86 protein-coding genes, 2 pseudogenes and 1 riboswitch are annotated in these 96,703 nt (G+C 70.9%); of the genes and pseudogenes, 31 read left to right on the forward strand and 57 right to left on the reverse strand.

What is annotated here, in order from left to right; translation table 11 throughout:
- Positions 1-133: 133 nt before the first annotated feature.
- Both JHY01_RS19835 and JHY01_RS19840 read left to right on the forward strand, forming a co-directional pair.
- Positions 134-1,195: a cation:proton antiporter gene (locus JHY01_RS19835; RefSeq protein ID WP_307814511.1), complete on the forward strand. Its 1,062-nt coding sequence runs from the start codon at positions 134-136 to the stop codon at positions 1,193-1,195.
- Positions 1,196-1,431: 236 nt separating this feature from the next.
- Entirely contained in the window at positions 1,432-1,791 is a 360-nt protein-coding gene (locus JHY01_RS19840; protein WP_205327421.1) for a hypothetical protein, read from the forward strand.
- Here the strand turns inward: JHY01_RS19840 and JHY01_RS19845 are convergent.
- Positions 1,721-2,860 carry a glycosyltransferase family 1 protein gene (locus JHY01_RS19845; protein WP_205327422.1) on the reverse strand — a complete coding sequence of 380 codons (1,140 nt, stop codon included), beginning with the start codon at positions 2,858-2,860 and terminating at the stop codon, positions 1,721-1,723. The genes JHY01_RS19840 and JHY01_RS19845 overlap by 71 nt on opposite strands.
- Positions 2,861-3,146: 286 nt before the next feature.
- Here JHY01_RS19845 and JHY01_RS19850 point away from each other — a divergent pair, with 286 nt between their 5' ends.
- Positions 3,147-3,839: a hypothetical protein gene (locus JHY01_RS19850; protein WP_205327423.1), complete on the forward strand. Its 693-nt coding sequence runs from the start codon at positions 3,147-3,149 to the stop codon at positions 3,837-3,839.
- Between the two features lie 346 nt (positions 3,840-4,185).
- Here JHY01_RS19850 and JHY01_RS19855 read toward each other — a convergent pair whose 3' ends face one another.
- Positions 4,186-4,701, reverse strand: a complete 516-nt coding sequence (locus JHY01_RS19855) for a LuxR family transcriptional regulator (protein WP_307814505.1) — start codon at positions 4,699-4,701, stop codon at positions 4,186-4,188.
- Positions 4,698-7,130 carry a LuxR C-terminal-related transcriptional regulator gene (locus JHY01_RS19860; RefSeq protein ID WP_205327424.1) on the reverse strand — a complete coding sequence of 811 codons (2,433 nt, stop codon included), beginning with the start codon at positions 7,128-7,130 and terminating at the stop codon, positions 4,698-4,700. Before JHY01_RS19860 ends, JHY01_RS19855 begins: the two co-directional genes overlap by 4 nt.
- 177 nt (positions 7,131-7,307) lie before the next feature.
- Between JHY01_RS19860 and JHY01_RS19865 the strand changes: the two genes are divergently transcribed.
- The 9 genes from JHY01_RS19865 (at position 7,308) to JHY01_RS19905 (ending at position 20,657) form a co-directional block, all read left to right on the forward strand.
- The gene (locus JHY01_RS19865) at positions 7,308-8,798 is read left to right on the forward strand and encodes a dynamin family protein (protein WP_205327425.1); all 1,491 of its coding nucleotides are present in this window, start codon (positions 7,308-7,310) and stop codon (positions 8,796-8,798) included.
- A gap of 53 nt (positions 8,799-8,851) precedes the next feature.
- Positions 8,852-9,430: a nucleotide exchange factor GrpE gene (locus JHY01_RS27875; RefSeq protein WP_205327426.1), complete on the forward strand. Its 579-nt coding sequence runs from the start codon at positions 8,852-8,854 to the stop codon at positions 9,428-9,430.
- The gene (locus JHY01_RS19875) at positions 9,427-11,340 is read left to right on the forward strand and encodes a dynamin family protein (protein ID WP_205327427.1); all 1,914 of its coding nucleotides are present in this window, start codon (positions 9,427-9,429) and stop codon (positions 11,338-11,340) included. The genes JHY01_RS27875 and JHY01_RS19875 overlap by 4 nt, the downstream gene beginning before the upstream one ends.
- Positions 11,340-11,840, forward strand: coding sequence for a hypothetical protein (locus JHY01_RS19880; RefSeq protein ID WP_205327428.1), 501 nt, complete (start codon positions 11,340-11,342; stop codon positions 11,838-11,840). Before JHY01_RS19875 ends, JHY01_RS19880 begins: the two co-directional genes overlap by 1 nt.
- Before the next feature lie 155 nt (positions 11,841-11,995).
- Positions 11,996-13,501 carry a molybdopterin-dependent oxidoreductase gene (locus JHY01_RS26895; protein ID WP_205327429.1) on the forward strand — a complete coding sequence of 502 codons (1,506 nt, stop codon included), beginning with the start codon at positions 11,996-11,998 and terminating at the stop codon, positions 13,499-13,501.
- Between the two features lie 156 nt (positions 13,502-13,657).
- Complete coding sequence (locus tag JHY01_RS19890; RefSeq protein ID WP_205327430.1) at positions 13,658-14,920, forward strand: J domain-containing protein; 1,263 nt, start codon at positions 13,658-13,660, stop codon at positions 14,918-14,920.
- A 370-nt stretch (positions 14,921-15,290) separates the two neighbouring features.
- Complete coding sequence (locus JHY01_RS19895) at positions 15,291-16,682, forward strand: IucA/IucC family protein (RefSeq protein WP_205327431.1); 1,392 nt, start codon at positions 15,291-15,293, stop codon at positions 16,680-16,682.
- Complete coding sequence (locus tag JHY01_RS19900; RefSeq protein ID WP_205327432.1) at positions 16,679-19,333, forward strand: IucA/IucC family protein; 2,655 nt, start codon at positions 16,679-16,681, stop codon at positions 19,331-19,333. Before JHY01_RS19895 ends, JHY01_RS19900 begins: the two co-directional genes overlap by 4 nt.
- 118 nt (positions 19,334-19,451) lie before the next feature.
- Positions 19,452-20,657, forward strand: coding sequence for a hypothetical protein (locus tag JHY01_RS19905; protein ID WP_205327433.1), 1,206 nt, complete (start codon positions 19,452-19,454; stop codon positions 20,655-20,657).
- Positions 20,658-20,676: 19 nt separating this feature from the next.
- Here JHY01_RS19905 and JHY01_RS19910 read toward each other — a convergent pair whose 3' ends face one another.
- Positions 20,677-21,150: a MarR family winged helix-turn-helix transcriptional regulator gene (locus tag JHY01_RS19910; protein ID WP_205327434.1), complete on the reverse strand. Its 474-nt coding sequence runs from the start codon at positions 21,148-21,150 to the stop codon at positions 20,677-20,679.
- Positions 21,151-21,210: 60 nt separating this feature from the next.
- Here JHY01_RS19910 and JHY01_RS19915 point away from each other — a divergent pair, with 60 nt between their 5' ends.
- On the forward strand, positions 21,211-21,588 hold the full coding sequence (locus JHY01_RS19915; protein ID WP_205327435.1) for a cupin domain-containing protein: 378 nt from the start codon (positions 21,211-21,213) through the stop codon (positions 21,586-21,588).
- Between the two features lie 142 nt (positions 21,589-21,730).
- Here JHY01_RS19915 and uppS read toward each other — a convergent pair whose 3' ends face one another.
- The 6 genes and pseudogenes from uppS to JHY01_RS19940 form a co-directional block, all read right to left on the reverse strand.
- The gene (uppS, locus tag JHY01_RS19920; protein WP_205327436.1) at positions 21,731-22,495 is read right to left on the reverse strand and encodes a polyprenyl diphosphate synthase; all 765 of its coding nucleotides are present in this window, start codon (positions 22,493-22,495) and stop codon (positions 21,731-21,733) included.
- A gap of 57 nt (positions 22,496-22,552) precedes the next feature.
- Positions 22,553-22,621 (reverse strand): annotated as a pseudogene (locus JHY01_RS28185) (hypothetical protein); the annotation flags it as partial.
- A 58-nt stretch (positions 22,622-22,679) separates the two neighbouring features.
- Positions 22,680-23,018 (reverse strand): annotated as a pseudogene (locus JHY01_RS19925) (MerR family DNA-binding transcriptional regulator); the annotation flags it as partial.
- Between the two features lie 249 nt (positions 23,019-23,267).
- Positions 23,268-24,014, reverse strand: coding sequence for a succinate dehydrogenase/fumarate reductase iron-sulfur subunit (locus JHY01_RS19930; protein ID WP_205327438.1), 747 nt, complete (start codon positions 24,012-24,014; stop codon positions 23,268-23,270).
- Complete coding sequence (locus tag JHY01_RS19935; RefSeq protein ID WP_205327439.1) at positions 24,011-25,948, reverse strand: fumarate reductase/succinate dehydrogenase flavoprotein subunit; 1,938 nt, start codon at positions 25,946-25,948, stop codon at positions 24,011-24,013. The genes JHY01_RS19930 and JHY01_RS19935 overlap by 4 nt, the downstream gene beginning before the upstream one ends.
- A 1-nt stretch (position 25,949) precedes the next feature.
- A complete protein-coding gene (locus JHY01_RS19940; RefSeq protein WP_205327440.1) occupies positions 25,950-26,687 on the reverse strand; it encodes a succinate dehydrogenase cytochrome b subunit in 738 nt (245 codons plus the stop codon).
- A 77-nt stretch (positions 26,688-26,764) separates the two neighbouring features.
- Here JHY01_RS19940 and JHY01_RS19945 point away from each other — a divergent pair, with 77 nt between their 5' ends.
- A complete protein-coding gene (locus JHY01_RS19945; RefSeq protein ID WP_205327441.1) occupies positions 26,765-27,691 on the forward strand; it encodes a LysR family transcriptional regulator in 927 nt (308 codons plus the stop codon).
- A 1-nt stretch (position 27,692) separates the two neighbouring features.
- Here the strand turns inward: JHY01_RS19945 and JHY01_RS26900 are convergent, their stop codons facing one another.
- From JHY01_RS26900 to JHY01_RS20030, 17 genes are all read right to left on the reverse strand, one after another.
- Positions 27,693-28,061 (reverse strand): ankyrin repeat domain-containing protein, encoded by a 369-nt coding sequence (locus JHY01_RS26900; RefSeq protein WP_205327442.1) that lies wholly within the window; start codon positions 28,059-28,061, stop codon positions 27,693-27,695.
- Positions 28,062-28,535: 474 nt separating this feature from the next.
- Positions 28,536-29,681, reverse strand: coding sequence for a chorismate-binding protein (locus JHY01_RS19955; RefSeq protein ID WP_205327443.1), 1,146 nt, complete (start codon positions 29,679-29,681; stop codon positions 28,536-28,538).
- A 61-nt stretch (positions 29,682-29,742) separates the two neighbouring features.
- Complete coding sequence (locus JHY01_RS19960; RefSeq protein ID WP_205327444.1) at positions 29,743-31,404, reverse strand: VWA domain-containing protein; 1,662 nt, start codon at positions 31,402-31,404, stop codon at positions 29,743-29,745.
- A gap of 90 nt (positions 31,405-31,494) precedes the next feature.
- Positions 31,495-34,317, reverse strand: coding sequence for an aminomethyl-transferring glycine dehydrogenase (gene gcvP / locus JHY01_RS19965; protein WP_205327445.1), 2,823 nt, complete (start codon positions 34,315-34,317; stop codon positions 31,495-31,497).
- A 79-nt stretch (positions 34,318-34,396) separates the two neighbouring features.
- Positions 34,397-34,497: riboswitch (glycine riboswitch) on the reverse strand.
- Between the two features lie 21 nt (positions 34,498-34,518).
- On the reverse strand, positions 34,519-35,076 hold the full coding sequence (locus JHY01_RS19970; RefSeq protein ID WP_205327446.1) for a MerR family transcriptional regulator: 558 nt from the start codon (positions 35,074-35,076) through the stop codon (positions 34,519-34,521).
- A 96-nt stretch (positions 35,077-35,172) separates the two neighbouring features.
- Entirely contained in the window at positions 35,173-35,643 is a 471-nt protein-coding gene (locus JHY01_RS19975; RefSeq protein ID WP_205327447.1) for a bifunctional nuclease family protein, read from the reverse strand.
- Between the two features lie 134 nt (positions 35,644-35,777).
- Positions 35,778-36,215, reverse strand: coding sequence for an FHA domain-containing protein (locus JHY01_RS19980; RefSeq protein WP_205327448.1), 438 nt, complete (start codon positions 36,213-36,215; stop codon positions 35,778-35,780).
- Between the two features lie 34 nt (positions 36,216-36,249).
- Positions 36,250-36,627 carry a glycine cleavage system protein GcvH gene (gcvH, locus tag JHY01_RS19985; RefSeq protein WP_307814506.1) on the reverse strand — a complete coding sequence of 126 codons (378 nt, stop codon included), beginning with the start codon at positions 36,625-36,627 and terminating at the stop codon, positions 36,250-36,252.
- Between the two features lie 117 nt (positions 36,628-36,744).
- Complete coding sequence (locus JHY01_RS19990; RefSeq protein WP_205327449.1) at positions 36,745-37,353, reverse strand: CDP-alcohol phosphatidyltransferase family protein; 609 nt, start codon at positions 37,351-37,353, stop codon at positions 36,745-36,747.
- A gap of 361 nt (positions 37,354-37,714) precedes the next feature.
- The gene (locus tag JHY01_RS19995) at positions 37,715-38,314 is read right to left on the reverse strand and encodes a DUF624 domain-containing protein (protein WP_205327450.1); all 600 of its coding nucleotides are present in this window, start codon (positions 38,312-38,314) and stop codon (positions 37,715-37,717) included.
- A gap of 10 nt (positions 38,315-38,324) precedes the next feature.
- Positions 38,325-39,212 carry a carbohydrate ABC transporter permease gene (locus JHY01_RS20000; RefSeq protein ID WP_205327451.1) on the reverse strand — a complete coding sequence of 296 codons (888 nt, stop codon included), beginning with the start codon at positions 39,210-39,212 and terminating at the stop codon, positions 38,325-38,327.
- The gene (locus JHY01_RS20005) at positions 39,209-40,207 is read right to left on the reverse strand and encodes a carbohydrate ABC transporter permease (RefSeq protein WP_205327452.1); all 999 of its coding nucleotides are present in this window, start codon (positions 40,205-40,207) and stop codon (positions 39,209-39,211) included. Before JHY01_RS20005 ends, JHY01_RS20000 begins: the two co-directional genes overlap by 4 nt.
- Positions 40,208-40,239: 32 nt before the next feature.
- Positions 40,240-41,535, reverse strand: coding sequence for an ABC transporter substrate-binding protein (locus JHY01_RS20010; RefSeq protein ID WP_205327453.1), 1,296 nt, complete (start codon positions 41,533-41,535; stop codon positions 40,240-40,242).
- 81 nt (positions 41,536-41,616) lie between these two features.
- Positions 41,617-43,059 carry a rhamnulokinase family protein gene (locus JHY01_RS20015; RefSeq protein WP_307814507.1) on the reverse strand — a complete coding sequence of 481 codons (1,443 nt, stop codon included), beginning with the start codon at positions 43,057-43,059 and terminating at the stop codon, positions 41,617-41,619.
- Complete coding sequence (locus tag JHY01_RS20020; RefSeq protein ID WP_205327454.1) at positions 43,056-45,080, reverse strand: bifunctional aldolase/short-chain dehydrogenase; 2,025 nt, start codon at positions 45,078-45,080, stop codon at positions 43,056-43,058. Before JHY01_RS20020 ends, JHY01_RS20015 begins: the two co-directional genes overlap by 4 nt.
- Positions 45,081-45,082: 2 nt before the next feature.
- On the reverse strand, positions 45,083-46,270 hold the full coding sequence (gene rhaI / locus JHY01_RS20025; RefSeq protein ID WP_205327455.1) for an L-rhamnose isomerase: 1,188 nt from the start codon (positions 46,268-46,270) through the stop codon (positions 45,083-45,085).
- The gene (locus JHY01_RS20030) at positions 46,267-46,641 is read right to left on the reverse strand and encodes an L-rhamnose mutarotase (protein WP_374199555.1); all 375 of its coding nucleotides are present in this window, start codon (positions 46,639-46,641) and stop codon (positions 46,267-46,269) included. Before JHY01_RS20030 ends, rhaI begins: the two co-directional genes overlap by 4 nt.
- Before the next feature lie 327 nt (positions 46,642-46,968).
- On the opposite strand from JHY01_RS20030, the gene JHY01_RS20035 reads away from it, so the two are divergent.
- Positions 46,969-47,976 (forward strand): LacI family DNA-binding transcriptional regulator, encoded by a 1,008-nt coding sequence (locus JHY01_RS20035; RefSeq protein ID WP_205327515.1) that lies wholly within the window; start codon positions 46,969-46,971, stop codon positions 47,974-47,976.
- Between the two features lie 129 nt (positions 47,977-48,105).
- Entirely contained in the window at positions 48,106-49,611 is a 1,506-nt protein-coding gene (locus JHY01_RS20040) for an alpha-N-arabinofuranosidase (RefSeq protein ID WP_205327456.1), read from the forward strand.
- Between the two features lie 60 nt (positions 49,612-49,671).
- On the opposite strand, the gene JHY01_RS20045 is transcribed toward JHY01_RS20040, so the two are convergent.
- The 5 genes from JHY01_RS20045 to JHY01_RS20065 all read right to left on the reverse strand — a co-directional run bounded on the left by JHY01_RS20045 (position 49,672) and on the right by JHY01_RS20065 (position 55,798).
- Complete coding sequence (locus JHY01_RS20045) at positions 49,672-50,745, reverse strand: 3-deoxy-7-phosphoheptulonate synthase (protein ID WP_205327457.1); 1,074 nt, start codon at positions 50,743-50,745, stop codon at positions 49,672-49,674.
- A 253-nt stretch (positions 50,746-50,998) separates the two neighbouring features.
- Complete coding sequence (locus JHY01_RS20050; RefSeq protein ID WP_205327458.1) at positions 50,999-51,637, reverse strand: maleylpyruvate isomerase N-terminal domain-containing protein; 639 nt, start codon at positions 51,635-51,637, stop codon at positions 50,999-51,001.
- A gap of 23 nt (positions 51,638-51,660) precedes the next feature.
- Positions 51,661-52,626 carry a hypothetical protein gene (locus tag JHY01_RS20055; protein ID WP_205327459.1) on the reverse strand — a complete coding sequence of 322 codons (966 nt, stop codon included), beginning with the start codon at positions 52,624-52,626 and terminating at the stop codon, positions 51,661-51,663.
- A gap of 57 nt (positions 52,627-52,683) precedes the next feature.
- On the reverse strand, positions 52,684-53,463 hold the full coding sequence (locus tag JHY01_RS20060; protein WP_205327460.1) for an exodeoxyribonuclease III: 780 nt from the start codon (positions 53,461-53,463) through the stop codon (positions 52,684-52,686).
- Positions 53,464-53,518: 55 nt separating this feature from the next.
- Positions 53,519-55,798 (reverse strand): hypothetical protein, encoded by a 2,280-nt coding sequence (locus JHY01_RS20065; RefSeq protein ID WP_205327461.1) that lies wholly within the window; start codon positions 55,796-55,798, stop codon positions 53,519-53,521.
- A 113-nt stretch (positions 55,799-55,911) separates the two neighbouring features.
- On the opposite strand from JHY01_RS20065, the gene JHY01_RS20070 reads away from it, so the two are divergent.
- From JHY01_RS20070 to arfB, 5 genes are all read left to right on the forward strand, one after another.
- On the forward strand, positions 55,912-56,709 hold the full coding sequence (locus tag JHY01_RS20070; RefSeq protein WP_205327462.1) for an exodeoxyribonuclease III: 798 nt from the start codon (positions 55,912-55,914) through the stop codon (positions 56,707-56,709).
- Between the two features lie 46 nt (positions 56,710-56,755).
- Entirely contained in the window at positions 56,756-59,239 is a 2,484-nt protein-coding gene (locus JHY01_RS20075) for an RNA helicase (RefSeq protein WP_205327463.1), read from the forward strand.
- A 71-nt stretch (positions 59,240-59,310) separates the two neighbouring features.
- A complete protein-coding gene (locus JHY01_RS20080) occupies positions 59,311-59,496 on the forward strand; it encodes a hypothetical protein (protein WP_205327464.1) in 186 nt (61 codons plus the stop codon).
- Positions 59,497-59,535: 39 nt separating this feature from the next.
- On the forward strand, positions 59,536-60,579 hold the full coding sequence (locus tag JHY01_RS20085) for a hypothetical protein (RefSeq protein WP_205327465.1): 1,044 nt from the start codon (positions 59,536-59,538) through the stop codon (positions 60,577-60,579).
- A 9-nt stretch (positions 60,580-60,588) separates the two neighbouring features.
- Complete coding sequence (arfB, locus tag JHY01_RS20090; protein ID WP_205327466.1) at positions 60,589-61,008, forward strand: alternative ribosome rescue aminoacyl-tRNA hydrolase ArfB; 420 nt, start codon at positions 60,589-60,591, stop codon at positions 61,006-61,008.
- Here arfB and JHY01_RS20095 read toward each other — a convergent pair.
- From JHY01_RS20095 to JHY01_RS20110, 4 genes are read right to left on the reverse strand one after another with little or no spacing between them, the layout of a single operon-like run.
- Positions 61,005-61,964 (reverse strand): family 43 glycosylhydrolase, encoded by a 960-nt coding sequence (locus JHY01_RS20095; RefSeq protein ID WP_205327467.1) that lies wholly within the window; start codon positions 61,962-61,964, stop codon positions 61,005-61,007. The two genes, arfB and JHY01_RS20095, sit on opposite strands and share 4 nt — an antisense overlap.
- Positions 61,965-61,974: 10 nt before the next feature.
- Positions 61,975-62,586, reverse strand: coding sequence for a YigZ family protein (locus JHY01_RS20100; RefSeq protein WP_205327468.1), 612 nt, complete (start codon positions 62,584-62,586; stop codon positions 61,975-61,977).
- Positions 62,586-63,233: a response regulator transcription factor gene (locus JHY01_RS20105; protein WP_205327469.1), complete on the reverse strand. Its 648-nt coding sequence runs from the start codon at positions 63,231-63,233 to the stop codon at positions 62,586-62,588. Before JHY01_RS20105 ends, JHY01_RS20100 begins: the two co-directional genes overlap by 1 nt.
- Before the next feature lie 26 nt (positions 63,234-63,259).
- Positions 63,260-63,634, reverse strand: a complete 375-nt coding sequence (locus JHY01_RS20110; protein ID WP_205327470.1) for a hypothetical protein — start codon at positions 63,632-63,634, stop codon at positions 63,260-63,262.
- Positions 63,635-64,121: 487 nt separating this feature from the next.
- Here JHY01_RS20110 and JHY01_RS20115 point away from each other — a divergent pair, with 487 nt between their 5' ends.
- From JHY01_RS20115 to JHY01_RS20130, 4 genes are all read left to right on the forward strand, one after another.
- The gene (locus JHY01_RS20115) at positions 64,122-65,057 is read left to right on the forward strand and encodes a LysR family transcriptional regulator (protein ID WP_205327471.1); all 936 of its coding nucleotides are present in this window, start codon (positions 64,122-64,124) and stop codon (positions 65,055-65,057) included.
- A 96-nt stretch (positions 65,058-65,153) separates the two neighbouring features.
- Complete coding sequence (locus tag JHY01_RS20120; RefSeq protein ID WP_205327472.1) at positions 65,154-66,497, forward strand: UDP-N-acetylglucosamine 1-carboxyvinyltransferase; 1,344 nt, start codon at positions 65,154-65,156, stop codon at positions 66,495-66,497.
- 43 nt (positions 66,498-66,540) lie between these two features.
- The gene (locus JHY01_RS20125; protein ID WP_205327473.1) at positions 66,541-67,104 is read left to right on the forward strand and encodes a hypothetical protein; all 564 of its coding nucleotides are present in this window, start codon (positions 66,541-66,543) and stop codon (positions 67,102-67,104) included.
- A 200-nt stretch (positions 67,105-67,304) separates the two neighbouring features.
- Positions 67,305-67,868, forward strand: coding sequence for a PadR family transcriptional regulator (locus tag JHY01_RS20130; RefSeq protein ID WP_205327474.1), 564 nt, complete (start codon positions 67,305-67,307; stop codon positions 67,866-67,868).
- Here the strand turns inward: JHY01_RS20130 and JHY01_RS20135 are convergent, their stop codons facing one another.
- Complete coding sequence (locus JHY01_RS20135; protein WP_205327475.1) at positions 67,869-69,236, reverse strand: Hsp70 family protein; 1,368 nt, start codon at positions 69,234-69,236, stop codon at positions 67,869-67,871.
- A 483-nt stretch (positions 69,237-69,719) separates the two neighbouring features.
- Between JHY01_RS20135 and JHY01_RS20140 the strand changes: the two genes are divergently transcribed.
- Entirely contained in the window at positions 69,720-70,061 is a 342-nt protein-coding gene (locus JHY01_RS20140; protein WP_205327476.1) for an RNA polymerase-binding protein RbpA, read from the forward strand.
- A 62-nt stretch (positions 70,062-70,123) separates the two neighbouring features.
- Here JHY01_RS20140 and JHY01_RS20145 read toward each other — a convergent pair whose 3' ends face one another.
- From JHY01_RS20145 to JHY01_RS20175, 7 genes are all read right to left on the reverse strand, one after another.
- On the reverse strand, positions 70,124-70,675 hold the full coding sequence (locus JHY01_RS20145) for an FxsA family protein (protein WP_205327477.1): 552 nt from the start codon (positions 70,673-70,675) through the stop codon (positions 70,124-70,126).
- Positions 70,672-71,463 (reverse strand): polyprenol monophosphomannose synthase, encoded by a 792-nt coding sequence (locus tag JHY01_RS20150; RefSeq protein WP_205327478.1) that lies wholly within the window; start codon positions 71,461-71,463, stop codon positions 70,672-70,674. The genes JHY01_RS20145 and JHY01_RS20150 overlap by 4 nt, the downstream gene beginning before the upstream one ends.
- 12 nt (positions 71,464-71,475) lie before the next feature.
- Positions 71,476-73,185, reverse strand: coding sequence for an apolipoprotein N-acyltransferase (lnt, locus tag JHY01_RS20155; protein ID WP_307814512.1), 1,710 nt, complete (start codon positions 73,183-73,185; stop codon positions 71,476-71,478).
- 525 nt (positions 73,186-73,710) lie between these two features.
- Complete coding sequence (locus JHY01_RS20160) at positions 73,711-75,300, reverse strand: amidohydrolase (RefSeq protein WP_205327480.1); 1,590 nt, start codon at positions 75,298-75,300, stop codon at positions 73,711-73,713.
- A gap of 13 nt (positions 75,301-75,313) precedes the next feature.
- The gene (locus JHY01_RS20165) at positions 75,314-76,069 is read right to left on the reverse strand and encodes an amino acid ABC transporter ATP-binding protein (protein ID WP_240193029.1); all 756 of its coding nucleotides are present in this window, start codon (positions 76,067-76,069) and stop codon (positions 75,314-75,316) included.
- On the reverse strand, positions 76,066-76,848 hold the full coding sequence (locus JHY01_RS20170) for an amino acid ABC transporter permease (RefSeq protein ID WP_374199556.1): 783 nt from the start codon (positions 76,846-76,848) through the stop codon (positions 76,066-76,068). The genes JHY01_RS20165 and JHY01_RS20170 overlap by 4 nt, the downstream gene beginning before the upstream one ends.
- A gap of 32 nt (positions 76,849-76,880) precedes the next feature.
- Positions 76,881-77,666, reverse strand: coding sequence for a transporter substrate-binding domain-containing protein (locus tag JHY01_RS20175; RefSeq protein WP_205327482.1), 786 nt, complete (start codon positions 77,664-77,666; stop codon positions 76,881-76,883).
- 257 nt (positions 77,667-77,923) lie between these two features.
- Between JHY01_RS20175 and JHY01_RS20180 the strand changes: the two genes are divergently transcribed.
- Positions 77,924-78,829 carry a 5'-3' exonuclease gene (locus JHY01_RS20180; RefSeq protein WP_205327483.1) on the forward strand — a complete coding sequence of 302 codons (906 nt, stop codon included), beginning with the start codon at positions 77,924-77,926 and terminating at the stop codon, positions 78,827-78,829.
- Positions 78,830-78,881: 52 nt separating this feature from the next.
- On the opposite strand, the gene JHY01_RS20185 is transcribed toward JHY01_RS20180, so the two are convergent.
- Positions 78,882-81,611 (reverse strand): RNA helicase, encoded by a 2,730-nt coding sequence (locus JHY01_RS20185; RefSeq protein WP_205327484.1) that lies wholly within the window; start codon positions 81,609-81,611, stop codon positions 78,882-78,884.
- Positions 81,612-81,709: 98 nt separating this feature from the next.
- On the opposite strand from JHY01_RS20185, the gene JHY01_RS20190 reads away from it, so the two are divergent.
- Complete coding sequence (locus JHY01_RS20190) at positions 81,710-82,447, forward strand: HAD family hydrolase (RefSeq protein ID WP_205327485.1); 738 nt, start codon at positions 81,710-81,712, stop codon at positions 82,445-82,447.
- Positions 82,448-82,530: 83 nt separating this feature from the next.
- Here JHY01_RS20190 and tatC read toward each other — a convergent pair whose 3' ends face one another.
- From tatC to JHY01_RS27880, 5 genes are all read right to left on the reverse strand, one after another.
- Positions 82,531-83,520 (reverse strand): twin-arginine translocase subunit TatC, encoded by a 990-nt coding sequence (gene tatC / locus JHY01_RS20195; protein WP_205327486.1) that lies wholly within the window; start codon positions 83,518-83,520, stop codon positions 82,531-82,533.
- 22 nt (positions 83,521-83,542) lie between these two features.
- Positions 83,543-83,821 (reverse strand): Sec-independent protein translocase subunit TatA, encoded by a 279-nt coding sequence (gene tatA / locus JHY01_RS20200; RefSeq protein WP_205327487.1) that lies wholly within the window; start codon positions 83,819-83,821, stop codon positions 83,543-83,545.
- A gap of 228 nt (positions 83,822-84,049) precedes the next feature.
- On the reverse strand, positions 84,050-84,259 hold the full coding sequence (locus JHY01_RS20205) for a hypothetical protein (protein WP_205327488.1): 210 nt from the start codon (positions 84,257-84,259) through the stop codon (positions 84,050-84,052).
- A 61-nt stretch (positions 84,260-84,320) separates the two neighbouring features.
- The gene (locus JHY01_RS20210; RefSeq protein WP_307814509.1) at positions 84,321-85,262 is read right to left on the reverse strand and encodes a YafY family protein; all 942 of its coding nucleotides are present in this window, start codon (positions 85,260-85,262) and stop codon (positions 84,321-84,323) included.
- A gap of 58 nt (positions 85,263-85,320) precedes the next feature.
- Complete coding sequence (locus tag JHY01_RS27880) at positions 85,321-86,301, reverse strand: YafY family protein (RefSeq protein WP_205327489.1); 981 nt, start codon at positions 86,299-86,301, stop codon at positions 85,321-85,323.
- Positions 86,302-86,444: 143 nt separating this feature from the next.
- Here JHY01_RS27880 and JHY01_RS20220 point away from each other — a divergent pair, with 143 nt between their 5' ends.
- Together JHY01_RS20220 and JHY01_RS20225 are read left to right on the forward strand one after the other, a co-directional pair.
- Positions 86,445-87,536 (forward strand): DUF3866 family protein, encoded by a 1,092-nt coding sequence (locus tag JHY01_RS20220; protein WP_205327490.1) that lies wholly within the window; start codon positions 86,445-86,447, stop codon positions 87,534-87,536.
- 133 nt (positions 87,537-87,669) lie between these two features.
- Positions 87,670-88,470 carry a TIGR02569 family protein gene (locus JHY01_RS20225; RefSeq protein ID WP_205327491.1) on the forward strand — a complete coding sequence of 267 codons (801 nt, stop codon included), beginning with the start codon at positions 87,670-87,672 and terminating at the stop codon, positions 88,468-88,470.
- A 187-nt stretch (positions 88,471-88,657) separates the two neighbouring features.
- Here JHY01_RS20225 and JHY01_RS20230 read toward each other — a convergent pair whose 3' ends face one another.
- The 7 genes from JHY01_RS20230 to arc all read right to left on the reverse strand — a co-directional run bounded on the left by JHY01_RS20230 (position 88,658) and on the right by arc (position 96,214).
- Complete coding sequence (locus tag JHY01_RS20230) at positions 88,658-88,912, reverse strand: hypothetical protein (protein WP_205327492.1); 255 nt, start codon at positions 88,910-88,912, stop codon at positions 88,658-88,660.
- Positions 88,913-88,920: 8 nt separating this feature from the next.
- A complete protein-coding gene (gene pafA, locus JHY01_RS20235; RefSeq protein ID WP_205327493.1) occupies positions 88,921-90,279 on the reverse strand; it encodes a Pup--protein ligase in 1,359 nt (452 codons plus the stop codon).
- A 292-nt stretch (positions 90,280-90,571) separates the two neighbouring features.
- Positions 90,572-91,333 (reverse strand): proteasome subunit alpha, encoded by a 762-nt coding sequence (gene prcA / locus JHY01_RS20240; RefSeq protein ID WP_205327494.1) that lies wholly within the window; start codon positions 91,331-91,333, stop codon positions 90,572-90,574.
- Between the two features lie 15 nt (positions 91,334-91,348).
- Entirely contained in the window at positions 91,349-92,143 is a 795-nt protein-coding gene (gene prcB / locus JHY01_RS20245) for a proteasome subunit beta (protein ID WP_205327495.1), read from the reverse strand.
- A 195-nt stretch (positions 92,144-92,338) separates the two neighbouring features.
- Positions 92,339-92,554, reverse strand: coding sequence for a ubiquitin-like protein Pup (locus JHY01_RS20250; protein ID WP_205327496.1), 216 nt, complete (start codon positions 92,552-92,554; stop codon positions 92,339-92,341).
- A gap of 111 nt (positions 92,555-92,665) precedes the next feature.
- A complete protein-coding gene (gene dop, locus JHY01_RS20255) occupies positions 92,666-94,171 on the reverse strand; it encodes a depupylase/deamidase Dop (protein WP_205327497.1) in 1,506 nt (501 codons plus the stop codon).
- A 264-nt stretch (positions 94,172-94,435) separates the two neighbouring features.
- Entirely contained in the window at positions 94,436-96,214 is a 1,779-nt protein-coding gene (gene arc / locus JHY01_RS20260; RefSeq protein ID WP_205327498.1) for a proteasome ATPase, read from the reverse strand.
- Positions 96,215-96,332: 118 nt separating this feature from the next.
- On the opposite strand from arc, the gene JHY01_RS20265 reads away from it, so the two are divergent.
- Positions 96,333-96,620 carry a ferredoxin gene (locus tag JHY01_RS20265; protein WP_205327499.1) on the forward strand — a complete coding sequence of 96 codons (288 nt, stop codon included), beginning with the start codon at positions 96,333-96,335 and terminating at the stop codon, positions 96,618-96,620.
- Positions 96,621-96,703: the final 83 nt, after the last annotated feature.

Genomic DNA, 96,703 nt, shown 5'->3' on the forward strand with positions numbered 1-96,703 from the left:
ACCGCTTCGGCCTTGAACTCCTCGGGAAACCGGCGATGATACTTCGAGGTCGACACTCTTCACTCCTTGCAACCCGAACCCTACCGGCCCGGGAGATCAAGGTGTCAACGTCAAAGGGTTAAGCCCCATCCTCATCGGGCCGCAGGTGTTGGGGCTGGTGCAGGAGCATCTGCTGTTCGAGACGGTGTCGCAGTTGGGGTTGGCGATGCTGTTCTTCCTGGCGGGGTATGAGATCGACTTCCGGGCGGTGCGGGGGCGGCCGATCATCCTGGCCTCGTTGGGGTGGGTGTTGTCGTTCGCTGTGGCGGTGGGCGCTTTGGCGGTCGTGGGCGCGGGTGCGGCGGTGTTGATCTTGGCGATCGGGTTGTGTTCGACGGCGTTGGGGACGATGCTGCCGATCGCGCGGGATTCGGGTCTGCTGGCGGGGCCGGTGGGGCCGCATCTGATGGCGGTGGGGGCGGTGGGTGAGTTCGCGCCGATCGCGTTGCTGGCGTTGCTGTATTCGGAGGGGCATCATTCGGGGCGGACGACGTTCGTGATCGCTCTGGTGGGGTTGTCGGTCGCGGCGGCGGTGTTCGGGTCGTTGCGGCGGTCGGCGCGGGTGTCGCGGTTGTTGTCGGCGACGTTGGGGACGAGCGCGCAGTTGGCGGTGCGGTTGTCGCTGCTGGCGCTGTTGGCGGCGGTGCTGCTGGCGGCGGAGATCGGGGTGGACATCGCGTTGGGGGCGTTCGCGGCCGGGGTGTGCATGCATGTGCTGCTGTCGGCGTTGGACGAGCGGGAGGAGGCGTTGGTGCAGTCGAAGTTGGACGGGATCGGGTTCGGTGCGGTGGTGCCGGTGTTCTTCGTCTACACGGGGGTGACGTTCGATCTGGACCGGTTGCTGGGGTCGCCGTTGGCGTTGGTGTTGATTCCGGTGTTCTTGGCGGCGTTCGCGCTGGTGCGCGGGGTGACGACGTTCGCGCTGTTCGCGCGGGTGCTGCCGCGTCCGCAGCGGGGGGTGTTGGCGGCGTTCGCGGCGACGGAGCTGCCGATCGTGGTCGTGGCGGCGTCGACGGCGGCGGAGCGGGGGCTGGTGGACGAGTCGATCGCGGCGGCGATGATCGGGGCGGCGATGCTGTCGGTGCTGCTGTTCCCGCTGCTGGGGTTGCGGTGGGCGCGGCTGGATACGAACGCGGTTGCGGCGGAGGCGATCTAGCGGGGGTCAGCGCCTTGGCGTAGGCGCGGATACGTTCGTGCGCCGATGCGCTTGCGCGGTGCGGGCGGCGACGGTGGTGGCATGTGCGGACTTCGTCGGAGCGCGTATCGGGCGCTCGTCATCGTCCATGTGGTGTCGTCGGTCGCCTGGCTGGGGTTGCGCCTGTGTCTGCTGGTGCTCGGCGTCCGTGCGGCCGGCACCGGGGGGCGGCCGAGCGGTATGCGGCCGGGACTGCGATGTCGGCGCCGGCGGGGGTGCTCGCGGTGCCGTTGGGTGCCGCGGCGCTGGTGTCGGGGGTCGTGCTCATGTTTGGCGCCAAGTGGACGATCGCGTACACGTGGGTGCTGGTGAAGCTGGTGGCGACGGCGATCACGTTCGCGCTCAGGGTGTTCGTGCTGCGGCCGGGGCTGGCCGCGATGGCGGTCTCGCTCGACCCGGATCGTCTGCGGGTGTTGGGCGACCAGATCCTGGCGGGGCCGATCGTGTCCTCGTCGGTGTACCTGGGGGCGGTGGTCCTGTCGTCTGTCAAGGCGTGGGGACGGCGAGGCGGGCGCGTGCCGGCCCGAGTGCCAGTGCCCGCTCGTAGTGGCCGATGAGGGCGTCGCCTTCGGCTTCCCAGGTGCGGGCCTGGACTTTGAGGCGGCCGCGTTCGCCCCATTGGGCGAGGAGGTCGCGGCGGTCGGCGAGGGCCTTGACGGTGGCGGCCAGCGCGGGGGCGTCGCCGGGCGGGAAGTGGGTGCCGTCGACGCCGGGGTCGACGAGTTCGGCGGCGCCGCCGGCGTCGACGGCGACGACGGGGACGCCGGAGGCGTGGGCTTCCTGGATGGTCTGCCCGAATGTCTCGAAGGGTCCGGTGTGGACGAAGAGGTCGAGGGAGGCGTAGAGGCGGGAGAGGTCGGTGCCGTGGAGGGCGCCGAGGAAGGTGGCGTTCGGGAGGAGGCGTTCGAGGGCGCGGCGGCGGGGGCCGTCGCCGGCGATGACGAGGCGGATGCCGGGGGCGGCGGCGAGGTCGGTGAGCCAGTGGAGTTGTTTCTCGCGGGCGAGGCGGCCGACGTAGCCGACGAGGAGTTCCCGGTCGGGGGTGAGGGCGTCGTGGAGGTCGCGGTCGCGGTAGCGGGGGTGGAAGCGGTCGGTGTCGACGCCGTGCGGGAGGACGGCGAGGCCGCCGATGCCTTGGGCGGCGAGGGCTTTGGCGGTGCATTCGGAGAGGGCGAGGTTGACGCGGGCGCGGGAGTGGATGGAGCGCAGGCGGTGCCAGACGAGTTGTTCGAAGGCGGTGAGGTGGTAGGCGCGGGTGTAGGCGGGCAGGTCGGTCTGCCAGACGGCGACGGTGGGGACGCCGCGGCGTTCGGCCCAGACGGCGGCGCGGGCGGTGTAGCCGAAGGGGCTGGCGAGGTGGACGACGTCGGGGCGGTGGGCGTCGAGGGCGTCGTCGAGGGCGCGGGTGGCGAGTCCGGCGCGGAAGTGCTTGTAGGCGGGGAGCTGGATGGAGGGGACGTGGACGACGGGCCAGTCGAAGGCGGGGCGGGGGCCGGGTCCGGGGGCGGGGGCGACGACGACCGGTTCGATGCCGCGGGAGGCGAGGTGGGCGGCGGCGCGGGCGACGGAGCGGGCGACGCCGTTGACCTGGGGCGGGAATGACTCGGTGACCAGTGCGACTCTCATGGTCGGAGCGTAGGCGCCCGGATGGGCGGGTGGGGGAACCCGACATGGCCCGGGTCTGAACCGCAGCCGATTTTCCGGGCCGGGCCGGTTCGGGACCCGGTGGGCGGGTCGTTGTGGGGCGGTGGCGGAGTGGGGCCGGGGCGGGCGTGGGCGACTTCGCCGCGGGGTGGTGTCGTACCCGCAGAGTAGGTATTGGAGGATGCAGCAACCGGCCGGCCCTGGGTCGGCCTCGCGGGCGCCGTTCACTGCGGCGGTGCCTGCCGCAACTTTAGTGAAGGAGCCCCCGATGTCACTGTCGAGTGCCGACATCGCTCATCTCGAAGCGGTGCTGGCGCAGGGAAAGAAGCCGAAGGTGGTGTTCACCGACGCCGCCGGGCAGGTCGCCGGGCGCACCGGGAAGGTCGTCGCGCTCGACCCGGGCGGGGTGGACGACTTCGTCCATGTCGCGTTCGGGTCCGACGAGCTGTCGTTCTCCGCCGCCGAACTGCGCCTGCCCGCGCCCGGCGAGGGTGCGCGGCGCGCGCCGCGCCAGCGCTCGAGCGAGCCCGTCGCGCCTTCGGGCCCGGGCCTGCTTCCCGAGGAGCCCGCGCCGAAACCGAAACCAGTTGTGAGTGAGAGGAAACCCGTGACCGCACCTGAGGCGTCTCAGATCGCCGCCGCCGAGCCTGCGGCGGCCCCGAAGAAGAAGGCCGCCCGGCCGCGCGCCGCGGCCGCGAAGCACCCTGAGCTTTCGATCACGTTGACCTATGAGGACGGCGAGTGGTCGGTCGCGGCTTCCCGCGGGGCCCGCACGGTCGTCAAGGGCGCCAAGGTCGCGCACTCGAACGCGCTGGCGATGTGCCAGGCGTCGGGTTCCGATGAGGTGGCCGAGGTCGTCGACGAGGTGGTGGAGAAGATCCGCTCCGAGGCCGCCGAGGAGGCGTCGCGGCTGCGCCGCCAGCTCGAGGAGGCCGAGGCGCGTCTCGCTGAGCTGAAGTAGCGCAAAGGAAGACGGAAAGCCGACGGGCCCGGTGCGGCGAAGCACCGGGCCCGGCTGTGTGCGGGGGCCGCTCCCCGGCGGCGTGGGCAGGAGGAGCGGGGGCTGTTCGGAGGGCCCGGGTGCGGATGGTCGGGGGGGACGCGGAGGTCCGGCCGCGGTCGCGTCGGGCGGGAGCGCGCTCGAGCGTCTGGGGCGGCGCGTGCATCGGCCGGCGCTCGGGAGGCCTGCTGCCGCATAGGGCATGCCCCTTCCCTCCCGCATCCGCCTCCGACCCACCGAAAGGGACCACACTCCCACACGGGTACGACATTGGAGCGATCCAGCAGCTCACGGGTGGGCTGGCGGGTCAGTCTCGGGCGTGTTTGATGTAGATCATGACCGCTTCGCGGGTGGTCTTGACGCCCAGGGATTGACGGGCCGCGGCGATGCGGCGGTTGGCGGTGCGCAGGGACACGAACTCCGCTTCGGCGGCGGCCGCGATCGTCGAGCCCGCCGCGAGGCGGCCCAGCAGTGCCCGCTGCTCGGCGTCGAGGTCGAGACCGTCGGCGGCCTCGGCCTTGCCCGGCGTCAGCCCGAGGGGCCCGACGCGGCGCAGGTCCGCCGCGAGGCTCAAGGCGAGCGCGCCGGTCGCGACCGCGACGATCCCGGCCCCGCGCGCGGCCGCCAGGACCGCCTGCGAAGCCGTGTGGTCGTCGCCGACGTGGCCGTGGCACACCAGGCGCCGGTCGGCCAAGTCCCAGGCCGGCTCCAGCAGTGCGAACCCGCGGTGCGCCGCCCAGCCGGCGGCGGCGCAGCGGCGCACGATCGCGTCCGCGTCACCGGACGCGCCGACCACGTGCAGCGGCACCTGCTCGCCCGTCACGCCGCACCGCCTTCGGCGGCCGTCAGCAGCACTGCGGCCTCGGTGCGGGTCTTCGCGCCGAGTTTGCGCATCCCCGAGCGGATGTGGGTCTCCACGGTCTCGGCGGTGATGCCGAGGATCTCGGCGATCCGCCGCGACGGGTGCCCCGAGGCGACATGCCGCAGCACTTCGCTCTCGCGGTCGGTCAGTCCCCCGCCGCCGCGCGCGGACCGGCGGTCGCGGCGCACGTCGTGCTTGCGCAGGCCGCGACGGGCCCGTCCGGCCAGGACGATCAGGCCGTGCTCGTCGGCGATCCGCTCGGCCGCTTCCAGGGCCGCGACGGCGGCCGCCGCGTCCCCCGCGTGCGCGGCGAGCGCGAGCAGGCAGCGGACCTGCTCGCGGGCGGCCAGGCCGTCCCAGGCGGTCGCGGCCTGCGCGAACGGGCCCGGCGCGGCTTTGTCCCACGCCGAGAGCGTGGACGCGACCGGCACCGGCCACGGCGTCTGCTCGGCGGCGACCGGCTCCGTGCCGGTGTCGTAGGCGATCCACCGGCCGGTGATGTGCGCGAGCCCGCCGACCAGGCCCGGCTGCGATTCGGGCGCTTCGGGACCGGGCTGGCCGTCGAGCCAGGCCGTCTCATGCTCGAGCCACGCGACGAGCCCTTCGAGCGCGGCCGGGGCGTCCTTCAGCCGAGCCAGGCGGGCCCGCGCGGCGCCGAGCGCGCCCGTGTCGGCCTCGGCGAGGGCGATCGAGGCGTCGATGAGGGTGTCGGCGACGGCCGGGAGCGCATGGTCGGCCAGGGACTGGGCGGCGGCGATGACGTTGTCGAGGCCCGTGCCGGACAGGACGAGGCACCAGGCGGCGGCGGCGAGGAACCGCGTCTGCCACGAGTACGCGCCGGCGGCCCCGGCCCGGTCCGCGGCTTCGTGCGCGACCGCTTCGGCCTCGACCAGGCGCGCGGCGTCGGCGAGGGCGATCACCCGCGACCACGCGCACCAGAACGCGGTGGTCGCCTCCCCCGCGTCGCGCGCCAGCGCCTCGGCGAACGCGAGCGCGTCGGGGTCGTCTCCGGCGAGCGCGGCGGCCAGGCCCGGGTGGGTCAGGTCGGGGTGGGCCTCGCGCAGCAACCCCACCAACGCGTCCTTTTCGGATGGTGGGGCGGTGAGGAGGCGGAGCTGGTCGGCTTCGGGCCCTTCGGGTGCGTGCTCGAGGGCGGCGCGGGCCTGCCCGGGTTCGCCGAGCGCCAGGAGCGCCCAGGCGCGGGCCAGCGCGGTCTCGGGGTCGTCGGGGGCGCGGTCGAGGACGGCGAGGGCCGCTCGGGTGCGTCCGGCCGCGAGGGCGGCGCGGGCGGCGGCGACGGCGTGGGACGGATCGAGGTCGGCGGCCAGGAGGAGCGCTTCGGCGCGGGCCTGGGGGCCGGCGGCCTGGGCCGCTTCGAGGGCGGTGGCGAGGGCGCGGTCGGCCAGGCCGGCGGCGTGGGCGTGGCGGGCGGATTCGACGCCGACGGTGGCGTCGGCGAGGCGCTCGTGCATGGACAGACGGGCGTCGTGGTCGAGGATGCCAGCGGCGACCTCGGCCATCCACGGGCTGGCGGCCCGCAGGTGGGCGCCGTCGGGGACGGCGAGGCCGGCGTCGCGGAGGACGGCGGCGCCCTCGCCGAGGAGGCTCGGGTGCGCGGGGCGGCCCAGGAGGCCGAGCGCGGCCAGCGCGGTGCGGCCCGCTCGCGGCAGATCGGCGATCGCTGCGGCCGCGGCCGCAGCGGGGTCGCCGGGGGTTTCCAGGTCCAGGTCGTCGCCGGGGGTCTCGAGGTTCGCGGCGCGTTTGGCGAGGGCGGTGAGGGCGAGGGGGTTGCCGCCGGCGCGGACGGTGAGGGCGGCGGCGCGCGTGGGCGGCAGCGCGGGCGCGGCTTCGGCGACGAGCCGCGCGGCTTCGGCTTCGGTCAGGTCCGGGACGGGTACGACGGTGGCGTCGGCGAGCAGCCGGGCGAGCGCGGTCTCGTTCAGGCGGTTGGGGATGCGCAGGGCCGCGGCGACCGGGAGGCGCTCGGCGAGGACCGGGAGGACGGCGAGGGTCGCGGCGTCGCACCATTGGAGGTCGTCGATGACGAGGAGGCCGCCGCGGGTGCGGGAGTAGACCGCCTCGGCCAGCAGCGGCAGGTCGTCGGCGGGCATCCGGGCCCGCGTCGCCCGTTCGAGGGCGAGCGCGGGGGCGCCGGAGAGCATCGCGAGGCCGCCGCCGGCGTGGACGGGGCGTTTGGAGGCCTGCGCGAGCCGCTCGAGCAGGCGCGTGCGCCCGCAGCCGGGCGGGCCGGTGACGACCACCAGGCCGGGACCGGCCAGCGCTTCGGCCATGGCGTGGAGCGCTTGATCGCGATCGCCGTGGCCGGGGTCGGCGGGCACGGCATCGGCGCGCGGTCGGGCCAGACCGGGGGTGGGCGGCGGGGCGGCCAAGGGGAGGCTCCTTACGCTGTGGCACGAATGGGGGAGGCGGCCGGGCGGCTGCGGTTTGTATCGTCGTCTTGTCGACGGAACGCCGACGCCTCTCATGATATTGCGGAACCTTCGATGCCGCAGACCGGCGTCGGCGCCCAGGTGCCGAGAGAACGACGAGAGGGCGGACGCGGGAGCATGGTGGCAGGGCAACTCACCACGAGTGTGGCGGGCATGTGCGAAGAGCTGGCCGGCAAGGTCAGCAGCGCGTCTCGCCCCGTGGTCGAGGAGGTGGCCTCCAGGCTCGGGCAGCCGTTGCGCGTCGCGGTCGCGGGCCGGTTGAAAGCCGGGAAGTCCACGCTGGTCAACGCGTTGATCGGGCGCCGGGTCGCGCCGACGGCCGCCGGCGAGTGCACGCGGGTGGTGACCCAGTTCCGGTACGGTCCGGCCGACCGGGTCGACGTGGTCGCCCGCAACGGCATGAAGCACGCGGTCCCCTTGGACGCCAACGGGATGATTCCCACCACGCTGCCGATCCCGGCGGACGAGGCGGCGATGATCGACGTGCAGCTGTCCTCGGACCGGTTGCGGGACTTGACCGTCGTCGACACGCCCGGTCTGCAGTCGGTCAACACCGACATCTCCGATGCGGCGCGCGAGATGCTGTTCGCCGCGCCGATCGCCGAGGACGTCGACGACGACTCGCGGGCGGCGGTCGAATCGGCCGAGGCGATCATCTACGTGTTCACCCAGCAGGTCCGCGCCGACGACGTCGAGGCCTTGGAGGCGTTCGCGAAGGCCTCGCAGCAGATGGCGTCCTCGCCGATGAACGCGCTGGGGCTGTACAACAAGGCCGACAAGCTCGCCCCGGGGCCGGGGCAGGACCCGTGGCCGGTCGCGGGCCCGATCGCCGGCGACCAGGCCGCGGTGCTGCGCCGCTCGGTGTGCGACGTCGTCCCCGTCGTGGGACTGCTCGCCGAGACCGCCGAGGCCGGGCTGCTGACCGCCGCCGACTGCGAGGCGCTGCGGACCCTCGCCGGACTCGACGAGGACAAGCGGGCGCTCATGCTCGCCTCCGCCGGCCTGTTCCTGTCCACTGAGGGGCCGGTCGACAAGCACCAGCGCCAGCGCCTGCTCGAGCGCCTCGACCTGTACGGCATCCACTTCGCGATCGCGCACCTGGGCGCGAACCCGCACCTGGCCACGGGCGAGCTCGTGCGGCTCCTGTTCGCCGCCTCCGGGTTCCCGCGGCTGCGCACGACCTTGCACCAGATCTTCGGGGTGCGGGCCGACGTCATCAAAGCGGGCTGGGCGCTGGGGCGCTTGGACGCGGCCGCCGCCTCCGGGCCCGCCGCCGACCGCGACCTCCTGCGGGGCGCGGTCGAGTCGATCGTCGCCCGCCCCGAATACCACCGGCTGCCGCTCCTCGAGGCCGCCGCGCAAGTCACCACCGGGCAGGTCGCCCTGCCCGAGGCCATGGAAGCCGAAGTCGCGCGCCTCGCGTTGACCGACGACGCCGGCGTCGTCCTCGGCCTCCCCGGCGAAGCCCGGCCGCAGCTGCGCCGCGCCGCGATCGAAGCCGCCGCGCGCTGGCGGGCCTTCGCCAACGGCGGCGCCACACCGGCCCAGGCGCGGGTGGCGAACGTGGTGCATCGTGGTTTCCATCTACTCGCCCAGCGGCTCGGATGAGCCCGAGAACCGGCCCCCCGAACGGGACCCCTGCACGACCGAAGGAGAGCATTGTGACGAATCGATTCGGCGGACCGCTGGTGGGAGCCCTCGTGGGCCTCGCCGCCGCCGGCCTGGGCTCGGTGTTCCTCACCGGCGGGTTCGATCCGGTGACCCTGGCCGTCGCGGCCGGGTCGGTCCTCGTCACCGCCGTCGTCGCCGTCCTCACCGGACGGTCGATCGCGCCCGCCCCGGCGCCGCCTGCGGCGCCGCCGGTCTCCGGCGCGCCCTTCACGCCCGCGCCGTCGGGGCCGATCCCGGTGCAGCAGCTGCAGGAGCCGGCCCGCGCCGCGCAGGCCGTGTCCGACCGCAACGCCCTCGTCGAGGCGTGCATCTGGATGCGGGACCGCGCCACCTCCCCCGCGCTCGCCCAGCACCTCGACGGCGCGTTCGCGCGCGTCGGCGTCAGTCAGGTCGATGCGACCGGGCAGCGGTTCGACCCGGCCGTGCACGAGGCCGGGTCCACGATCGCCGCCGGGTCCCCCGCCGAGGACGGCATCATCGCCCGCACCGAGCAGATCGGGTACACCGACCGCGGCCGTCTCCTGCGACACCCCATCGTCACCGTCTACCGGGGCCAGGTGCGGGCATGACCGACACCGCCACCCCGCCCCCGGCCGCGAAGCCGGCCCCGGCGAAGAAGACCGCGCCCGCGAAGCCGAACCCGGCCCAGCAGATCCACAAGCTGTGCGCCCGCGCCGCGAAGGCCGGCAACGCCTCCCTGCGCACGGTCGACGCGAAAGCCGCCGCCGAGGTCGACGAGGTCTCGCGCTGGCAGCCCGACAAGCCCGTCGCCGTCGTGGTGGGTGAGACGAAGCGCGGCAAGTCCTCGCTGGTGAACGCCCTCCTCGGCATGCCGGGACTGTCGCCTGTGGATGCACAGGTGGCGACCACGGCGTATCTCGAGTTCGCCTGGGCCGAGCAGGCGTCGGTGCGGGCCTGGCAGCCCGGCGCCGCCGACCCGATGCTGCTGGGCGTCGGCGACCTGCGCAACTGGGCCACGCGTCTGGGGACGATGCCGCCGGGCATGGTCCCGCCGCGGCGGATGCTCGTGGGCCACCCGTCGGCGCTGCTCAAACACATGTCCGTGGTGGACACGCCCGGGACGGGCGGGCTCGACCCCGACCACGCGCAGATCGCGCTCGAAGCGGTCGCGCGCGCCACGTGCCTGATCATGGTCACCGACGCGTCCTCGCCGATGGCGAAGACCGAGCTGGACTTCCTCACCGAGGCGTCCAAACGCGTCAACTTCGTCGTGTTCGCCTTGACCAAGACCGACACCTACCCTGGGTGGCGCACGGTCATGGAGGAGAACCGGTCGCTCATCGAGGCGCACGCGCCGCGCTTCCGCAACGCCCCGCACTACCCGGTGTCGGCGATGCTCGCCGAGCACGCCCTCAACTCGCAGGGCCCGACCCGCCAGGCCCTCGCGAAGGAGTCGGGGATCGGGAAGATGCAGCGGGCCCTGGTCAAGGTCGCCACCGCCGGGAAGGCGCTGGTGGCGGCGAACGTGGTCCGCGCGGTCCGCACCGAGTTCCAGCGGCTCGCCGTCTCCGCCGCCGCCGACATGAAGGCCTACGACCCCGACCCTGAGGCCGCCAACCGGCTCAAGGAGGAGAAGAAGCAGGCCCTCGCCTTGCGGCGCACCGAGACGAAGAAGGCGAACCTCGCGCTGCGGGTGGAGACGCAGCGGGCCAAGATCGAAGTCCAGGGCCGCCTGCGCACCCACCTGCAGGAGCTCGAGGAGGCGCTGCTCGACGAGGTCGAGAAGGCCAACAAGGCCGCGCTGGAATCGCTGCCGAACCGGGTCGACATCGCCTTGCAGGGCATCGCGGCGCGTCTCTCGGGCGAGCTGCACCAGCGGTTCGTGCTCCTGGCCGAGCGCGTGCTGCGGCAGGTGTTCAACGACGACGAGCTGCGCCAGGCCACCAACTCGATCTCCGCGGGCCTGCGCACGGCCGCCTCCGGGCGGACCCGCCGCGGCGACAACTCCGACGGCGCGCTGCTCGTGGCGTCCTCCGCGGGTGTGGCGATGATGGCCGGACGCGCGGTCACCATGGGCGCCGGCGCGATCGGCCTCGGCGCCGTCGCCGGGGTCGGTGCGATCGCCTTGACCGCCTCCGGTGTCGGCATCGGCCTCGCCGCCGCCGCGTTCCTGCTGTACCGCCGCAAGATCCAGGGCAACCGCCAGGCCGCGAAGCAGTGGGTCCAGCGGGTCATCGCCGAAGCCAGGGCGAACCTCAACGAGGAGATCAGCTTCCGGTTCACCGAGGTGGAGTTCGTGTTCAACTCCACGCTGGACGACGCCCTGGAGCGCCGCGCCGCCGAGTTCGACGCGCGGATCTCGGCCGCCGAGAACGCCCAGAAGGCCGACCAGGCCGCCCGGGCGAAGAAGCAGGCGGCGCTCAAGCAGCGCCGCGACTCGATGGCCGCCAAGGTCAAACAGCTCGACGAGGTGCTGGCCAAGGCCCGCACCCTCGTCCCAGGCGAGGAGGATGCGTGATGGATGAGTTCGACGCCTTCGAGCCCGACGGGAACGCGGACTTCGACACCGGCGACCTCGACGACGACGCGCCCGCGTTGGACGAGTTCGACGACGGCGACGTTCCCGGCGAGGAGGACCTGGACGGGTTCGCGTTCGACGGGGCCGAGACCGACTTCGAGAGCGACGAGACGCTCGAGGAGGACTTCGCCGTCGACGCCGAGTACGACGAGGACGCGGCCGAGGACGAGGCCGCCGCGGGCGACGAGACGGCGTACGCCGCGACGTACGAGGACATGCTCGTCGACGAGGCCGACAACCCGCCGAGCTTCCCGCCCGAACTGGACCTGGACGTCCCCGAACCGGTCGACGGCTACCCGTGGGTCGACATGGACGTGCTCGGCTCGGCCGAGGCCGAGCCGTGGGTGAACTCCGGCAGCTCGGTCGAGACCTCCGAGTACGCGATCGCCGACGTCGACGACCCCGCCGCGTCCGCGCTCGCCCGGTTCTGGCAGGGCTAGGCCGGCGTCGGCGCGCCCGGCAGCCGCCGACCCCCGCACCCGCCCCGCAGGACCGGCCCGATCGGGTCGTCCGCGGCGCCCCCGCCGCGGGGTTGTTTAGCGGATCGTAAGCAGCATCGCCTGCCGTTCGGCGAGGAAAGCGCGATGATGGAGGGGTGAACACCACGCACCCAGCCGGCGCTCGCGCCTGGGCCCTCGTCGGTTCGGTCTCGGCTCTCGCCGGCCTCGCCGTCGGCCATTTCGCCGCCGCCTTCGCCGCGCCCCGCGCCGCGCCGCTGTCGGCCCTCGCGGACGCCGTGATCGCCGTCGTCCCCCTCGAGGTGTCGCACTGGTTCATCGATCTCGTCGGCACCGCCGACAAGCCGCTGCTCATCGCCGGCCTGGCCATCGGCCTCGCCGTCGCCGGCGCGGTCGCGGGCCTCGCATGGCGCCGCTCCCCGTGGATCGGCCTGGCCGTCCTCGCCGTACTGGGCGCGATCGGCGCGGCCGCGGCGGTCTCGCGGCCCGGTCTCGGCGCCGGCGCCGCGGTCCCGTCGATCCTCGCCGCGGTGCTCGCCGCGCTGGCATTGACCTGGTGGGATCTCCAGAGCCGCAAGCGGACCGTGACCGGCCGCCGCGGGTTCCTCGGCCTCACCGCCGGTCTCGGCGCGGCCGCGGTCGCCGGCACCTGGTGGGCCACCAGGGTCGGACCGGCCGCGATCGAAGCCGACCGCGACGCCATCACCCTCCCCGAGCCCGACGTCCCCGCGGTCGAACCGGGCCCGGTCGCCGATTTCGAGCAGGCCGGCCTGTCCTCGTACTGGACGCCGAACGGCGAGTTCTACCGCATCGACACGGCCATCACCGTCCCCCGCATCGACGTCGACGACTGGAGCCTGCGCGTCCACGGCATGGTCGACGGCGAACGCCGGTACACCATGGACGACCTCCTCGGCCGCGAACTGATCGAACGCGACATCACCTTGTGCTGCGTGTCGAACCAGGTCGGCGGCGACCTCGTCGGCAACGCCCGCTGGCTCGGCGTGTCCCTCGCCGACCTCCTCGCCGAGGCCGGCGTCGACCCGGGCGCCGACCAGCTCGTGTCCCGCTCCTCCGACGGCTGGACCGCCGGATCCCCCACCGACCTCGTCTTCGACGGCCGCGACGCCATGATCGCCCTCGGCATGAACGGCGCCCCCCTCCCGGTCGACCACGGCTGGCCCGCCCGCCTCGTCATCCCCGGCCTCTACGGGTACGTGTCGGCCACCAAATGGCTCACCGAACTCGAGCTGACCACCTTCGACGCCTACGACGCGTACTGGATCACCCGCGGCTGGTCGACCCCCCGGCCGATCAAGACGCAGTCGCGGATCGACACGCCCCGCTCGAAGGCCGACTCGGGCACCGTGGTCGTCGCCGGGGTCGCGTGGGCGCAGCACCGCGGGATCTCGGCCGTGGAACTGCGCGTCGACAATGGCGACTGGCGCCAGTGCGCACTGTCCGATGTCGCCACCGGGGACACGTGGCGGCAATGGCTCATCGAATGGGAGGCCGAACCCGGCGAGCACACGCTCACCGTCCGCGCCACCGACGGCGAGGGGATTCCGCAGACCAGCGAGGAGCAGGGGGTCGTGCCCGACGGGGCCACCGGACTCCACAGTGTCACCGTCACCGTCTCGTGAAACACCGAATGAGACGCATCCGTATGAGAATGTCGGCCCTGGCGACACCCGAAGCGGCAATGCGGCGGTAGATTGACTCCATTACCGTCGAGACCGACGCCCGCCTCCCCTCACGGGCACCGGCCCGTCCCCGCACGACCGACCGGGAGCCGCGTGGTGAACGAACCAGACCACTACCGCGTCCTCGGGGTCAGCCCGCAGGCCCCGAAAGCCGACATACAAGCGGCCTACCGCCGCCGGCTGCGCGAGACCCACCCCGACCGCGGCGGCGACGAGGACGAGTTCCACCTCGTCCAAGGCGCCTGGGAGACCCTCTCCCACCCAGGGCTGCGCCGCGAATACGACCTGCTGCGCTTCGGCCGCCGCGCCGCGCGCCGCTACGGCAAGGCCGCCGCGAAACCCTCGCACCGCAAAGTCCGCGGCTGGAACGTCTCGCCCGCGCCGCAACCCGCCGCACAGGGCTTCCCCGCCGAGGGCGCCCTCGTCACCGTCCCCTGGCACGCCCGGCTGCGCCTCACCCGGCCCGTGCACCGGCCCTCGGCCTGGACCGCAGCCGGATACATGGCCGCCGTCGCCGCCGTCTGGGTCTTCTGCGGGCTCGGCTACCTCGGGCAGGCGCTCGCCGCCGACGGCTGGCTGTTCCTGGCCCTGGCCATCCCGGTCACCATCGCCATCGCCATCATCGTGCTCGTCCAGACCAGCCGGGCCCTCAGGCGCCGCCCCGACACCGCGCCGAACCCGCCCACCGGGCGGCTCGTCATCGCGCTCCTGTTCGCCGCCGCCGTCGTGTGGCTCGCCGGACTGTCGACGCCGTGGGGCTGGGCCCTGGGCGTCTACGTGCTCACCGGCACCGCCTTGGCGTGGACGGTGAAACGCCTGCGGTACACGCTGGCGCTGCGCCGCTCCGTCGGCGGGGCCCTGCGCCAGTTCAACGCGTTCGGGCCCGCCGGGACACGCCCGAAAGCCGACCGGTCCACGGGCAAGCTGCTGCGGGAGGTGCTCACGAACCTGCCCGCGGCGCGCCTGTTCGTCGCGCTGCCGGTGGATCTGGAGACGCGCGTGCCGCACGCGATCGTCTGCGGCGACCGGATCGCGCTGCTGTGCGCTCCGGTGGGACGCGACAGCACCGATGTGGACTCCGTGAACCTCGCCGCGGCCGTCAAGGCCCTCGACGCGGCGCTGCCGGACGCGAACGTGCAGGGCTGGGTGCTGTGGCCGACCCTGCCCGAGACCGCCCGCGCGGGCGAGACCGCCGCCGTCCACGACGTCGCGGTCGGCCAGGCCGCCACCGACATCGGCCTGTGGCTCGCCGCGGGCGGCATGGTCTACGACCTGCCGGTGCTCCAGGCGCTGCGGGTGCGCCTCGCCGCGGTTCCGGCACCGCGCACCGGGGACCGGACGCCGGCCGTCCGCACCTGAGAGCGGCTCCGCCCCAGGGCGATCGACCACTTCGTGAGCAATCGCACCCTCCACAGCGGCGGATTCCGCCAGTACAGTGCAGGCTGTCAAGTTCTCGGCTCCGGCGGACCGAGCTCGCCACCCGATCCGTGAAAGGCCGTGAATGCAAGTGGAGCACGACTGACCGTCGTGCCGGTCCCCTGCGTCCGGTACGGCGCCAGGCCGTACTGGGGCGTTCGACCCGAGCGGAACGAGTCGACTCGGGGCGACTGCGGGCCGTTCAGGGCAGACGGAGGTCCGCCCTGGCGGCGAATCACCGCTCCCTGTTCTGCACTGCAGGGGTCGAAACCCACCCCACCCTGAAGGACGGGACTTCCTTGGAGAACATCAGGTGAACGCCACCGACCGCAACGACGCGACCGGCCACGACCCGACCACCGCCCGGCGCGCCGACGCGATCGTCGCCGGGCGCCTGCGGTCTGCCGCGGCCCGCGAGCCGCTGCCGGGCAAGGCGGCCGGAACCACCGCCGCTGAACTGGCCGCGTCGCTGAGTTCCGGTTCGCCGCATGCCGCGCGGTTCACCGCCGAGATCGACGCAGCCGTTCGCGGCACCGCGCTTGCGCTGGAGGCCGCCCGGCCGCATCCCGCCGATGTGTGGGCGGGCGCCGGCGCGTTCCATGCCGACCCCAGCACGTGGTTCGAACAGGCGGTACTGCTGGGGCATCCGACGCATCCGCTGGCGCGCTCCAGGGGCGAGCTCACGGATGACGAGATCCGCGCGTACGCGCCCGAGCACGGAGCCCGGATCGACTTGGGGCTCTTCGAGCGCAAAGGGCTCGAGGAACCGGCGATCTGGTTGAGCGTGTGCGGGCGGTCGGAGCAGCTGCCGGTCCATCCTTGGCAGGCCGCGCGCCACGGGCTGACGAAACCGGTGCGGACCTTCCGCGATGCGGCGCCGTTGATGAGCCTGCGCACGGTCTCGACCGGGGACCTGCACATCAAGACCGCTGTGGATTTGCAGTTGACCTCGGCGGTCCGGCACGTCTCCCCCGCGTCGGTGCACAACGGCCCGTTGCTCTCGCGGTACCTGGCCGGCTCGGCCGCCGCGCAAGGGATCACGCTGTTGCGGGAACGCGCGGCCATCGCCCGCGGCCGGTCGGGCGAACCGCTGTCGCATCTGGCCGCCGTAGTCCGCCCGGCTCCGCACACTGTCGGCCATCCGCGTGCAGTTCCCCTTGCGGCCCTTGCCGAACCCGACCCGGCCGATGGTCGGCCGATCGGGGCCGCGCTCGCCGGAGACGACCTCGACGCCTGGTGGGAGGCCCTCGTTGCGGTGGCGCTCGCGCCCGTGCGGCTGTTCGAGGCGACCGGTGTCGCGCTCGAAGCGCACGGGCAGAACGCCCTCGCGTCCTTCACCGGCGATCGGCCCACCGGCCTCGTGTACCGCGACTTCGGCGGCGTGCGCGTCCCCAAGACCGGCTGGCCCGCCCTCGAAGGCGACCTGCAGACCGACGACGCCGACGAGCGGCTGCGCAAGCTCACCGCGGCGCTCTTCCCGACCACGTTGACCGCGCTCGTGGACGCACTCGCCACGTGGACCGATGCCGATCCGGGCCGGTGGTGGCGCGCCGTCGACCGCGCGCTGGCCGACCTCGGCGGCAGCGCCGCCCAGGCGCTGCGGACCGAACCATGGACCATGAAGGCCACCACCGCGATGCGCCTGGCCGACCGGCCCACCGAGGACATCTGGGTCCCGGTCGACAACCCCCTGGCGGCGGCGTGAACCTCGCCTCGCAGATCAAGGCCGCCGCGTGGCGTGAGAACCTGGGCGGCTTCCGCGACCGGCCCCTACCCGAAGGCGCCCGAGAGCGGGCCTTCAACCAGCTCGAGGTGGACGGGCCGGACGAGGACCCGGTCAAGACCCTTGAGGCGATCCTCGGCGGGGCGGTGCCCGAGCACCTCGCCGCCGAACTGCACTCGGCGCGCGAGGGCCTGGCGCACGCCCGGACTCGTGCCGAGCGGCGCGGCCGCCATCTCGCCGCCCTCGCGGCGCGGGCCGGGGCCGGGAGCCTCGCCGAGCTCGTCGCCTCGTGCGGGCGCGACGTCCACACGACCGCGCGACTGCTCGAAACCCTCGCCACCGAAGGCCACCAGCTGCATCCGTGCGCGCGCACCCGCCTCGGCTGGGACCGGGCCGACCGGGAACGGTACGACCTGGAGGCGACCCGGCCGATCCGGATCCGGCTCGTCGCCGACCGCGCCGGGGTCCTGGAGTACTCCGGTGAGGACTTCCGCGACCACCCGATGCTGCGCGGCCTCGACCTGCCCGACCGGGTGCTCCCGGTGCACCCGTGGCAGCTGGAGCACCGGATCCTGCCGGGCCACCGGGACCTGTTCGACTCGGGGCGGCTGCACGTCCTGGAGGCGACGGTCCCGGCCTGGCCGACCGCCGCGATCCGCACCCTCGCCGGACACGACGCGCCCGGGTTCCTCAAGCTGGCCTTGGGGATCCACATCACCTCGACGCGGCGCGACATCTCCCCCGCGACCGCGCTGCTGGGACCGCGCCTGTCCGCGCTGATCGGCCGCGTCCACCGTGTCGGCGACGACGGGACCGAGTCGCGGCACCGCATCGCCATGGACGTCGCAGGGGCGTGGCTGCCCGGTTCGCGCGACCTCACCGCGCTCGCCCGGGCCCCGCTCGCCCGCCTCGAGTCCGAGGGGATCGTCTACGTCCCGGCGACGGCCCTCACCGCGACCTCACCGGTGACGGGCCTCAGCCTCGCCGCCGAGTACGCGCGATGGTCCGGCGACCCCGACGCGTGGATCCGCCGCTACACGGACCTGTTCGCCCGTCCCGTGCTGCGCCTCGCCGAAGCCGGCATCGGCCTGGAGGCGCACCTGCAGAACAGCATCGTCGCGATGCGCGGGCCCGATCCGGTCTTCCCGGTCTCCCGCGACCTCGGCGGCGCCCGCGTCCACCTGCCGACCCTCCCGTGGGATCTCGAACTGCCCCAAGGCAGCCCGGTGAACGCTCCGAGCATGGACCAGGTGCGGGCGAAGGTCGCGTACACGCTGTTCCAGAACCACGTCGCGGCCCTGGTCGCGGTCCTCGAACGCGACCTGGGCCTGGACGGGGCGGCCTTCTGGGCCGACCTGGCCGCCGAACTCGGCGGTCGCCTCTCGAAGGCCGAACGCGACGCCTATCTCGCACCCCGGCAGCCCACGAAAGCCCTGCTGACCATGCGCCTGCACCCAGGCGAGACCATCGAGACCCCAGTGGACAATCCGCTCGCCGAAACCCCGGTGCACGGGCACCCCGCCCTCGACCGGCACGTCCGGGCACTGCGATCCCCCGCCAGCGCGTGGATCTACGACCCGGCACGCGTCAGCGCGTTCCTGGAGGCCCTGCGCGAGGCCCTGCCCGGCAGCACCGTGCTGTACGCGATGAAGGCGTGCGCGAACCCGGCGGTCCTGACGGCCGCGGTGCGGGCCGCGCACGGCGTGGAGTGCGCCTCCGGCGGTGAGCTGGCGGCGGCCCGGGCGGCGGGGGCGGCGCGGCTGGCGTTCTCGGGGCCGGCGAAGACACCGGCCGATCTGGCCGCGGCGGCGGCGTGCGAGACGCCGTTGTGGATGCACGCCGAGAGCGCGCGCGAGCTCGACGGGCTCGCGGCGGCCGGGTTCACCGGGCCGGTCGCGTTGCGCGTCAACCGGGGCCGGGCGCTGCCGGGGACGCATCAGATGACGGGCGTGCCGACGCCGTTCGGCTTCGACGAGGCGGAGGTACCGGCGGCGATCGTCCGCGCCCTCGGCCTGGGTCTGGACCTGGTCGGGTTCCATCTGCACGCGGTGTCGAACTGCCTTGAGGCCGAGGCGTACGCGTGGCATGTGCGCGAGTCCCTCGCGTGGTCGCACGCGGCGGCGCGCGGCCGTTTCGAGCTGCGGTATGTGAACGTCGGCGGCGGGCTCGGCTCCGATCCGCGCGGGGCGCGGATCGATCTGGCCGCGCTGGCGGAGGGCCTCCGGGGTTTGGAGGCGGGCGGGGCGGAGCTGGTGTTCGAGCCGGGCCGGTACGCGGCGGCGCCGGCGGGCTGGTACGTGGCCGAGGTCCTGGATCTGAAGACCGTCGGGGGGCAGGCGTTCGCGGTGGTGCGCGGGGGGACGCACCATTTCCGGCTGCCGGCGGCGTGGGGGTACGCGCATCCGTTCGCGGTGGTGCCGGGCCCGCGCAGTGGCCCGGTGTGGTCGGACGTGGAGGTGCGGGTGTGCGGGGAGCTGTGCACGCCGCGGGACGTGCTGAACAGCGGCCAGCGCGTGTCGTCGCTCGCCATCGGAGACCGTCTGGTGTTCGCCAATGCCGGGGCGTACGGATGGGAGATCTCGCATGACCGGTTCTTGGGGCATCCGGGGCCGGAGCAGGTCGTCATCGGCTGATCGGCGGATCCGCGCACCGGTGCGGTGCGTCTACGATGAAGGGCCCGAAGCCGACGCGCCGCCCGACAGTGCCATCAGCGGCGCGCGCACAGCCTCGATCCCTCATTGAGGAGTCCGCATGCCCAATCGGCGCCACGCCCGACGGACGCACCGCGATGCCGCGAAGTTGGCGGCCGCGGGCAACCATCAAGGCGCCCTTGCCATCTACGCGCATGCCGAAGGCGAGTTCCGCGGCTGCCTGGCGGTGCACCCGGAGGACCGGGGCACGCGGAGCGATTTCGCGGAGCTGCTGGCGGATCTGGCGGTGTCGCACGCGGCCGTCGGCGAAGTCGCCGAGGCGTATGCCGCGCAACGGGAGCGGGTGACGATCACGGCGGGCCTGCAGACGGGGACCGTGGAGCGGGCGGCGGCGCGCCTGGATCTGGCCGAGGCCGCGGTGGGCGCGGGGCGGCTGCTGACGGCGGCGACGGAGGCGGACGCGGCCTTGGGGCTGCTCGACGATGTGGATCCGGCGGACCCGGGGAGTCCGGGTTTCACGACGCTGGCGGACGCGATCGCGCGGGCCGCGCGGGTGTTCGCCCGCGCGGCGGACCCGGATCTGGCCGTCGGCGCGGCGGATCAGGCGGCCCGGATGCTCATTGCGGCCCGGCAGGCCGCCCCTGGCGGGTTCGGCGCGGAGGGCATCGGGTTGGACGGCACGGCCGTGCTGCTGCGCGACAGTCTGCGTCTGGCGGCCGCGCTGCATGCGGGCGCGGGCCGTGCGGGGCACGCGCGGGGCGCGTCCGACCTCCTCACACGGCACTTCCCAGGCGTCTCGCCGCCGTCGGCGCCGATCCCGTTGACGCTGCGGGCGGCGTTGGAGACCGCGATGCGCATGGGCGCGTTCTTCGATCCGGGCCTGATCGAGCGGCTGTGCCCCGACCCGGCCGGGCGGGAGGCGCCGGTGACGGTGAGCGCCCGCTGCGATCCGGGGCTCGCGGCCGTCGCGCTCCATACGGTCGAGCCGGCGGTGGAGGCGCTGGCTTCGACGCATCCGAACCTGGCTTGGCGCATCGCCACCGAGGTCCACTATCTGCTGACGGCGGCCGATCGGCTCGGTGAGCGGAACCTGCACTTGAACTTCCGCGATCACGGTCCGGCGTGGCTGGCGATGCTGATGGCGCTCACGGCGACCGGGAAGCAGGGGCCGATCCTCGGCGACCTCGCGGCCGCGCTGGCGGAGTTGTGCGAGCGGCTGCGGACGCGCCATGCGGCGGCCGAACATGAGCCGCTGGTGGTGGCGGCGCATCGTTTCATCACCGCGTACGGGGACCCGAGGCGCTGAGGCGTGGCTCGGTGCCGGTTCACCGGTCGCCGCTGAACCAGCCGGGGACGTCGAGGCGGAGCAGTTCTCCCGGGGCGAGGGTGCGCAGGTCGTTCTGGAGTGCGGCGAGTCGTTCGGGGCCGATGGTTTCGGCCCACTGGGCTTGGATGGCGTCGAAGCTGCGGGCGGAGACGGCGAGCATGTCGAGGCCGTGGGCGGTGAGGCGCACGAGTTTGCGGCGGGCGTCGTTCGGGTCGGCGGCGCGTTCGACGTAGCCGAGTTTCTCGAGGTTGGCGATGGTCTTGCCGGCGGCCTGCTTGCTGACGCCGAGGCGCGCGCCGAGTTCGACGGCGGTGGTCCCCTGTGTGCCGATGGCCTGGAAGACGAAGCCGTGCATGGGTTTGACGTCGGGGTAGCCGTGGCGGGCGAGGTCGTCGTGGGCGGCGTCGATGATGGCGCGGAACGCGGCGAAGAGCTGGAGCGGGAGTTCGTAGCCGGGGGTCGGTTCAACCATGATCGACAACCAGGTTTACTATATGGGTAACCACGTTGTCCATCTTAGGAGACGCCTCTCGTGCGCATCGTCCGCAGTACTGCATCCCGCCGCTCAGAGACCCCCGCGGCGGCCATGACCACCTTCGCCTCCCCCGGCCTCGGCGGCGCGGCCGCGCCGCTGTGGAAGGTCGAGGCCGCCGCCGAGACCCCCGGCCCCCTGCACCACATCGACGCCGAGCAGGTCTGGGTCGTCCTCTCCGGCGATGTCGCCGTGACCGTCGACGGCGCCCACGCCGACCTGTCGGCGGGCGACACGATCGTGATCGAAGCCGACGCGGCCCGCCGGTTCACCCCGGGCCCGGACGGCTTCACCGCGATCTGTACCGGCCCGGCCGGCATGCGGGCCTACATGCCCGGCAAGGAGGACGCGAAGATGACCCCGCCTTGGACCGCCTAGGGCCTCTCCGGTGAACCGGAACCTGTCCGGCCCGTTCGCCGCGTTGCGGGGGCCGCTGCATACCGGTGGTGTATGCGGCGGCCCCTCCGTCTTGCGAGCGAACGGACTCGGATACGGCCTCGCCCTGATGCACGGGGCAGGCCTAGGCCGAGCGGCGCTTCGCGAAGTCGCGGAGTGCGCGCAGGAAGTCGACCTCCCGGAAGCCCGGCCAGTAGACGTCGCAGAAGGACAGTTCGGCGCCGGCGGACTGCCACAGCAGGAAGCTCGAGAGGCGCCGCTCGCCGCTGGTGCGGATGATGAGGTCGGCCTGCGGCAGGTCGGGGGTGTACCGGTGGGCGCCGATGTCGGCGGCGGTCAGTCGCGCGGCGAGTTCGCCGATCGTGGTGCCCTGGGCCGCTTCGGTGTCGAGCAGGGCGCGGACCGCGTCGACGATTTCGTCCTGGCCGTCGTAGCCGATGGCCACCGTGAGGTGCCCGCCGGTGCGGTCGGCGGTGGCCTCGCAGGCGGTCTTGAGGGCGTGCGCGGTCGCGTCGGGCACGTCGTCGAGGCGTCCGGCGATGTGGAGGCGCCACTGGTTGCCGGGCCTCATGAGGCGTTCGGCGACGATCTCCTCGATCATCGCCATGAGGTGGGCGATCTCGCCGCCGTCGCGTTTGCGGAGGTTGTCGGTGGAGGCGACGTAGACGGTGACGTGGCCGATGCCGATCCCGGCGCACCAGTCGAGGAGGTCTTCGAGGTGCTCGGCGCCGTGGCGGTGGCCGACGCCGGGGTCGTCGAAGCCCTGTTGCCGCGCCCAGCGCCGGTTTCCGTCCATGGCGACGGCGACGTGCCGGGGCAAGAGCTCGGCGTTCAGGTTGCGGCGCAAGCGCCTCGCATACCAGCGGTACAGGATTCGGGGTCCGCGCATGCGGCCCAGCCTAACGGGTGGAGCGTGCTGGGGCGGCCCGTTCGGGCCGCCCACGGGTCAGAGGTTGGCCGCGGCGTAGGCGTCCATGGCCGCTCGCATGTAGGCGGCGAAGCCGTCGCCCACCTGGTCGTAGGTGTCCTTGAGGCGGGGTTCGTCGGTGTAGAGCCCGCCGAGCCCCCCGGTAGGCCTCGGCGTTGGGCCGGTCGCCCCAGTGCTCGGCGATGAGCCGGTAGTGGTCGACGACGACGTCCTGCACGTCGGGGTCGTCGGCGGCCTTGCCGGCCCGGCGGCGGGCGTTGATGTCGTTGAACGCCTCGGGAATCGCGCGGCGCTCTTCGGGGGTGAGCTCCTGGAGGGTCTCCCAGGCGCGTTCGACGACGGCCTGGTCGGGCCTGCCGTAGCGGCGCAGGCCGCCGGGGCCGTGGGAGGCCGGCTCGAGGAGGCCGATGGCGTCGTAGTGGCGCAGGGTGCGGGCCGAGACGCCGGCCAGGCGGGCGACCTCGGCGGTCGTCCAGACGTCCATTGATGCGCTCCTTCGTTCGTCGTGCGGTTCCGACGGTAGGGTCTGACGTTGCGTCAGCCGCAAGGATTCCGAAGAGAGACACGGGTCACGGTCATGTGCCGCGACCTCACCGGGCCCGGGTCGTTGTTCACATGGGGCGGCATTACCCACTCACGTGGGGCGTATTTCCCCCGGAGTCTCCCCGCTCACGCGGGGCAGGAGAAACGGGAAGCCCCCCGGCGAGAGCCGGGGGGCTTCTTCACGTTCTCGCTAGGCGGCGCGGATGGCGGCCTTGCGGAAGTCGCGGTTGAGCTTGCCGATGACGTCGAGCCCGATCTCCTTGGGGCACGCGGCGGCGCATTCGCCGGTGTTGGTGCACCCGCCGAAGCCGGCCTCGTCGTGGGCGGCGACCATGCCGAGCACGCGGGTGGCGCGCTCGGGCTGGCCCTGCGGCATGAGGCTCAGGTGGGTGACCTTGGCGCCCATGAAGAGCATGCCGGAGCCGTTGGGGCAGGCGGCGACGCAGGCGCCGCAGCCGATGCACGCGGCGGCGCTGAAGGCGGCGTCGGCGTCCTGCTTGGGGATCGGCACCGCGTGGGCGTCCGGCGCGGTCCCGGTCGGCGCGGAGATGTACCCGCCGGCCTGGATGATCCGGTCGAACGCGGAGCGGTCGACGACGAGGTCCTTGATGACCGGGAACGCGCCCGCCCGCCACGGCTCGATGTCGATCGAGTCGCCGTCCTTGAACTTGCGCATGTGCAGCTGGCAGGTGGTGGTGGCGGCCTGCGGGCCGTGCGGCTGGCCGTCGATGACGAGGGAGCAGGCGCCGCAGATGCCTTCGCGGCAGTCGTGGTCGAACGCGACCGGGTCCTCGCCCTCGCCGATGAGACGCTCGTTGAGCACGTCGAGCATCTCCAGGAACGAGGCGTCCTCGGAGACCTCGTCGATCTCGTAGGACACCATCTTGCCCTCGGCCTGGGCGTCGCTCTGGCGCCAGATTCGCAGAGACAGCTTCACTTGTAGCTCCGTTGGGTGGGCTTGACGTATTCGAACTCGAGGGCTTCCTTGTGGAGGACGGGCGCGTCCTCCCCGAACTCCCAGGCCGCGACGTACGAGAAGTGCTCGTCGTCGCGCTTGGCCTCGCCGTCCTCGGTCTGGGACTCGGCGCGGAAGTGCCCGCCGCACGATTCGGTGCGGTGGAGGGCGTCGATGCACATGAGCTCGCCGAGTTCGAGGAAGTCGGCGACGCGGCCGGCCTTCTCGAGCTCCTGGTTGAGCTGCTCGTTCTTCCCGGTGACCTTGACGCGCCGGTAGAACTCGTCCTTGAGGCCGCGGATGAGCCCGATGGCCTTGCGCAGGCCCTCGTCGGTGCGCTCCATGCCGCAGTACTCCCACATGATCTTGCCGAGTTCGCGGTGGAAGGAGTCGACGGTGCGGTCGCCGTCGTTGTTCAGGAAGAAGCCGATACGGTCGTCGACGGCCTTGCGGGCGGCGACGACGTCCTCGTGGGTCTCGTCGAGGGCGTCGAAGGGCCCGTCGGCGAGGTAGTCCGAGATCGTGTTGGGCAGGACGAAGTAGCCGTCGGAGAGGCCCTGCATGAGCGCGGACGCGCCGAGGCGGTTGGCGCCGTGGTCGGAGAAGTTCGCCTCGCCGGCCACGAACAGGCCCGGGATGTTGGAGGAGAGGTCGTAGTCGACCCACAGGCCGCCCATGGTGTAGTGCACGGCCGGGTAGATGCGCATGGGGCGCTCGTACGGGTTCTCTCCGGTGATCCGCTCGTACATGTCGAACAGGTTGCCGTACTTGGCTTCCACGGCCTTCTTGCCGAGGCGCTCGATCGCGGCGGCGAAGTCGAGGTAGACGCCGAGCCCGCCGGGGCCGACCCCGTGGCCCTCGTCGCACACGACTTTGGCGGCGCGGGAGGCGATGTCGCGGGGCACGAGGTTGCCGAAGGCCGGGTAGCGGCGTTCGAGGTAGTAGTCGCGCTCGTCCTCGGGGATGTCCGCGGGGTGGCGGTCGTCGCCCTTCTGCTTGGGGACCCAGACGCGGCCGTCGTTGCGCAGCGACTCGGACATGAGCGTGAGCTTCGACTGGTGCTCGCCCGACTGCGGGATGCAGGTCGGGTGGATCTGCGTGTAGCAGGGGTTGGCGAAGTAGGCGCCCTTGCGGTGGGCGCGCCAGCCGGCGGTGACGTTGCAGCCCATGGCGTTCGTGGACAGGAAGTACACGTTGCCGTACCCGCCGGTGGCGAGGACGACGGCGTCGGCGAGTTCGGTGGAGATCTCGCCGGTCACCAGGTCGCGCACGACGATGCCGCGGGCCTTGCCCTCGACGATGACGAGTTCGAGCATCTCGTGGCGGGTGTGCAGGTCGACGGTGCCGGCCGCGACCTGGCGCTGCAGCGCCTGGTAGGCGCCCAGGAGCAGCTGCTGGCCGGTCTGGCCGCGGGCGTAGAACGTGCGAGAGACCTGCGCGCCGCCGAAGGAGCGGTTGTCGAGCAGGCCGCCGTATTCGCGGGCGAACGGGACGCCTTGGGCCACGCATTGGTCGATGATCTCGGTCGAGACCTCGGCGAGGCGGTGCACGTTCGACTCGCGGGAGCGGAAGTCGCCGCCCTTGACGGTGTCGTAGAACAGGCGGTGGACGCTGTCGCCGTCGTTGCGGTAGTTCTTCGCGGCGTTGATGCCGCCCTGCGCGGCGATCGAGTGGGCGCGGCGCGAGGAGTCCTGGAAGCAGTAGTTGGCGACCCGGTAGCCGAGTTCGCCGAGGGTCGCGGCGGCGGAGGCGCCGGCGAGGCCGGTGCCGACGACGATGACGCGCAGCTTGCGGCGGTTGGCCGGGTTGACCAGCCGCCCGGAGAAGCGGCGCTTCTCCCAGCGTTCGCTGATGGGCCCGGCGGGGGCCTTCGCGTCCGCGACGGGTTCGCCCTCGCGGTAGAAGTCAGTGCTCATATCAGTTCACCAGTCCGAACGTGACCGACAGGGGAACGATGGCGAACCCCAGGACGACGATGAGGGCGACGGCCAGGCCGGTCGCCTGCGTGCGCTTGCGCCACTTCGTGTTCGGGCCGGCGATGGTCTGCACGGCCGACCAGATGCCGTGGCGCAGGTGGAAGTACAGGGCGGCGAGGGCCAGCAGGTAGAACACGGTGACCGGCCAGCGCTCGGGGCTGAAGGTGGCGACGACGGCGCCGTAGGCGTCGGGGACGTCCTTGACCGGGTTCACGGTGCGCCAGGTCAGGTCCAGCAGGTGCCAGATGACGAAGAAGAAGACCACGACCGCGCCCCAGCGCATGGTGGCGACGGCGTGGCGCGACTCGCCCTTGGCGGGTTTCTTGGACGCGTAGCGCACCGGGCGGGCGGCGAGGGCGCGGCGGGTGAGGACGACGGCGGACCAGATGTGGACGGCGGCGGCGGCGATGAGGCCGATGCGCAGGACCCACAGGATGCTCTCGTGGGGCAGGAGCGGCTCGCCGAGGGTGCGCAGGCCGTGCGCGTAGTCGTTCATCGACTCGCGGCCCTCGAAGACGTGCAGGTTCCCGGCCATGTGGACGATGAGGAACAGCACGAGGAGGATGCCGGAGACGGCCATGGCGATCTTGAGGCCGATGTTGGAACGCCAGGGCGCCTGGGGCGCCCGGGGGCGTTTGTCGGGCCTTGCGGCGGGGCGGTGTTGCAGATCCGTAGACACGTCCAGAGGCTAGACGCGATGCGGGTCACGGGTCCAATTCATGGCGTGGCGGTCTTTCATGCCGTTAGGTTATGAAGATGCGTCCGCAGCAACTTCAGGCCTTTCTCGCTGTCGCACAAACCCGGCATTTCACCCATGCGGCCGAAGAACTCGGTGTGACACAACCGTCATTGAGCAAGCAGATCCAGGCGCTCGAATCGGAGCTCGGCGCGCCGCTGTTCACGCGTGCGCGGGGCCGGATCGAGTTGACCGATGCCGGGCAGACGCTGCTGCCGCACGCGCGGCGGATCACGGCGGCGGTGACGGCGGCCCGCTCGGACATCGACGACGTGCTCGCCGTCCGGGCCGGGCACCTGCGCCTGGGCGCGACGCCCTCGCTGTGCTCGTGGTTGATCGCGCCGCTGCTGACCCGGTATCTGGAGGCGCACCCGGGTGTGACGGTGACGTTGACCGAGGACGGCTCGGGGCCGCTGACCGACCGGCTGACCGCCGGGGACCTGGACTTGGCGTTCACGGTGGGCGACATGGCCGAAGACGCGGGACTCAGTGTCCAGCCGCTGTTGTCGGAGGCGCTCGTGGTCGCTTCGGCGGCGCACCTGCCGCCGTTGACGAGGCAGGGGTTCATCGGGTTGCCGCAGCTGCGGGAGCAGGCGTTCGTGCTGCCCGCCCACGGCTACGACCTGCGGGATCTGACGATCACGACGTGCGAGGGCGCGGGGTTCACCCCGCGCACGGGGGTGGACGGCGGGGCGACCGACGCGGTGGCGTCGCTGGTGGAGGCGGGTCTGGGGATCGCGCTGCTGCCGGCGATGATCGCGGCGGGGCGACCGGGGTTGCGGGCGACACCGCTGGCGCCGCCCGGGGCGAGCCGCACGATCGCTCTGGCGGCGAGGCGGGAGGCGCCGCTGACGAAGGCGGCGGGGGCGTTCGCGGCGTCGCTGGAGGCGCACCTCACGGACCTGCACGCCTGGGGCCGGCTGCCGCAGGGCATGCAGGCCCTCTGAGCTATTTGAAGGTGTCCCGGTCGAACATCGCGGCGATCTGGCGGGCCGAGGGCGTCCCGGCGTCGGGGTCGGCTCCGGCGTCGAGGAGGGCGGCGACGACGTCGCGGTAGTCCTTGAAGACCGCTCCGGCGAGCGGGGACTGGTCGCGGTCGTTGCGACGCTCCACATCGGCCCCGGCTTTGACGAGGGCGCGGACGGTGTCGGCGTGGCCGTGGTAGGCGGCCAGCATCAGCAGGGAGTCGCCCGAGCCGTTCACCAGGTCGACCGGGAGGCCGGTCTCGACGAAGCGGATCAGCCGTTCGGCCTCGCCTTTGCGGGCCAGGTCGAAGGCGGCTTCGGCTATGTCGTTGAAATCCTCGTCATCGCTCACGCCCCACAGTTTTTCACACCCCGAGGGGTGCGGGACGGGTTCGCCCCCTGGGCCTCCGCAATGGACCGCTCCCAGTGGAGTTCACCCCCGCAGGTGCCGGATCGGGTATTGACACGGCTGGTCGCGGGTGGGAAAGATTGATACGGGCCCGCGGGGGCGCTTCGCTGACACGAGTCCGCCGCGGTTTCCTTTGAACGGTGGGACACAAACGGTGAGGACTCGGGCATGAGCGAGCCGAAAATCCTAGGGCAGTTCCAATTGGAACATCGCACTATCCAAGTGAGCGGCGACGACGGCAATGCCGGGACCGTATGGCTGCGTCGCGTCCACCCCGATCCGCCGATGGCGCTCGGCTGCGTGGTCGAGCTCGACTCCTCGACGCCGCGGCTGCGCCTCTACCGTGCGGAGTGGCCCGACGCGCTGCGAGAGCAGGCGAAGGAGCAGACGCTCGCGATCTGGCGCTCGGCCCGGGCCTTAACGCAGAGCCGCGGCGACGCCCCCGGCCTTCGCTTCGGCTTCGGCCACTTCGGCTTCCGGGTCGGAGCGCCAGGTGATGCCCCCGCCGGACCAGATGTGGGCGTGCTCGGCGTCGAGAGCGACCGTGCGGATCGTGACACCCAGGCGCACCGCCTCACCGGTGAGGTACCCGAAAGCGCCCATGGCCGGGCCCCGGCCGACCGGCTCGAGTCCGCCGACCAGGTCGAGGACGGCGAGTTTCGGTGCGCCCGTGACCGATCCGGGCGGGCACATGGCCCGCAAAAGATCGGCGAAGCCGGTGCCGGGGGCGAGATCGGCGGTCACGGTGGACTCGGCCTGCCACAGGTCCGCCCAGCGGCCGATGTGGAAGAGGTCCTTGACCGCGACGGTGCCGGGCGCGGCGACCTGCGCGAGGTCGTTGCGTTCGAGATCGACGATCATGACATGCTCGGCGCGTTCCTTCACCGACGCGAGCAGCGCGACCCTGCCGTCCTCCGTAGCCGGTGCAGTGCCCTTGATCGGGAAGGTCGCCGCCGTGGAACGGTCGGCGGTGAGAAAGCACTCGGGCGAACCGGAGGCGACGAGCCAGCCGTCGCCGGCCAGGACGCCGCCCCAACTCGCTCCGGTCACCGTGGAGGCGGCACGGGCGATGCCGGCGGGATCCCCGGACCAGCGGGCCCGGCGGTGCCCCACGACGTTGGCCACGTACACGTCCCCGCGCCCGATCGCCTCCTGCACGGCCACGACCGCCCCGGCGTGGTCCGCGCCGGACCACGACGCCTCCCAAGGACCCACGGCGAACGCCCCGAGCGACGCCGCCTCACCCGCGGGCCCGTGGGCGTAGGCGACGAGCGCCAGATCGGGCACCGCGGGGACGGGGCTGGCAGCCCCGATCGCACCGCCGACCATGACCGCCCCCGCAGCCGAGGACACCAGCACGGCGACACCGCAGACGGTGCCGTCCACGCCGGTATGCTCCCCTTCGCCGGGCACGAGGTGACGGGCGCGGAAATCGGCCGCCAGCGCCGCGGGGTCGCCGCCGTCGCCGATCCGCCATTCGAACCGGTCCACTTCCACGAGCCGGTCCCGGCACGCCGCGGGCACCCCCGGCGGAGCGGGTCGGACGGCACGGAAGTTCGGCATGCCTCCAGTATCGCCGGGCCCGCGCCCCGCGGCCCGAGCCGTGTGGCTCACTTCACCGGCCTCAACTGCCGATGACGTCGAGGACGCCGCCCTCACCGGGCGCCTGGACGAACGCGCCGCCCGTGGCCGTGGCAAGCGTCGTCAGGTTCTCCGGGTCGGTCTGCCCGAACCCGACCGTGTACACCACCGTGGGCGCCGCCAACTGCGCGGCGGTATCGGCGGCACTCCCTTCACTCACTTCGTCCCTGCTCGAGTTGGTGAAGACCACGATGATGCTCCGCGCGCCGCCCCCGGCCTGCCCGTTCATGAACGCGCTGGCCGCTATGAGCGTGTCGTACAGGGGCGCGCCGCCGTCGTAGCTGTTGTTGGAGACGGCGTACAGGTCGGTCTCGAGGGTGTCGCGTCCGTCGTCGTCGAGCTCGGTCAGGTCGGTGACCTCCCGGTAGGGCTGCCCGTCCCCCGCGCCGACCCCGTACTCCCACACCCCGACCCGGTAGCTCGACTCCATGTCCCGCACGGTGGCGATGGCCGCCTGCACGGCCGCGTCCCCGGCGGTGAGGTCGTCATCGCCGTAGGCGACGGTCTCGGCGTCGGTGGAGGACGACCGGTCGATGAGGAACAGCACGTGCAGGGCGTCGCGGCCCACCGACCAGGCCTCCACCGCCGCACCCACGGTCTCCGGCGTGGTCTGGGCCAGCGCGGCCGCAGGGTCGTCCACGGCCCGCAGTTCGGTGTCCTCGAAATCGCCGGACTCGACCCGGCCTTTGAGGAAGTCCCCGAACTGCTCGGCGATCGCGGCATCGGAATCGGAGACCCAGCCGCCGCTGAGCACGAGGTAGGTCGCGACGGCGGCGACCGCGGAATCGGACGGAACGAGCGGCACGAGCGGGTCGGCGGGCGCGTTCTCGGCGTTGAAGTCCTCGACCTGGTAGTCCAGGGCGGTGATGGCAGCGGTGGGGTCGGGGCTCTCGCCGTAAGCGGTGAGCGGGTCGTCCGCGCTGTCGGCGAGCGTGCCGGTGCCGGTCGCGGCCCTCCAGGCGGTCATGGCGTCGGCGGAGAACCCGCCCGAGCCGTCCCCGGCGGCGTTGAGCATCGCGACGAGGCCCTCGGTGGAGGTGCGGGGATTGGCGGCCGCGAGCGAGATCTGCCCGCCCTGCGCGGCGGTGAGCACGTCCGTCCAAGTGGGCGCTTCGCCGCCCACCCACCCGAGATCGGTGGCCGTCGAGTTCGGCACGGCCAGCACGGAAGAGGCCTGGCCGAGGACGAGCGGTTCCCGGGTGACGAACCCGGCGGTGGTCTCGTTCGCGGCCAGCTTCGACACCCACGCCTGGGAGTCGGGGACCCACGCGATCGGGCGCGGCCCGAACGATTTCACGTCCCAGTCGCCGGTGAACTCGCTGGAGGCGACCGCGGTCGGCACTTCCCTGATCTCGGCGCCGATGCACTGCCCGGTGGACGCCTCGGGCTGCGTCGCCTCCCATTCCTGCGCCGCGTCGGCGAGGGTCCCGGCGAGGCTCGGTGCGGCCGCGATCGCCACCCGGTACATCGGCCCGGAGCAACCCGACCGCATCAGCGCCACGAAACCCCAGGTGAGACCTGATGCGACGAGCACGCACACGAGCGTGATCACGATCCAGGGGGCCACCACCATACGGTTGCCGCCCTTCTTGCGGCGACGGCCGAGCCGGTGCGACCTCACCTTGTGCGTGGTACCGAAAACCATCAGCTTCACTCCTGGGGGGAATCGTCGGCGCCCAGTGTAAAGCCCCAGCCTCAGGCCCCGCCCACTGTGGTGAGCGGGGCCCGCGTTCGGCTACTCCCCGAAGGCCTCGATCGGCGGGCACGTGCACGCCAGGTTGCGGTCCCCCCACGCATTGTCGATGCGGCCGACCGGCGGCCAGTACTTCGAAGCCGTCACCCCGGCCGGCCAGGCCGCCTCGGCCCTCGAATAGACCCGGTCCCATTCGTCGCCGGTGACGACGGCGGCGGTGTGCGGCGCGGCGCGCAACGCCGAGTCCGCAACGGCGACCTCACCGTTCGCGACCGCGTCGATCTCGCCGCGGATGGCGATCATCGCCTCGCAGAACCGGTCGAGTTCGGCCAGGTCCTCCGATTCGGTCGGCTCGACCATGAGCGTCCCGGCGACCGGGAACGACATCGTCGGCGCGTGGAACCCGTAGTCGATGAGCCGCTTCGCCACGTCCTCCACGGTCACCCCGGAGGCCTTCGACAGCTCGCGCAGGTCCAGGATGCACTCGTGGGCGACGAGCCCGTGCTTGCCGGTGTACAGCACCGGGTAGTGCTCGCGCAGCCGCGCCGCCACATAGTTCGCGGCCAGGACCGCGGCGGCGGTCGCGGCGGTGACGCCGTCGGCGCCCATCATCCGCAGGTACATCCACGGGATCTGCAGGATCCCCGCCGAACCCCACCGCGCCTGCGACACGGGCCCGACCGGCCCGGCGGCCCCGGCCATCGGGTCGGAGGGCAGGAACGGCACCAGGTGCTCCGCGACCGCGACCGGGCCCACGCCCGGCCCGCCGCCGCCGTGGGGGATGCAGAACGTCTTGTGCAGGTTCAGGTGCGACACGTCGGCCCCGAACCGGCCCGGCTTGGCCCAGCCCAGCAGCGCGTTCAGGTTCGCACCGTCGACGTACACCTGCCCGCCCGCGTCGTGGACGCGCCCGCACACCTCGACGATGGTCTCCTCGTACACGCCGTGCGTGGACGGGTACGTGACCATGAGGGCCGACAGCCGATCGGCGTGCTGATCGAGTTTCGCTTCGAGGTCGGCCATGTCGATGTTCCCGGCGTCGTCGCAGGCGACGACGACCACGCGCATGCCGGCGAGGACGGCGGAGGCGGCGTTGGTGCCGTGGGCGCTGGCGGGGATGAGGCAGAGGTCGCGGTCGGTGTCGCCTTGCGCCATGTGCCAGGCGCGGATGGCGAGGAGTCCGGCGAGCTCGCCTTGGGATCCGGCGTTGGGCTGGACGGAGACGGCGGCGTAGCCGCAGACTTCGGCGAGCCAGGTCTCGAGCTGGTCGATGAGCTGTTGCCAGCCGCGGGTCTGGTCGGCGGGGGCGAGGGGGTGGATGTCGGCGAATGCGGGCCAGGTGATGGGTTCCATCTCGGCGGCGGCGTTGAGTTTCATGGTGCAGGAGCCGAGGGGGATCATGCCGCGGTCGAGGCCGTAGTCCTTGTCGGCGAGGCGTTTGAGGTAGCGCATCATCGCGGTCTCGGAATGGTGGGCGTTGAAGACCGGGTGGGTGAGGTAGGTGCCTTCGCGGCGCAGCTGCACGGGGATGCGGTCGGCGGTGGGTTCGTGGAGGTGGGCGCCGAAGGCGTCGCAGACGATGCGGAGGTCCCCTTCGGTGGTGGTCTCGTCGCAGGCGACCGCGACGGTGTCGGGGTCGACGCGGCGGAGGTTGAGGCCTCCGGCGGCGGCCGCGGCGATGATCTCGTCGGCGCGGCCGGGCACTGAGGCGGTGACGGTGTCGAAGAGGGCGGCGCCGACGAGGTCGACGCCGGCGGTCTGGAGCGAGGCGGCGAGCCTCGCGGCGGCGCCGGCGGCGTGTTCGGCGATGGCCTTGAGGCCTTCGGGGCCGTGCCAGACGGCGTAGGAGGCGGCGATGACGGCCGGGAGGACCTGGGCGGTGCAGATGTTGCTGGTGGCCTTCTCACGGCGGATGTGCTGTTCGCGGGCTTGGAGGGCGAGGCGGAGGGCGGGGGCGTCGGCGCTGTCGCGGGAGACGCCGACGAGGCGGCCCGGCAGTTGGCGCTGGAGGGCGTTGCGGACGGCCATGTATCCGGCGTGGGGGCCGCCGAAGGCCATGGGCATGCCGAACCGCTGGGTGGAGCCGACGGCGATGTCGGCGCCGAATTCGCCGGGCGCGGTGAGGAGGGTGAGGGCGAGGAGGTCGGCGGCGACGGCGACGGTGGCGCCGCTCTCGTGTGCGGCCTCGACGGCGGGCGTCCAGTCGGTGACGGTGCCGTCGGCGCCGGGGTATTGGAGGAGGACGCCGAAGGTGCCGTCGGGGATCGCGGCGGGGTCGGTGAGGTCGGCGATGGCGAGGTGGATGCCGACGGGTTCGGCGCGGGTCTTGAGAACGGCGAGGGTCTGCGGGAGGACGCGCTGGTCGACGGCGAAGACGTCCCCGGTGCCGCGTTTGGCCGCGCGGCGGGCGAGGAGCATGGCTTCGGCGGCGGCGGTGGCCTCGTCGAGGAGGCTGGCGCCGGCGACGTCGAGGCCGGTGAGGTCGGTGACCATGGTCTGGAAGTTGAGGAGCGCTTCGAGGCGGCCTTGGGAGATCTCGGCCTGGTAGGGCGTGTACGCGGTGTACCAGGAGGGGTTCTCGAGGACGTTGCGGCGGATGACGGCGGGGGTGTGGGTGCCGTGGTAGCCGAGTCCGATCATGGAGCGGACGGGCCGGTTCTGGGCGGCGAGGGCGGCGAGTTCGGCCTGGGCCTGTGTCTCCGAGATCGCGGCGGGGAGGGCGAGGCCCTCGTGTGAGCGGATGAGGGCGGGCATGCAGGCGTCCATGAGGGCCTCGAGGCTGGGCTGCCCGACGGCTTTGAGCATGGCGTCCTGATCGGCGCTGCTGGTGCCGATGTGGCGGTCGGCGAAGGTTCGCTCGGTCATGGGTGACGCTCCGGTGACAGGTCGACGGCAGTTGCGGTCCCCTCGTCTGTCACCAGCGCCTTGCTAGCTCCAGAGCGGCCAATTCCGGGCGGTCCTGGTACCTGAGAGTTTGAAGCGAGGGACTTGCCCCTTCGGTGCCGTGGAGCGCATGTGGCCCACGATCTCTCCCGCCCGGTTTTCCGGCTCTGCGGCCATGGTAGGTCAGGAGGCGGTGCGTCGGCGACCGGGCACGGTCCCGGTGTGGTGCCCCTTGGTCTGCTCGGGCGGGTGGAGGCGGGTCGGGGTCTTGACGGGGGCTTCGCCGGGGAGGGTGGCGAGGCGGCCCATGACTTCGGTGACGGTGGTGCGGACGGCGATGCCGAAGACGCCTTGGCCGCCGCGGAGGAGGTCGATGACCTCGCCGGCGGAGCGGCATTCGTAGACGGTGGAGCCGTCGGACATGAGGGTGATCTCGGCGAGGTCCTTGACGCCCCTCGAGCGGAGGGCTTCGACCGCTTTGCGGATGTTCTGGAGCGAGACGCCGGCGTCGAGGAGTCGTTTGATGACTTTGAGGACGATGATGTCGCGGAAGGAGTAGAGGCGGTTGGAGCCCGACCCCGAGGCGCGGCGGATCGAGGGTTCGACGAGTCCGGTGCGGGCCCAGTAGTCGAGCTGGCGGTAGGAGATGCCGACGACGCGGCAGGCGGCCGTGCCCCTCCAACCGCGGATCTGGTTGGGGGGGACGGCAGGCCGGCCTGCGGGTTCACTGTGGGCGTCCATGGCTTCCTCCCCTGGGTGGTGTTCAGAGGGTGAGCGTAGCCGCCGGACCCTCCACCATGGTGAGAAAGAGAGAAATGCTCGGGCAGGTCGCGGGTGCTATTGGCTCTCGCCGAAGTCCTCGGGCGTGACGTCTTCGAGGAACTCGCGGAACTTCTCCACTTCGTCCTCCTGGGTGTCGGGGAGGACGACGCCGGCTTCGTCGAGGACGGCGTCGGCGCACCAGATCGGGGCCTCGGCCCGCAGTGCGAGCGCGATCGCATCCGAGGAGCGGGAGGAGACGCGGGTGCGGCCGTCGAGCACGAGTTCGGCGAAGTACACGGTGTCGCGCAGTTCGGTGATCTCGACGGCGGTGAGGGTGACCTCGAGCGCGTCGAGCACATCGCGCATGAGGTCGTGGGTGAGCGGACGGGAGAGCTGCACGTCCTGCTGCTGGTAGGCGATCGCGGCGGCTTCGACGGTGCCGATCCAGATCGGCAGGTACCGGTGTCCTTCGGTCTCCTTGAGCAGGACCACCGGCTGGTTGCTCGGGAGTTCCACGCGGACCCCGACTACGGTCATCATCCGCACCGGTTCGCCTCCAACGGGTGCCGTGTTCCTGAAACGGACCCGCACCGGGTTGGCCCCGGGCGGGTCCTCGAGACTGTCAGCCTACTCGCGGTCGGCGCCCGCGGGGCGGTCGCCGGGGGTTCGAGCGGACGCGGTCAGGCCGCGCCCAGCTTGGGGCCGCTGACGAACACGAGGCGGAACTTGCCGATCTGGACCTCGTCGCCGTTGCCCAGGCCCGCGGTCTCCACACGTTCGCGGTTGACATACGTGCCGTTGAGGCTGCCGACATCGCGGACGGTGAATCCGGCCGCGTCGCGGTGGAACTCGGCGTGGCGCCGCGAAACCGTGACATCATCGAGGAAGATGTCGGAATCGGGGTGCCGCCCGGAGGTGGTCACCTCCTGGTTGAGCAGGAAGCGAGCGCCCGCGTTCGGTCCGCGGCGGACGAGCAGCAGTGCGGTCCCCGCGGGAAGCGAGCTCGCCAAGTTCGCGGCGTTCGTCTCCGCGTCGACCTCGCCGCTCTCCTGAAGAGCGGACAGGTTCATCGTGGCCGTCACATCCGGCGGAGGGAACTCGTCATTCGAACGCGTCATGGATTGCCACCTTCTACAAGTCTGGACCCTCTGGTCACTCCGTAAGCTTCGCATACGCACCGGCGTCGAGCAAAGCAGTGAGCGAGCCGGCATCCTCGACCTCGATGTCGAACATCCAGCCCGCCGCATAGGGGTCGCTGTTCACCAATTCCGGGGATTCCGACAATTCGTCATTGCACGAAAGAATCCTACCGGTCAACGGAGCGTACACGTCGGAGACGCTCTTGGTCGACTCGACTTCGCCGACCACCGCCCCCGCCCGAACCTCGGTGCCTGCCTCCGGGAGCTGGACGAATACGACATCGCCGAGCGCGTTCTGGGCGAAGTCGGTGATGCCGATGCGAACGATGTTCTCGCCGCGCTCCTCGACCCACTCGTGCTCCGCGGTGTAACGCAGTTGCTCCGGAATCACCTGGCGCTCCCCTCTTGGAAACCCCGCCGCATGACGGGTCGGACGATCATGACCGTATCGCCCGGGCGCGGGCCGCCTGCGGCGGGGCCGCGGCTCGTGATCATCGGCGCGCGAACCTCACGCGGTCACGCTCGACTGCGGGCGCCCCGCCCGCAGCAGCCCTGCGGCCTGCCGGAGGTAGACCACCGCGGCGAGCCAGTACAGGCCCAGCCCCCACCACGCCAGGGCCCACCCCAGCGGCGCCGCCCACGAATCCGCGTCCGCCACGAGACCGGCGATGACGAGCACCGGGAACGACATGAACACCATCGCCGTGGCGCACTTGCCGAGGAAATGCACCTGCGGCGGCGCGTACCCGTGCCAGCGCAGCACCACCACCATCGACACCATGACCGCATCCCGCAGCAGCACGACCGCCGCGAACAGCCACGGCAGCAACCCCAGGAACGTGAGCATCAGCAGCGACGAAAGAATGTAGAGCCGGTCGACGAACGGGTCGAGCAGCCGCCCCAGCTTCGAGACCTGCCCCAGGCGACGGGCCAACTGCCCGTCGACCCAGTCCGTGCCGCCGCCGACGGCGAGAATGATCGCGGCCTGCCAGTAGTACTGGGTGGCCAGCAGGAGATAGCACACCAGCGGAATGCCAAGAAGGCGCACGGCGGTGACCAGGTTGGGCCACGTCCACACGCCCCAACCGGGAAGCGGCGCTGCTGCTGGTTTGCTCAAGGCGGTCCTCTCGGCGGGGCCCGTGTCGGCGCGTGACTGCGGTCGCGGCGGCGCGTGCCCTGGGTCGGTCTCCTCTCGCCGGCCAGTGCGGCGGGCGGTTCCGGTCGTTCGAATACTCTGCGGCTCGGTGGGTGTATCTGGATTCTAACCGGAGCCTCCGACACCTGTATCGCCGAATTTACGCCCCGCCGCCAGGGCCGACCGATGCGCGGACCCGAGATCGACCGAGCTGGGACCCGAGACCGCGCCTCCACTCAGGACGCGACACGAGCCGAGCCCACCGCGAAAACGTGACAGGAAACAACCCCGGGCCGGTCCGCGCGGACCGGCTCGGGGCACCAGGACACCCGATACCGGGCACCTAAGCCTCCCGGAGCGCCTCCTCCTCGCGCGCGATCCGACGCCGCCGCACCGCCACCGCCGCACCGATCAGGCACCCGCCCATCGGCACCACCAGCAGCCACAGCGCCCACACGCACGCCGCGAGCACCGCCACTCCGCCCAGCAGGATCCCCGTACCCGACAGATCGCCCCGCGTCTCCTCCATCGCGGCCGCGAACAGCGACCGCCACCGCGACCCGGGCGCCCATGCCGCCGCCGCCCGCAGCAGCACCGTCACCGCCAGGCCCGCCACGGCGAACGTCGCCAGAGCGAACCCCGGGCGACCCGGCACCCCCTCCTGCGCCAGCACCGCCAGATTCAACCCCAGCAGCGCCCCGGCGCCGATCACCGCCAGACCCGCACGCCACGACTCGCGCCACGCGACGCGGAAATCAGCCCAGAAACCGATCCACCCCGACGACTCGCCGTCGACATAGGCCGCCACATGCCGCGCCGACGCCGCCAGCGCCGCCGGCAGCGTCACCACCGGCAGCGCCGCCAACACCAGCCACGCACCGGTCAGCAGGCACTCGGCCAGGAGCGCGAACCCCTCGCCGAATCCCTGCCGCCTGCCAGCCACGGACGCCACGTTAGCCCTTGACACCGGAGGTGGCGATGCCCTTGATGAGGAACTTCTGGAATACCAGGAAGAACAGCACCACCGGGACGAGCGAGAGCAGCGTCATCGCCATCATGCCGCCCCAGTTCGAGACGCCCTCGGAGTTCGAGTAGGCCTGCAGCAGGCGCGGCAGCGGGAACTTCTCCATTTCATAGATGTAGATCAGCGGACCCATGAAGTCGTTCCACGACCAGATGAAGGTGAAGATCGAGGTGGTCACTACCGCCGGGCGCAGCAGCGGCAGGAGGATCGAGAAGAAGATCCGGTAATGCCCTGCGCCGTCGATCGTCGCGGCCTGGTCGAGCTCGCGCGGGATGCCCCGGAGGAACTGCATGAACAGGAACACGAAGAACGCGTCGAGGGCGAGGAACTTGCCGATCACCAGCGGAATGTAGGTGTTCGTCAGGTCCAGTTCGCTGAAGATCAGGTACTGCGGGATGAGCATGACCTGGCCGGGCAGGAGCAGCGTCGCGATGACGATGCCGAGCATGACGGTGCGGCCGGGGAACTGGAGCCTGGCGAGGGCGTACGCGGTGATGGCCGATGAGGCCACCGTGCCGACCACCGACAGTGCCGAGATCAGGAACGAGTTCCAGAAGAACCGCCACAGCGGGATCCCGGCCAGGCCGTCGAAGGCGTTGGCGAAATGCTCCCATGTGACCTGCTCGGGCCACAGTGTCGTGTCGGTGATGATGTCGACGTTGTCCTTGAGCGAGGACGCGATCACCCACAGCAGGGGGTACAGGACGATCGCGAGCACCGCGATCATGCTCGCGTGCCACGCGGCCGACTTCACCTTCGCCGAAAGGGGCCTGCGCGGGCCGGCGATCGTGTGTCCTGGCGCCGTCTTGACGGTCATCGGCCGTCCTCCCCCGCATAGAAGACGAGCCGCTTGGCGGCCCGGAACATGATCACCGTGACGATGCCGACCGCGAGCACGAGCAGCCAGGCGTACGCCGAGGCGTATCCCATCCGGAAGTCGGTGAACGCCAGTGTGTAGATGCGGACGGTGTAGAAGAGCGTCGACCATGCCGGCGCGCCGCTCTCGCCGCCGATGATGTAGGCGGGCCCGAACAGCTGGAAGGCGCCGACGGTCTCCATGAGGACGTTGAAGAAGATGACCGGCGAGAGCATCGGCAGCGTGATGTGGAGGAACTTGCGCCACTTGCTGGCGCCGTCGACGTCGGCCGCCTCGTAGAGCTCCTGCGGGACCTGCATGAGCCCGGCCAGGAAGATGACCATGGGGGCGCCGAAACTCCACACGGCCAGGAGCACGAGCATGAGGATCGAGACCGACGGGTTGCCGAGGAATCCGCCGCCGTCCCAGCCGAAGGCGCTCATGAGTCGGTCCTGGGTGCCGTCCTGGGAGAACAGCGCCTTCCAGATGAGCGCGACGCCGACGCTCATGGCGATGAGCGACGGCATGTAGAACGCCGCCCGGTAGAAGCCCATGCCGCGGCGCTGCTGCGCCAGGAGCATCGCCACGAACAGCGAGGCGACCAGTTTGACGGGGACCGCGATCACCACGTACAGGAGCGTGACCTTGACCGCCCGGAGGAACATCGGATCTTGGAAGATCGCCGTGTAATTGGCCATCCCGATCCAGTCGCCACCGCGGATGAGGTGGTAGTCGGTGAAGGACAGGTAGAGCGACCAGGCCATCGGCCCGATGGTCAGCACCGCTGTACCGACGAGCCACGGGATCATGAAGGTGTAGCCGGCGAGTCGCTCACCTCCACGGACCGCCGAGGAGCGGCGCTTGGCCGCTCCCCGGGGCCCGCGGACGGGTGGCGCTCCGGCCTCACCGGCCGAGCCCGTCTTCGGCTCGGCGGCGGTGGAGGGAGACGCTGACACGGCTGGTGTTTCCTCTGCGTTGGTCGGGATGGTTATTGTTCGGAGGCGAGCAGTGTCTCCGCCTCGGTGAAGAAGGCGTCGGCTCCTTCGGCCGCCGTCAGCTCGCCGTACTGGACCTGCTGGTACAGCTCGCCGAACTTGACCTCGATCGCGCCGGTGGCGGCCGGCGGGGGCGGGGGCGGCGCGGTCAGGTACTGCTCGACGCTGGCCTCGTAGTCGAGGACCTGCTGCGAGATCTCGTCGACCTCCACGTTCGCGCGACCGACATTGGTGGCGGGGACACCGCGGCTGGTGCCGAGGATCGCGATGGCCTCCGGGTCGGTGAGCAGGAAGTCGATCAGCTTGCCCGACTCCTCGGGGAACTCGCTGTTGGCGGAGATGCACAGCTGCATCGAGGGCTTGAGGTACAAGCCGAGGTTGTTCGGGTCCAGGCTCGGCGGCGCGGCCAGGGCGAGCGTGCCGCCCTTCTCGGCGACGGTCGGGGCGTACCAGGCCAGGAAGTTGTCCCAGCCGGGGTCGGCGCCGACCGTGTCGAGGACGAACCCGTTCTCGGGCGCCCACTGCGAGGACACCTCAATGGGCGGAACGGCGCCCTCGGTCCGGAGCGCCTCGGTCGCGCTCCACCATTCGATGAGTTTCGCCCGGTCGAAGTTCAGCGCCGCGCCGTCCGTCGCGTAGAAACTGCCGCCCTGCTGGCGCAGCCACAACTCCATGAAGTGGTACTGACCGGCGTAGTCGCCGCCGCCCCACTTGCCCTCGGGCAGGGTGGCGGTGACGGCCTCGATGGCCGCGTGGTAGTCCTCCCACGTGTAGCCCGGCTCGAGGGTGACGCTCGCCGGGTCGTACCAGTCGGAGCGGTAGATCAGCCCGAGCGTGTTCCCGGCGATCGGGACGGCGACCAGCTCGTCGTTGACGTAGCCGGTGTCGAGGAACCCGTCGATGAAGTCACTGGTGTCGACCAGGCCGTCCAGGGGCGTGAGCAGCCCGTTGCTGCCGAACTGCAGCAGCCGCGAGTAGTCCATGTTCAGCACGTCGGGCAGGTCGCGCGACGCCATGCGGGTGGTCATCGACTCCCAGTAGGTCGGGAAGTCGGAGAAGTTCGTCTGGACCTTGATGCCCTCGTTCTTCTGCATGAAGAGATCGACAGCCTGCTGGGTGACCTCGGCACGAGCCTCGTCGCCCCACCATTCGAAGCCGATCTCGACCGGGTCGTCGGCCGTGCCGGCGGGGCCGTCGTCGCCGCACGCGGCGGCCGCGGCAACGGTCGCCGCCGCGGCCGCGCCGGTGAGCACTGAACGGCGCCGGAGGCCGTGAGGGTTGCGCATCATCGTTGATTGCTCCTTCTTATAAGAGGGGTCCCGCCCCAGGGGCGGGCCTTCGGGATCTATTGAGTTCGCTTGCGCCGCTTGTCAGGCAGTGCAGGTCTGGAACCGCGCCGCCGCACTCGCCCAGGGGGTCTGCGACCCCCGGGGCGCAAAGCGGCGCGGACGTGCGGAGGCGCGGGCGACCGCGCGCCGGGCCTGGGGCCCCGGCGCGATGAGGCCGAGCGCCTGGGCCTGGACGAGGGCGTTGCCCAGGGCGGTGGCCTCGTCGGGCCCGGCCAGGACGGGGCGGCCGGTCGCGTCGGCGGTCAACTGGCACAGCAGCGCGTTGTTGGCGCCGCCGCCGACGATGTGGATCGTTTCGACCGGGTCTCCGGTGAGGTCCTCAAGGGAGGCGATCGCGCGGCGGTGGGCGAGCGCGAGCGAGTCGAGCACGCACGCCGCCACCTCCGCGGGGGACTCGGGCACCGCCTGCCCGGTCTCGGCGCAGCAGGCGCGGATCCGCTCGGCCATGTCGCCGGGGTCGGCGAACCGCGCGTCGTCGGGGTCGACGACCGACCGCAGCCGCTCGACCTTCGCGGCGTCGGCCAGCAGCGCGGCCAGGTCGATGTCCAAGCCTTGCGACCGCCAGGCGCCCACCGCCTCGTTGAGCAGCCACAGCCCGGCGACGTTGCGCAGGAACCGGATCGAACCGTCCGCGCCCCGTTCGTTCGTGAACCCCGCCTCGAGCGCCGCGGCGCCGGTGATCGGGGTGTCGCGTTCGACGCCGACGAGCGACCACGTGCCGCACGAGATGTACGCGGCCCGGTCCCCCTCGTAGGGGACGGCCGCGACCGCGGCGGCGGTGTCGTGGCTGGCCGTCGCGATCACCTTGGTCGACAAGGCGAGCCCGGTCGCCGCGGCGACGTCGGACAGCACCGGTCCCAGGACCGTCCCGGTCGGCGTGACCGGGCCCAGCAGCCCCAGATCGAGCCCGAGCCGGCCCGCCAGATCGGCTGACCAGTCGCCGGTGGCCTGGTCGATGAGCCCGGTCGTGGAGGCGTTGGTCGCCTCCCAGGCCGGGACGCCCGAGAGCCAGTACCCGATGAGGTCCGGGATCAGCAGTGCCCGGTGGGCGCTGATGGTCTCGGCGGCGAGCTGGAAGATGGTGTTGAACGGCTGGGGTTGGATCCCGGTGGCCGCGAAGAGGTCGGCGGCGCTGATCTGTTCGAGGGCTTTGGTCCTGGCGGCGGCGTTGCGGATGTCGCGGTAGCAGACGGGGTTGGCGGCCAGGTGGCCGTCGTGGCCGATGAGGCCGTAGTCGACCGCCCAGGAGTCCACGCCGATCGCGGCGGCGTCGCCGACGGCGCGCAGACCGTCGAGCACGCCGGACCACAGGCCGAGCACGTCCCAGTAGAGGCGTCCGCGCACGTTGACGGCCCGGTTGGGGAACCGGGCGGCCTCGGCGAGGTCGATCCGGTCCCCGCGCACGTGCGCGGCCATGACGCGCCCGGAGGAAGCGCCGAGGTCGACGGCGGCCAGGAGCGTCACCGCAGGAATCCTTGCGGGTTGCCCGAGTCGACGGGGATGTGGACGCCGGTGGTCAGGCCGAGGTCGGGGCCGACGAGCGCGTAGACGGCGTCGGCGACCGAGGAGGGCAGGACCTCTTTCTTGAGGAGGGTGCGGCCGGCGTAGTACTTGCCGAGTTCGGATTCGTCCACGCCGTAGACGGCGGCGCGGTTGGCGCCCCAGCCGGAGGCGAAGATGCCGGAGCCGCGGACGACGCCGTCGGGGTTGATGCCGTTGACGCGGATGCCGTGGCCGCCGAGTTCAGCGGCGAGGAGGCGGACTTGGTGGGCCTGGTCGGCTTTGGCGGCGGAGTAGGCGATGTTGTTGGGTCCGGCGAAGACCGAGTTCTTGGAGGCGATGTAGACGATGTCGCCGCCCATGCCCTGGGCGACCATGAGCCGCGCGGCCTCGCGGGAGACGAGGAAGGAGCCTTTGGCCATGACGTCGTGTTGGAGGTCCCAGTCGGCGGCGGTGGTCTCCAGCAGCGGCTTCGACAGGGAAAGCCCGGCGTTGTTCACGACCAGGTCCACCCCGCCGAACGCGAGCGCCGCGGTGTCGATCGCGGCGGCGACGGCCGTTTCGTCGGTGACGTTGCAGGCCACGCCTACCGCGGTGTCGGTGTTGCCGATTTCGGCGGCGGCCGCTGCGGCGTTGTCGGCGTCGAGGTCGGCGATCACGACGCACGCGCCCTCGGCGGCGAGGCGTTCGGCGGTGGCCTTGCCGATGCCTCCGGCCGCGCCGGTCACGAACGCGACGCGTCCGGCGAGCGGCTTGGGCTTGGGGCGGCGCTTGAGCTTGGCCTCTTCGAGGTCCCAGTACTCGATGCGGAACTTCTCGGACTCGTCGATCGGGGCGTAGGTGGAGATCGCCTCGGCCCCGCGCATCACGTTGATGGCGTTCACGTAGAACTCGCCGGCGACGCGCGCGGTCTGCTTGTCGGCGCCGAAGGAGAACATGCCGACTCCGGGCACCAGCACGATCGCCGGGTCGGCGCCGCGCATCGCGGGAGACTCCTCGGTCGCATACCGCCGGTAGTAGGCGGCGTAGGCCGCGCGGTAGGCCGCGTGCAGCTCCTGCAGCCGCTCGACGGTCGCCTCGATGGAGGCGGTCGGCGGGAGGTCGAGGACGAGCGGGCGGACCTTGGTGCGCAGGAAGTGGTCCGGGCACGACGTGCCCAGGGCCGCGAGTTCGGGCATCCGCGCCGAGGCGAGGAAGTCGAGGACGACCTGGTCGTCCGTGTAGTGCCCGACCTGGCGGTGGTCGGTGGAGGCGAGGCCGCGGATGACCGGAGCGAGCGCGGCGGCGCGTTCGGCGCGGGCCTCCGGGTCCAGGGGCTCGGCGACCGTCGCGCCGAACGGGTCGGCTTTGCCGCGCTCGGCGATGAACGCCTCGCAGCCGCGGATGATCTCGAGCGAGTTCGCTTCGCACGCTTCGGAGGTGTCGCCCCAGGCGGTGATGCCGTGGCCGCCGAGGATACAGCCGATGGCCTGCGGGTTCGCCGCCTTGATCGCGGCGATGTCGAGGCCGAGCTGGAAACCGGGGCGGCGCCACGGGACCCACACCACGCGGTCGCCGAAGCACGCCTTCGTCAAGGCGGGACCGTCAACGGCGGTGGCGAACGCGATCCCCGAATCGGGGTGCAGGTGGTCGACGTGCGCGGCGTCAACGAGGCCGTGCATGGCCGTGTCGATCGACGGGGCGGCGCCGCCGCGCCCGTGGAGGCAGTAGTCGAACCGCTCGACCATCGCGTCTTCCGCGTCGATGCCCGGATAGGTGTCGACCATGGCCCGCATCCGGTCCAGCCGCAGCACCGCGAGCCCGGACTCCGTCAGGGTCCCGAGGTCGCCGCCGGAGCCCTTGACCCACAACAGGTCCACCGGTTCACCCGTCACCGGGTCGGTCTCGGTCCCCTTCGCGGAGGTGTTGCCGCCCGCGTAGTTCGTGTTGCGCTTGTCCGCGCCGAGCCGGTTCGACCGGCCGATCAGATCCCGCACCGCACCCATCCTCAGGCCCCCCAACCGGCGGCCTGGCCGCCCTGGCGGTCGGCCTTGATCTTCTCCGCGTACCCCGATGCCGCGTACGCGGCCATCGGGTCGGCGTCCAGGCCCTGCTCGGCGCGCAGTTCGGCCAGCAGCGGGCGGACGTCGGTGTTGTAGGCGTCCATCAGGACCGCGTTGGCCCCCAAAACGTCTCCGGCCGCCTGCGCGGCACTGAGCGCATCCGTGTCGACCAGCAGCGCCTTCGCGGTCGCCTCCTGCACGTTCATCACCGACCGGATCTGGCCGGGGATCTTCGGCTCGATGTTGTGGCACTGGTCGAGCATGTACGCGATCCCCGAATCCGGGCCGACCACGCCGCGCAGCGCCAGCTCGTGCATGATCCGGAACAGTTGGAACGGGTCGGCCGAGCCGACCATCAGGTCGTCGTCGGCGTAGAAGCGGGAGTTGAAGTCGAACCCGCCGAGCTTGCCTTCGCGCAGCAGCATCGCGACGATGAACTCGATGTTGGTGCCGGGCGCGTGGTGCCCGGTGTCGATGACGACCTGCGCCTTCGGGCCGAGCTTGAGGCAGTGCGCGTACGCGGTGCCCCAGTCGGGGACGTCCATCGTGTAGAACGACGGCTCGAACAGCTTGTATTCGAGGAGGAGGCGCTGGTGGTCGCCGAGTCGGGCGTAGACCTCGGCGAGGACGTCGGCGAGGCGGTCCTGGCGGTCGGCGATGGAGTCCTGGCCGGGGTAGTTGGTGCCGTCGGCGAACCAGAGCTTCAGGTCCGTGGAGCCGGTGGCGTCCATGATGTCGACGCATTCGAGGAGGTGCTCGGTGGCTTTGCGGCGGACGGCGGGGTCGGGGTGGCAGACCGAGCCGAGCATGTAGTCGTCGTCTTGGAAGGTGTTGGAGTTGATGGTGCCGATCTGGATGCCGAGGTCGGCGGCGTGGGCGGCGAGCGCCCCGTAGTCGTCCACTTTGTCCCATGGGATGTGGAGGGCGACGGATCCGGCGGCGCCGGTGTACTGGTTGACCTGGGCGGCGTCGGCGAGTTTCTCGAAGGGGTCGCGGGGGACGCCGTGCTGGGCGAAGACCTTGAAGCGGGTGCCGGAGTTGCCGAACGCCCAGGAGGGCAGTTCGATGGTCTGTGCCGCGAGGACCCCCTTGGCGTTCTCGACGGTGCTTTGCGATTCGACGCTGTCGCTCATTCGCCGGCTCCTTCGCGTGCGGCCTGGGCCAGTTGGGTCTCGAGGTTGAACACTTCGGGGAGGACGTTGAAGGCGTCGTCGGCGTTGGCGCCGCCGGTGCCTTCGAAGAAGGGGGCCATCTCGGCCTGCCAGCGGGCGTTGACCTCGCGGTCGGCCATGGCGGCTCGGGCGGCGTCGAAGTCGTCGGTCTCCAGGTAGCCCACGAGGAGTCCGTCGTCGCCGAGGAAGAGGGAGTAGTTGGACCATCCGGTCTCGGCGAGGGCGGCGAGCATGTCGGGCCAGACGGCGGCGTGGCGTTCGCGGTATTCGTCCAGGCGGTCGGGCCGGACGCGGAGCGTGAAGCACACGCGCGCCTTGGCAGGCGCTTGCAAGCCGTTGGTCGGGGCTGCCAAGGGGTTCCTCCTCGGTGGTGTTCGCGGAGCGTCCGCGGCTGCGTGGTTGTCCTCTGCAGCGGCCGCGCACATTTTGAATCGATTCATGAAGGGGTTTCGATAAGTTAAAACCCCGCGCCTCAGGTTGTCAAGGCACGACCGCCAAGAAATTCGAACACGGTTCGGTATATGCTCCTCAAGCTCCGGGTTCGCCGTTGAACCGTTTCAATTCCGTGACCGGAGCGCCGCCCGGCAGTGATCGCAATCGATCCGTCGATGCGCACCCCTGCACTACCCTGGGCTCCCGATAGCATTCGTGAGGTGACGATGACCACTACCAGCATGAAGGACGTCGCGCGCGCCGCGGGCGTGTCGGTCGGGACGGTCTCCAACGTGCTCAACCGGCCCGAGGCCGTCGCCGAGGAGACCCGCACGCGAGTGCAGGCCGCGATCGCCGAACTCGGCTACGTGCGCAACGACTCCGCCCGCCAACTCCGGGCCGGGCGCTCCCGCACCGTCGCGGTCGTCGTGCTGGACGTCGCGAACCCGTTCTTCACCGACGTGGTGCGCGGCGCCGAGCCGCTCATCGAATCCGCCGGCGGCGTCGTCACCGTCTGCGACTCCGGCGAAGACGTCCGCCGCGAGCGCCGCCACCTCGAGATCCTCGAGGAGCAGCGCGTCCTGGGCCTGCTCATCACCCCCGTCGACGACACCTCCGCGTCCTGGATCGAGCGGCTCTCGGGCCATGACATCCCGCTCGTCCTCGTCGACCGCGGCGCCGGCCGCCACCCGCACTGCTCCGTGGCCGTCGACGACGTGCACGGCGGCCGCCTCGCGGCCCGGCATCTCGCCGACCGCGGGCACGCCCGGATCGCGTTCGTCGGCGGCCCGGTCTCGATCCCGCAGATCGCCGACCGGCTCGCCGGCTGCCGCGAAGTGTGCGAGGAGCGCGGCCTCGCCCTGGAGGTCTTCACGACCGCGGGCCTGAACTTCGCGGCCGGCCGCGAAGCGGTCGAGCAGATGCTCGGCCTCGAACAGCGCCCGACGGCGATGTTCTGCGCGAACGACCTCGTGGCGCTGGGCGCCTTGCAGGCGTTGACGATGCACGGCGTGAAGGTGCCGCAGGAGTGCGCGATCATCGGCTACGACGACATCGACTTCGCGGCCGCCGCGGCGGTGCCGCTGTCCTCGATCCGGCAGCCGCGCTCGCAGCTGGGCCGCACGGCCGCGCAGCTGCTGTTCGACGAGATCGGCGAGGGCGCGGGGCACACCCACCGCAACGTGGTCTTCCAGCCCGAACTCATCGCCCGGGCCTCGACCGCGCAGGAGCTGTGACCGCACCCCACGAGTTCCTGTAACGGTAAAGTTCGGGTCTGGTAGCGTCTCCGAGACCGGCCCGGCAAGCGCTCGCGTGTGCCTTCGGGCCGCCGGTGAGAGACAGCGAACCCTTCACAGGAGGCGACCATGGCCGAACCCCAACGCGCGCGCATCGAGTTCGATCCGCGCTTCACCGTCGCCGACGTGCCCGAGCGGCTGTTCGGGTCCTTCGTCGAGCACCTCGGGCGGTGCGTCTACACCGGCATCTACGAGCCCGGCCACGCGAGTGCGAACGCCGACGGCCTGCGCCAGGACGTGCTCGACCTCATCAGCGAACTGGGCCCGACGATGGTCCGCTACCCCGGCGGGAACTTCGTCTCCGGCTACCGGTGGGAGGACGGCACCGGCCCCAAGGAGGACCGGCCGCGCCGCCTCGACCTCGCCTGGGGCACCACCGAGACCAACCAGTTCGGGCTCTCGGAGTTCATGAAGTTCTGCCGCACCGTCGGCGTCGAGCCGAACATGGCCGTCAACCTCGGCACCCGCGGTCTCCAGGAGGCCCTCGACCTCCTCGAGTACGCCAACCACCCCGGCGGCACGTACTGGTCGGACCTGCGCCGCTCCCACGGCGACGAGGAGCCCTACGGCATCAAGCTGTGGTGCCTGGGCAACGAGATGGACGGCCCCTGGCAGATCGGCCAGAAGACCGCCCACGAATACGGCCGCACCGCCGACCAGGTCGCCCGCTCGATGCGGTACATCGACCCGGACCTCGACCTCGTCGCCTGCGGCTCCTCCTCCCGCGGCATGCCCGAGTTCGGCGCCTGGGAGGCCGAGGTCCTGACCCAGTCGTACGAGTCGGTCGACTACATCTCCGCGCACGCCTACTACCAGCCCCGCGACGGCGACTTCAAGTCGTTCATGGCCTCGGCGCAGGACATGGAGCTGTTCATCGACGGCGTCACCGCCACCGCCGACGCGGTCGGCGCGAAGCTGAAGAGCGACAAGAAGATCAACATCTCCTTCGACGAGTGGAACGTCTGGTACCAGAACGCGCCCACCGGCGAGCGCGAGGAGCCCTGGGCGGTCGCGCCCCGCCAGCTCGAGGACGTCTACTCGGCGATGGACGCGGTCGTGTTCGGTTCGCTGATGATCACGCTGCTGCGCCGCTGCGACCGCGTCACCGCCGCCTGCCTCGCGCAGCTGGTGAACGTGATCGCCCCGATCATGACCGAGCCGGACGGGCCCGCGTGGCGCCAGACCACGTTCTTCCCGTTCGCGGAGGCCTCGAAGTTCGGTCGCGGCAAGGTCCTGCGCGTCAACGCCGACTCCCCCACGTTCGCGACCGACAAGTACGGCGACGTCGACGCCCTCCACTCCGTGGCGGTGGCGAACGAGGACGGCACCTACACCGTGTTCGCCGTCAACCGCGAGCTCGAGTCGCCGCTGACCCTCGAGATCGACCTCGCCTCGCTCGGCGGCCTCGCCGACGTGTCCTGCTCGACGCTCACCGACGACGACCCGAACGCGAAGAACACGCTGGAGGACCAGACCCGCGTCGCCCCGGTCGCCAACGGCGACGTCACCGTCAAGGACGGCGTGGCCTATGTGGCGCTGCCAGCGATGAGCTGGAACACCATCCGCATCGCCTAAGCACGGCAACGACGAGAGGGCCCGCAGCGTGATGCTGTGGGCCCTCTCGCGTCGCTTCGGTCAGGCGCGGGAGCGGCGGACGGCCGCGGCGAGCTCGCCCAGGAGCGCCTCGGTCTCGTCCCAGCCGACGCACGCGTCGGTCACGGACTTGCCGTAGACGAGCGTCTCCAGCGGGGCCGGCTCCTGCCGGCCGGGCTCGATGAAGCTCTCGATCATCAGACCGGCGATGCCCTGCTCCCCCGATCCGATGCGCGCGGCGACCTCGCGCACGACCTCGGCCTGGCGGACGTGGTCCTTGCCGGAGTTGGCGTGGCTCGCGTCCACGACGAGCCGCTGCGGCATGCCGTGCTTGGCCAGGAGCGCCAGCGCGTCCCGCACGTCCTCGGGCCCGAAGTTGGGGCCGCCGCGACCGCCGCGCAGGATGATGTGGCAGTCGGGGTTGCCGCTGGTGGAGACGATGGACGCGTGCCCGTCCTCGTCGACGCCGAAGAACACGTGGTCGCCGGCGGCGGCCCGGCAGCCGTCGATCGCCGAGGCCAGGTCGCCGTCGGTGGTGTTCTTGAACCCGACGGGCATCGACAGGCCCGAGGCGAGTTGCCGGTGGACCTGCGATTCGGTGGTGCGGGCGCCGATCGCGCCCCAGGAGACGGCGTCGGCGATGTGCTGCGGGCTCGTCGGCTCCAGGAACTCGCAGCCGACCGGCAGGCCCGCATCCAGCACGTCGAGGAGCACCTGCCGGGCCAGGCGCAGCCCGAGTTCGACGTCGTGGGAGCCGTCGAGGTGCGGGTCGTTGATGAGGCCCTTCCAGCCGACGGTGGTGCGGGGCTTCTCGAAGTAGACGCGCATGACGACCATCAGGGCGTCGCCGAGCGGGGCCGCGGCGGCCGCGAGGCGCTGCGCGTAGTCCCTTGCGGCGGCGGCGTCGTGCACGGAGCAGGGGCCGACGACGACCAGGAGGCGGTCGTCGGTGCCGTCGAGGACGTGCTGCACCTCGCGGCGGGTGCGTTCGACGAGGTCGGCGCGGTCGTCGCCGAGCGGCAGCTCGGCGCGGAGGACGGCCGGGGCCACGAGCGGCTGGAAGGAGGTGACGCGCAGGTCGTTGGTCTGCGGTGAACGATCGGCGGGCGAGGACATCGGGTGCGGTTCCCATCTCTGTTGCGAGGCGGGTCCTGTCCACTCGAGGTCTTCCCGGTGCCGGCCCGCCTGACGACGAAAGGCAGCGACTCGTGTCGCTGCCTTGTTGGCTCCGGGTGTGTTCGTCGGTCAGCGCGTGCGCCGCCGGGCTCCACCCGGAGCCGGCGTAAAGCGCCAATACTTGCGAACTGCCGTAGACATGGGCCGAACCGTAGCACACCCGTCGCGGGGCGGCCACGGCCCGGGCCCGGGGTCACAGGCCGCTGATGGTCTCCGGGGCCCGTTCGGTGCGGGCGAGCGCGCGCACGAGTCCGGTCTGGCCGTGGCGTTTCGCGGCGAGGCGCGCGAGCATCCACGCGGCCGTGTCGAAGACGTCCTGGTCGAACACGGGAGTCGCGATGCCGACGGAGTAGGCCAGGTCGTCGCCGTGGACGACGAGTTCCATGATGCGGGTGCGCAGGAAGTCGTCGAGGGTCACCGCGTAGGGCCAGCGGGTGTTGCCGCTGGTCGCGGTGCCGTCTATGGCGGGCAGTGCCGTCTCGAGGGCGGTGAGCGCGGCGGCGGTCCCGGCGATGACGGTCTCGGGTCCGGATTCGGCGGCCCGCTCGCCGCCGTCGCGGATGCCGGTGTTGTAGTCGTTGTCGATGTCGGCGGCCAGCCATGCGGCGCGGTCGTAGTGCTCGAAGAGGCCGACGATCTCCTTGCCGCCGTGGTCGGCCTCGAGTGCGGCGGTGACGGAGGTGACCTGCTGGGCGAGGTGGGCGGCGAGGCCGCCGACGGTGAAGCCCGCCAAGGCCGAAGGCTCGGCCCAGGCCTTCGCGACCGCTTCGGCCCCGAGGAGCGCGAGGCCGGTGCGGGCGGCATGGAGGTACTGGTCGCGGATGCTGGTCATCGGCTCACTTCCTAGGGCGGGGACTAGCGCATGGAGACGTGGACGTGGTTGGTGTGATCGGAGGCGGGGTCGCCGCCCGCACCCGAGTAGGAGCGCCACCCCGAGGACGGCGACCAGAACTCGCGGTACCAGATCACGTATTCGACCCCGAGCGCGTCGGCGTTGTTGACATACCACGAGGCGAGCTGGTCGCCGTAGGTCTTGTCATCGCCCTGGGCGTCCTGGTTCTGGAACCCCGACTCGTCGGCGGCCCAGTCGCAGGCGCGGCCGAGCGGGTGCTCACCGGAGCCGCCGGAGCGGTAGCAGGACACGTAGTGGTCGAACCCGGCCTCCTTCGTCTCGTTGTACATGTGGAGGGTCCGCGGGGTGAGGCAACCGTCGGTGGTGGGGTCGTCCTCGGTGCACCCGCCGCCGTCGCCGCCGTAGCCTTCGGCGGAGGGGGCGCCGCCGTCGGAGCCGGGCCCGGAGGCCTCCTCGGCGCGGAGCTCTTCGAGCTGTTCCTCGAGTTCCTCGGCGGCCTTCTCGGCGTCTTCGAGCGCGTCCTCGGCGGTCTGGATCTCGTCGGCGTGCGCGGACCGTTGGGCCTCGAGCTGTTCGAGGAGGGTCCCGGCCTCGTTCATGAGCGCGGCGCGTTCGCCACCGAGGAACCCGGTGTAGGTCATGGCGTCGACCAGGTCGCTGCTGTTCTCGGAGGAGAGGATCGCGTTGGTGGTCTGGAGGTCGCCTTCGGTGTGGAGGTAGATCGCGTACTCGTTGAGGTCGGCGGTGAGCTCGTTGAACAGCGTCTGCGTCTGGGCGATCTGCGTCTCCAGTTCGGCGGCGCGGGCGTTCGCGGCGTCGACCGCGTCCTCGGCGTCGGCGACCTTGTCGATGGCCTCGGCCAGATCGGATTCGAGGGTCTTCTCGTCCGGTTCGGCCGAGGCCGGCACCGGGAAGAACGCCACGAGGGCGGCGAGGAGCACTACGGGGAGGATCTGCTTGCTGCGCACGGGTGGAGGTCTACTTCCGGAGGGTCGGGTCGCCGCCCTGGCTGGGCGGCGGCCGGTTTACAAATCGAGGTCGACCACAAGGGGGGCGTGGTCGGAGGCGCCTTTGCCTTTGCGTTCGTTGCGGTCGACGTAGGCGTCGGTCACCGCCGCCTTGAATGCGGGGTTGGCCAGGGCCAGGTCGATGCGCAGGCCGCGGTTCTTGGGGAAGTCGAGGTTGCGGTAGTCCCAGAACGTGAACGGTTGATCATATTTGAGGGGGCGCGGGTAGACGTCGGCGAGTCCGGCGGCCTGGAGAGCGGCCAGCGCGTCGCGTTCGTCCTCGGTGATGTGGGTCGTACCCGGCCATTCGTCGACATCCCAGATGTCGTCGTCGGTGGGGCAGATGTTGTAGTCGCCGAGGGCGGCGAAGGGACGGTCGCCCGCGGCGTCGGCCTTGACGTCGGCGGCGAGGGCCTTGAGGAACGCGAGCTTGTACGGGAAGTGCGCGTCGGCGACGTCGCGGCCGTTCGGGATGTACAGGGATTGGACGCGCACGGGCCCGCAGGTGGCGGTGATCGCCCGCGGTTCGGTCGCGTCACCGAACATCGGCTGGTCGGTGATACCGCGCCGCACGTCCGCGATGCCGACCCGCGAGAGGATCGCGACGCCGTTCCAGCGGCCCAGGCCCCACGCGGCGGTCTCGTACCCGGCGGCGCTGATCGCCTCCAGCGGCACGTCCGCGTCGGCGCATTTGAGCTCTTGGAGGCAGACCACGTCCGGCTCGGCGGTCCCGAGCCAGGCGAGCAGCCGCTCGAGGCGGGCTTTGAGCGAGTTGATGTTCCACGTGGCCACGCGCATGAGCCACACCCTACCCGCAACCGGGTCCGCGCTCGGCGGACCCGGGGTGCGCGGACTAGTTTCCGCTGCTGGGGGCGGTCGAGACAGGGTCCGGTGTGGCCGGTTGAGCACGTTCGGTGCGGGGCCCGACGGCCACGGCGAGGAGACCGAACCCGAGGGTCGTGGTGAACCCGGTGATGGCGACCCCGGAGTCGTTGACCAGCGCGCCCAGGACCGCGACGGACGTCAATCCGATGACCGCGGCCGCGACCTCGAGCGAGCGGATCGGCGCGCGCTTGCGCCAGATGATGATCGCGCCGATGAGCGCCGCGAGCGACACCCACGTCAGCGGCCGACCGATCGTGCCGATCGCGGCGTCCGCCTTCCGGATCAGGATGTTCGTAGCGGTCCCGTCCAGAACGGACCCGACGAACCGGCCCAGGTGCGTCTGGTCCTCCTGCGGCCGCAGAAAGTCCAGGAACCCCCCCACCGCGAACACCCCGAACGCGATCCCGCCCGCGATGAGCACGGCCTTGACGGTGAGCTTGCGGCCCCACAGCTTCCAGCAGCACAAGATCCCCGCCGCCACCAGCGTCAGCGTCCCGCCCATGTCCCGGCCGAGGTTCGGAGCGCCGACGATGACCACCGCGCACACGCCGATCGCGACCGGCCCCCACACGCGCGCCCGGCCCTTCCAGGGCACGAACGCGATCAAGAGGATCACCGCCGCCGCGAAGACACTGAACGCATAGTTGCCGAGCCCGGTGAACCGGGCCCCGGCCTGCGCCGTGTACCCCATCGGCGTATGCAGCGGCCACGTCGCACCCGACACCTGGTCAACCGCGATGAGCAGCGCCGCCGCCCCCGCGATCACCAACACCGGGCGCGCCCCCCGCCGCGTCCACGGCAGCGACGCCGCGACCGTCAGCACCGCCATGCCCGCGGCGATGATCACCCAGAACGCCACCGACGGATGCTCACCGCGCCACCAATGCGGAATACCCGCCGCGACACCGGCCACCGGCATCGCCGCGACCGCCAAACACACCGCCCGCGCCACACCCCGGAACCGGTCCGAACCGCACAGCAACCACACCGCCGCCGCCACCGCGATCACACCAAGCCCCGACAGGACCGAATAGAACACGAAACTGACCGCGATGACCGACTGCGACGCCGCCGTCTCGTCAATCCCCTGCGCCACCGCGGCCCCGCTCGTACGGCCCTCATCCGGCAGCACCTGGATCGGCGCGCCCGCCACCGTCGCCGGCACCTCCGCACCGACCGCGCCCAGCGCAGTCGCCGTCAAGTCCACCAACTGCACATACCCGTCGCGGCCCGTCGTCGCCGACGTCAACTCGCCCGCCTCGACACCCGCACCCGAATACAGGACCGGGTGCAGCGCCGACGGCGCCGACGCATCCGCCACACCCGCGACCAGCAACCGCCAGTCCTCCGGCAGCGCCGCCTCGACCTCACCCACCGCCGCATCCGCCTCCGCAGCCGCCCGCGCCCGCACCGCATCAGGCTCCGGCGCGATCTCCCCCGCATCCGACTCACCGGCCGACTCGTCCGTGCCGACACCGATATCGTCCTCACCGAGCTGGTCATAGTCCGTGCCCGAATCCGGGGCCTCATCGGCCGTATCGCCCACGACCACACCCGGATCCACGACCACCACGTCGCACGCGGCCATCGCCTCACCCAACGACGCCAAGCCCGGCGCCCAGAACGAGACCCGGCCCTCCGTGTCCGCCGCGGCCAACGCCGCACCGTCACCGATCCCCGCCACACACGCACCCGGATCCGGCTCGACCACCGGCTCACCCGCGGCCTCCGCCTCCAACGCCGCCGCCTCCTCAGCAGCCGCCATCGCCGCCACCGCATCAGCGAACGAACCGAGCCGAGCCCCGTAATTGAACGACTCGTTCGCCTCGACCAACGCCCCCCAGCCGTCGACCGACCAACCGTCACCGTCCTCCACCGGAGCCGGCAACCGCGACTGCGCCGCACACTGCGCATCACGCGGCGCCGCACCACCCGCACGCTCACCCGCGCCCAGACTCAACCAACCCGCCTCAGGACACGTCCACGACCCGATCGTGCGCACACTCATCGACGCCGACGCACCCGAACCCGCCATCGCCCACAAATGCGGCGTCACCGACGCGTCGATATCCGTCCACGCCAACCCCGGCACACCGAACACGACGATCCCCGCGACCTCGTCCTCCTCGGCCGCAACCGCCGCCGGAGGCAACGCCAGCACCGCACACACCACCGCCAGCACGGCCGCGAAACCCCGCACCCACGAACCGCCCCCGCCGCGCACCGGCACCCCCGCCTCCCAAGTCATGCCAGCAGTCTACGGAGTCCCCCCACCGCCACCCGCCGCCGACCGACAGACCTTCGCCACACCCCGTCGCGCCGCGACCGCCGACACCCCCGTACCCGCGTTAGGCTCGCCCCATGCGCACCATCGCCACCGCCAACGTCAACGGAATCCGCGCCGCCGCCAAAAAAGGCATCGTCCCCTGGCTCGAACAGACCCAAGCCGACGTGGTGCTCCTCCAAGAAGTCCGCGCCGACCACACCCAGATCCCCGCCGAAGCCCTCGAAGCCGGCGGCTGGCACTGGCACATCGCCCCCTCCACCGTCGCCAAAGGACGCGCCGGCGTCGCCGTCCTCACCCGCACCGAACCCGAAGCCGCCCGCATCGGCTTCGGCGCCGAATTCGACGACCACGGCCGCTACGCCGAAGTCGACCTCCCCGGCCTCACCGTCGCCAGCCTCTACCTCCCCTCCGGCGAAACCGACACCCCCCGCCAGGTCGAAAAAGAACGCTTCATGACCGTCTTCGCCGAATACCTCGCCGAAGCCGCCAAGAAAGCCGCCGCCGACGGCCGCGAACTCCTCGTCTGCGGCGACTGGAACATCGCCCACGCCGAACCCGACCTCAAGAACTGGAAATCCAACAAGAAGACCGCCGGATTCCTCCCAGGCGAACGCGCCTGGCTCACCGACCTCTACAACACCGGCACCTTCGTCGACGTCGTCCGCGCCCTCAACCCCGGCGTCGACGGCCCCTACTCCTGGTGGTCCTACCGCGGCCGCGCCTTCGACAACGACGCCGGCTGGCGCATCGACCTCCACGTCGCCACCACCGCCCTCGCCGCCAAAGCCACCAAAGCCTGGGTCGACCGCGCCCCCGCCCACGACCAACGCTGGTCCGACCACGCCCCCGTCCTGGTGACCTACGACCACTAACCCCCGCCTGGCCGACCGGCCAGGTGAACGGGCACCATTGAACCCCGTGAGCCTCATCGACTACCTGCCGTCCTCGAACGCACCCGAACCCGACGACGTCTACACGGCCTTCGCACAATGGGCCGAAGACGCCGGGATCGTCCTCTACGAGCACCAGGAAGAGGCCCTCCTGGCCATCTGCACCGGCCAGAACACCATCATCGCCACCCCCACCGGCTCCGGCAAATCCCTCATCGCGGCCGCAGCGCACTTCAACGCGCTCGCCAACCAACGCACCTCCTTCTACACCGCACCGATCAAAGCACTCGTATCAGAGAAATTCTTCGAACTGTGCGAGCAGTTCGGACACGAGAACGTCGGCATGCTCACCGGCGACGCCGCCGTCAACCCCGACGCACCCCTCATCTGCTGCACCGCCGAAATCCTCGCCAACCTCGCCCTACGCGAAGGCACCGACCTCGACTGCGACTCCGTCGTCGCCGACGAATTCCACTTCTACGCCGAACCCGACCGCGGCTGGGCCTGGCAAGTCCCCCTCCTCGAACTCCACCGCGCCCAATTCACACTCATGTCCGCAACCCTCGGCGACACCGAGTTCTTCCAGAACGACCTCACCCGCCGCACCAGCCGCGAAACCGCCGTCATCGCCTCCGCGACCCGACCCGTACCCCTCCACTACGAATACCGCAAGACCCCACTCCACGAGACCGTCGAAAACCTCGTCGCGAACAACCGCGCCCCGGCCTACATCGTCCACTTCACACAGGCCGCGGCACTCGACACCGCCCAAGCCCTCTCAAGCCTCAACCTCGTCGACAAGAACGCCAAGACCGCGATCGCCACCGCACTCGGCGGCTTCCGCTTCACCACCAAGTTCGGACAGACCCTCGCACGGCTCGTCCGCTCCGGCATCGGCGTCCACCACGCCGGGATGCTCCCCAAATACCGACGCCTCGTCGAACGCCTCGCCCAACAAGGCCTGCTCAAGATCATCTGCGGCACCGACACCCTCGGCGTCGGCATCAACGTCCCGATCCGCACCGTCCTCTTCACCGGCCTCACCAAATACGACGGCCGCCGCACCCGCCGCCTGCGCGCCCGCGAATTCCACCAGATCGCCGGCCGCGCCGGCCGCGCCGGATTCGACACCGAAGGCTTCGTCGTCTGCGAAGCCCCCGAGCACGTGATCGAAAACGAGAAGGCCATGCAGAAATTCGGCCTCGACCCCAAAAAACGCAAGAAGATGGCGAAGAAGAAACCCCCCGAAGGCTTCGTCGGCTGGTCCGACGACACCTTCGCCGCGCTCGCAGAAGCCCCGCCGGAACCACTCCAATCGCGCATGCGCATGACCCACGCAATGCTCATCAACCTGCTCGCCCGTCCCGGCAACACCTTCCAGCACGTGCGCACCCTCATCGAGGACTCCCACGCCGACCGGACCACGCAGCTGAAGATGGCCCGCACCGCACTCACCATCACCCGCACCCTCCGCGACGCCGGCATCATCGTCATCGACGGCGGCAAAGTCGAACTCACCGTCGACATGCCCGACCACTTCGCGCTCAACCAGCCGCTCGCCCCGTTCGCTTTGGCGGCCCTGGAGCTGCTCGACCCCGAGTCGGACGAGTACGCGATGGACGTCGTCTCCATCGTCGAATCCACGTTGGAGGGACCCGGTCAGATTCTCGCCGCCCAGCGCAACAAGGCCAAGGGCGCCGCGATCGACGCGATGAAAGCCGACGGCCTCGACTACTACGACCGCATGAACCAGCTCGAAGACGCCGAAGTGGACTACCCGAAGCCGCTCGCCGAACTCCTCGACGACGCGTTCAGCGCCTACCGGACCAGCCACCCGTGGGCCGCCGACTACCAGCTCGAACCCAAGTCGATCCTCCGCGAGATCTGGGAGGGCCGCATGAGCTTCGGCGAGTACATCGGCCTCTACGGCATCCAGCGCGGCGAGGGCCTGCTCCTGCGGTACCTCTCGAGCGCCTACAAGGCCCTCGTCCAGACGCTCCCGGAGGACACCGGCGGCCCCGAGCTCGACGACCTCACCGCCTGGCTCGGCGAGACCATCCGCCAGACCGACTCCTCGCTCATCAACGAGTGGGAGCAGCTCACCAACCCCGCCGAGGACGAGAACCTCGACACCGGACGCCCCAACCGGGCCTTCACCGACAACGAGCGGGCCTTCACCATCGCCGTCCGCAACGCCGCCTTCCGGCATGTGGAGCTCGCCGCGAACGACCGCGTCGAAGCCTTGGCCGCGTTGGACACCGGCTGGACCGCCTCCAAATGGGACGCCGCCCTCGAACGCTACTTCCAGGCCCACGACGACATCGGCACCGCCGGTGCCGCACGCGGCAACGAGTTCCTCGACATCGCCAAGGAAGGGCGCACCTGGACCGTCCGCCAGACCATCGACGACCCGGCGGGCGACAAGGACTGGGCCATGGTCTTCAAGGTCGACCTCGACGCCTCCGACGAGACGGGCACCGTCGTCATGACCCTGGAGGACTTCACCGACTAGCGTTGGACCACAAGGAATCCGAGGAGTCGGTAGCATCTCCTGATGTCCCGACTCCTCCTGCCCTCGGCCTCGTGGTCCGAGTGCCACGCGGCGAGCCGCAACCGCCGCGCACCGCCGTCGCCATCGACGTCCGCTCCTGCGACACCGAACTGCGCAGGTGCAGTAGCGATCCCACCGTCCGCGACGATCCCAACCATCCGGCCGACAGCGGCACCGCTGACGGCCGGCTCCACGAACTGCTTGACTCCGCGCCGTAAACCCCTGCCACGCACGACCATTGATGGCAGAATCAGCCGGTGCTCTCCAACCCGCTTCACTCCCCCGTCGGCTCCCCGATCCACACCGTCGCCGCGCTCCAGCACAACGCCGGGAACCAGGCCACCGGCGGCATCTGGCGGGTCTCCGGGCCCGGCGGGGACGCGGTCCTCAAGCACCTCACGCCCGACGGCGACGGCTTCGAGCACTGGGAAGCCTCCGCCGACCCTAGGCACTGGAACTTCTGGCAGCGCGAGTACCTCGCGTACATGTCCGGGTTCGCGGCCTCCTACGGCCGGGAATCCGGGATCGGCACGCCCGCACTCCTCGCCGCCGGGGAACGGCCCGACGGCAGCCGCGAACTGTGGCTCGAAGCGGTCGACGGCGTCCACGGCCGCCACTGGACCGTCCCGATGCTCGCCGACTTCGCCCACCGCCTGGGCGTTGTCCAAGCGCTGCACCGCGACAGCCCCGAGCAAGCCTGGCATTCGCGGCGGTTCCTGCGCCAGTACGCCGGCCGCCGTGACTACCCCGGCATTCCGTGGGACCAGGCGGCCGCGGCCGCACACTGGCCGCGGGACACCCGCGAGGGACTGCGCCTGATCTGGGAACGCCGCGACGATCTCTTCGCCGTCGCCGAGAGCCTGCCGCAGACGATCTGCCACCTCGACGTGTGGCCGATGAACCTCGTCCAGCGCGAGGGCCGACCAGTCCTCCTCGACTGGTCCTTCACCGGACGGGGCGCCATCGGCGAGGATGTCGCGAACCTCATCGCGGACACGTTCTTCGACGGCCTCCAGCCCGTCGACCGCCTCGCCGAGACTGAAGCGCTCGTCACCGACGCCTACCTCGCCGGCCTCGCCGAGACCGGATACTTCGAGCGCGAAGCGACCCGAAAAGCCATCGCCGCCACCGGCGCCGCCAAGTACTGTTGGCTCGCCCCGGCAATGCTCACCCGCCTCGCCGCGGGCCGACCGATCGCCAGCGCCGACTACGACGCCGCCGGGGACGCGGCGGTGCTCCAGCGGCGCCGCCCGATCTTCGACATGCTCGTCCGCTGGTCCCGCACCGCCCTCGACCTCTGAGAGACCGCCATGCCCGTCCAGATCACCGAGACCGTCGCCATCCCCGACAGTGAACTGCGGTGGCGATTCTCGCGGTCCTCGGGCCCGGGCGGCCAAGGCGTCAACACCACCGATTCACGGGTGGAACTCGTGTTCGATCTGGCCGGCACGAAGGCGCTGCCGCCCGCGCTCGTCGAACGAGCGCTCGCGCGCCTCGGCGACCGGCTCGTGGACGGCTCGGTGGTGATAGCCGCGTCGGAGTTCCGCTCCCAGCTGCGCAACCGCGAGGCCGCCCAGGAGCGCCTCGCCGAACTCATGCGGCGGGCGATCGCCGCACCACCGCCCCCGCGCAAGGCCAGGAAACCCTCGAAGGGCGCGAAACGGCGGCGCCTGGAGGACAAGCGCCGCCGTTCGGACGTCAAGAAGCTGCGCCGCAGCACCGATGACTAGTTCTCGGGCAGGGGCTCCCCGAAGTCGGGCGTGCCGTCCTCGTTCCAGCCGAACGGCTGGACGCGGCAGTGCCGGTCGGGGTTGTCGAGCGGGTCGCCGACGATCTCCTCGTAGGCGCGGGCGTGGAAGACCAGGAGGTCGTTGCCTGCTTCGTCCACGGTGAAGGCGTTGTGGCCGGTGCCGTAGATGCCGTTGGCCTCGCTGGTGGTGAAGACGGGCAGCGGGTGCTTGGTCCACGAGGCGGGATCGAGGAGGTCGGCTTCAGCGTCGGCGGTGAGCAGGCCCAAGCAGTACTCGGCTCCCGTGCCCGAGGCCGAGTAGGTGATGAAGACCTTGCCGTTGCGGACCAGCGCGTACGGGCCCTCGTTGACGGCGAAGCGGATGGTCTCCCACGGCAGTTCGGGACGCGAGAGTTCGACGGGCGCGCCCTTGATGGTCCAGGGGTTCGCGAGTTCGGCGAGGAACAGGCTGGTGTTTGAGCCTTCGAGCCCGGGATCGTGCTGTGCCCAGCAGAGATAGCGGGTCCCGTTGTGGGCGAAAGTGGTCGCGTCGAGGGAGAACGAGTCGACGGGGGTCTCGATCTGCCCCTTCTCGGTCCACTCGCCGGTCAGCGGGTCGGGGTTCCGGTTCTCCAGGACGTACATGCGGATGCGCCAGACGTCGGCGGTGGCCGATTCGGCCTCTCCGGCCGCGAAGTAGACGTACCAGGCGCCGTCGATCCAGTGCAGTTCCGGCGCCCAGACGTGGGAGCCCATGGGGCCTTCGGGGTGCTGAACCCAGATGGTGGTCTCTTCGGCGTCGCGGAGCCCCAGCAGGGTGTCGGCGGCGCGCAGCACGATCCGGTCGTAGGCGGGCACGGTTGCGGTGAAGTAGTACCGTCCGTCGGTGTGCCTGGTGATCTGCGGGTCGGCGCGTTCGAGGATGAACGGGTTCGGCAGCATCTTGTTATCGGTCACAACGGTGATGCTACAGCTCCACCCGGAGCGTCCCCGCGGGCTCCACCTCCGCGGCTCCCGCCGACTGGGACGCGAGCCAGTCCACCAGCAGCTCCACGTCCGAGCAGGCCAGGTCGAAGCGCACCTCGGCACCAAAGTCGACGCCGACGAGGCGCACGTCCTCGCGCAGCCGCAGCAGGCCTTCGAGGCTCCCGGCCAGGCCGTAGTCGACCCGGACGTCGAGCCGCTGCCAGTGCGCCAGCTCGACGACGCCCGCCGCGTCGATCGCGGCCGACACCGCCGCGCCGTACGCGCGCACGAGACCGCCCGCGCCGAGCTTCACCCCGCCGAAGTGGCGGGTGACGACCGCCAGCACGTCGGTCAGGTCGCGCCCGCGCAGCACCTCGAGCATCGGGACCCCGGCGGTCCCGGCGGGCTCGCCGTCGTCGTTCGAGCGGGCAGCGCGGCCGTCGTCGAGGACGTAGGCGGTGCAGTTGTGCGTCGCGTCCCAGTTGGCTTTCCGGTGCGCGTTGATGTGTTCGCGCGCTTCGGCATCGGAGTCGATCCGGTAGAGCGTGCAGATGAACCGGGACCGGTTGACCACGGTCTCGGTCTCGGAGCGGGCGACGGCCAGGGTGCGCATCAGCCCACGACGCCGTGCTCCCAGGCCCACGCCGCGATGCCCACGCGGTTGCGGACCCCGAGCTTCGCGCGCACGGCCTCCAGATGCGTCTTGACGGTGGAGACCGAGACGAACAGGGTCTCGGCGATCTCGGCGTTGGTCTTGCCGCGGGCCACCAGCTCGACGACGTCCAGCTCACGCTCGGTCAGCACGTGCGAGGCCTTCGGGCCTTCGGGGACGGGCTCGGTGAGCCGTTCCAGGAGGCGCACGGTCACCGACGGGGAGATGAGCGACTCCCCGCTCGCGGCCGCGCGGACCGCTTCGACCAGGAGGGTGGGCCCGGAGTCCTTGAGCAGGAACCCGGTCGCACCCGAGCGCAGCGCGCCGTACACGTACTCGTCGGTGTCGAAGGTGGTCACGACCACGATGCGCGGACCGGTGCCGTTCGCTCCCGCCAGGAGCGTGCGGGTGGCTTCGAGGCCGTCGAGGCGCGGCATGCGGATGTCGAAGAGGCACACGTCGGGCTTGAGCCGCCGCGCCTCCGACACCGCGACCACCCCGTCGGGGGCGTCCGCCACGACTTCCATGTCGGGCTGGGCGTCGATGATGGCCCGGAACCCTGCCCGGACCATCTCCTGGTCGTCTGCGATCAGCACTCGGATTGCCACGCCCCGAGCCTAACCGGCGGTGGCCGCTAGGCGGCGGCGCCCGCCAGTTCGCGCTCGCGCACCACAGGCGCCTGCACCGGCTCGGCGACCGGGGCCGGGCGGACCGGCACCACCGCAGTGGCCTCGGCCTCGCGCTCGAGGACGGCCTGGCGCCGCGCCGACCGCTGCCGGATGGCGAAGGTCGTGGTCACCAGGAACAGCCAGGTGCCCTCGAGGAGGATGAGGCCCCAGTCGTGGCCGATGATCGCCGCGGTGAGCAGGATCGAGCAGGCCGAGATGACCAGGAGCAGCGAGGCCGGCTTGGTCGCGTGGATCCGGTGGGTCTGCAGGAGCAGGAAGTTCGTGATGTACAGCAGCGCGCCGATGATCTGGAACATGATGCGGATGTCGAAGTCGTGCATGGAGAATCCTCGAGAGAACGTGAAGCAGGCAGGAAGGCGCCCCGCACCGGCGATGGCGCGGTGGCGAAGAATGAGAGAGAGGAGGACCGAGGAGTTACGGAGTCACGGCCGGGTGGCCGTTCGGTCTGCTCCGCGCGCAGACCTCCAACACGGCCCCTCGCAGGACTCGCGTCTGAAGCGACCCGCAGATGCAGCGGGTCCACACCGTCACACCGGAGGCGCTGTGATGCCGGGACACGGTCGTCACCGGATCATCGTCGGGCCAACCGCAAAACGGGCAGCACTGCATGACCGCGTCCTCCTTACAGGGCTTCGGGTTTCGTTCTAGGAATGAGCGCCGGCCGAACGCCGCCCCCGGCGGCGATCGCGCACTGTTCTCACGCTCAATACGAGGTTAAGGTCCTAATCGTCCGGGCTACAACACCTCGGTGACGCTAGTTTGCGAAACTCATCGTGAAGCGAACACTTAAGCGATTGGGGCCACACCGTGATCGACCTGAGGAGACTGCACGTGCTGCGGGCGATCGCCCACCACGGCACCGTCTCCGGCGCTGCGAAAGCCCTGCACATGTCCACTTCAGCGGCGTCGCAGCAGATCCGGCTGCTCGCCAAGGACCTCGGCGTGCCGCTCCTCGAACCGGTCGGACGCGGTGTCAGGCTCTCCTCGGCGGCGCAGGTCCTCATCGCCCACATCGACGCGATCGAGGCGATGTGGCGCCTGGCCGAGGCCGAACTCCAGGCCACCGAAGGCGAACCGTCAGGGCTGCTGCGCCTGTGCGGGTTCCCCACCGCGATCGCGACGCTGCTCGCACCCCTGGTCGACACCGCCCGGGACCGCTACCCCGCGCTCGAGCTCCGACTGCGCGAGGCCGAGGCCTCGGAGAGCTTCGACCTGCTCTTCGCGGGCGAGGCCGATCTCGCGCTCGTCGAGGCGACGCCCGACAACCCGCCTCCCGAGGACATCCGCTTCGACGCGCAGACGGTGTTCAACGACCCGTTCGACCTCGTCGTACCCGGCGGCCACTGGTGCGCCGGCAATCCGGCGGTGGACCTGCGCGAGGTCGAGCGCGAGCCGTGGATCATCGGCGTGCCCGGGTCGATGCACCGCCGCCACGTGCTCACCGCCTGCTCGAACGCCGGGTTCCGGCCCACTGTCACCGGCGAGGCGCGCGAATGGAACGTCATCGCGGTCATGGTCGCCCACAAGATGGGCGTCGCGCTCATCCCCCGCCTCGTGGACCTCCCCCATCACCTCGATCTGGTGCGGGTCCCCGTCTCGGGGCCGTTCACGCCGTTCCGGCACTTCCAGGCCGTCACGCTGCGCGGCGGCGCACGGCGGCCCTCCGTCGCCGCCGTCATGGAGCTGCTGGACGAGCAGGTGCGGGCCGCGGAAGGCATCGGACCGCTTCCCGAAGCCCCTTAGCGGGCGGCGCTCGTTCCACGTACACCGGTACTGAGCTGGGGCGACCAGTGAACGTGATTGCCTCTACTGGACACTGAACTCCGTTACGCTGAGCGAATGTTCGACTACGGCGGCGAACCCGCGACCACCGGCCCCCGCCACCTGCGCGTGCGCGGAGGCGCCACGCTCAGCGGGTCCATCGACGTGAAGACCTCCAAGAACGCCGGCGTGGCACTCCTGTGCGCCAGCCTGCTCAACCGCGGCCCCACCGTGCTGCGCCGGGTCGCCCGCATCGAAGAGGTCAACCGCATCCTGCGGGTCCTCGACTCGATGGGCGTCGAGCACGAATGGCTCGGCCCTGAGGGCGACCTCCGCATCCAGCCGCCCGAACGCCTCGACCTCACCCGCATCGACGTGGACGCGGCCCGCCGCACCCGCTCGATCATCATGTTCCTCGGGCCGCTCCTCCACGACTACACCGAGTTCGACCTGCCGTTCGCGGGCGGGTGCGAGCTCGGCGACCGCACCGTCGAGCCGCACCTCACCGCGCTGCGCCGCTTCGGCCTGTCCGTCGAACGCTCGCACGGCTGCTACTGCGCCACCGTCAAGGAGAACGTCGAGGCACCCGGCGCGATCGTCCTGACCGAACGCGGCGACACGGTCACCGCGAACGCGATCATGGCCGCCGCCCGCTTCCCCGCGGTCACCGTCATCCGCAACGCCTCCTGCAACTACCAGGTGCAGGACCTGTGCTGGTTCCTCGAGAAGCTCGGCGTGCGCATCGACGGCATCGGCGCCACCACGCTCACCGTCTACGGCCGTGCCGAGATCGACATGCCCGTCGACTACGCGCCTGCCGAGGACCCGATCGAGGCCTGGAGCCTCGTCTCCGCGGCGATCGTCACCGCATCCGAGATCACCGTGCGCCGTACCCCGATCGAGTTCGTCGAGATCGAACTCGCCCTCGCCGAGGAGATGGGCCTGGCCTACTCCAGGAGCGACGAGTACCTGGCCGCCAACGGCCGCACCCGTCTCGTCGACCTCACCGTCCACCCCTCGCCGTTGCGCGCCGCGGCGGACAAGATCCACCCGATGCCGTTCCCGGGCCTGAACATCGACAACCTGCCGTTCTTCGCGCTCATCGCCTCCTGCGCCGAGGGAGGGACGATGATCCACGACTGGGTGTACGAGAACCGCGCGATCTACCTGACCGAGCTCAACCGGCTCGGCGCGCAGGTGCGCCTGCTCGACGCGCACCGCCTCCAGGTCCAGGGGCCGGTGCGGTGGAGTGGCGCCGACATCGTGTGCCCGCCCGCGCTGCGCCCGGCCGTCGTGCTGCTGCTCGCGATGCTGCGCGCGCAGGGCACTTCCGAACTGCGGCACGTCGACGTGATCCACCGCGGCTACGAGCAGCTCGCCGAACGGCTGCAGCGGCTCGGAGCCGAGATCGCCCCGTTCTGAACCACGGTCGCGACGCCCGCGACCGTATGTGACACTTCAATTCATGAACTTGCCCTCCGATGTGCCGCCGCAGACCTTTGCGCTCCTGAGCCTCGTCCAGGCTCACCTCAAGCACCTCGACAAGGTCGCGGGCGAGGTCATCGACAGTCCGCAGTGGGAGGCGACCATCGAGTCCACGAAATCCGTGGTCGCCGCCAAGTCCCCCGGGCTGGCGATCACCGCCGCGGACATCCCGATGATCGTCGGCACCGGCTCGCCCGACCGCAAGCGCCGTCTCTACTCGACGATGCCCGTGCGCCCCGAGATCGCCGCCCTCGCCGACGAGTCCGAAGTGGCCCTGTTCGCCTACAACCGGCGCGGCCGCCTCCAGCCCGCCAATCGCACCGCCGCGAAATCGCAGGCCCGCCCCTGGTACCCGCCCGCGAAGGCCCTCGCCCCCATGCGGATCATCGACGACGCCGTCTGGGAGCCCGTCGTCGCCGCGACCGGCGACAGTGGCCGCCCGAGCATCATGGAGGCCGCCGCCGGATGGCTCGTGCTCCTGGCCGTCATCGCCTTCCTGGCCGCCGCAGGCTATCTGCTCCTCTGGTACTTCGACGTCATCTGACCCCTCGACAGGCCACCACCGAGCCTCCTGTTTCCGCTGCTCAGCACGTGAACCAGGAGGCTCTTCCGTGCGCTGTCCTTCTTGGTGAGTGCGCGGGCGCAGCCCGTGCTCGTGCTTCCAGACGGCGGATCCCGTTGACTGACAACGAGGTTTTCTACCTCGGAGTCGATATATCTTGTCATAACTGCCATAATGGAGGCATGTTGAAGATGGCCATACTCGGATTCCTGCGGGACTTCCCGCTCCACGGCTACGACCTCAAGAACCGGGTCGCCAGCCTCGCCGGACACGTCCGGCCGATCGCCGACGGGACGCTCTACCCAACGATCAAGAAGCTCGAGGACGCGCAGTGCCTGACCCGGCGCACCGCGCCCGGGTCGGTCGCCGCACCGCGCCACATGCTCGAGATCACCCAGACCGGCACCGACCAGCTGCGCCGGTGGCTGCGCGACCCCGAGCCGGGGTTCATCACCGACGACAACAAGTGGTACGTGCTCCTCGCGTTCCTGCACCACCTCGAGAACCCGCGCGAGCAGGCGCTCGTCCTCGCGCGCAGACGCGAATTCCTCGACCATCCCGCGCAGCTGTTCTTCGACGAGCAGGGCGCACCCATCCCGCCCGAGCGGCTCGAATCACCGTTCCGCAAGGGCCTGATGCAGATCCACCGGTCGACGAACCTCACCGAGATCGACTGGCTCGACCGCCAGATCGGGGACCTCAACCGCCGCGCCGGCTTCGCGGTCCACCAGCGCGACGGCGCCTAGCTAGCCGTTGAGGATCGACGAGAGCAGCACGAAGAAGACCACGATCAGGATGATCACGGCCGCGCCGGTCACCAGGACGGCCGGCTCCTGCGTCAGGGGCCGCTTCGCGTTCACCGGGTGCTGCTGCGGCTGCTGATACGCCTGCTGCGGGGCCGGGGCGGGCTGCTGGTAGCTCGTCTGGGGCGGCAGCATCTGCGGGGCCTGTACGGGCGCCTGGACCGGCGGGCGGGGTGCCGACATGTGCCCGGCGGGCGAGACGGGGCCGCCCGAGGTGGGGCGGGTCAGCGGCTGGTCGGCCGGGGCCGGGCCGGAGGCGGCGCGCACGGCGCCTTCGACGACGACGGTCTCGGGCTGCTCGAAGGTCTGCGGCGGCACGCCGAGCTTGGAGTGGATGAGCTGGGAGATCGCGGGAATGCGCGAGGAGCCGCCGACGAGGAAGATGCCGACGAGGTCGGCGGGGTTCATGCGGGCGGCCTGGATGGCGCGCTGGAGGCAGTCCACGGTGCGCTCGAGCGGCGGGCGGGCGATCTCCTCGAACTCGGCGCGGGTGAGGTGGGCGTCGACCTCCAGCGCGGGGAGGTGGATGTCGGCGCTCGCGGTGCGCGAAAGGGTCTCCTTGGCGCCGCGCACGTCCTCGTAGAGCATCCGGCGGTAGCGGCGGTCGCGGTCGTCGGCGGGGCTGAGGAGGCGCTTCCAGTCGTCGGGGTGGGAGGCACCGTAGGTCTTGCCGAGGTGCTCGACGATGCCGTGGTCGAAGTCGAGGCCGCCGATGTCGCCGATGCCCTCTTCGGCGAGGACCTCGAACCCGGTCTGGGTGCGGCGCACGACGGTGGCGTCGAACGTGCCGCCGCCGAGGTCGTAGATGGCGAGCGAGCGCCCGGGCGGGACGGCGGTGCCGAGCACGGACGTGAAGTAGGAGGCCGCGGCCACCGGCTCGGGGATGAGCTGGGGGGCGGGGAGCCCGGCGAGGCGGGCGGAGTCGACGAGGATGGCGCGGCGGCGCTCGCCCCAGCGGGCGGGGTGGGTGAGGCGGACCTGGCCGGGCATCTGGCCGGCCTGGCGCTGGGCCTCAAGGGCGACCTGCTGCAGCACGTACGCGAAGACCTGCGGGACCGGGATCTCGGAGGTCCCGAGGAAGAGGGACCCGTCGTCGATGCGGCGCTTCGGGTTCGGTTCGAAGCGGGCGGGGTCCATGCGGGCGTTGCGCTCGGCGTCGCGGCCGACGAGCATGCGGCCGTCGGAGTTGTAGTAGACCGCCGAGGGCAGGATCGGGGCACCGTCGAACAGCAGGGGTCGTACGCGTCCGTCCGCTGAGCGGAGCACGGCGACCGTGTTCGAGGTTCCGAAATCGATTCCAAGCACGTGCATGTGAGAACTCTCCTTCTCGGCGATGCTTGCGAGCCGTAAATTCGCCGAGTCTGGTGCACACCTTACTGGGCGCGTCCACGACGGATGCGACCCGTTCGGTGTGCACCAGTCGCTCACGCCCCGTTCGCACCCGCCTGACCGGAAGGGGTCGGACGGCGTTTGCCACCGGGGAGTTCCGGCGCGGAACGGGACGAGCGGCATCTCACGTGCTCGGTCGCGCGGATACGGCCCGGTGTTGTGTCACACTTCAAGGGGACGTCCGTGGGCGGCCGCAGGAGCGCCGGGCCACACTTGGGGGTCCGCATCGCGAGCGCGGCGCCTGGGAACGGCGGTGCCGGGAAGGATCCGGCCGCGTCCCGGCGTTGTACGAAAGCGAAAACCCTCAGGAATCGGCGTGATCGGCTGGGGGAATGCGCCGGCCCAGGGCTGACCGGGTCGGCGGCGTGTGGCAAAGCGAATGCTCCAGAGGAAGTGCAGGGGAACATGGGCGACAGAATGCTGAGGGGCTCCCGTCTCGGCGCCGTCAGCTACGAATCGGACCGCAACACGGAGCTGGCCCCGCGCCAGACCCGCGACTACGTCTGCCCGCAGGGGCACCGCTTCGAAGTGCCGTTCGCGGTCGAAGCGGAGATCCCGTTGACGTGGGAGTGCCGTCTCGACGGTTCGACGGCCAAGCTGGTCGACGGTGAGGAGCCGGAGACCAAGAAGGTCAAACCGCCGCGCACCCACTGGGACATGCTGCTGGAGCGCCGCTCGATGGAGGAGCTCGAGGAGATCCTCGACGAGCGCCTGCAGGAGATGCGCGCCCGCCGCGGCGAGCGCTAAGCGGTGCGGGCGTTCGGCGGTGCCGCCGAGCGCTCACGAGAAGGCCAAGCCCTGCAAGGGGCTCACGGGCCCGGGTCGATGGACCTGGGCCCGTTTTTCGTGTCCCCGTGCTTCACCGGCGCATCGGCGTCGAAGCCGCGCTCGCCGGTCCTGCGGTCGTCTGCGCTGCGCTCGTCGATCACGTCGCCGTCGATGATGTCGCCGCCGCCGAAGCGCATCACGGGGGCGCTCGCGGCGAGCCAGCGGCCGAGGCCGCGGAAGAGCAGGCGGGTGGGCGGGAAGAGCAGCAGCAGGCCGACGAAGTCGGTGACGAATCCGGGGACGATGAGGCACGCGGCTCCGGCGAGCGCGTACCCGTTGGGCAGTTCCCGGGAGGGGTCGCCGCCGGAGTTGAGGTAGTCGCGGGCGGCCCGGAAGGACTTCCTGCCCGCGTACTGCACGAGGACGACGCCGAGGGCGGTGGTGCCCGCGAAGATCAGGACGGTGTAGAAGAAGCCGATGAGGTAGGCCAGGCCGAAGAAGGCGGCGGCCTCGGCGATGACCCAGACGGCCAGCGCGAGCCGGAAGGCGAACGGTGCGCGTTTGGGTGCGGCTGGAGGCTGCTGGTAGGTCACCCTTCGATTCTGCCACGCCGGAGGGCGCGCCTGAGTTGGCGTGCGCGGTGGGCGAGGCCCCAGCGGCTCACGTTCCAAAGGGCCTCAACGGTGATGGCGCCGCTCATCTTGGAGGCGCCGGCGCGGCGTTCGGTGAAGACGATGGGGACTTCGCGGATGTCGAAGCCGGCTTTGACGGCGCGCCAGGTGAGGTCGATCTGGAAGCAGTAGCCGACGGAGTTGACGGTGTCGAGTTGGAGCTTGTGGAGCGCGTCGAGGCGGTAGGCGCGGTATCCGGCGGTGACGTCCTTGACGCGGAGGCCGAGCATGGCGCGGGTGAAGACGCCGGCGGCGCGGGAGAGGGCGAGGCGGTGGAGGGCCCAGTTCTGGACGGCGCCGCCGGGGATGTAGCGGGAGCCGATGGCGACGTCGGCGCCGTCGTCGAGGGCGGTGAGGAGTCGTGGCAGGTCGGCGGGGTCGTGGGAGCCGTCGGCGTCCATTTCGACGACGGTGCGGTAGCCGTGGCGGGTGGCCCAGTCGAAGGCGGCGAGGTAGGCGGCGCCGAGGCCCTGCTTCTCGGCTCGGTGGAGGACGTGGACGCGGTCGTGCTCGGCGGCGAGGGTGTCGGCGAGCTCGCCGGTGCCGTCGGGTGAGGAGTCGTCGACGATGAGGATGTCGATGCGGTCGCACCCGGCGAGTGCGGCGGCGACGGTGGTCTCGATGTTGTCGCGTTCGTTGTACGTCGGGATGGCCACAATGGCCGGACTGGTGTCGTTGCCGGCGGGGCACCGGTCCGGTGTCTGGCTCATGGTGTCGGCTTTCTAGGTCTGGCTGCGGCGGTGCTTGAGATTGATCAAGAAGGCGCAGGCCAGGGCCACCAGTGCCGCTCCGGTGAGGACCGCTTCAGGAAGGATACCCACTGTGGAGGCCGGAGTCGAGCGGTCGGACAGGGTGAGGTCCGATTGGATGACGGCGGCGGTGTTGAACTCGGTGGCCTGGAAGACCTCGCCGGTGTGGTCGGTGAAGCCGGAGACGCCGACGGTGGAGGCCATGAGGCCGTCGCGGCCGTGCTCGATGGAGCGGAGCTGGACCATGGCGAGCTGCTGCTTCGCTTCGTTGGCGTCGAAGGTGGCGTTGTTGGTGCCGACGGCCATGAGCTGGGCGCCGTCGAGGACGGAGGCGCGGGTCTCGGCGTCGAAGGCGATCTCGAAGCAGATGAGGCCGGAGAGGGTGTAGTCGCCGACTTCGACGATGCCGGCGTTCTGGCCGTGCTCGAATCCGGCGACGTTGTCGAGGCCTTCGGACATGCGCGGGTCGATCCAGCCGGCGACGGTGCTGAAGAAGGCCTTGTAGGGGACGTATTCGGCGAAGGGCACGGGGTGGCGCTTGGAGTACATGTAGACCGGGCCGTCTTCGGGGTCCCAGACGATGGTCATGTTGGCGCGGGTGCCGTCGTCCTTGTGGACGATGCCGCCGAGGACGATGGGCGCGCCGATGGCGGCGGCGGCCTGGCTGATGCGGTCGTAGGCGTCCTCGTTGGCGAGGGGGTCGATGTCGGAGGCGTTCTCGGGCCACATGACGAGGTCGGGTCGGTCGGCGCGGCCTTCGTTGACGGCGTCGGCGAGGTCGAGGGTGGCCTGGACGTGGTTGTCGAGGACGGCGCGGCGCTGCTCGTTGAAGCTCAGGCCGAGGCGCGGGACGTTGCCTTGGACGACCGCGACGTTGATCTGCTCGCCGTCGGGGGCGGTCGCGTCGATCGGCAGTGCGAGGGGGGCCAGCGCGGTGAGTGCGGCGGCGGCGGTGAAGGCGGCGGCCCGGCGGATGCCGGCGGTACGTCGGGGCGGCGGTGCCGATTCACGGCTCGCAGGCAACCTCGGCGACGCTTGCGAGCCGTGAAGGTGTACAGCGAGCGCGAATCCGGCGGCGAGGAGGAAACCGCCCGAAAGGGCGACGAGGAAGCTGAGGAAGGGCGCGCCGCCGAGCCAGATCGCGGCGGCGGTGGGCGAGTCGGCTTGGCTGAAGGCGAGGTTGCCCCAGGTGAAGCCGCCGAAGGGCTGGCGTGCGCGTAGGGCTTCCTCGGCGACCCAGGCGACGCCGGTGAGGGGGGCCCAGGTCCAGCGGTGGGTGTCGATGAGGCGTGAGCAGGCGGCGAGGCCCATGCCGAGCAGGCCCGTGGCGAGGGCTTCGAGGCCGCACAGGAACAGCCAGGGCCATTGGCCGACTTGGGTGGAGGACCAGGCGAGGAGGGGCAGGAAGAACGCCATGCCGTAGACGAAGCCGACGCCGAGGCCGCCGCGGAGGCGGCGGCGGTGAACGGCGGCGCCGAAACCGGCTACGGAGACGGCCGCGAGGGGCCAGGCGCCGTAGGGCGGGAAGGCGAGCACGGCGAGGAGGCCGGAGGCGATGGCGAGCACGAGCGCGGCGGGGAGGGTGAGGCGGCGGCCGAGCGGGGAGTCGGTCAGCAGGAGCGGACGGCGCTTCGGCGCGGGGGGCGCCGCCTCGGGCGTCGGGGCGGCTTCGCGGTCGATCACGGTGCTCAAGTAGGGCGCTCCTCGCTGATACGCGGTGCTGCTGGGCCGCGGTGCGGCCGTTGGCGAGGGGCCCCTCGCCTAGCCGGTCGGGGCTCTAGCGTACTGCGGGGTACGGCAAAGGGGCGTAGCTGTGTCCGGCTACGCCCCTCGCACGGGTTTCTCCCAGTCCCTGTACGGCCGGTGTCCCCTGCGGCGTCAGCTGGTGACCTTCGGACCAACTCGCACCCGTCTGGCTGAGCGTCTACGAGCTGTTGTCTAGGGATCTCCTGCGTCTGCTGCGGGTCCACCACCGGCGACCGGCTCGCCTTACTCCGCCGACCCCCGCGATCTGGACCTGGCCGCCGGTAGCAGTGCGGCCGCGCTGCCACCTTGTCCAGTCTGCGTGGGAGCAAAGCAAGTCGAGTCGCCCCCGACGTTCGGCGGGCTTCCGATTCCGGTCGTCCGCCGAGGACCAGACCACCGTAAGCCAAACTGCGCCGATGGCGTCAACCGGGTCGGATTTTTGGTCCCACAATTTTTCTCGCGTCAAGCGGGCCGGTGAGTCGTGGCTGGCCAGGCCCCCGACCAGATCAGCAGGCCGTCGGCGATGGTCATGGAGCACTTCGGATCGGGGACGTTCGGATCACCCAAGTCGGGAAGTCCCCCGTCCGTGAGCTCCCACACTGTGAAATTCGCGCGCGTGTTCGGGGCGAGCGCCCCCGCGTCGTCGATGCCGAGGGCCCTCCAGCCGCCCCTGGTGGCCGCGCTGAAGGCCGCGGCCATCGGAAGGCGCGACACCGGGTTGCGGTGGCGCACGGCGGCTCTCACGCCGCCCCAGGGGTCCAGGGCGGTCACCGGGGAGTCCGACCCGAAGGCGAGGGGGACGCCGACGCCGGCGAGCTTCGAGAACGGGTTCGCGGCGAGGGCCCGGGCGCGCCCGAGCCGGGTCGCGTACATGCCGTCGGGGCCGCCCCAGGCGGCGTCGAACGCGGGCTGCACGGAGGCGTGGACGCCGTGGTGGACCATGCGGGCGATGAGCGCGGTGTCGAGCAGTTCCGCGTGCTCGATCCGGTGGCGGGCGTGGCGGATCGCGTCGAGGCCGAGCACGGGTTCGACCGCGTCGAGGCCGTCGAGGACGCATGCGATCGCCCCGTCGCCGATGGCGTGGAAGGCCGCGGGGAGGCCCGCCTCGTGACAGTCGAGGAGGTGGCCGGCGACGTCGTCGACGCTCAGGTACTGGGCGCCGAGGGTGTCGGCGTCGCGGTAGGGCTCTCGCAGGAGCGCGGTGCGGGCCCCGAGGGAACCGTCGGCGGAGAGGTCGCCGCCGCAGCCGTGGGCGCCGAGGTCGCGGGCTTTCGCGGCGGCGCGCAGCTCGCCCCACCAGCCGTGGACCGACGGCGTGTCGGGCCGCTGCCCGAGTTCGACGAGACCTTGGAACTCCTTCTCCCCCAGTGGGTCGGCGGCGACGGGGATGAAGTGCTCGACGACGGCGGCGATGCCGCGCCGCGCGGCCGTGGCGAGCGCGTGTTCGGCGAGTGCGAGTCGCTGGCCGACCGGGACGCGGGTGCCGAGGGTGGCGCGGGCGGCCTTGTGGGCGGCGCGGGTGAGCACGCCGGAGGGGTCGTAGCCGTCGTGCTCGGCGAGTTCGGGGTGCTCGGCGAGGAGGCGCGGCGTGGCGATGCCGGTGTGCCCGCAGGCGCGCGAGAGGTAGGCGAGGCGCCCGCCCGCGGCGCGTTCGATCGCCGCGCCGGACGGGAGTGCCGGGTCGCCCCAGGTGGTCTCGTCCCAGCCCCCTGCGAGGATCAGCGCGTCGGCGGGCGTCGAGCGGGCGAACGACTCGAGGTGCTCGAGCACGGCCGCGGCGGAGCGGTCCTCGGCGAAGTGCAGGCCCGCGAGGGCGCCGCCGGTGGCGGTGAGGTGGACGTGGGAGTCGACGAACGCGGGCGTCACGAGCCCGCCGCCGAGGTCCTCGATGCGGTCGGCGGCGGGAGCGTCAACGTCGGGGCCGACCCACTCGATGCGGTCGCCGACGGTGAGCAGGGCCGTCGCGTCGGGACTCGTCGGGCTCAGCACGCGGCCGCCGCGCCACAGGACGCGCGGTGCCGTTGCAGGACCGGTCTTCTGGAGGAGGCTCATACCTCCCATGATGTCAGTCGACGGGGTGCAGGACGCGGTGGAGGAAGGTGCGGGCCCGTTCGGTCTTCGGGTTCGAGAGGACGTCGGCGGGCGGCCCGGACTCGACGATGACGCCGCCGTCCAGGAACAGCACCCGGTCGGCGACCTCGCGTGCGAAGCTCATCTCGTGCGTGACCACGAGCATCGTCATGCCTTCGGCCGCGAGGCCCTTCATGACCGACAGGACCTCGCCGACGATTTCGGGGTCGAGGGCGCTGGTGGGTTCGTCGAAGAGCATGAGCCGGGGTTTGACGGCGAGCGCGCGGGCGATGGCGACGCGCTGCTGCTGCCCGCCGGACAGCTGCGAGGGCTTCGCCTGCTCCTTGCCTTCGATGCCGACCTCGGCCAGGAGCCGTCGGGCTTCGGCGACGGCCTGCGCTCGGGGGATCTTGCACACCCGCACCTGCGGCACGACGAGGTTGTCGAGGATCGTCATGTGGCTGAACAGGTTGAAGTGCTGGAAGACCATGCCGATGTCGCGGCGGGCGAGGTCCAGGTCGGCGTCGGGGCCGGTCATGTCGTGCCCGGCCGCGATGATGGTGCCCTCGGTGGGGGTCTCCAGGAGGTTGACGCAGCGCAGGAGCGTGGACTTGCCGGACCCGGAGGGGCCGATGAGGCACACCACTTCGCCTTCGGCGATCTGGAGGTCGATGCCTTTGAGGACCTCGTTGTCGCCGAAGCGCTTGTGCAGGCCCTCGATCTCGACGATCGGGGTCGCTTCGGTGTTCATCGGGCTTCTCCTCGCTTCTCCAGGCGGCGGGCCAGCAGACCGAGCGGGATGGTCAGCAGCAGATAGAGCAGGCCGCCGACCAGCAGCGGGGTGGCGTTGGCGTTGGCGGTCAGCTCGTTGCGGGCGAACTTGGACAGCTCCATCGTCGAGGTGGTGACGCCGAGGACGAACACGAGGCTGGAGTCCTTGGTGAGCATCACGAGCTCGTTCGTCAACGGCGGGATGACGATCCGCAGCGCCTGCGGCAGGACCACGGTGATCATGGTGCGGGTGTGGCTCATGCCCAGCGACCGGGCCGCCTCGACCTGTCCCTTGGGGACGGCCTGGATGCCGGCGCGGACGCTCTCGGCGATGTAGGCCGAGGAGGTCAGGCCCAGGCCGATGGCGACCTGGCCGTAGACCCCGCCGGGGTACTGGATGCCCGGGAAGGCCTGCGGCACACCGAATCCGACGAGGAACAGCACCAGCAGCGCGGGCAGGCCGCGGAAGATCTCGACGTACGCGGTGGCGAACCACCGGTAGGGGCCGAACGCCGAGACGCGCATGAGCGCGATCGGCACGCCGACGACCATGCCGAACACGAACGCGAGCGCGGTGTAGACGATCGTGTTCCAGAACGGGGTCCACACCGCCGGGAACATCGCGGCGGCGATGTCGATCTGGAAGAACGAGTCGGCGATGCGGCCCCAGTCGGCCACGACCGCCAGCACGATGACGATCGCGGCGAGCACGGTGTACTGGACGGCGCGCGCGAGTCGCTGCCGCCGCGCGGGCGTCATGCGGCGGTCGGCGGTTTCGGTGTCGGCGTCCACTACTGACCGGCGTCCCCGGTGTAGGGCTCACCGATCCACTTCTCGTAGAGCTCGGCGTAGGTGCCGTCCTCGAAGGCCTGGGTGAGCATGGCGTTGACCTCGTCGAGGAGCTCCTTGTCGTCCTTCTGGACGGCGAAGCCGTAGTGCTCGGCGGTCTCGATGGGCTGGACGAGCGTGAAATCGGTGCCGTCGCCGATCATGGCGCTCCAGGTGGCGAGGTCGGCGATCGAGGCGTCCACGGAGCCCGAGGAGAGCGCGGAGGCGATGTCGCCCATGGTCTCGAAGGCGACGGGCTCGTAGCCGTACTCTTCGGCGTGCTCGTTGGCATAGGTCTCGCCGGTGGTGCCGGACTGGACGGCGACCTGCAGGCCGGAGAGGCCGTCGAGGCCCGCGACGGCCGAGCCGGCGGGGACGACGAGGGCCTGGTCGGCGCGGTAGTAGGCCTGGGACATGCCCATGGCCTCCTGGCGCTCCTCGGTGATGGTGAGGCCGGCGGCGGCGATGTCGCAGGTGCCGGCGTTCAGGGCCGAGCCCGAGCCGATGGAGTCGAAGTCGATCTCGACGACCTCGACGGTCTGGTCGAGCCGCTCGGCGAGGAGGTTCATGAGGTCCATGTCGAAGCCGACGTACTCGCCGCCGTCCAGGTATTCGAAGGGCTCGAACGGCACGTTCGTGCAGACGGTCAGGGTGGAGTCGTCGCCGGATTCGGACGTGCATGCGACGGCGGCCAGCCCGGTCCCGATCAGGGCCAGGGCGGCGGCGGCGCGACGGGCGTTGGTGTTCACCTGAGGGCTCCTCATAGTTCGCTGATGCGCCGATCATTCCGGTCGGACCCTCCCATCGTTGTTCCAGCTGGTGGAAAATGTGGCAGGTTTCGCACGAAAAGAGCCGGCCGAATCGGTGTTCTCACGCAGCGTCAGGGCCGCGGCAATGCCGATTCATGGCTCGCAAGCATCGCCAAGGATGCGGATTCACGGCCCGCAGACTTCGCCGAGCGTGCTTGCGAGCCGTATCTGCGCGCAGCCGTGAGACAGTGGTGGGCATGCTGATGCTCATCGACGCCGCCTCGCTGTGGTACCGCGCCTACTACGGGCTCCCCTCCTCGATCAAGGCCCCGGACGGGCGCCGGTCGGGGGCGGTGCGGGGCTTCTTCGACGGCCTGGCCGTGCTGGCGCGCAAGTACTCCCCCACCGGGATGGTGTGCTGCCTTGAGGGGAACTGGCGGCCCGAGTGGCGGCTCGAACTGCTGCCCGCCTACAAGGCCGCGCGGGCGCTCCCGGACGGCGCGGAGGACACCCCCGAAGGCCTCGACGACCAGGTCGCGGCGATCGAGGCGCTGCTCCCGGCCCTGGGCGTCGCGACGGCCGCGCATCCGCGGTTCGAGGCCGACGACGTGATCGCGACACTGGCGGCGCGCACGGCCGAACCGGTGGTCGTGGTGACCGGCGACCGGGACCTGTTCCAGCTCGTCGACGATGACCGCGACCGCAAGGTCGTATACCTCGCGCGCGGGATATCCAAAGCTGAATTGTTCGACGGCGAGGCCGTCGCGACCAAGTTCGGCGTGGCCCCGGCGCACTATGTGGACTTCGCGGTCCTGCGCGGCGATCCCTCCGACGGCCTGCCCGGCGTCAAGGGCATCGGCGCGAAGACCGCGGTGACGCTGGTGAACACGTACGGCGGGATCGCGGGGCTGAAGGCCGCCGCGGCCGATGACGGCTCGGACCTCCCTGAGCGCCACCGCAAGGCGATCACCGAGTCCGCCGACTATCTCGACCGGGCCGTCGCGACCTCGACCGTGGTCACCGATGTCGACGTCCCGCTGGTCGACGCGACCCTGCCGGAATCCCCGAAGGACCCTGCGCGGGTCGACGCCCTTGCGGCCGAATGGGGCGTCGCGTCGGCGCTCAAGCGCTTCCACGAGGCCATCGCCCTCGAAGCGGCCTGAACCGCCGTGCGTTCAGGCCGCCCGCCGTGCGGACGGCCTGAACCGTCGGGTCTCAGACGTCGGCGACGACGCCGCGGCGGATCGCGTCCACCGCGGCGTAGGCGGCGTCGGCGAGCTTATTGGATGACTCGGTGCCGATATATCTTGCAGCAGTCCCCATTTGATGCAGCAGGTCGGCCGTACGCCGCGCCCACCGCACGAAGTCGCCGCCGGGCATCGGCCAAGGGCCGTCGGCGGCGGCCAGGGCCTTCGACAGCTCCTCACCGTTGGTCCACCGGTAGATCGGCCAGGCCAGCCCCATCTGCGGGCGCGAGATCAGCGACAGGCCCCGCGTGTTCTCCGCGCGCCGGATCGCCTCCCAGCGCCGCACGGTCTTCTGGACGGGCTCGGTGATCGGGCCGGGCACCGCCACGAAGAACTCGTCCTCCTCGAAGCGGGACTCGTAGATCACCGTCGACGCGATCGCCGCGAGCGAGGGCGCGTCGAGGCCCTCCCAGATGCCGTCGCGCAGGCATTGCGCCACCAGCAGGTCGGTCTCCACGAACAGGTTGCGCAGCAGCCGCCCGTCGCTGGTGACGGTCTCGCCGTCGAGGTACCCGAACTCGCTGAGGACCTCGCGCACGGCCGTGAACTGCCGCGCCAGGGAGTGCTCGCGGCGCTCGGAGCGGCGGCGCAGCAGCTCTGCTTCGCGTTTGAGCCGCGACCAGCGGGAGGCGTGCACGGTGTGCTGCCCGGCGTCGGGGCAGGTGCGGCACGGGTGGGCCTTGACCTCCTCGCGCAGGCGCGCGATCTCGGGGGTCTCGGCGGCGCCGCCGCGGCGGGTCGGCCGCGAGCGGTCCCGGGTGGCCTCGCGCAGGCTCGAGGCGAGGTCGGACCGGGCTTTGGCGTCGCGGCGTTCGAAGCGCTTGGGCATCCGGATGCGGGTGGCGACCTCGACGCCGCCGTCGAACGCGGCACTCTCGAGCGTGCCGGTCCAGCCGTCGGCGGTGAGCACCGCCCAGCGCGGGTCGTGGTGGCGCGAGCCGCCGGTGGGGCGCAGGAACACGGCCCAGCCGGTGCGCTTGCCGCGGGAGATCCAGATGACGTCGCCGGCGCGGAGCTTCTCGAGGCTGGTGCGGGCCTCGTCGCGCAGGGCGCCTTTGCGGCGCTTCTGGGCGCCGCGTTCGGCCTGCGAGAGCTGCTGCGTGAGTTCGTAGTAGGCGAGGAAGTCGCCGAGGCGGCAGGCGGCGCCCTCGGCCGCCTCGGCCGCGCGGCGGTTCAGCGTGCGGGCCTGCTCGGCGATGTGGACGGCTTCGGAGTCGGACTGGAACTGCGCGAAGGAGGAGGCCAGGACCTCTTGGGCGCGTTCGACTCCGGCGGCGCCGATGAGGTTGACGGCCATGTTGTAGGAGGGCGCGAAGCTGGAGTTGAGCGGATAGGTGCGCTTGGAGGCGAGCCCGGCGAGCTCCTTCGGGCGCACGTCCTCGGCCCAGACGGTGACGGCGTGGCCCTCGACGTCGATGCCGCGGCGTCCGGCGCGGCCGGTGAGCTGCGTGTACTGGCCGGGGGTGAGCATGACGTGGTCGGAGCCGTCGTATTTGATGAGCCGCTCCAGGACCACCGACCGCGCGGGCATGTTGATGCCCAGCGCGAGCGTCTCGGTGGCGAACACGGCTTTGAGGAGGCCGCGCTCGAAGAGCTTCTCGACGACCTCCTTGAACACCGGGAGGAGCCCGGCGTGGTGGGCGGCGATCCCGGCCGCGAGGCCGGCGAGCCACCGGTCGAAGCCGACCGCGTCGAGGTCGGCGGGGTCGATGTGGGCGACGGCGCTCGTCGCGTAGTCGACGATGTCGTCGCGTTCGCGCCCGTCGGTGAGCCGCAATCCCGCGCGAACGCATTCGTCCACGGCCGCATCGCATCCGGCGCGGGAGAAGATGAAGTAGATGGCCGGAAGGAGCGCGGCCTGGTCGAGGCGCGAGACGACCCGTCCGCGGTCCACATAGGGTCGTCCGCCACGGCGGCGCCCGCCGGTGCGGCCCTCGTTGCGCTCGCGCGCGCGGGCGTCCTTTTTGAGCAGTTCTTTGGAGACGTAGTCGCCATCGGGCTCGAACAGGTCGAGCAGCGCGCCGCCGATCATCATGTGCTGCCACAGCGGTACCGGGCGCGTCTCGGAGACGACGACCTCGGTGGAGCCGCGGACGCTCTTGAGCCAGTCGCCGAACTCCTCCGCGTTCGAGACCGTCGCCGAGAGGGAGACGACCCGGACCTCTTGCGGGAGTTCGATGATGATCTCCTCCCACACGGCGCCGCGGAAGCGGTCGGCGAGGTAGTGCACCTCGTCCATGACCACGTAGCGGAGTCCGCCCAGGGTGGAGGAGCCCGCGTAGATCATGTTGCGCAGCACCTCGGTCGTCATCACGACGATCGGGGCCTCGCCGTTGACGACGGTGTCACCGGTCAGCAGCCCTACGTTCTCGGCGCCGTGCGCGGCCACGAGGTCGTTGAACTTCTGGTTCGACAGCGCCTTGATGGGGGTGGTGTAGAAGCACTTCCTGCCTTCGGCCAGCGCCAGGTGCACGGCGAACTCGCCCACCACGGTCTTGCCGGCGCCCGTGGGGGCGCACACGAGCACGCCGTGGCCGCTCTCGAGGATGCGGCAGGCCTCGACTTGGAAGTCGTCGAGTTCGAACGGGTAGTCCCCTGCGAAGGCCGCCAGCTGCGGCCACTGCCGGCGCGCCTGCGCGGCGGCGTGGCGTTGGGCCGGGGAGCGGTCGTCGGCGTAAGGCACGTCGGCGGTAACCATGGCCTCAACACTAGTCTGCCGCCCCGACAAGGGCACTCCGGTAACGCGCTTCCGCACCCGCCTGTGACGACGCCTACACGGCCGGGTATCGTCCGTTTGTGCACCGGGATTCCTCACCAGGAGATGACGATGCGGGACGCGGAGGGGTCGACGCGGTCCTGTTCGATTTCCACGGCACCTTGGCGCAGCTCGAACCGCTGACCCGGTCGGTGTCGCTCGCGGCCGAGTCCTGCGGGCGGCGGCTCAATCCGCTCGCGGTGACGGCGCTGGCCGACGCCATCGGCGCGCAGGGCTGGCTCGGTTCGGGCATGGAGCCGCGGGTGCGACCGGACTTCGCCGACGCCTGGGCCGATCGCGATCTCGACGAAGAGGCCCACCGGGAGGCGTTCACCGCGCTCGCGGCGCAGGCCCACGGGGTCTTCGAGGGCCTGGCGGAGGCGCTGTACGACCGGATGGCCTCGCCTGAGGGCTGGGTCGCGTTCGCCGACACGATCGGCACACTCGTTTCGTTGAAGGCCCAGGGGTACCCGATCGCGCTGGTCTCGAACATCGGTTTCGACGCGCGGCCGATTCTGCGCCGCCTGGGCATCGACCGGTTCATCGACGAGTGGGTGCTGTCCTACGAGGTCGGCTACTGCAAGCCGGACGAGAAGATCTTCTACGCGGCCTGCCATGCGCTCGACGTCGAGCCGGGCCGGGTGCTCATGGTGGGCGACAGCATGGCCGATGCGGGGGCGGCCCGGATCGGCGCCCGCTGCTACCTGCTGCCGCACGCCGAGGCGGGCCGGATCGTCGGTCTCGACGCGGTACTGCGGCTGGTGCGCAGCGGCTGCTAGAGCGCACTGACAGACGATGGAAGGGCCCCACCGCGATCGCGGTGGGGCCCTTCCTCGATGCTCGACCTTCGTCCTCAGCGGACTCAGGTGATGTCGTCGTAGCCTTCGACGCGGCGGCCGAGGCGGTTTCGCCGCTCGGGTTCGCCGGGATAGTCATCGTCGTCGAGGCTGCTGGCGCCGACGGTCGCCTCCGCGGTCATGTGGTCGGAGGGGCCGATGTCGCTGGCTTCCTCGTCGTCCCACTGGTCCTCGTCCGTGATGCCCTTGCGCTTGTCGTTCAGCGTCGCGACGATGAGCGCGACGCCGTACAGGAGCAGCATGCAGATCGCCAGCGCGGTCATGCCGAACGGGTCGGGCGTGGGCGTGAAGATCGCGGTGAACGTGAAGCTCACCAGGACCACGATCCGCCACCAGCCGCGCATCCGCTTGGCCGTCACCAGGCCCATCACGTTGAGCATCAACATGATCAGCGGGAACTCGAACCCGATCCCGAAGACCATCATCACCGCTACGTAGAAGTTGATGTAGGCCTCGAGGTCGAGGTTGATGTTCATTCCTTCGCCGATGCCCGACAGCAGCATGATGAACTGCATGCCGTGGGAGACGACGAAGTACGCCAGGACGGCGCCGCCGAGGAACAGCGGCGCGGCGATCCCGATGAAGAAGTACGCGTACTTCCGCTCGTTCCGGTGCAGACCGGGGGCGATGAACGCCCACAGTTGGTAGAGCCAGATCGGAGCCGTGCCCACGAGCGCCATGTACAGCGAGATCTTCAGGTACAGGCTGATGTGGGAGATCGGGGACTGCAGGTTGAAGTTACAGCCCACCAGGCCGTCTGCGGTCTCCTGGACGGCGTGCTGCGAAGCGCAGTACGGTTCCGCCAGGAACACGATGACGTTCTTGGAGAGTGCCAGTGAGGCGGCGGTCCCGACCAGGATCACTACGACGGCGATGAGCAGCCGGGAGCGCAGATCGGCGAGGTGCTCCATGAGCGTCATGGAGCCGTCGGCGGCGCGCTGGAACTTGGACGGCTTGCGTTCTCTCCTGGCGCGCCGCGGCGGTGCGTCAGCCATGTGCGTAACGACCGGATCCGGGCTAGCGGGTCTTCTTGTGGTCGACCGATTCGCCGTCGATCACGGACTCGTTGACCGGCGCCGGCGGGTCGAGCGGCTCACGCGTGTGCTTGGGCTCGGCGCGGGTGTCGCCGTCCTCGTCGGGGTTGGCCCCGTCCTTCTTCATGGCCTCGGTCTCCGACTTGAGGATCCGCATGGAGCGACCCAGACCACGCGCCATGTCGGGAAGCTTCCTGGAGCCGAACACCAGCAAGATGACAACGACGAGAATGATGATGTGCCAGGGCTTCAATGCACCCATTGTTCGGTCCCTCCGGATATATGTCGGTGACGTTAACCATCGTATGCCGCTTGGAAGGCGGCTGCCACGGAGGCTGAGTCTCGGCTTGGTACCAGGTTCACCTGCAGTGGCGTGGCTACGACATCGTCGAGCCGGACAAGCATGACCGACGTTTGACACTTCCGTCAACACTGGAGCCTTCGGGAACCCTGATCTTTATCAGAATGTGGCGGCGGTGACGGTGCCGCGTCACTTCTTGGGCAGTGCGGCGGCGGTCCGTTCGGCTTCGGCGAGCGTCGCGTTCAGACGTTCCTGCAGGTCCTGTAGCTCGCCGGCGCGTTCTTGGACGCGTTCGAGGCCGAATCGGAGTTGTTTGAGGCCGCCGATGAGGCGTGTGGCCGAGACCGCCAGGAGCACGAGTCCGGCGAGTGCCAGCACGACCGATATCGCCCAGATCATCGGGTCAGTCTAGCCCCGGGCGCCGCTGCACTCGAGCGGGCCCGGCGGCGGGTCGGCGGCACTAGGCGGTCTGGTACCGGGCCAGCGCGGCGCCGGCGGTCTGGCGGACGGCGTCGCGCAGTTCGGCGGGGGCGAGGACTTCGGCTTCGCCGCCGAGGCCGAGGACGAAGCGGCGGGCCCAGTCGAGGTCGCGCACGCGCATGGTGACGCGGCGGCGGCCGTCGGCCTCGCCGACGATCTCATCGCACGGGTAGGCGTCGGTGACGGTCTTGGCGCCGGGCCCGAGCAGCAGTTGGATACGCGGCAGTTCGGAGGCGAGGAACGCGGTGGGCGCGGGCTGGTCGGTGAGGCGCAGCGGCTCCGAGGGCTCGTCGAGTTCGGAGCAGGCGTCGATGCGGTCGATGCGGAACTGGCGGATCTCCCCCGCGGTGCGGCACCAGGCGCGCAGGTAGGCGTGGCCGTCGGCGGCGACGACCTCGATGGGGTCGACGACGCGTTCGGAGGTGGTGTCGCGGCTGGCCGAGTAGTAGGTGATGCGGGCGGCGTGGCCGGAGGCGACGAGGGCCGCATAGCGTTCGGCCTGCGGGTCGATGACGGTGTCGCGGACGGTGACGTCGGCGGGGATCTCGCCCGCGGCGGCGGCGAGCTTGTCGAGCGCGGAGGCGATGGCGGCGCGGTCCCCGACGCCGGGCGTGTCGGCGAGCACCCGCAGGGCGACCGAGAGCGCGAGGGCCTCGTGGGCGGCGAGGCGGACGGGGCGGTCCATGCCGGCGGCGAAGAGGACGCGGACCTCGTCGGCGTCGAAGGCGATGTCGATGAGGTCGCCGGGCCCGTAGCCGGGCAGGCCGCACATCCACAGCATGGTGAGGTCGGACTGGATCTGGTCGGCGTCGACGCCGAAGTCCGCGGCGAGCTCGGCGATCGGGACCCCTTCGGGGCGGGCGACGAGGTACGGGACGAGGTTGAGGAGGCGGGCGAGCCGGTTCGAGGTCACAGCGTTCACTCCGGTTCGGGGAATCGACGAGCGAAGCGCGTCGGCTGGGCGGGGCGACGGGTGCGGGTCACGGTGTCTCCTTTTCGTCGGCGAGGGCCTGCAGGCACGCGATGGTCTCCTTGACCAGTTCGGGCGGGGCGGTGACGAGGACGTCGGCGCCGAACGAGGCGAGCCAGGCGGCGGTCGCGGCGGTGTCGGTGTAGGAGAAGCAGGCCTGGTCGCCTTCGGCGGTGCGCGGGCCGATCTGGTCGGCGCGGCGGCGCACGCCCCAGGCGCGCTTGGGCCGGACGAGGACGGTGGCGCGGTTCGGGAGCTGGTGGTCCTCGGAGGCGGAGGCGAACGCGAGGACGTCGACGCCCTCGGGGATGGTGAACGCGCCTTCGGGGCCGGTGAGGCGGACCTTCCCGCTGATGCGGGAGAGCCGGAAGCAGCGCTGGGCGCCGCGGTCGAGGTCGTGGCCGGCGACGTACCAGCGGCCGCGCCAGGCCGCGCAGCCCCACGGCTGGATCCTGCGCTGCTGGGCGGCGCCGTCGCGCGGGCCGAAGTAGTCGAAGACGACGGTGCGCCGGGAGGCGACCGCTTCGAGGAACGGCGCGAGGGCCGCTTCGGCGCCGGGCAGGGACGTGACCGGGGACGCGGCGGCGTGCGACTCGACGTCGATGCCGGCGGCCCGGAGTTTGCGGAGCGCGTCGGAGGACCCGGACTGGAGTTCGGGCTGCTGCCACAGGCGGGCGGCGGCGGCCACGGCGGCGGCCTCGGCGTCGGTGAACTCGATCTGCGGCAGCTCGAAGTCCGAGCGGGCGATCCGGTAGCCCGGTTCGCCGTCGCCGAGGTAGTCGATGCCGGACTGCAGCGGGATGCCGATGCGGCGAAGCTCGGCCTTGTCGCGTTCGAACTTGCGCTGGAACGCGTCGTGGGCCTTCTTGTCGTCGTGGTTGTGCTCGTAGCCGGGGACGGTCCTGGCGATCTTGGCGGAGGTCTGGAAGCGCCGCGAGGACAGCAGGCAGAGCACCAGGTTCACCAGTCGTTCAGTGCGATCGTTGGACACCCGCCCAGCCTATGCCAGGTGGCGCAGGCGCTGCCAGCACGCCCGCCGGTGCGCGAGTCGCCGCGCGGCGGCCGGATCGGCGCGGCGACGGGGCGGGCTCGGCGTGCTGCACCGGTGCCGTTGGCGCTTGATAATGTCCGGGCGTGATCAGATGGCGATACGGGACCGTCACCGGTGTGCGCGGCGGTTGGCGCGGCTGCACCGAGCTGGAGGTCGACGTCGAGGCCCGCGAGGGCGAGGACGCGTTCTCGTGCCGGGGCCTGGCCTACGACGAGCTCGTGGGGGTCCCCGAACTCGGCGACCGGGTGCTGCTCAACTGCAACGCCATCGCGAAGGGCCTGGGTACGGGCGGGTACGCGCTGGTCGTGGCCGTGCCGGACCGGCTCCCGGCCGACGTCGACGCACCGGGGCACATCGTCAAGGCCCGGTACACGCCGATGCAGGCGATGCGCCTGGCCGTGGACGAGGACGACTCGCCGCACCGCGCGGCCGTGGAGGCCTGCGAGGACCTCGGCGGGATGCCCGTGGTCGTGGCCGACCTGCATTCGGCGCTCGCGCCGGTGCTCGCCGGGATCCACGCGACCGCTCCGGACGCGCGGGTCGCCTACGTGATGACCGACGGCGGTTCGCTCCCGGCGTGGTTCTCGCGCCAGCTCGACCAGCTCTCGCCACGGCTATGCACCACGGTGACGGCGGGGCAGTGCTTCGGCGGGGACCTCGAAGCCACCAACGTCCACAATGCGCTGATCGCGGCGCGGGTCGTCGGCGGTGCCGACATCGCGATCGTGGCGCAGGGCCCGGGGAACCTCGGGACGGGCACCGTGTGGGGCTTCTCCGGGACCGCGGCGGGCGAGGCGGTCAACGCGGCGTCGGTGCTCGGCGGCAGGCCGGTGGCGTCGCTGCGGATCTCGGAGGGCGACGCGCGCGAGCGCCATCGCGGGATCTCGCACCACTCGATGACGGCGTACTCGAAGGTCGCACTGGCCTCGGCTGAGGTGCCGGTGCCGGACGAGCTCCCGGCGGAACTCGAGGGCAAGATCCGGCGGCAGCTCGCCGAGCTGCCCAAGCGGCACCGCCAGATCGAGATCGACTGCTCGGGCCTGGTCGAGGCGATGGAGGCGCTGCCGGTCAAGTTGTCCACCATGGGAAGAGGCCTCGACCGCGACCGCGTCTACTTCGTGGCCGCGGCGGCCGCAGGACGACACGCGGCCCAGATCGCGACCCGCCGCGACTGACGCACCTCCCCCACCGAAGCCACGCACGGCACCCGCACCTCAGCGTGCTCAGCGTCGTCCCGCTGTTCTCCTCGGACTTGGACCGAGCGGAAAGCGATTGACGGCCTCGTAGTGCCACGGTTAGGTTCGGCCGATGCCAATGCCTCCCCCTCCGAACGTCCTCAACGCATTTGCAGCAGTCGGCGAACCGGAGCTGCTCGACGGCGGGCAGGGCGGGACTTGGCGAGCCGGCGCCGTCGTGCTGAAGCCGGCGGGCCTGGCGGCGGAGGCCCGATGGCGGGCTTCGACGCTTGATGCGATTCCCGACTCCGACCTGGTCCGGATCGCCCGCCCATTGCGTGCGGTCTCCGGCGACTGGCTGCACGAGGGCTGGGAGGCCTGGCGTTACACCGCCGGCCACACCGACCCGTCGCAATGGGACGCGGCGATCGCGACCGGTGCGGCGTTCCACGAGCTGCTCACCGCCGTGCCGCGACCCGACTTCCTCGACGGCCGGGACAACTGGTGGAGCCGCAGCGACCGCATCGCATGGGACCTGACCGCCGTCCCGGAAGCGCCCCTCCTGCGGCGACTGTCGGAGGCGCGAGCGCCGATTGCGGTCCAGGAGCAGATGGTCCACGGTGATCTGCTCGGCAACGTCCTGTACGAGCCGGGTCTGGCCCCGGCGATCATCGACTGGGCGCCGTACTGGCGTCCGACTTCGTGGGCTGCGGCGGTGGCGGTGGTCGACGCGCTGTGCTGGCATGGCGCCGATCAGTCGCTTGTGGATCGCTGGTCGTCGCTCGAGGCATGGTCGCAGATGCTGCTGCGCGCCTTGCTGTACAGGATGATCACCGACCTTGAGGCCGCCTGCGCATCAGGCGATGACTGGCAACCCCATCCGGCCTATGAACCGGTAGTGCATCTGGTCCTCACCTGCGTCGAGCGGGGATAGCCGCACCCCGGCGCTTGAACCCTGAACGAATGTCGCCGGGGCACACCGAATGATGTGCTCGCGCCCCACCTGCGCCGGTCTCGCCGGTCCGGTTCCCCAACACCGATCGGACACTCGGCGTGCGCCCGAACGCGAAACGCCCCGCCCGCGCTCTCACGCGGACGGGGCGTTGCCATTCGCCGCTTCACTAGAGCACGTACAGGACCAGGATCCAGAGGCCGATGACCCCCGCCAGCGCAAGGGCGAGGACCCAGGTGGGGACCGTGTACTCGCCTCGCCGGTTTCGCGCGATCTCTTCGCGGATCCGCGTCGTGCGCCGCTCGTATGCGGCGACCGGGTCGAGCGAGCTCAGCGGATCCGCGCGGCGCCCGGCCGGGCTTCGCCTCTCCTCCGCCGGCTCCTCGGCCCGCTGCGGCTCGGCCCCGCCGTTCCGATCAGTCATCGCTCGCCTCACATGCTGGCGATGAGCTTGTCGACCCGCTCGTCCCGCGACCGGAACGGGTCCTTGCACAGCACCGTGCGCTGCGCCTGGTCGTTCAGCTTCAGGTGCACCCAGTCGACGGTGAAGTCGCGGCGCTTCTCCTGCGCCTTGCGGATGAACTCGCCGCGCAGCCGCGCCCGCGTGGTCTGCGGCGGCACTTCCTTCGCCTCGAAGACCTCCACGTCGTGCGTGATCCGCTCGGCCTCGCCGCGCTTCTCCATCAGGTGGTGCAGGCCCCGGCCGCGCCGGATGTCGTGGTACGCCAGGTCGAGCTGCGCCACGCGCGGGCTCGAGAGCGCCAGGCCCCGCTTCTCGCGGTAGCGCTCGATGAGCTTGTACTTCGCGACCCAGTCGATCTCACGCGAGACCGAGTCCAGGTCCTCGGACTCGACGGCCTGGAGCACCCGGCCCCACAGGTCGATGACCCGCTTGGTGCCGGCGTCGGCGCCGCGCTGGTCGACGAAGTCGATGGCCTTCTCGAGGTACTCGCGCTGGATGTCCAGAGCGGACGCCTCGCGACCGCTCGCCAAGCGCACCAGGCGCTTTCCGGTCGTGTCGTGGCTGATCTCGCGGATCGCCCGGATCGGGTTCTCCAACGTGAGGTCGCGCATCGTCACACCGGTCTCGATCATCCGCAGCACCAGGTCGGCCGAGCCGACCTTGAGCATGGTGGTGACCTCGTTGATGTTCGAGTCGCCCACGATGACGTGCAGGCGGCGGTACCGCTCGGCGTCGGCGTGCGGCTCGTCGCGGGTGTTGATGATCGGCCGCGAGCGGGTCGTGGCCGAGGAGACCCCCTCCCAGATGTGCTCGGCGCGCTGCGACAGGCAGAAGCGCGCGCCGCGCGGGGTCTGGAGGACCTTCCCGGCCCCGCAGATGAGCTGGCGGGTGACCAGGAACGGGATGAGCACCTCGGCGAGGCGCCCGAATTCGCCGTGGCGGCTGACCAGGTAGTTCTCGTGGCAGCCGTAGGAGTTCCCGGCCGAGTCGGTGTTGTTCTTGAACAGGTAGATGTCGCCCGCGATGCCCTCGTCGTGGAGGCGCTTCTCGGCGTCGATCATGAGGCCTTCGAGGATGCGCTCACCGGCCCGGTCGTGTTTGACCAGGTCCTCGATCGAGTCGCACTCAGGTGTGGCGTACTCGGGGTGGGAGCCCACATCGAGGTAGAGGCGGGCGCCGTTGCGGAGGAACACGTTGGAGGAGCGGCCCCAGGAGACCACACGCCTGAAGAGGTAGCGGGCCACTTCGTCCGGAGACAGGCGGCGCTGTCCCCTAAAAGTGCAAGTGACCCCGTATTCGGTCTCCAGTCCGAAAATGCGCCTGTCCATGTCGAAACCCTACCCCGATTCGGTTGAGGAGAACACCCCTCGCGGTCGAACGGTTCCATACCGCGACGGGCACTATGGAGATTGTTCGATTTACGGCGGTATGCACCTGGTTCGATGCGGTCCCGCCGGGACGGACCGTCCATTTGAGAGGGACGGTAGGTACTCGAAGGAGCGTCGCTCGGTCGTATGCGGCGACCGCTTGCGGCGGTTGCCGACCGGGCCGGTCGGGCCCGCGAGGACGCGGGTACCCGCTCGGCCCGGCCTCAAGCGGCGGACGGCCGGCGTGCGGTCGTCAGGAATCGTCGGTGTCGGGCGCCTCGTCCACGGTCGTTTCGGTCTCGGGCTCCGCTTCGGCAGCCCGGCCCGTCATCAGCGCGTCCAGGGCCAGACCCTCGATACGGCGGAAGGCCCGGCCGGGGCGGGCCCGCTCCAGGACCGCGACCTCCAGGACCTCCTTGGTCAGCTCGCGGGGCGTGCCGTTGCCGCCGGAGCTCGAGAGCGCCCGCAGGGCCAGCGCGAACGCGTCGGCGAGCGGTGCCTCGAAGTCGTGGCCCTCGGCCAGGACCTCCTTGAGCTGGTCGGCGTCGCCGCCCATGGCGAGGTAGCCGGGCTCGTCGTTGATGGAGCCGTCGAAGGTGAGCCGGTAGAGCTCGTCCTCCTGGGGTCCGGAGCCGACGCCGGCGACGCAGATCTCGACCTCGAAGGGCTTGGTCTGCTCCGAGAAGATCGCACCGAGGGTCTGGGCGTAGGCCTTGGCGAGACTGGCGGCGTTGACGTCGCGGCGGTCGTAGGAATAGCCGCGCAGGTCGGCCATCCGGACGCCGGCGGTGCGGAGGTTCTCGAACTCGTTGTACTTGCCGACGGCGGCGAAGCCGATGCGGTCGTACAGCTCGTAGACCTTGTGCAGGGCCGAGGAGACGTTCTCGGCGACGAGGAGGACGCCGTCGGCGCAGGAGAGCACCACGACGTTGCGGCCCCGGGAGATGTTCTTGCGGGCGAACTCGGCCCGGTCCCGCATGATCTGTTCGGGACTGGTGTAGAACTGCATGGCCATGTCCGGCTCCTCTCCTTATCCGTAGGGGTTCTCGGTGCGGGCCGCGATGACGGCGCGGGCGACGTCGGCCACGACGGCCTCGTCGATCCGCTTGGAGCCTTCGGCGGTGGCGGTCATGACCACGGGGTAGAGGTCGCGGGTCGGGTCGGGTCCGCCGGTGGCGGAGTCGTCGTCGGCGGCGTCGTAGAGCGATTCGACGGCGATCTTGACGGCTTCCTCGGTGCCGATGTCGCGGCGGTAGCGCTTCTTGAGGGAGCTCTTGGCGAACATGGATCCCGAGCCGATGGAGTCGAAGTCGCGTTCGGCGTAGATGCCGCCGACGACGTCGAAGCTGTAGATCTTGCCGGCTTCTTCGATGGCGGCGGCGTCGACGTCGAACCCGGCGAAGAGCGGGACGACGGCGAGGCCCTGGAGGGCGATGCCGAGGTTGCCGCGCAGCATGGTGGCGAGGCGGTTGGCCTTGCCGTTCAGGGTGAGCGGGGCGCCTTCGATCTTCTCGTAGTGCTCGAGTTCGAGCTGGTAGAGCTTGACCAGCTCGATGCCGAGGCCGGCCGTGCCCGCGATGCCGACGAGCGAGTAGCCGTCGGCCGGGAAGACCTTCTCGATGTCGCGACTGGAGATGTAGTTGCCCATGGTCGCGCGGCGGTCGCCGGCCATGACGACGCCTTCGGCGGTGCGCAGGGCGACGATGGTGGTGGCGTGGGCGCTGACGGCGGCGAAGTCGCCGGGCGGCAGGGGTCTGCGCCCCGGCAGCAGCTCGGGTGCCACCTGCATGAGGAACTCCGAGAAGGAGGAGGTTCCAGCCGTCATATACGCGTTGGGCAGTTTGCCTGGGAATCCTTGACCTGTCACGACATGACCTCCCTAGTCCTCTATTTAGTAAATGCGCCGATGATACGCGGCTGGCCGCTTCGGACCCGCGGGGCCGGAGGGCTGCGGTGGGGCAAGGCCCCCGATGCGCCTGTAGGCGTCGCACCAGGTGGCCCTGTCACCGGCAGGGGGCTGCTACTGGCCGCCCTTTTGCACGAACGAGCGGACGAATTCCTCGGAGTTGGTCTCCAGGACTTCATCGATCTCGTCGAGCAGGTCGTCTACTTCTTCGGTGATCGCTTCGTGGCGTTCGGCAATCTCGGGGTCTACAGCGGCCTCGGTGGCCTCGGCGTCTGTTTCCTGCCGCGACCGCTGTGACTGCGACTGCCCGCCGGAGTCCTTCGCTGCCATAGCTGTTCCCTTCTACCTCGACGGTGCCTAAACCGTACCGCGAGAGTACGACAGCACGCCAGATACGACGCTGCACTGCCGCGCATTATTCCCGCGGACGAAACAGGGGCCTCATTCGGCCGTGATGATGTCGAGCAGGTCCTTCGCGGCCTCGCAGCGATCGAACAGCTCCCCGACATGGGCTTTGGTGCCTTTCTCAGGCTCCATCATGGGCACTCGCACGAGCGAGTCGGCGCCGACGTCGAAGATGACGGAGTCCCAGGAGGCGGCGACGACCTCGGAGGGATAGCGGGCGAGGCAGCGGCCGCGGAAGAACGCGCGGGTGTCGCTGGGCGGCTCGGTCATCGCGTCGATGATCTCGGTGTCGGTGAGCAGGCGCTTCATCTTGCCGCGGGCGACGAGGCGGTGATAGAGGCCCTTCTCGGGGCGAACGTCGTGGTACTGCAGGTCGATGGCCTGGAGTTTCGCGGCGCCCCAGTCGAGGTTCTCGCGTTCGCGGTAGCGGTCGAGGAGCGAGAGCTTCGCGGGCCAGTCGAGCATGTCGGACAGTTCCATGGGGTCGCGGGCGAGCGCGTCGAGCACGTACGCCCACAGGTCGAGGACCTCACGGGTGTCGGGGTCGGCGTCGTCGCCGCAGTAGGCCTCGGCCTGCTCCAGGATGGACTGCTGGAGTTCGATGGCGGTGAGGCGCTTGCCGTTGCGCAGTTCGATCTTGTGCTTGAGGCTGGGGTCGTGGCTGACGGCGCGGAGTTCGGCGACGGGTTCGGCGATGCCGAGGGTGCCGTCGAAGGCGCCGGACTCGATCATGGACAGCACGATCGAGGCGGTGCCGACCTTGAGGAAGGTGGCGTGCTCGGCGAGGTTGGCGTCGCCGATGATGACGTGGAGGCGCCGGTAGCGTTCAGCGTCGGCGTGGGGTTCGTCGCGGGTGTTGATGATGGGACGCTTCAGCGTGGTCTCAAGGCCCACTTCGACCTCGAAGAAGTCGGCGCGCTGGGAGATCTGGAAGCGGTGCTCGGAGGCGTCCTGGCCGATGCCGATGCGTCCGGCGCCGCAGTAGATCTGGCGGGTGACCAGGAACGGCGTGAAGTGGGCGACGATGTCGGCGAAGGGGGTCTGGCGCGACATGAGGAAGTTCTCGTGCGCGCCGTAGGAGGCGCCCTTGTTGTCGGTGTTGTTCTTGTACAAGTTGATCGGACCGATGCCGGGCGTGTGGGCCGCGCGGAGCGCGGCCTCGGCCATGGTCATCTCGCCGGCCTTGTCGAACAGGACGATCTCACGCGGGTTGGTGACCTCGGGGGTCGAGTACTCGGGGTGCGCGTGGTCGACGTAGAGGCGTGCGCCGTTGGTGAGGATGACGTTGGCGAGCCCCGAGTCCTCATCGGCGAGGTTCTCGGCCGGGTCGTAGAGGGCACCGGTGTAGGTGAAGCCGCGCGCGTCGCGTAGGGGGGTCTCCTCCTCGTAGTCCCACCTGGCGCGGCCGCCCTTGGAGAGCTCCGGGCGGGCGGCGTAGGCGTTGACGATCTGCGAGGAAGTCACCATCGGGTTGGCGCCCGGCTGGCCCGGCACGGAGATCCCGTATTCGATCTCGGTGCCCATAATGCGGCGTACGGTCATGCTCTCGAGCCTAGTCCCTTCGGGCGCGGCGGCGCTCCCTCCGATCGGAGACGTTTGGTTTTCCGGGCCGCCGAGTCTCGCACCGTTGAGGTTCTGGGTCTTCATGGCGATCGGTTACCCGTCGCAGCGTGGTCTGACACGTTCGGAGGTGCGCCGATCGGCCGACGGGGGTGCCGCCGGCCGATCGAAGCAACGTTCTTACAGGCGGTGCTTCCGGTACCATCCGCTTCGCCACAGGCGGTGCTTCCGGTACCATCCGCTTCGCTACAGGTACTGACCGGTGTTCGACACGGTGTCGATGCTGCGGCCGGAGTCGGGGCCCTTGCCGGAGACGAGCGTGCGGATGTAGACGATCCGCTCGCCCTTCTTGCCGGAGATGCGGGCCCAGTCGTCGGGGTTGGTGGTGTTCGGGAGGTCCTCGTTCTCGCGGAACTCGTCAACGGTGGAGTCGATGAGGTGGCTCAGGCGGATGCCCTTCGACTGGTGCGTCAGGAAGTCCTTGATGGCCATCTTCTTCGCCCGTGCGACGATGTTCTCGATCATCGCGCCGGAGTTGAAGTCCTTGAAGTAGAGCACTTCCTTGTCGCCGTCGGCGTAGGTGACCTCGAGGAAGCGGTTCTCATCCACTTCGGAGTACATCCGCTCGACGACCGCCTGGATCATCGACTGCACGGTGGCCTCGCGGTCCTTGTCGTGCTCGGCGAGGTCGTCGTCGTGCAGCGGCAGGGTCGTGGTGATGTACTTCGAGAAGATGTCCTTCGCCGACTCGGCGTCGGGCCGCTCGATCTTGATCTTGACGTCCAGGCGGCCGGGCCGCAGGATCGCCGGGTCGATCATGTCCTCGCGGTTCGAGGCGCCGATGACGATGACGTTCTCGAGGCCCTCCACGCCGTCGATCTCCGACAGCAGCTGGGGGACGATGGTGTTCTCGACGTCGGAGGACACGCCCGATCCGCGGGTGCGGAATATTGAGTCCATCTCGTCGAAGAACACGATCACGGGCATGCCTTCGCTGGCCTTCTCGCGGGCCCGCTGGAAGACCAGGCGGATGTGCCGCTCGGTCTCGCCGACGTACTTGTTGAGCAGCTCAGGGCCCTTGATGTTGAGGAAGTAGCTCCTGCCGGAGGCCTCCTCGCCGCGCATCTCGGCGACCTTCTTGGCCAGCGAGTTGGCGACGGCCTTGGCGATGAGCGTCTTGCCGCAGCCCGGCGGGCCGTACAGCAGGATGCCCTTCGGCGCTCGCAGCTCGTGCTCGCGGAAGAGGTCGGCGTGGAGGAACGGCAGCTCCACCGCGTCGCGGATCATCTCGATCTGGCCGTCGAGGCCGCCGATGTCGTAGTAGTCGACGTCCGGGACCTCTTCGAGGACGAGTTCTTCGACCTCGCTCTTCTGGATGCGCTCGTACGCGTACCCGGCGCGCGGCTCGATCATGACCGAGTCGCCCGCCCGCAGCGGCGAGTTGATGAGCGCGTCGGAGAGCAGCACGACCCGCTCCTCGTCGGCGTGGCTGGTCACCAGGGCGCGGTCCGGCGGACCGCCCGGGGTCTCGATGAGCTCCTTGAGCGTCACCACTTCGCCGATGCGCTCGTAGTCGAGCACCTCGACCACGTTCATGGCGTCGTTGAGCAGGACTTCCTGGCCGCGTTCGAGCTCGTCGACGTCGATCGACGGCGCGAGCGAGACGCGGAACTTCCTTCCGGAGGTGAAGACGTCGACGGTGCCGTCCTCACGGGCCCCCAGGAACACGCCGTAACCGGACGGCGGTTGTGCGAGCCGGTCGATTTCCTCTTTCAGTGAGACGATCTGCTCGCGGGCCTCCTTCAAGGTGGCCACGAGCCGCTCGTTCTGCTCCGACAGGCGGTCGATCTGGGATTGGGCGGCGGCGAGCCGCTCTTCCAGAATGTGCATGTGTCGGGGCGTTTCGGTGAGACGGCGTCGGGCAGCGGCCAGTTCTTCCTGGAGCTCTTCGACCTGTCCTGACAGTTCGTCGTGCTCTGAGCCCTGGCTCAGGTTCTGTCGACGGTCATCGTTGCTACGTGCCACGGGTCACACCTCCCGAGTGAGGGTTGTCCTACTCCAACCGTAGCTGGCTGGGGACGCCAATAGTAAGACTCGACACCGACATTGCGCCAGCTTCTTCGCGGCAATTAATCTGGGGGGCATGGCTGAGGAACGTGAACTCGAGGTATCGATCGACCAGGACGCCTGTACCGGGGACGGGCTCTGCGTGCAGTACGCGCCCACGATCTTCGAGTTCGACATCGACGGTCTCGCCTACGTGAAGGATCCTAACGGTGAGCTGTTGACTACGGCCGGTTCGCAAGTCGACGTGCCCGAACACCTGCGTCTGGACATTGTGAACGCCGCCCACGACTGCCCCGGCGAGTGCATCTACGTCCGCGACCGCAAGGACAAGACCGCCGTCGCGGGCCCCGGCGCGGACGACTAGCGCAGCGAGATTCGGGGGGGGGGGGGGGGGGCGGGGCCCCCCCCCCACGAGATTTTGGGCGAGTAAAAGACGGTGTAACGCCC

The sequence above is a fragment of the Glycomyces sp. YM15 genome, from assembly GCF_016918015.1.
Lineage (GTDB): Bacteria > Actinomycetota > Actinomycetes > Mycobacteriales > Micromonosporaceae > Glycomyces.

Bases quoted from the DNA above. Each gene is read 5' to 3' on its own strand.
- JHY01_RS19905 (WP_205327433.1), top strand. From the start codon at position 19,452: ATGCCCAATCGGCGCCACGCCCGACGGACGCACCGCGATGCCGCGAAG.
- JHY01_RS19980 (WP_205327448.1), bottom strand. From the start codon at position 36,215: ATGACGCGTTCGAATGACGAGTTCCCTCCGCCGGATGTGACGGCCACG.
- JHY01_RS19845 (WP_205327422.1), bottom strand. From the start codon at position 2,860: ATGAGAGTCGCACTGGTCACCGAGTCATTCCCGCCCCAGGTCAACGGC.
- JHY01_RS20010 (WP_205327453.1), bottom strand. From the start codon at position 41,535: ATGATGCGCAACCCTCACGGCCTCCGGCGCCGTTCAGTGCTCACCGGC.
- JHY01_RS20000 (WP_205327451.1), bottom strand. From the start codon at position 39,212: ATGACCGTCAAGACGGCGCCAGGACACACGATCGCCGGCCCGCGCAGG.
- JHY01_RS20040 (WP_205327456.1), top strand. From the start codon at position 48,106: ATGGCCGAACCCCAACGCGCGCGCATCGAGTTCGATCCGCGCTTCACC.
- JHY01_RS20045 (WP_205327457.1), bottom strand. From the start codon at position 50,745: ATGTCCTCGCCCGCCGATCGTTCACCGCAGACCAACGACCTGCGCGTC.
- JHY01_RS19880 (WP_205327428.1), top strand. From the start codon at position 11,340: ATGGATGAGTTCGACGCCTTCGAGCCCGACGGGAACGCGGACTTCGAC.
- JHY01_RS20110 (WP_205327470.1), bottom strand. From the start codon at position 63,634: ATGCACGACTTCGACATCCGCATCATGTTCCAGATCATCGGCGCGCTG.
- JHY01_RS20150 (WP_205327478.1), bottom strand. From the start codon at position 71,463: ATGAGCCAGACACCGGACCGGTGCCCCGCCGGCAACGACACCAGTCCG.
- JHY01_RS20120 (WP_205327472.1), top strand. From the start codon at position 65,154: ATGTTCGACTACGGCGGCGAACCCGCGACCACCGGCCCCCGCCACCTG.
- JHY01_RS19840 (WP_205327421.1), top strand. From the start codon at position 1,432: ATGTCGGCGCCGGCGGGGGTGCTCGCGGTGCCGTTGGGTGCCGCGGCG.
- JHY01_RS20185 (WP_205327484.1), bottom strand. From the start codon at position 81,611: ATGGTTACCGCCGACGTGCCTTACGCCGACGACCGCTCCCCGGCCCAA.
- gcvP (WP_205327445.1), bottom strand. From the start codon at position 34,317: ATGACCGAGCGAACCTTCGCCGACCGCCACATCGGCACCAGCAGCGCC.
- JHY01_RS20205 (WP_205327488.1), bottom strand. From the start codon at position 84,259: ATGATCTGGGCGATATCGGTCGTGCTGGCACTCGCCGGACTCGTGCTC.
- pafA (WP_205327493.1), bottom strand. From the start codon at position 90,279: ATGGACAGGCGCATTTTCGGACTGGAGACCGAATACGGGGTCACTTGC.
- JHY01_RS19960 (WP_205327444.1), bottom strand. From the start codon at position 31,404: ATGGTTTTCGGTACCACGCACAAGGTGAGGTCGCACCGGCTCGGCCGT.
- JHY01_RS20230 (WP_205327492.1), bottom strand. From the start codon at position 88,912: ATGACTGATCGGAACGGCGGGGCCGAGCCGCAGCGGGCCGAGGAGCCG.
- JHY01_RS20170 (WP_374199556.1), bottom strand. From the start codon at position 76,848: ATGACGCCCGCGCGGCGGCAGCGACTCGCGCGCGCCGTCCAGTACACC.
- JHY01_RS19945 (WP_205327441.1), top strand. From the start codon at position 26,765: ATGCGTCCGCAGCAACTTCAGGCCTTTCTCGCTGTCGCACAAACCCGG.
- arfB (WP_205327466.1), top strand. From the start codon at position 60,589: ATGCCCGTCCAGATCACCGAGACCGTCGCCATCCCCGACAGTGAACTG.
- tatC (WP_205327486.1), bottom strand. From the start codon at position 83,520: ATGGCTGACGCACCGCCGCGGCGCGCCAGGAGAGAACGCAAGCCGTCC.
- JHY01_RS20050 (WP_205327458.1), bottom strand. From the start codon at position 51,637: ATGACCAGCATCCGCGACCAGTACCTCCATGCCGCCCGCACCGGCCTC.
- rhaI (WP_205327455.1), bottom strand. From the start codon at position 46,270: ATGAGCGACAGCGTCGAATCGCAAAGCACCGTCGAGAACGCCAAGGGG.
- JHY01_RS20125 (WP_205327473.1), top strand. From the start codon at position 66,541: ATGAACTTGCCCTCCGATGTGCCGCCGCAGACCTTTGCGCTCCTGAGC.
- JHY01_RS20020 (WP_205327454.1), bottom strand. From the start codon at position 45,080: ATGGGTGCGGTGCGGGATCTGATCGGCCGGTCGAACCGGCTCGGCGCG.
- prcB (WP_205327495.1), bottom strand. From the start codon at position 92,143: ATGACGGCTGGAACCTCCTCCTTCTCGGAGTTCCTCATGCAGGTGGCA.
- dop (WP_205327497.1), bottom strand. From the start codon at position 94,171: ATGACCGTACGCCGCATTATGGGCACCGAGATCGAATACGGGATCTCC.
- JHY01_RS20100 (WP_205327468.1), bottom strand. From the start codon at position 62,586: ATGCGCACCCTGGCCGTCGCCCGCTCCGAGACCGAGACCGTGGTCAAC.
- JHY01_RS19955 (WP_205327443.1), bottom strand. From the start codon at position 29,681: ATGCCGAACTTCCGTGCCGTCCGACCCGCTCCGCCGGGGGTGCCCGCG.
- JHY01_RS20225 (WP_205327491.1), top strand. From the start codon at position 87,670: ATGCCAATGCCTCCCCCTCCGAACGTCCTCAACGCATTTGCAGCAGTC.
- JHY01_RS20135 (WP_205327475.1), bottom strand. From the start codon at position 69,236: ATGCACGTGCTTGGAATCGATTTCGGAACCTCGAACACGGTCGCCGTG.
- JHY01_RS20165 (WP_240193029.1), bottom strand. From the start codon at position 76,069: ATGAACACCGAAGCGACCCCGATCGTCGAGATCGAGGGCCTGCACAAG.
- JHY01_RS20250 (WP_205327496.1), bottom strand. From the start codon at position 92,554: ATGGCAGCGAAGGACTCCGGCGGGCAGTCGCAGTCACAGCGGTCGCGG.
- JHY01_RS19850 (WP_205327423.1), top strand. From the start codon at position 3,147: ATGTCACTGTCGAGTGCCGACATCGCTCATCTCGAAGCGGTGCTGGCG.
- JHY01_RS20065 (WP_205327461.1), bottom strand. From the start codon at position 55,798: ATGACTTGGGAGGCGGGGGTGCCGGTGCGCGGCGGGGGCGGTTCGTGG.
- JHY01_RS20035 (WP_205327515.1), top strand. From the start codon at position 46,969: ATGACCACTACCAGCATGAAGGACGTCGCGCGCGCCGCGGGCGTGTCG.
- prcA (WP_205327494.1), bottom strand. From the start codon at position 91,333: ATGGCCATGCAGTTCTACACCAGTCCCGAACAGATCATGCGGGACCGG.
- JHY01_RS20140 (WP_205327476.1), top strand. From the start codon at position 69,720: ATGGGCGACAGAATGCTGAGGGGCTCCCGTCTCGGCGCCGTCAGCTAC.
- JHY01_RS19935 (WP_205327439.1), bottom strand. From the start codon at position 25,948: ATGAGCACTGACTTCTACCGCGAGGGCGAACCCGTCGCGGACGCGAAG.
- JHY01_RS19910 (WP_205327434.1), bottom strand. From the start codon at position 21,150: ATGGTTGAACCGACCCCCGGCTACGAACTCCCGCTCCAGCTCTTCGCC.
- JHY01_RS20265 (WP_205327499.1), top strand. From the start codon at position 96,333: ATGGCTGAGGAACGTGAACTCGAGGTATCGATCGACCAGGACGCCTGT.
- tatA (WP_205327487.1), bottom strand. From the start codon at position 83,821: ATGGGTGCATTGAAGCCCTGGCACATCATCATTCTCGTCGTTGTCATC.
- JHY01_RS20060 (WP_205327460.1), bottom strand. From the start codon at position 53,463: ATGCGCGTGGCCACGTGGAACATCAACTCGCTCAAAGCCCGCCTCGAG.
- JHY01_RS20070 (WP_205327462.1), top strand. From the start codon at position 55,912: ATGCGCACCATCGCCACCGCCAACGTCAACGGAATCCGCGCCGCCGCC.
- JHY01_RS20130 (WP_205327474.1), top strand. From the start codon at position 67,305: ATGTTGAAGATGGCCATACTCGGATTCCTGCGGGACTTCCCGCTCCAC.
- JHY01_RS19875 (WP_205327427.1), top strand. From the start codon at position 9,427: ATGACCGACACCGCCACCCCGCCCCCGGCCGCGAAGCCGGCCCCGGCG.
- JHY01_RS19970 (WP_205327446.1), bottom strand. From the start codon at position 35,076: ATGGACGCCCACAGTGAACCCGCAGGCCGGCCTGCCGTCCCCCCCAAC.
- JHY01_RS20160 (WP_205327480.1), bottom strand. From the start codon at position 75,300: ATGAGCCTCCTCCAGAAGACCGGTCCTGCAACGGCACCGCGCGTCCTG.
- JHY01_RS19865 (WP_205327425.1), top strand. From the start codon at position 7,308: ATGGTGGCAGGGCAACTCACCACGAGTGTGGCGGGCATGTGCGAAGAG.
- JHY01_RS20180 (WP_205327483.1), top strand. From the start codon at position 77,924: ATGCTGATGCTCATCGACGCCGCCTCGCTGTGGTACCGCGCCTACTAC.
- uppS (WP_205327436.1), bottom strand. From the start codon at position 22,495: ATGCGCGGACCCCGAATCCTGTACCGCTGGTATGCGAGGCGCTTGCGC.